The sequence below is a fragment of the Arthrobacter sp. AG258 genome, assembly GCF_004364695.1.
GTDB lineage: Bacteria > Actinomycetota > Actinomycetes > Actinomycetales > Micrococcaceae > Arthrobacter.
In genome coordinates this window covers 230,687-346,029 of record NZ_SOBI01000006.1, presented here as the reverse complement: position 1 = coordinate 346,029, position 115,343 = coordinate 230,687, and the positions used below count along the sequence as shown (strand labels likewise).

The 115,343-nt window shown below is 67.4% G+C and carries 96 protein-coding genes and 1 tRNA gene (2 of these 97 running past the window's edge); 49 read left to right on the top strand and 48 right to left on the bottom strand.

The genetic code is table 11. The features are described 5' to 3' along the window. The 4 genes from DFO47_RS15085 to DFO47_RS15070 all read right to left on the bottom strand — a co-directional run. Positions 1 to 203 carry the 5' end (the start) of an adenylate/guanylate cyclase domain-containing protein gene (locus DFO47_RS15085; RefSeq protein WP_133832176.1) on the bottom strand. 1,027 nt of this gene lie to the left of the window's left edge, so the window shows 203 of its 1,230 coding nt (coding positions 1–203); it begins with the start codon at positions 201 to 203; its stop codon lies off the left edge, out of view. Next, positions 193 to 789: a PH domain-containing protein gene (locus DFO47_RS15080; RefSeq protein ID WP_018762997.1), complete on the bottom strand. Its 597-nt coding sequence runs from the start codon at positions 787 to 789 to the stop codon at positions 193 to 195. The genes DFO47_RS15085 and DFO47_RS15080 overlap by 11 nt, the downstream gene beginning before the upstream one ends. Beyond that, entirely contained in the window at positions 782 to 1,690 is a 909-nt protein-coding gene (locus DFO47_RS15075) for a biotin--[acetyl-CoA-carboxylase] ligase (RefSeq protein ID WP_133832175.1), read from the bottom strand. Before DFO47_RS15075 ends, DFO47_RS15080 begins: the two co-directional genes overlap by 8 nt. Before the next feature lie 119 nt (positions 1,691 to 1,809). Beyond that, positions 1,810 to 2,697: an NAD(P)-dependent oxidoreductase gene (locus DFO47_RS15070; RefSeq protein ID WP_026264931.1), complete on the bottom strand. Its 888-nt coding sequence runs from the start codon at positions 2,695 to 2,697 to the stop codon at positions 1,810 to 1,812. A 215-nt stretch (positions 2,698 to 2,912) separates the two neighbouring features. Here DFO47_RS15070 and DFO47_RS15065 point away from each other — a divergent pair, with 215 nt between their 5' ends. The 4 genes from DFO47_RS15065 to DFO47_RS15050 all read left to right on the top strand — a co-directional run bounded on the left by DFO47_RS15065 (position 2,913) and on the right by DFO47_RS15050 (position 8,221). Beyond that, the gene (locus DFO47_RS15065; RefSeq protein ID WP_018762994.1) at positions 2,913 to 4,496 is read left to right on the top strand and encodes an acyl-CoA carboxylase subunit beta; all 1,584 of its coding nucleotides are present in this window, start codon (positions 2,913 to 2,915) and stop codon (positions 4,494 to 4,496) included. Positions 4,497 to 4,507: 11 nt separating this feature from the next. Beyond that, positions 4,508 to 4,735, top strand: coding sequence for an acyl-CoA carboxylase epsilon subunit (locus DFO47_RS15060; protein WP_133832195.1), 228 nt, complete (start codon positions 4,508 to 4,510; stop codon positions 4,733 to 4,735). Between the two features lie 109 nt (positions 4,736 to 4,844). After that, positions 4,845 to 6,530, top strand: a complete 1,686-nt coding sequence (locus DFO47_RS15055) for a DUF885 domain-containing protein (RefSeq protein ID WP_133832174.1) — start codon at positions 4,845 to 4,847, stop codon at positions 6,528 to 6,530. A 251-nt stretch (positions 6,531 to 6,781) separates the two neighbouring features. Further along, positions 6,782 to 8,221: a dicarboxylate/amino acid:cation symporter gene (locus DFO47_RS15050; protein WP_133832173.1), complete on the top strand. Its 1,440-nt coding sequence runs from the start codon at positions 6,782 to 6,784 to the stop codon at positions 8,219 to 8,221. 145 nt (positions 8,222 to 8,366) lie between these two features. Here DFO47_RS15050 and DFO47_RS15045 read toward each other — a convergent pair whose 3' ends face one another. Continuing rightward, positions 8,367 to 8,927, bottom strand: coding sequence for a hypothetical protein (locus tag DFO47_RS15045; protein ID WP_018762990.1), 561 nt, complete (start codon positions 8,925 to 8,927; stop codon positions 8,367 to 8,369). A gap of 175 nt (positions 8,928 to 9,102) precedes the next feature. Between DFO47_RS15045 and DFO47_RS15040 the strand changes: the two genes are divergently transcribed. The 6 genes from DFO47_RS15040 (at position 9,103) to DFO47_RS15015 (ending at position 16,171) form a co-directional block, all read left to right on the top strand. Continuing rightward, positions 9,103 to 9,774, top strand: a complete 672-nt coding sequence (locus tag DFO47_RS15040) for a TetR/AcrR family transcriptional regulator (protein ID WP_133832172.1) — start codon at positions 9,103 to 9,105, stop codon at positions 9,772 to 9,774. Between the two features lie 16 nt (positions 9,775 to 9,790). Beyond that, positions 9,791 to 12,313, top strand: coding sequence for an MMPL family transporter (locus tag DFO47_RS15035; protein WP_133832171.1), 2,523 nt, complete (start codon positions 9,791 to 9,793; stop codon positions 12,311 to 12,313). Between the two features lie 9 nt (positions 12,314 to 12,322). Further along, entirely contained in the window at positions 12,323 to 12,967 is a 645-nt protein-coding gene (locus DFO47_RS15030) for a nucleoside triphosphate pyrophosphatase (protein WP_018762987.1), read from the top strand. 129 nt (positions 12,968 to 13,096) lie between these two features. Then, positions 13,097 to 14,908, top strand: a complete 1,812-nt coding sequence (locus DFO47_RS15025; protein WP_133832170.1) for a biotin carboxylase N-terminal domain-containing protein — start codon at positions 13,097 to 13,099, stop codon at positions 14,906 to 14,908. A 17-nt stretch (positions 14,909 to 14,925) separates the two neighbouring features. Next, entirely contained in the window at positions 14,926 to 15,363 is a 438-nt protein-coding gene (locus tag DFO47_RS15020) for a nuclear transport factor 2 family protein (RefSeq protein ID WP_018762985.1), read from the top strand. A 76-nt stretch (positions 15,364 to 15,439) separates the two neighbouring features. Further along, positions 15,440 to 16,171, top strand: a complete 732-nt coding sequence (locus DFO47_RS15015) for a glutamine amidotransferase (protein WP_133832169.1) — start codon at positions 15,440 to 15,442, stop codon at positions 16,169 to 16,171. Positions 16,172 to 16,228: 57 nt separating this feature from the next. Here the strand turns inward: DFO47_RS15015 and DFO47_RS15010 are convergent, their stop codons facing one another. Then, positions 16,229 to 17,638: an MFS transporter gene (locus DFO47_RS15010; protein ID WP_018762983.1), complete on the bottom strand. Its 1,410-nt coding sequence runs from the start codon at positions 17,636 to 17,638 to the stop codon at positions 16,229 to 16,231. Positions 17,639 to 17,917: 279 nt separating this feature from the next. Here DFO47_RS15010 and DFO47_RS15005 point away from each other — a divergent pair, with 279 nt between their 5' ends. The 3 genes from DFO47_RS15005 to DFO47_RS14995 are packed head-to-tail and all read left to right on the top strand — an operon-like array spanning position 17,918 to position 23,152. Next, complete coding sequence (locus DFO47_RS15005; protein ID WP_018762982.1) at positions 17,918 to 19,393, top strand: MFS transporter; 1,476 nt, start codon at positions 17,918 to 17,920, stop codon at positions 19,391 to 19,393. A gap of 1 nt (position 19,394) precedes the next feature. Further along, on the top strand, positions 19,395 to 21,602 hold the full coding sequence (locus tag DFO47_RS15000; protein ID WP_133832168.1) for a molybdopterin oxidoreductase family protein: 2,208 nt from the start codon (positions 19,395 to 19,397) through the stop codon (positions 21,600 to 21,602). Beyond that, positions 21,599 to 23,152, top strand: coding sequence for an FAD-dependent oxidoreductase (locus DFO47_RS14995; RefSeq protein ID WP_133832167.1), 1,554 nt, complete (start codon positions 21,599 to 21,601; stop codon positions 23,150 to 23,152). The genes DFO47_RS15000 and DFO47_RS14995 overlap by 4 nt, the downstream gene beginning before the upstream one ends. 33 nt (positions 23,153 to 23,185) lie before the next feature. On the opposite strand, the gene DFO47_RS14990 is transcribed toward DFO47_RS14995, so the two are convergent. Further along, positions 23,186 to 24,601: an NAD(P)H-quinone dehydrogenase gene (locus DFO47_RS14990; protein ID WP_026264929.1), complete on the bottom strand. Its 1,416-nt coding sequence runs from the start codon at positions 24,599 to 24,601 to the stop codon at positions 23,186 to 23,188. A gap of 104 nt (positions 24,602 to 24,705) precedes the next feature. Here DFO47_RS14990 and DFO47_RS14985 point away from each other — a divergent pair, with 104 nt between their 5' ends. Then, positions 24,706 to 25,524 (top strand): purine-nucleoside phosphorylase, encoded by an 819-nt coding sequence (locus DFO47_RS14985; RefSeq protein WP_018762978.1) that lies wholly within the window; start codon positions 24,706 to 24,708, stop codon positions 25,522 to 25,524. A 58-nt stretch (positions 25,525 to 25,582) separates the two neighbouring features. Then, on the top strand, positions 25,583 to 27,325 hold the full coding sequence (locus DFO47_RS14980; protein WP_018762977.1) for a phospho-sugar mutase: 1,743 nt from the start codon (positions 25,583 to 25,585) through the stop codon (positions 27,323 to 27,325). A gap of 49 nt (positions 27,326 to 27,374) precedes the next feature. Here the strand turns inward: DFO47_RS14980 and nirD are convergent, their stop codons facing one another. Next, a complete protein-coding gene (gene nirD, locus DFO47_RS14975; RefSeq protein WP_133832166.1) occupies positions 27,375 to 27,755 on the bottom strand; it encodes a nitrite reductase small subunit NirD in 381 nt (126 codons plus the stop codon). Between the two features lie 258 nt (positions 27,756 to 28,013). Here nirD and nirB point away from each other — a divergent pair, with 258 nt between their 5' ends. The 6 genes from nirB (at position 28,014) to DFO47_RS14945 (ending at position 35,136) form a co-directional block, all read left to right on the top strand. Beyond that, positions 28,014 to 30,656: a nitrite reductase large subunit NirB gene (gene nirB / locus DFO47_RS14970; protein ID WP_133832165.1), complete on the top strand. Its 2,643-nt coding sequence runs from the start codon at positions 28,014 to 28,016 to the stop codon at positions 30,654 to 30,656. A 2-nt stretch (positions 30,657 to 30,658) separates the two neighbouring features. Then, the gene (gene cobA, locus DFO47_RS14965; RefSeq protein WP_133832164.1) at positions 30,659 to 31,690 is read left to right on the top strand and encodes a uroporphyrinogen-III C-methyltransferase; all 1,032 of its coding nucleotides are present in this window, start codon (positions 30,659 to 30,661) and stop codon (positions 31,688 to 31,690) included. A gap of 14 nt (positions 31,691 to 31,704) precedes the next feature. After that, positions 31,705 to 32,871, top strand: coding sequence for a uroporphyrinogen-III synthase (locus DFO47_RS14960; RefSeq protein WP_133832163.1), 1,167 nt, complete (start codon positions 31,705 to 31,707; stop codon positions 32,869 to 32,871). A 201-nt stretch (positions 32,872 to 33,072) separates the two neighbouring features. After that, positions 33,073 to 33,966: an FAD-dependent oxidoreductase gene (locus DFO47_RS14955; protein WP_018762972.1), complete on the top strand. Its 894-nt coding sequence runs from the start codon at positions 33,073 to 33,075 to the stop codon at positions 33,964 to 33,966. Between the two features lie 133 nt (positions 33,967 to 34,099). Then, a complete protein-coding gene (gene deoC / locus DFO47_RS14950; RefSeq protein WP_133832162.1) occupies positions 34,100 to 34,819 on the top strand; it encodes a deoxyribose-phosphate aldolase in 720 nt (239 codons plus the stop codon). Between the two features lie 53 nt (positions 34,820 to 34,872). Next, a complete protein-coding gene (locus tag DFO47_RS14945) occupies positions 34,873 to 35,136 on the top strand; it encodes a hypothetical protein (RefSeq protein WP_018762970.1) in 264 nt (87 codons plus the stop codon). Positions 35,137 to 35,214: 78 nt separating this feature from the next. Here the strand turns inward: DFO47_RS14945 and DFO47_RS14940 are convergent, their stop codons facing one another. Together DFO47_RS14940 and mfd are read right to left on the bottom strand one after the other, a co-directional pair. Then, positions 35,215 to 36,030 (bottom strand): metal-dependent hydrolase, encoded by an 816-nt coding sequence (locus tag DFO47_RS14940; protein WP_208294411.1) that lies wholly within the window; start codon positions 36,028 to 36,030, stop codon positions 35,215 to 35,217. Positions 36,031 to 36,033: 3 nt separating this feature from the next. Then, the gene (gene mfd / locus DFO47_RS14935) at positions 36,034 to 39,729 is read right to left on the bottom strand and encodes a transcription-repair coupling factor (RefSeq protein WP_243835492.1); all 3,696 of its coding nucleotides are present in this window, start codon (positions 39,727 to 39,729) and stop codon (positions 36,034 to 36,036) included. 213 nt (positions 39,730 to 39,942) lie between these two features. Here mfd and DFO47_RS14930 point away from each other — a divergent pair, with 213 nt between their 5' ends. From DFO47_RS14930 to DFO47_RS14920, 3 genes are read left to right on the top strand one after another with little or no spacing between them, the layout of a single operon-like run. Beyond that, positions 39,943 to 41,448, top strand: coding sequence for an SDR family oxidoreductase (locus DFO47_RS14930; RefSeq protein ID WP_133832160.1), 1,506 nt, complete (start codon positions 39,943 to 39,945; stop codon positions 41,446 to 41,448). 44 nt (positions 41,449 to 41,492) lie between these two features. Beyond that, complete coding sequence (locus tag DFO47_RS14925; protein ID WP_018762966.1) at positions 41,493 to 41,990, top strand: DUF2505 domain-containing protein; 498 nt, start codon at positions 41,493 to 41,495, stop codon at positions 41,988 to 41,990. Positions 41,991 to 41,993: 3 nt separating this feature from the next. Then, positions 41,994 to 42,215: a hypothetical protein gene (locus tag DFO47_RS14920; protein ID WP_018762965.1), complete on the top strand. Its 222-nt coding sequence runs from the start codon at positions 41,994 to 41,996 to the stop codon at positions 42,213 to 42,215. Between the two features lie 89 nt (positions 42,216 to 42,304). Here DFO47_RS14920 and sufU read toward each other — a convergent pair whose 3' ends face one another. The 9 genes from sufU to DFO47_RS14875 all read right to left on the bottom strand — a co-directional run bounded on the left by sufU (position 42,305) and on the right by DFO47_RS14875 (position 54,365). Further along, positions 42,305 to 42,754: a Fe-S cluster assembly sulfur transfer protein SufU gene (gene sufU, locus DFO47_RS14915; protein ID WP_018762964.1), complete on the bottom strand. Its 450-nt coding sequence runs from the start codon at positions 42,752 to 42,754 to the stop codon at positions 42,305 to 42,307. Between the two features lie 23 nt (positions 42,755 to 42,777). Beyond that, on the bottom strand, positions 42,778 to 44,103 hold the full coding sequence (locus DFO47_RS14910; RefSeq protein WP_133832159.1) for a SufS family cysteine desulfurase: 1,326 nt from the start codon (positions 44,101 to 44,103) through the stop codon (positions 42,778 to 42,780). A gap of 535 nt (positions 44,104 to 44,638) precedes the next feature. Continuing rightward, positions 44,639 to 47,230: a LuxR family transcriptional regulator gene (locus DFO47_RS21445; RefSeq protein ID WP_133832158.1), complete on the bottom strand. Its 2,592-nt coding sequence runs from the start codon at positions 47,228 to 47,230 to the stop codon at positions 44,639 to 44,641. 52 nt (positions 47,231 to 47,282) lie between these two features. Beyond that, the gene (locus tag DFO47_RS14900) at positions 47,283 to 50,018 is read right to left on the bottom strand and encodes a LuxR family transcriptional regulator (RefSeq protein WP_166651731.1); all 2,736 of its coding nucleotides are present in this window, start codon (positions 50,016 to 50,018) and stop codon (positions 47,283 to 47,285) included. A gap of 109 nt (positions 50,019 to 50,127) precedes the next feature. Beyond that, a complete protein-coding gene (gene pth / locus DFO47_RS14895) occupies positions 50,128 to 50,733 on the bottom strand; it encodes an aminoacyl-tRNA hydrolase (protein ID WP_018762960.1) in 606 nt (201 codons plus the stop codon). A 103-nt stretch (positions 50,734 to 50,836) separates the two neighbouring features. Then, positions 50,837 to 51,460 (bottom strand): 50S ribosomal protein L25/general stress protein Ctc, encoded by a 624-nt coding sequence (locus tag DFO47_RS14890; RefSeq protein WP_133832157.1) that lies wholly within the window; start codon positions 51,458 to 51,460, stop codon positions 50,837 to 50,839. A gap of 268 nt (positions 51,461 to 51,728) precedes the next feature. Beyond that, the gene (locus DFO47_RS14885; protein WP_018762958.1) at positions 51,729 to 52,709 is read right to left on the bottom strand and encodes a ribose-phosphate diphosphokinase; all 981 of its coding nucleotides are present in this window, start codon (positions 52,707 to 52,709) and stop codon (positions 51,729 to 51,731) included. Positions 52,710 to 52,711: 2 nt separating this feature from the next. Then, positions 52,712 to 54,190, bottom strand: a complete 1,479-nt coding sequence (gene glmU / locus DFO47_RS14880) for a bifunctional UDP-N-acetylglucosamine diphosphorylase/glucosamine-1-phosphate N-acetyltransferase GlmU (protein WP_133832156.1) — start codon at positions 54,188 to 54,190, stop codon at positions 52,712 to 52,714. 103 nt (positions 54,191 to 54,293) lie between these two features. Continuing rightward, positions 54,294 to 54,365, bottom strand: a tRNA-Gln gene (locus DFO47_RS14875). Positions 54,366 to 54,499: 134 nt separating this feature from the next. Here DFO47_RS14875 and DFO47_RS14870 point away from each other — a divergent pair. Next, a complete protein-coding gene (locus tag DFO47_RS14870) occupies positions 54,500 to 55,126 on the top strand; it encodes a TetR/AcrR family transcriptional regulator (protein WP_109863436.1) in 627 nt (208 codons plus the stop codon). A gap of 70 nt (positions 55,127 to 55,196) precedes the next feature. Here DFO47_RS14870 and DFO47_RS14865 read toward each other — a convergent pair whose 3' ends face one another. From DFO47_RS14865 to DFO47_RS14845, 5 genes are all read right to left on the bottom strand, one after another. Beyond that, complete coding sequence (locus DFO47_RS14865; protein WP_109863437.1) at positions 55,197 to 57,029, bottom strand: ABC-F family ATP-binding cassette domain-containing protein; 1,833 nt, start codon at positions 57,027 to 57,029, stop codon at positions 55,197 to 55,199. A 35-nt stretch (positions 57,030 to 57,064) separates the two neighbouring features. After that, on the bottom strand, positions 57,065 to 58,027 hold the full coding sequence (locus DFO47_RS14860; protein ID WP_133832155.1) for a 4-(cytidine 5'-diphospho)-2-C-methyl-D-erythritol kinase: 963 nt from the start codon (positions 58,025 to 58,027) through the stop codon (positions 57,065 to 57,067). Further along, complete coding sequence (gene rsmA, locus DFO47_RS14855; protein WP_133832154.1) at positions 58,024 to 58,896, bottom strand: 16S rRNA (adenine(1518)-N(6)/adenine(1519)-N(6))-dimethyltransferase RsmA; 873 nt, start codon at positions 58,894 to 58,896, stop codon at positions 58,024 to 58,026. The genes DFO47_RS14860 and rsmA overlap by 4 nt, the downstream gene beginning before the upstream one ends. Positions 58,897 to 59,005: 109 nt before the next feature. Beyond that, positions 59,006 to 60,172, bottom strand: a complete 1,167-nt coding sequence (locus DFO47_RS14850; RefSeq protein ID WP_018762952.1) for a resuscitation-promoting factor — start codon at positions 60,170 to 60,172, stop codon at positions 59,006 to 59,008. A gap of 280 nt (positions 60,173 to 60,452) precedes the next feature. Further along, a complete protein-coding gene (locus DFO47_RS14845) occupies positions 60,453 to 61,355 on the bottom strand; it encodes a TatD family hydrolase (protein ID WP_133832153.1) in 903 nt (300 codons plus the stop codon). A gap of 163 nt (positions 61,356 to 61,518) precedes the next feature. Between DFO47_RS14845 and DFO47_RS14840 the strand changes: the two genes are divergently transcribed. From DFO47_RS14840 to DFO47_RS14830, 3 genes are read left to right on the top strand one after another with little or no spacing between them, the layout of a single operon-like run. Next, complete coding sequence (locus DFO47_RS14840) at positions 61,519 to 62,619, top strand: MoxR family ATPase (protein ID WP_133832152.1); 1,101 nt, start codon at positions 61,519 to 61,521, stop codon at positions 62,617 to 62,619. Positions 62,620 to 62,628: 9 nt separating this feature from the next. Then, positions 62,629 to 64,092, top strand: a complete 1,464-nt coding sequence (locus tag DFO47_RS14835) for a DUF58 domain-containing protein (protein WP_133832151.1) — start codon at positions 62,629 to 62,631, stop codon at positions 64,090 to 64,092. Next, positions 64,089 to 66,632 (top strand): DUF3488 and transglutaminase-like domain-containing protein, encoded by a 2,544-nt coding sequence (locus DFO47_RS14830; protein ID WP_133832150.1) that lies wholly within the window; start codon positions 64,089 to 64,091, stop codon positions 66,630 to 66,632. Before DFO47_RS14835 ends, DFO47_RS14830 begins: the two co-directional genes overlap by 4 nt. A gap of 61 nt (positions 66,633 to 66,693) precedes the next feature. On the opposite strand, the gene DFO47_RS14825 is transcribed toward DFO47_RS14830, so the two are convergent. Together DFO47_RS14825 and rsmI are read right to left on the bottom strand one after the other, a co-directional pair. Then, complete coding sequence (locus tag DFO47_RS14825; RefSeq protein ID WP_109863442.1) at positions 66,694 to 68,193, bottom strand: NAD-dependent succinate-semialdehyde dehydrogenase; 1,500 nt, start codon at positions 68,191 to 68,193, stop codon at positions 66,694 to 66,696. Between the two features lie 183 nt (positions 68,194 to 68,376). Next, positions 68,377 to 69,252, bottom strand: a complete 876-nt coding sequence (rsmI, locus tag DFO47_RS14820; protein WP_109863443.1) for a 16S rRNA (cytidine(1402)-2'-O)-methyltransferase — start codon at positions 69,250 to 69,252, stop codon at positions 68,377 to 68,379. 45 nt (positions 69,253 to 69,297) lie between these two features. On the opposite strand from rsmI, the gene DFO47_RS14815 reads away from it, so the two are divergent. Continuing rightward, on the top strand, positions 69,298 to 71,022 hold the full coding sequence (locus DFO47_RS14815; RefSeq protein ID WP_133832149.1) for a phospholipid carrier-dependent glycosyltransferase: 1,725 nt from the start codon (positions 69,298 to 69,300) through the stop codon (positions 71,020 to 71,022). Positions 71,023 to 71,089: 67 nt separating this feature from the next. Next, the gene (locus DFO47_RS14810) at positions 71,090 to 72,919 is read left to right on the top strand and encodes an AMP-dependent synthetase/ligase (protein WP_133832148.1); all 1,830 of its coding nucleotides are present in this window, start codon (positions 71,090 to 71,092) and stop codon (positions 72,917 to 72,919) included. Here the strand turns inward: DFO47_RS14810 and DFO47_RS14805 are convergent. Further along, positions 72,910 to 74,022, bottom strand: a complete 1,113-nt coding sequence (locus tag DFO47_RS14805) for a TIGR01906 family membrane protein (protein WP_133832147.1) — start codon at positions 74,020 to 74,022, stop codon at positions 72,910 to 72,912. The genes DFO47_RS14810 and DFO47_RS14805 overlap by 10 nt on opposite strands. A gap of 124 nt (positions 74,023 to 74,146) precedes the next feature. Further along, positions 74,147 to 75,139, bottom strand: a complete 993-nt coding sequence (locus tag DFO47_RS14800) for a stage II sporulation protein M (protein WP_206073945.1) — start codon at positions 75,137 to 75,139, stop codon at positions 74,147 to 74,149. An 87-nt stretch (positions 75,140 to 75,226) separates the two neighbouring features. Here DFO47_RS14800 and DFO47_RS14795 point away from each other — a divergent pair, with 87 nt between their 5' ends. After that, positions 75,227 to 76,027, top strand: a complete 801-nt coding sequence (locus tag DFO47_RS14795; RefSeq protein ID WP_018762941.1) for an RDD family protein — start codon at positions 75,227 to 75,229, stop codon at positions 76,025 to 76,027. 1 nt (position 76,028) lies between these two features. On the opposite strand, the gene DFO47_RS14790 is transcribed toward DFO47_RS14795, so the two are convergent. The 4 genes from DFO47_RS14790 to DFO47_RS14775 all read right to left on the bottom strand — a co-directional run bounded on the left by DFO47_RS14790 (position 76,029) and on the right by DFO47_RS14775 (position 79,565). Further along, on the bottom strand, positions 76,029 to 77,267 hold the full coding sequence (locus DFO47_RS14790) for an Ig-like domain-containing protein (protein WP_133832146.1): 1,239 nt from the start codon (positions 77,265 to 77,267) through the stop codon (positions 76,029 to 76,031). A gap of 64 nt (positions 77,268 to 77,331) precedes the next feature. Beyond that, positions 77,332 to 78,798 carry an adenosylhomocysteinase gene (gene ahcY, locus DFO47_RS14785; protein WP_133832145.1) on the bottom strand — a complete coding sequence of 489 codons (1,467 nt, stop codon included), beginning with the start codon at positions 78,796 to 78,798 and terminating at the stop codon, positions 77,332 to 77,334. 73 nt (positions 78,799 to 78,871) lie between these two features. Continuing rightward, positions 78,872 to 79,099 (bottom strand): hypothetical protein, encoded by a 228-nt coding sequence (locus tag DFO47_RS14780; RefSeq protein WP_026264923.1) that lies wholly within the window; start codon positions 79,097 to 79,099, stop codon positions 78,872 to 78,874. Positions 79,100 to 79,178: 79 nt separating this feature from the next. Continuing rightward, on the bottom strand, positions 79,179 to 79,565 hold the full coding sequence (locus DFO47_RS14775; protein ID WP_026264922.1) for a DUF3499 domain-containing protein: 387 nt from the start codon (positions 79,563 to 79,565) through the stop codon (positions 79,179 to 79,181). A 118-nt stretch (positions 79,566 to 79,683) separates the two neighbouring features. Between DFO47_RS14775 and DFO47_RS14770 the strand changes: the two genes are divergently transcribed. After that, a complete protein-coding gene (locus DFO47_RS14770; RefSeq protein WP_026264921.1) occupies positions 79,684 to 80,196 on the top strand; it encodes a metallopeptidase family protein in 513 nt (170 codons plus the stop codon). A 68-nt stretch (positions 80,197 to 80,264) separates the two neighbouring features. Here DFO47_RS14770 and DFO47_RS14765 read toward each other — a convergent pair whose 3' ends face one another. Genes DFO47_RS14765 through DFO47_RS14755 form a run of 3 tightly spaced genes read right to left on the bottom strand, consistent with a single transcriptional unit; the run spans position 80,265 to position 85,868 of the window. Then, positions 80,265 to 81,959: a DUF5719 family protein gene (locus DFO47_RS14765; protein WP_133832144.1), complete on the bottom strand. Its 1,695-nt coding sequence runs from the start codon at positions 81,957 to 81,959 to the stop codon at positions 80,265 to 80,267. Further along, positions 81,952 to 85,338 (bottom strand): glycosyltransferase, encoded by a 3,387-nt coding sequence (locus DFO47_RS14760; protein WP_279586713.1) that lies wholly within the window; start codon positions 85,336 to 85,338, stop codon positions 81,952 to 81,954. The genes DFO47_RS14765 and DFO47_RS14760 overlap by 8 nt, the downstream gene beginning before the upstream one ends. Further along, positions 85,338 to 85,868 carry a WhiB family transcriptional regulator gene (locus tag DFO47_RS14755; RefSeq protein ID WP_133832142.1) on the bottom strand — a complete coding sequence of 177 codons (531 nt, stop codon included), beginning with the start codon at positions 85,866 to 85,868 and terminating at the stop codon, positions 85,338 to 85,340. The genes DFO47_RS14760 and DFO47_RS14755 overlap by 1 nt, the downstream gene beginning before the upstream one ends. Positions 85,869 to 86,257: 389 nt before the next feature. Here DFO47_RS14755 and DFO47_RS14750 point away from each other — a divergent pair, with 389 nt between their 5' ends. Then, positions 86,258 to 86,959 (top strand): TIGR03089 family protein, encoded by a 702-nt coding sequence (locus DFO47_RS14750; RefSeq protein WP_133832141.1) that lies wholly within the window; start codon positions 86,258 to 86,260, stop codon positions 86,957 to 86,959. A 12-nt stretch (positions 86,960 to 86,971) separates the two neighbouring features. Here DFO47_RS14750 and DFO47_RS14745 read toward each other — a convergent pair whose 3' ends face one another. After that, on the bottom strand, positions 86,972 to 87,529 hold the full coding sequence (locus DFO47_RS14745) for a GtrA family protein (protein WP_018762932.1): 558 nt from the start codon (positions 87,527 to 87,529) through the stop codon (positions 86,972 to 86,974). Between the two features lie 171 nt (positions 87,530 to 87,700). Between DFO47_RS14745 and DFO47_RS14740 the strand changes: the two genes are divergently transcribed. The 4 genes from DFO47_RS14740 to manA are packed head-to-tail and all read left to right on the top strand — an operon-like array spanning position 87,701 to position 92,410. Then, positions 87,701 to 88,897 (top strand): 5-(carboxyamino)imidazole ribonucleotide synthase, encoded by a 1,197-nt coding sequence (locus DFO47_RS14740; protein WP_133832140.1) that lies wholly within the window; start codon positions 87,701 to 87,703, stop codon positions 88,895 to 88,897. Further along, entirely contained in the window at positions 88,894 to 89,478 is a 585-nt protein-coding gene (gene purE / locus DFO47_RS14735; protein ID WP_018762930.1) for a 5-(carboxyamino)imidazole ribonucleotide mutase, read from the top strand. The genes DFO47_RS14740 and purE overlap by 4 nt, the downstream gene beginning before the upstream one ends. 10 nt (positions 89,479 to 89,488) lie before the next feature. After that, positions 89,489 to 91,132, top strand: a complete 1,644-nt coding sequence (locus DFO47_RS14730; RefSeq protein ID WP_133832139.1) for an LCP family protein — start codon at positions 89,489 to 89,491, stop codon at positions 91,130 to 91,132. A gap of 33 nt (positions 91,133 to 91,165) precedes the next feature. Then, a complete protein-coding gene (gene manA / locus DFO47_RS14725) occupies positions 91,166 to 92,410 on the top strand; it encodes a mannose-6-phosphate isomerase, class I (protein WP_133832138.1) in 1,245 nt (414 codons plus the stop codon). Here manA and DFO47_RS14720 read toward each other — a convergent pair. Further along, entirely contained in the window at positions 92,407 to 93,450 is a 1,044-nt protein-coding gene (locus DFO47_RS14720; protein WP_109863456.1) for a peptidoglycan bridge formation glycyltransferase FemA/FemB family protein, read from the bottom strand. The genes manA and DFO47_RS14720 overlap by 4 nt on opposite strands. A gap of 89 nt (positions 93,451 to 93,539) precedes the next feature. After that, positions 93,540 to 94,562 carry a class II fructose-bisphosphatase gene (glpX, locus tag DFO47_RS14715; RefSeq protein WP_018761877.1) on the bottom strand — a complete coding sequence of 341 codons (1,023 nt, stop codon included), beginning with the start codon at positions 94,560 to 94,562 and terminating at the stop codon, positions 93,540 to 93,542. Positions 94,563 to 94,700: 138 nt separating this feature from the next. On the opposite strand from glpX, the gene DFO47_RS14710 reads away from it, so the two are divergent. The 5 genes from DFO47_RS14710 to DFO47_RS14690 all read left to right on the top strand — a co-directional run bounded on the left by DFO47_RS14710 (position 94,701) and on the right by DFO47_RS14690 (position 100,078). After that, complete coding sequence (locus tag DFO47_RS14710) at positions 94,701 to 95,468, top strand: DUF4245 domain-containing protein (RefSeq protein ID WP_240617805.1); 768 nt, start codon at positions 94,701 to 94,703, stop codon at positions 95,466 to 95,468. A 9-nt stretch (positions 95,469 to 95,477) separates the two neighbouring features. Next, positions 95,478 to 96,092, top strand: a complete 615-nt coding sequence (locus DFO47_RS14705) for a carbonic anhydrase (protein ID WP_018761879.1) — start codon at positions 95,478 to 95,480, stop codon at positions 96,090 to 96,092. 87 nt (positions 96,093 to 96,179) lie between these two features. Next, a complete protein-coding gene (locus DFO47_RS14700) occupies positions 96,180 to 97,607 on the top strand; it encodes a class II fumarate hydratase (protein WP_018761880.1) in 1,428 nt (475 codons plus the stop codon). A gap of 129 nt (positions 97,608 to 97,736) precedes the next feature. Continuing rightward, positions 97,737 to 98,408, top strand: coding sequence for a TetR/AcrR family transcriptional regulator (locus DFO47_RS14695; RefSeq protein ID WP_133832137.1), 672 nt, complete (start codon positions 97,737 to 97,739; stop codon positions 98,406 to 98,408). Then, complete coding sequence (locus DFO47_RS14690) at positions 98,405 to 100,078, top strand: MDR family MFS transporter (protein ID WP_133832136.1); 1,674 nt, start codon at positions 98,405 to 98,407, stop codon at positions 100,076 to 100,078. Before DFO47_RS14695 ends, DFO47_RS14690 begins: the two co-directional genes overlap by 4 nt. 169 nt (positions 100,079 to 100,247) lie before the next feature. Here DFO47_RS14690 and DFO47_RS14685 read toward each other — a convergent pair whose 3' ends face one another. Then, the gene (locus DFO47_RS14685; protein ID WP_109863460.1) at positions 100,248 to 100,718 is read right to left on the bottom strand and encodes an NUDIX domain-containing protein; all 471 of its coding nucleotides are present in this window, start codon (positions 100,716 to 100,718) and stop codon (positions 100,248 to 100,250) included. A 44-nt stretch (positions 100,719 to 100,762) separates the two neighbouring features. Continuing rightward, positions 100,763 to 101,308 (bottom strand): A24 family peptidase, encoded by a 546-nt coding sequence (locus tag DFO47_RS14680; RefSeq protein WP_133832135.1) that lies wholly within the window; start codon positions 101,306 to 101,308, stop codon positions 100,763 to 100,765. A gap of 60 nt (positions 101,309 to 101,368) precedes the next feature. Between DFO47_RS14680 and DFO47_RS14675 the strand changes: the two genes are divergently transcribed. Then, positions 101,369 to 102,163, top strand: coding sequence for a hypothetical protein (locus tag DFO47_RS14675; RefSeq protein ID WP_133832134.1), 795 nt, complete (start codon positions 101,369 to 101,371; stop codon positions 102,161 to 102,163). A gap of 42 nt (positions 102,164 to 102,205) precedes the next feature. Next, on the top strand, positions 102,206 to 102,853 hold the full coding sequence (locus DFO47_RS14670; protein ID WP_133832133.1) for a GNAT family protein: 648 nt from the start codon (positions 102,206 to 102,208) through the stop codon (positions 102,851 to 102,853). A 265-nt stretch (positions 102,854 to 103,118) separates the two neighbouring features. Here the strand turns inward: DFO47_RS14670 and DFO47_RS14660 are convergent, their stop codons facing one another. Both DFO47_RS14660 and DFO47_RS14655 read right to left on the bottom strand, forming a co-directional pair. Beyond that, positions 103,119 to 104,537 carry a PhoH family protein gene (locus DFO47_RS14660; RefSeq protein ID WP_109863464.1) on the bottom strand — a complete coding sequence of 473 codons (1,419 nt, stop codon included), beginning with the start codon at positions 104,535 to 104,537 and terminating at the stop codon, positions 103,119 to 103,121. A gap of 239 nt (positions 104,538 to 104,776) precedes the next feature. Then, on the bottom strand, positions 104,777 to 105,538 hold the full coding sequence (locus DFO47_RS14655) for an isoprenyl transferase (protein ID WP_018761888.1): 762 nt from the start codon (positions 105,536 to 105,538) through the stop codon (positions 104,777 to 104,779). Between the two features lie 253 nt (positions 105,539 to 105,791). On the opposite strand from DFO47_RS14655, the gene DFO47_RS14650 reads away from it, so the two are divergent. Further along, positions 105,792 to 106,433, top strand: a complete 642-nt coding sequence (locus DFO47_RS14650; protein WP_043424022.1) for a hemolysin III family protein — start codon at positions 105,792 to 105,794, stop codon at positions 106,431 to 106,433. Between the two features lie 7 nt (positions 106,434 to 106,440). Here DFO47_RS14650 and DFO47_RS14645 read toward each other — a convergent pair whose 3' ends face one another. Both DFO47_RS14645 and mca read right to left on the bottom strand, forming a co-directional pair. Beyond that, positions 106,441 to 106,770, bottom strand: coding sequence for a hypothetical protein (locus DFO47_RS14645; protein ID WP_109863465.1), 330 nt, complete (start codon positions 106,768 to 106,770; stop codon positions 106,441 to 106,443). Between the two features lie 98 nt (positions 106,771 to 106,868). Beyond that, positions 106,869 to 107,774, bottom strand: coding sequence for a mycothiol conjugate amidase Mca (gene mca, locus DFO47_RS14640; protein WP_018761891.1), 906 nt, complete (start codon positions 107,772 to 107,774; stop codon positions 106,869 to 106,871). A 128-nt stretch (positions 107,775 to 107,902) separates the two neighbouring features. Here mca and DFO47_RS14635 point away from each other — a divergent pair, with 128 nt between their 5' ends. After that, positions 107,903 to 108,370 carry a DUF4307 domain-containing protein gene (locus DFO47_RS14635; protein ID WP_018761892.1) on the top strand — a complete coding sequence of 156 codons (468 nt, stop codon included), beginning with the start codon at positions 107,903 to 107,905 and terminating at the stop codon, positions 108,368 to 108,370. A gap of 142 nt (positions 108,371 to 108,512) precedes the next feature. Next, entirely contained in the window at positions 108,513 to 109,007 is a 495-nt protein-coding gene (gene greA / locus DFO47_RS14630) for a transcription elongation factor GreA (RefSeq protein WP_018761893.1), read from the top strand. Between the two features lie 105 nt (positions 109,008 to 109,112). Here greA and DFO47_RS14625 read toward each other — a convergent pair whose 3' ends face one another. Genes DFO47_RS14625 through DFO47_RS14610 form a run of 4 tightly spaced genes read right to left on the bottom strand, consistent with a single transcriptional unit; the run spans position 109,113 to position 113,294 of the window. Beyond that, positions 109,113 to 109,727 (bottom strand): rhomboid family intramembrane serine protease, encoded by a 615-nt coding sequence (locus tag DFO47_RS14625; protein ID WP_133832132.1) that lies wholly within the window; start codon positions 109,725 to 109,727, stop codon positions 109,113 to 109,115. An 8-nt stretch (positions 109,728 to 109,735) separates the two neighbouring features. Beyond that, on the bottom strand, positions 109,736 to 110,974 hold the full coding sequence (ilvA, locus tag DFO47_RS14620) for a threonine ammonia-lyase (protein WP_133832131.1): 1,239 nt from the start codon (positions 110,972 to 110,974) through the stop codon (positions 109,736 to 109,738). Between the two features lie 3 nt (positions 110,975 to 110,977). Beyond that, on the bottom strand, positions 110,978 to 112,294 hold the full coding sequence (locus DFO47_RS14615; protein WP_240617806.1) for an AI-2E family transporter: 1,317 nt from the start codon (positions 112,292 to 112,294) through the stop codon (positions 110,978 to 110,980). A 25-nt stretch (positions 112,295 to 112,319) separates the two neighbouring features. Then, complete coding sequence (locus tag DFO47_RS14610; protein ID WP_133832130.1) at positions 112,320 to 113,294, bottom strand: aldose 1-epimerase family protein; 975 nt, start codon at positions 113,292 to 113,294, stop codon at positions 112,320 to 112,322. Between the two features lie 100 nt (positions 113,295 to 113,394). Here DFO47_RS14610 and galT point away from each other — a divergent pair, with 100 nt between their 5' ends. Together galT and galK are read left to right on the top strand one after the other, a co-directional pair. Next, positions 113,395 to 114,549: a galactose-1-phosphate uridylyltransferase gene (galT, locus tag DFO47_RS14605; protein ID WP_133832129.1), complete on the top strand. Its 1,155-nt coding sequence runs from the start codon at positions 113,395 to 113,397 to the stop codon at positions 114,547 to 114,549. Next, positions 114,546 to 115,343: the 5' portion of a galactokinase gene (gene galK / locus DFO47_RS14600; protein ID WP_133832128.1), read on the top strand. It continues 384 nt past the right edge of the window; the window shows 798 of its 1,182 coding nt (coding positions 1–798); it begins with the start codon at positions 114,546 to 114,548; its stop codon lies off the right edge, out of view. Before galT ends, galK begins: the two co-directional genes overlap by 4 nt.

Here is a 115,343-nt window from a genome sequence, read left to right as displayed (position 1 = left end):
AGGCGCTCGGCGGACATGGCACCGGTGGGCGGGTGCCTGTCTGCGCCGGTGTCGGGAGCGGAGGTGCCGGGAGCGGAGGTGCCGGGCGCGGAGGTGCCGGGCGCGGCCGCGTCGACGGCGGCAGCGGTGTCGGCGGCGGTGTCGATGGCGCCGATGCCGGGATCGATGCTGTTGACGCGTTCCTGCTGGTCCTCATCGGTCATCCCGTCCACCTTCTCTCATGTCCTCCGGAAAAGCACCGGCGGGATAAAACGTCGCATCCGGCAGGGCATCGGCCTGGTCCGGCAGTTCCCCGATGGCGTCGAGGATAAAGTCGCGGAACCGGGCAACCTCGGGCACGTCCGGAAAGGTCACCACGCCCTGGTACCCGGTTTCCAAGGATATATTCCCGGAGCGCACCAACCGCTGAAGGAGCGATTCATGGACGGTCAGGTTACGCACGGATACCAGGTTCACTTGTTGGTCACGCCTGTTCAGCATGCCGTACCGGGCCACCATCCGCTGGCTGGTCAGGGTGTACCGGGTTCCCTGCCAGCGGAGGAGCCGCGGCAGGCAGTAGCCCAGCCACACGGCGGCGACAGCAAGGACGCAGCCGGCCACGAGCCATGATGTCCATTGCCGGTTCAGGACCGGCGCCACCCGGGCAGCGCCGCCGCGGATGATCCAGGCGCTGGCAAAGGCTGCCAGCGCGGGGGCGAGCACGAAGGCTGCGGCGGCACCGGCGAGCTTCCTGGGCTGCGGGCGGGTGGTGACGATGACTTGTTCCCCGGGAAGGAGGCTCTTACGCATAACCGCCTTGGCCGGAGTTTTCCGGTGCTGTCCACGGCCTCAGGTGCACCACGTCGCCGGCCGTCACCACATGCTCCCGCCCATCGCGGTCCACCACCAGCAGGGAGCCGTAGTCATCCAGCCGGGAAGCGTGTCCAATGATCTCGTGGTCGCCGGGCAGCTGTGCACGAACCTGTTTGCCCAGCGTGACCATCACCGCCTCTATCCGCTTGTGCAGGGAAGGGCCGCCGGCCATCCCGGCCGTGGGGTCGCCGTCGGCGTTGCAGAAACTGCGGTACAAGGTGGCGAAGTGGGTGAGGTAGCTCTTGAGCAGGACGGTGCGGTCGGTGGTCCGGGCGCCTTCAAGTGCCACCGATGTTGCGGTGGGGACCGGGAGTTCGCGTTCGCGGAGGGTGACGTTCAGGCCGGTGCCCAGGACCACCGCGGGCACCTTGCCGTCAGCCATCGGACCAAGCTGGGCCAGGATGCCGGCGATCTTCCGGCCGCGCACCAGGACGTCGTTGGGCCATTTGAGCTCGGCCGGGATGCCGGCGGTATCCAGCAGCGTCTCGCGCAGTGCGAGGGCGGCGATGAGGGACAACCAGGAGTAGCTCTGGGTGGGGAGCGGCCGGCCCTCCGCGTTGACGGGACGCAGCACCACGGAGACGGACACCGAGCTCAGCGGCGGCGCTTCCCAGCGCCTGTCCAGCCGGCCCCTGGCGGCGGTCTGGTATTCGGCCGTCAGGACTGAAAGGTCCGGCCAGGCCGAAGGGTCCACCGTGACGGCACGAAGAAGGTCAGCGTTGGTGGAGCCCGTCGAGTCCACGACGTCGATCCGGGAAATGCCTGTGGCGGAGAGGAAACGCTGGTCGGCCAGGTCCACTGGGTTCAGGGGGGTGCCCGGTACGTGCGTGTCATCCATACCTGAATCCTACCGAGCGAAGCTGGAGACTACCCATCAGCACGGATTCCTCCCGGGGCCGTCCACCACCCGCAACAACAGGGAGGTGGCCGGGCGGTCCGGGCGGGACCCAACCGGCCCTAGAGGAAGATGTCCGGAACCAATTGGTCCTCGGCCGCACCGAGGCTGTAGGGCCGGAAATCAGTGACGCCGGCGCCCGCCAGGACCTGCTCGTCCGTGTAGAAATTGCCCGATTCCGCATCTCCTGCGGCAAGGTGGCTTCCGGTCAGGACGGCGTGGGCGGCATCGGCCATGATCTGCGGGCCCCGCGCGGCCAGCACCATCGTTGAGCCGTGGGGCATGTTGCGGATGGCGGCCGTATCGATCAGGGTGCACGGCCAGAGCGAGTTCACCCGGACGCCGTCGGCCTTCAATTCCTCGGCCAGGCCCAGCGTGGTCAGGCTCATCCCGTACTTGGCCATGGTGTAGGCGAGGTGCTTTCCCGCCCAGGAGGGGTGGAGGTTCAGCGGCGGGGACAGCGTCAGGATGTGCCCGTGCGCCGAGGCCCGGAGGGCGGGGAGCGCCAGCTTGGAGAGCAGGAAGGTGCCGCGGACGTTGATGTCCTGCATGAGGTCATACTTTTTCATGTCGACGGCGTCCGTGGTGGACAGGTCGATGGCAGAGGCGTTGTTGATGACGACGTCGATGCCGCCGAAGCGCTCCGTGGCGGCAGCGACGGCTCCGGCCACGTCCTCGTCCCGGCGGACGTCGCCCACCAGGGGCAGCGCCTGGCCGCCGGCCTCCACCAGTTCTTCGGCGGCGGTAAAGACCGTGCCCGCCAGTTTGGGGTGGGGCGTGCCGGTCTTGGCCAGGAGCACGATATTGGCGCCGTCCCGGGCCGCCCTCTTGGCGATGGCCAGGCCGATTCCGCGGCTTCCGCCGGAGATGAGGATGGTGCGTCCTGCCAGGGAACCGGCTGCCCGGTAGGGGCTCCGGGGTGCCTGCAAAGCCTCGTCGCTTGAAGTCATGGAAACACTGTAGCCCAACTAAGTTACTGGCGGGTAACATAACGGAGAGGGTGCTGGAACCGCAGAAAATTGTAGGTTCCCTACAGCTGCGGGCGCACAAACCGTCATTAGACTTGCCACCAGGGTCCTTCTTTTGTGTGGATGCTACTTAAAGCTCCTGCGAATGCGGACCGACTGCCAACAGAACTGACTTGCTACAGAGCCGGAGACACTTGATGAGCCACGATCTGACAACGACAGCGGGAAAGATCGCAGATTTCCGCGACCGCCAGGCGCGTGCCGCACAGCCCTCCGGCCCCGAGGCCATCGAAAAGCAGCATGCCCGCGGCAAGAACACGGCCCGCGAACGCATCGAGCTGCTGCTGGACGAAGACTCGTTTGTTGAATTCGATGCCCTCGCCGTGCACCGCTCCACGGCATTCGGCATGGAAAAGAAGAAACCGCTGGGCGACGGCCTGGTCTCTGGCTACGGCACCGTCGACGGCCGGCTGGTGGCCGTCTACAGCCAAGACTTCAGCGTCTACGGCGGCTCGCTGAGCCAGGTCAATGGCGAAAAGATCGTCAAGGTCCAGGAATTTGCCCTCCGCAACGGCTGCCCCGTGGTGGGGATCCTGGACGGCGGCGGCGCACGCATCCAGGAAGGCGTGGCATCCCTTGCCATGTTCGCGGACATCTTCCGCAACAACGTGCACGCCTCAGGCGTCGTGCCGCAGATCTCGCTCATCATGGGCCCCTCCGCCGGCGGTGCCGCCTACTCCCCCGCCCTCACCGACTATGTTGTGATGGTGGACAAGACGTCCCATATGTTCATCACCGGCCCGGACGTCATCAAGACCGTCACCGGGGAGGACGTGGACATGGAAACGCTGGGCGGTGCCCGGCAGCACAACGCCACCACAGGAACGTCCACCTACCTGGCCTCCGACGAAACCGACGCCATCGAGTTCGTGCGCGAACTGCTGGACTTCCTGCCCTCCAACAACCTGTCCGAGGCACCCGTGCTGGGACACCAGCAGGAGTTGGAGGTCGACGACGACGACCTCGCCCTGGATGCGCTGGTTCCGGATTCCGCCAACCAGCCCTACGACATGCGGGCCGTCGTCGAACAGATCGTGGACGACGGACACTTCCTGGAGATGCAGGCCCTGTACGCCCCCAACGTGATGATCGGCTACGGCCGCGTCGAGGGCCACACGGTGGGCATCGTGGCCAACCAGCCGCTCCAGTTCGCCGGCACCCTGGACATCGCCGCCTCCGAAAAGGCGGCCCGGTTCGTGCGCCACTGCGACGCCTTCAACATTCCCATCATCACCCTGGTGGACGTTCCCGGCTTCCTTCCGGGCAAGGACCAGGAGTTCCAGGGGATCATCCGCCGCGGCGCCAAGCTCCTCTACGCCTACGCCGAGGCGACCGTCCCCAAGCTCACGGTGATTACGCGCAAGGCCTACGGCGGCGCCTACATCGTGATGGGCTCCAAGAAGCTCGGCGCCGACCTGAACCTTGCATGGCCCACCGCGCAAATCGGCGTCATGGGCGCCCAGGGTGCCGTCAACATCCTCTACCGCCGCGACCTTGCCGCCGTTGCGGAAAACGGCGGGGACGTCGAAGCGCGCCGCGCCGAGGTCATCCGCCAGTACGAGGAAGAACTCCTCAACCCCTACCAGGCGGCAGAGCTGGGCTACGTGGACGCCGTGATCGCCCCCTCCGACACCCGGGTCCAGATCATCAAGGGACTGCGGGCACTGCGCGACAAACGCGCCAGCCTCCCGGCCAAGAAGCATGGGAACATCCCGCTGTGACGCCTGACCAGATGCCGGTGGTTGAGCCTGCCGAAACCCCGACCGCGCCGCTGTTCTCTGTCGTCAAAGGACAACCGAACGCCGAGGAACTCGCCGCGCTGGCCGCCGTCGTCCTGACCCTTGGCGGCCCGACGCCTGCCAAGCCTGCCGCACCCAGCGTGCGGCACTGGGTGCGCCGGCAGCAGTTGCGGCTCGCGCCGTCGCCCGGCCCCGGCGCGTGGAAGCGCAGCCACGGCTGACGCTCCCCAGCGCCTCCCTCACCTCGCTTCGCTCACCTCCCTTCGCTCGGCCAGGGAACCCGCGGCCGCGTGGGCCCGCCCTGTCCGCCCGGCCGGGTAGTCTCGGAATGTGACTACAGACACTGCACCCGCCGCGCGCCCGCATACCCGCATCGACGCCGTCGCCGATGACTACACCGACACCCTCATCAGGCTCAACCCGACCTTCGCCACGACTCTCGGCCTGCCGGGCCACGAGACGGAATACCAGGACTTCTCTCCTGCCGGCATCGCAGGTTTCGCCGAGGCCGCGCGAGACGCGCTGGCCGCACTGGAGGGCCTGCAGCCGGAAGACGACGTCGACGCCGTCACCCTGGACGCGATGCGGGAGCGGCTCGGGCTGCAACTGCTGATCCACGCCTCCGGCTGGGAGTATGCCGAGCTCAACAACATCGCCTCCCCCGCCCAGGACATCCGGGCCATCTTCGACCTCATGCCCACCGCCACCTCGCAGGACTGGGAGCACATCGCGGGCCGCGCCGGCAACGTGCCGGCGGCCATCAGCGGCTACATCGAATCCCTCCGCGTCGCCAGGGACGCCGGCAAAGTCGCCGCCGCGAGGCAGGTCCGGATCGTCATTGAACAGGTCACCAAGTACGCCGCCGACGACGGATTCTTCGCCAAGCTGGCCGCCGGTGCAGCCACCGCCGGCGGCCCCCTGCCCGCGCCGCTCCAGGAAAAGCTCGACGCCGGAACCGGCGCGGCCCGGAGCGCCTACGTGGGGCTGGCAGAGTTCCTGCGCACCGAGCTGCTCCCGGCAGCACCCGAAAAGGACGCAGTGGGCAGGGCGCGGTACGCGCTGGCTTCGCGTGCATTCCTCGGCGCCGAAGTGGACCTGGAAGAAACCTACGCCTGGGGCGTCCAGGAACTGGAGCGCCTCATCGCCGAACAGGAACGCGTCGCCGACAGCATCAAGCCCGGTGCCACCATCGCGGAGGCCAAGGAAATCCTCAACAACGATCCCGCCCGGCAGCTCAAGGGGACCGATGCCCTGCAGGCCTGGATGCAGGATCTTTCGGACAAGGCCATGGCTGGGCTCGCCGGCGTCCACTTCGACATCCCCGAGGCCATGAAGACCCTCGAATGCCGGATCGCCCCCACGGACGAGGGCGGCATCTACTACACCGGCCCGTCAGATGACTTCAGCCGGCCCGGCCGCATGTGGTGGTCCGTCCCGGCCGGCGAGGACACCTTCACCACCTGGGCCGAGACCACCACCGTCTACCACGAGGGCGTCCCCGGCCACCACCTCCAGGTAGCCACTGCCACCTACCGCCGCGAACTGCTCAACAAATGGCGGCGCAACGTCTGCTGGACCTCGGGCCACGGGGAAGGCTGGGCCCTCTACGCGGAGAAACTGATGCAGGAGCTGGGGTACCTCACCGATCCCGGCGACCACCTGGGAATGCTGGACATGCAGCGCATGCGGGCTGCCCGCGTCGTCTTCGACATCGGCGTCCACCTCGAACTGGACATGCCCGGGCGCTGGGGATCCGGTACCTGGACAGCAGAGACGGGTTACGGCTTCCTTAAGGAAAACCTCCCCATCAGTGAGGGCCAGCTCAACTTCGAGTTCACCCGCTACCTTGGCTGGCCCGGCCAGGCACCCTCCTACAAGGTGGGCCAGCGGCTTTGGGAACAAATCCGCGCCGAGCTCGAAGCCCGTCCCGGGTTCGACCTGAAGGAGTTCCACACCAAGGCCCTCAACATCGGCTCCGTAGGACTGGACACCCTCCGCCGGGCGCTCTTGTCTTGACCCTGAACTGCGCGGCCCCAAGGGGCCCATCCTCTGCGCGCTGCTCGTTCCTCGCTTTGACACGCGCTGCCGGATGGGCCCCTTGCTGGCTCCGCGGGAGACATTAAGCACACCCATCGTGGGAATAAGTAACAAATACCGCTGCCTGCCTTGTGTTCACGGGTGTTTCCAGCGCATAGCACAATTGTTGCCGCGTAATATTTCTCAATATTCTTTCGACGTGGTATGCGGTGCAGGTCTAGCTTGTTCTGGTGACCACTCAGACAAGCACCCCATCCTCCGCGGGGAAGACCGGATTCCAGTTGCCCAAGTGGGCTTCCTCCTTCGGCTTCCAGATCATCGCCGCCCTCATCGCGGGCTTGGGCCTCGGCCTGCTCGCCAAGTACACCGGCAGCACCAAGACCAACCCGAACGCCCTCGGCGCCACGCTGCAGACCATCGGCTCGAGCTACGTCTCGCTGCTGCAGACCGCCGTTGTTCCGCTGATCTTCACCGCCGTCGTCAGCTCCATCTCCAACCTGCGCCAGGTATCCAACGCGGCAAGGCTGGCATGGAACACGCTCCTGTGGTTCGCCATCACGTCCCTGATCGCCGTGCTGATCGGAATCGGCCTGGGCGTGCTGCTGCAGCCCGGCGCCAACACCGGCATCACCGAGGAAGCCAAATACACCGGCAAATCCGGTGACTGGTGGGCATTCCTCGTGGGCCTCTTCCCGAAGAACTTCCTCGGCCTCGGCGCCAGCTCCACGGTTGCCGACTCCGGCGCAGTCACCACGTCGGTCAGCTTCAATGTCCTCCAAATCCTGGTGATCGCGATCGCCGTGGGCGTTGCGGCCCTCAAGGTGGGCAAGGCCGCTGAACCCTTCCTGAACCTGAACGCTTCGGCCCTTGCCGTCATCCAGAAGGTGCTGTGGTGGATCATCCGCATCGCCCCGCTTGGCACCATCGGCCTGATCGGCAACGCCGTCGCAGTCTACGGCTGGGACACCATCGGTTCCCTGGGCAAATTCGCCGTCGCGATCTACGTGGGCCTGGCCCTGGTCCTGTTCGTGGTCTACCCCATCCTGGTCCGCAGCCACGGTCTGTCCATCAAGCAGTACTTCTCCGGTGTATGGCCGGCCGTGCAGCTGGCCTTCGTGTCCCGCTCCTCGGTGGGTACCCTGCCGCTGACCCAGCGCGTCACCGAACGCAGCCTGGGCGTCCCCCGGGCCTACGCTTCCTTCGCAGTGCCGCTGGGCGCCACTACCAAGATGGACGGCTGCGCCGCCATCTACCCGGCCGTTTCCGCGATCTTCGTGGCACAGTTCTTCGGCATCCACCTGGACTTCAGCCAGTACGTGCTGATCGCCCTGGTCTCCGTGCTGGGTTCCGCAGCGACCGCAGGCACCACCGGCGCCGTAGTGATGCTCACGCTGACGCTCTCCACGCTGGGACTCCCGCTGGCCGGCGTCGGACTCCTCCTCGCCATCGACCCCATCCTGGACATGGGCCGGACCGCGGTGAACGTGGCGGGCCAGGCGCTGGTTCCCACCATCGTGGCCAAGCGCCAGGGCATCCTCGACGAGTCGCTGTACAACGCACCGCGCAACGGCACCCCGTTCGTGGACGACCACGAAACCGCAGCCGGTGAGCCCACCGACGGCACCACTGCCGACACGGCACCGCGCGAGCTGCAGGACGCCAAGGCGTAAGGGCAGCCGCACAGCATGAAGTCCCCCGGGAAAACTTCCCGGGGGACTTCATGCCGTTAAGGGCTTCATGCTGTTAAGGGCTTCCTACTGCCCGGGGCGTCCACCGGCCAAGGGAATCGCAGGGCCGCCCGACCGGAGGAATCAGTCAGCGCCCGCCGCCACCGATCACACCATTCTGGACCGCCTTGGTCACGGCATCGGCTTCAGCCTGCGTCAGCTTCCCGTCCGTCACAGCCTTGTCCAGGCGGGTCTTGAGCTCAGCAGCGTGCTCAGACTGCTCATCGCTGCGGATCTCCTGGAGGGCCGCCGTCACCTTCGCTTCGTCGATGCCCAACGCGCCGGCCAGCGACTTCGCCAGCGCCGCTTCCCTGGCGGCCGGGTCCGGTTTCTGCCCCTCGGCCGGGGCAGTGGGCTTGTTGGCATCGCGGAAGGCCTTCAGCGCGTCCTGGACTTTGGTTTGGTCCACGCCGAGCTTCGCGGCCAGCGCAGCAGCCCGGTCCTCGCCGTGTCCGCCACGGCCACCATGCCGGCCCATGCCGTCGGGGGCCCCGCCATTACCTGAGTCAGCCGGGGCGCTTGAGCTCGCGCTGGGCGCGGGCGCGGGTGTCGTGGTGGTTGCGGAGGCCATGCCGGCCACCCCGATCCCGGCGCCGAGGACCAGCGCAGCCGCTGACAGGCCCAGGGTCATCTTCTTGGTACGTGACATCTTTCGTCTCCTGATTCGCCGCCCTGCGACGGCTGTAGGTTTACGCCTCTCTCACTGAGACACACCAAGCATCCACCGCGAGCTTCAGGAAAGGCTGTTGGGAACCTTTCGATCTCCTGTGAATGCACGTGAAAAATACTTGCATGTAGTGCAAAGTTGCACGTAGTGTAATCCTGTGCCAAACGCCTCCCCCCACGACCAGCAGGCACCCCCATCACGGAGGGAACTGAACAAGGCAGCCACCAGGCAGGCCATCACGGACGCCGCCCTGGAACTGCTGCGCGCAAAAGGTCCGGGAAACTTCACAGTGGAGGATATTGCCGACGCCGCCGGGATCTCGCGCCGCACCTTCTTCAACTACTTCAGCAGCACCGACGCCGCGCTGGCGTCCATCGTGCACGGCTTCCTGGACACTGCCATCCAACAGTTCCGGCTCCGCCCGGCAGAGGAGCCCATGCTCGAATCGGCCCAGGCAGCCCTGTCGGCCCTGGCCGATCCCGAGGCCGTCGCTCCACTGGCGGAACTGTTTACCCTGACCCAGCAAAGCCCCCTGATGGCCCACTCCGAACTGGAGGCATGGGACCACTGCCGGGCGCAGGTCTTCGCCGTCGCCCGCGAGCGCCTCGCCGGCACCCCGGGCGGGCAGGACGAACTCTATGTCCATGCCTTGGCCGGCTCCATCATCTCCTGCGGCAAGGCTGCCATGGAGGTCTGGTTCAGCCGGCGCGGCCCCGACCTCACAACAGGGTCCCTGACCGAGCTGCGCCAACTGTTAATTGATTCGATTGCCCTGCTGGGCACAGGCTTCGCTCCCCCTGCTTCACCTTCCGCTGTCCGCTCCTCCTGATCAGATCGGTTCCCGCATGGCACTCCTCCTCTACCGCCTTGGCAAGTTCTCCTACCGCCGGCGCTGGCTTGTCATCTCCTTGTGGCTCGCCGTGCTGGTGGCCGTTGGCGGCTCGGCCGCAGCGTTCCACGGCACCTTGTCCAACAACTTCCAGATCCCGGGCACAGAGACCCAGCGGATCGCTGACAAGCTCAAGCAGGACCTGCCGTCGGCTTCAGGCGGCAGCGCCACGATCGTATTCGAAGCCCCGCCCGGCGGGTTCACGGACCAGGGCCGCGCAGCCGTCACGGACGCGCTGAAGAAGCTCCAGGCCCTGCCCGAGGTCCGCGGCATGGTTGACCCGTTCGCCACCCAGGCCCAGGTGGACCAGGCAGCCAAGGCGATCACCGACGGTGAACAGCAATTGGCCGCCGGCCAGGCCCAGCTGGACTCCTCACGGGCACAGCTGGAGGCAGGCAAGGCCCAGCTGGCCGCGGCTGAGCAGCAGCTCACGGCCGCAGGGGCACCGGCTGCGGTGATCGACGCGCAACTGGGCCAGCAGAAGGCGGCACTGGCAGCAGGCCAGGCCAAGCTCGACGCCGGAACCCGGGACCTGGAGGCCAGCAAGGCCAAGCTGGAGCTCGGCAAACGCCAGGCCCAGGCGGCCTCCGCCATCCGCTTTGTCTCGGAGGACAACCAGGCCGCCGTCGCCCAGGTCCAGTTCAACACCTCCATCAACGGGCTCTCCCCGGCGGTCCGGAAACAGGTCCAGGACATCGCTCATGAAACGTCCTCAGCCGGCGTCACGGCACTGGCCAGCAAGGAGATTACGGAGGACATCTCGGCCCTGTTCGGCACGGCGGAGATCGTGGGCATCGCCGTCGCCGCGCTGGTCCTGATCCTCATGCTGGGTACCCTGATCGCCGCCGGCCTCCCGCTGCTGATGGCCATCATCGGCGTCGGAGTTGGCGTCGGCATCACCTTCGCACTCTCCGGCCTGTTCGACATGAGCTCCATCTCCCCCATGCTGGCCCTCATGCTCGGCCTCGCCGTCGGCATCGACTACTCGCTGTTCATCGTCAATCGGCATCGGACCCAGCTCCTCGCCGGGATGGACGCCGAGGAATCGGTGGCCCGGGCCAACGGCACCTCGGGCAACGCGGTGGTCTTCGCCGGCCTCACCGTGATCATCGCCCTGGCCGCCCTGGTGGTCCCCGGGCTGCCGTTCCTCACCGTCATGGGCCTTGCCGCAGCAGGGACCGTAGCCGTGGCCGTGCTCGTGGCCATCACGCTGACCCCCGCCATGCTGTCCCTGATCGGCCGCCGCATCATCTCCCGGCGGGCGTGGGCCAAGGCCGAGGCGCACAACGCCGAGCCGGGCCATGAAGCCGCGGACCTCGCCACCGACCGCCAGCGCAGCACCCGCGGCTGGGGCGGACTCGTCACCCGGCACCCGTGGGTGGCACTGGTGGCCGGCGTCCTGGTACTCGGCACCCTGGCGCTGCCGGCAACCCAACTGCAACTGGCCCTGCCGGACGGCGGCTCCGAGCCCGTCGACTCGGAGGCCTACCAGGCCTACGACCTGACGGCGCGCAGCTTCGGCGAGGGCGTGACAGGTCCGATCGTGGCGGTGGGCGAGTTCCCGGCGAATCTCGACGCGGCCCAGGCACAAAAGCTGCAGTACGACATCGCGGACAAGCTCCGCGCCGTGGACAACGTGGTGGCCGCAGTGCCGGTGGCCCTCAGCGATGACCGCCGGACCGCCGTGTTCCAGGTCATTCCCAAGGAAGGCCCCGCCAGCGCCAGCACCGTCAAGGTGGTCGCCGAACTGCGCGGACTCAACGGCGAAATCCAGTCGGACTACGGCGTGGCCATGGGCCTGACCGGGCAGACGGCCGGCAACGTGGATGTCTCCACCAAGCTCGGTGCCGCCCTGCCGCCCTACCTGGCGATCGTCGTCGGGCTTTCCCTGGTCCTGCTGTTGCTGGTCTTCCGCTCCATCGTTGTCCCGCTGCTGGCCACCGGCGGCTTCCTGCTGTCCCTGTCCGCGGCCTTCGGCGCGGTGGTGGCGGTGTACCAGTGGGGCTGGCTGGGTGGCGTGTTCGACGTCGCCAACCCGGGAGCCGTGCTCAGCTTCCTGCCCATCATCCTGATCGGCGTGTTGTTCGGTCTGGCCATGGACTACCAAGTGTTCATCGCCTCCGGGATGCGTGAGGCGTACATGCACGGCTCCGAGGCCAAGGAAGCTGTCCGGGTGGGCTTCCGGCACGCAGCCGCCGTGGTGACGGCCGCCGCGATCATCATGGTCAGCGTGTTCTCCGGCTTCATCTTCAGCCACCTCACCATGGTCCGGCCGCTGGGCTTTGCCATGGCCTTCGGCGTCCTGTTCGACGCCTTCGTGGTCCGCATGACCATTGTCCCGGCCGTGATGTACCTGCTGGGCGCCAAGTCCTGGTGGCTGCCGCGCTGGCTGGACCGGATCCTGCCGGACGTGGACGTCGAAGGGGCCAAGCTCAACCGCGGGCAGGCCGCCCCCACCCCGGGCGAACTGGTCCACTAGGCTGGAACCGTGCACCACCTGATTCTCGCGTCCCAGTCCCCCGCCCGCACCAAGCTCCTGGCCGAGGCCGGCATCCGGCACACGGTCCTGGTGTCCGACGTCGACGAGGAAGCCGTCCAGGAGCGGTACGGCGTCACCGACCCGCATGACACCGCGCTGCTGCTCGCCAGGGCCAAGGCCGAGGCCGTGGCGTCCCTGCCGGAAGCGGAGGGTGCCCTGGTACTGGGCTGCGATTCGGTCTTCGAGTTCGACGGCGAGGCGCACGGCAAGCCCTACACGGCCGACGTCGCCCGGGACCGGATGCTCCGGATGAGCGGCAGCGCGGGGGTGCTGCACACGGGACACTGGCTGGTGGACTGCAGGGACACGGACGACGACGGCCCGGGCGGCCGCGGTTCGGGCGCCACGCTCGGGGCGGTCGCCTCTGCCGAGGTCACCTTCATGGACATGGAGCCGGCGGAAATCGACGCCTACATCGCCACCGGCGAGCCGCTGCACTGCGCCGGTTCGTTCACCATCGACGGCCTGGGTGGGGCCTTCATCCGGAAGGTCGACGGCGACCCGCACGCCGTCGTCGGCCTGTCCGTCTCCACCCTCCGTGGCCTCCTGGCCGCCGCCAATGTGCGCATCACGGATCTCTGGCCCGCGCGGTAAGTCCTCCATTTTCGGGACGCCTTGTAGCTTCCCTACAAAGGAAGCCTGGTTTACACGCGGATTCCGCAAGTAATATCGGCGGAACCCTCAAAACCGCGCTAGGCTCCCTGAAGGAAAGAAGGAGACGCCTTGTCAGCAAATTTGGAGCAGTCCGCAGGTCCCACGCAGTCGACGACCCTCACCAAGGTGCTGATCGCCAACCGCGGGGAAATCGCCGTCCGCATCATCCGTGCGGCCCGGGACGAAGGCATCGCCTCGGTGGCCGTCTACGCCGACCCCGACCGGGACGCCCTGCACGTCAAACTCGCCGACGAGGCCTATGCCCTGGGTGGCACCACGGCCGCCGAGTCGTACCTGGTGATGGACAAGATCATTGACGCCGCCCGCCAGTCCGGCGCCGACGCCATCCACCCCGGCTATGGGTTCCTGGCCGAGAACGCCGACTTCGCCGCCAAGGTCATCGCCGCCGGCATCACCTGGATCGGCCCCTCCCCCGAGGCCATCTCCGCCCTGGGCGACAAGGTCCAGGCCCGCCACATCGCCGAGAAGGTCGGCGCCCCGCAGGTCCCCGGCACCGCCAACCCCGTGGAATCCGCCGAGGAAATCCTGGAATTCGTGGACAAGTTCGGCCTGCCCTTGGCCATCAAGGCGGCTTTCGGCGGCGGTGGACGCGGCATCAAGGTGGCCCGCACCCGCGAGGAAATCCCCGAACTCTTCGAGTCCGCCGTCCGCGAAGCCACCGCCGCCTTCGGCCGCGGCGAGTGCTTCATCGAGCGCTTCCTGGACGCTCCCCGGCACGTGGAGACCCAATGCCTCGCCGACGCACACGGCAACGTCGTGGTGGTCTCCACCCGCGACTGCTCCCTGCAGCGCCGCAACCAGAAACTGGTCGAAGAGGCGCCCGCCCCGTTCCTCACCCCGGAACAGAACCAGCGGCTCTACGAATCCTCCAAGGCCATCCTGAAGGAAGCCGGTTACCTGGGCGCGGGGACCTGCGAGTTCCTGGTGGGCCAGGACGGCACCATTTCCTTCCTTGAGGTCAACACCCGCCTCCAGGTGGAGCACTGCGTCTCCGAGGAAGTCACCGGAATCGACCTGGTCCGCGAGCAGTTCCGGCTGGCCCGCGGCGAGGAACTCGGCTACGGCGACCCCGAGGTTCGCGGCCACTCCTTTGAATTCCGCATCACCGGCGAGGACCCGGGCCGCAACTTCCTGCCCTCCCCCGGCACCATCAGTGCCCTCAAGAACCCCACCGGGCCCGGCGTGCGGATCGATTCCGGCGTGGAGCAGGGCGATGTCATCAGCGGCAACTTCGACTCGATGCTCTCCAAGTTGATCGTCACCGGCGCCACCCGCACCCAGGCACTGCAGCGCTCCCGGCGTGCCCTGGAGGAAATGGTGGTCGAGGGCATTCCCACCGTCATCCCGTTTGATCTCGCCGTGGTCAGCAACCCCGACTTCGCCCCCGCGGAGGGCCCGTTCAAGGTCCACACCCGCTGGATCGAGACCGCCTTCGTCAACGACATCCCCGCCTGGACACCCAGCGGCACCGCGGAAGAAGAGTCGGAGGCCGGCGAACGCCAGCGCGTCGTCGTCGAGGTGGGCGGCAAGCGCCTGGAAGTGGTGCTCCCCGCATCCCTCGGCGTCCCCGGCACCGCCGCAGCCGCCGGCAAGCCCGGCAAGTCCAAGAAGCGCTCACGGTCAGCAGGTCCCGCCGCTGCCACGGGCAATGCCCTCACTTCCCCGATGCAGGGAACCATCGTGAAGGTCGCCGTTTCGCACGGTGACGTGGTGTCCGAGGGCGACCTGGTGGTGGTCCTGGAGGCCATGAAGATGGAACAGCCGCTGACGGCGCACCGTTCCGGCACCATCACGGGACTGACGGCAACGGCGGGCGAAACTGTGTCCGCCGGCGCGGTCATCGCCACGATCGAAGACTAGAAAGCGCTGCGCCGGACATGCTCGCACCAAGCTTCCAGGAAGAAGTGGACCGCTACCACCAGGCGGTTCCCGAAATCACCCGGGGCAACCCGGCCCCGATCAAGGACCTGTACTCCCGGCAGGACGATGTCACCCTGGCCAACCCGTTCGGCGGCATCGCCCGCGGCTGGGCCCAGGTGGAGGCCCGCCTTGACCAGGCGGCCCGGCAGTTCCGCGACGGCGAGATGCTGGGCTTCGACACTGTCACCTCCTACACCGCCCGCGACACCGCCTACCTGGTGGAAACTGAGCACTTCCGGGCGCGGCTGGACGCCGCGTCCGCCACGGAGGAATTTGCCCTGCGCGTCACCAGCATCTTCCGCCGCGAGGAAGGCTACTGGAAGCTGGTGCACCGGCACGCGGACCCCGCCGCCCGGCCCCAGTCCCGGCGCTCCCTGACCCAGCCCGCCGCCTGACCTGCCGCCGCACCGGTTCGCCGTCGGGACGGTCCGGGTGCTGGCAGGGCGCGCCGCCAGCAGGCAGACTTAGCAGATGCTGCCTTTCCTGCTTCTCGCATCCCGGGCCGAGGATGCCGCCGCCGACGACGAATATGCGGCCTACCTGCGGTACGGCGGACTGGAAGAGCGCGAACTTCACCGGGTCCGGCTGGAGGCCGCACCGCTGCCCGCACTGGACCTTTCGCGGTACTCCGGGGTGATCGTCGGCGGCAGCCCGTTCACCTCCAGCGATCCGCCCGGGAACAAGAGCGCGGTGCAGCACCGGGTGGAACGGGAACTTTCGGGCCTCCTGGACCAGCTCGTGTCGCTCGACTTTCCGTTCCTTGGTGCCTGCTACGGGGTGGGAACCCTGGGCACACACCAGGGCGCGGTGATCGATCGGACCTACGGCGAGCCGCTGGGCGCCGTAGAAATCGAGCTGACGGAGGCGGGAATGCAGGATCCCCTCCTCCACGGGCTGCCCCGGACCTTCACGGCCCTGACCGGCCATAAGGAAGCGGTCAGTTCCCTGCCACCGCACGCGGTGCTGCTGGCGCGCTCCGCCACCTGCCCGGTCCACATGTTCCGGGTCAAGACCAACCTCTACGCCACCCAGTTCCATCCCGAACTGGACGCGGAGGGGCTGGTGACCCGGATCGACATCTACCGGCACGCCGGGTACTTCGCGCCGGAATCCGCCGGGGAACTGATGGCGGCGGCACGCCGGTCCACCGTGACCGAGCCCATGACCGTCCTGAAGAACTTCGTGGCACGCTACGCCCGCTGAGCATGACAATGCCCGGCGGGCCGGATGGCCGCGCCGGGCATCGTGGCGTTGGAGAAATCAGGCCACGTTGTTCTCGTAGTCAAGGTCGCGGGTTTCGCGCGTGAGGAACAGCGCGATCAGTGTCAGCACGGCCATGGACGTCAGGTACAGGCCCACCAGGACGGGGCTGCCCTTGGCCGCTTCCCAGAGCGCGACGGCGATGAACGGCGCCACCGCTGCACCCAGGATGCTGGAGAAGTTGTAGCTGATGGCAGAGCCGGTGTAGCGGACGTTCGTGGGGAACAGTTCCGGCAGCAGCGCCCCCATGGGCCCGAAGGTCAGGCCCATCAGGGAGAAACCAAGGATCAGCAGGCCCATGGTACCCACGAACCCGCCGCTGAACAGCGGGACGAACAGCAGGCCGAACACGAAGATTCCGGCGGTGACGGCCATCAGCATCTTGCGGCGGCCGTACTTCTCGGCGAGCGGGCCGGAGACCAGGGTGAAGATGCCGAAGAAGACGACGCCGGCGATCAGCATCCAGAGGAAGTCGTTGCGGGTGTAGCCCAGGCCGGGGACGAACGCGGCAGCGGCCGCCTCCGTCATGGGCTTTCCGGCCTTTTCGGCGGCCGCCTGCGCACCGGCCAGCGTGGGCTTGGTGCCGTAGGTGAGGGTGAACGTGGTCATCAGGTAGAAGAGCACGTAGGTGGCCAGCATGATGAAGGTGCCCAGGATCAGCTGGCGCCAGCTGGTCTTGAAGACGCGGCCCAGCGGAAGTTTCGCCACTTCGTTGGATTGCACCACCTTGGTAAAGGCGGGGGTTTCGATCAGCTTAAGCCGGACGTACAGGCCCAGGATGACCATGACGGCGCTGAGCAGGAACGGTACGCGCCAGCCCCAGGCCGCGAACGCCTCCGGCGAGAGCGTGTAGCTGGCCACGAGGAAGATGACGTTGGCGATGATGAAGCCAATGGGGGCGCCCAGTTGAGGGAAGGTGCCGTAGATGGCGCGCTTGTTGGCGGGCGCGTTTTCCGTGGCCAGCAGGGCCGCGCCGCTCCATTCGCCGCCCAGGGCCAGGCCTTGGGCAAAGCGCATGATGACGAGCAGGGCCGGTGCCCAGAATTCCCAGCCCGGTACCAGGGCGGTGGGGAGGCAACCGATCAGGAAGGTCGCAATGCCCATGGTGAGCAACGACGCCACAAGGGTTCCCTTGCGGCCAAACTTGTCACCGAAGTGGCCGAACACGATGGAGCCAAGTGGACGTGCGACGAACGCCACGCCAAAGACGGCGAAGGAGCTCAGCAGCTGGGTGGTCTCGTTCTGGCCCGGGAAGAAGAGCTTCGGGAAGACGAGCACGGCGGCAGTGGCGTAGACGTAGAAGTCGTAGAACTCCACGGTGGTGCCGATCAGGCTCGCCACGATGACGCGGCCGCGGGAGTTCACCGGCTGGTGCGAACCGGGCACCGTGGTGGTATCGGGGGATGACATAGGTAAGCGCTTTCGTGAGACCGGCCGGGCACAGGCGGGGCCGCCTCCCGGCTCGAATAATTAGAGTTCGATCTTACTTCGCTGCGTCCAGTCAATGGACGAATCGTCCATCATGCGGACACGTGTTGTGCGTCTCACCATGCGGGCCTCCACACCGGGCCTCACGCCGACGTACAGGCCCGGATAGGCAAAAGTCACAGCGCGTTAACAAACATCGTCCGTCCGCGAAACGAGCCGTCCCTACCTTGGAGGAACAACATCCCCTGAAGGAGGTAACCCGTGACTGTTGACCGCACCGTTGATGCCGGCGCCGGAAATACCCTTGACCTCGAAGAGGCCACTGGACCGGCAGCCGTTGCCGCATCCGCCAGCGCACAGCCCGGCCGTACCCGCACCACAGACGCCCCTGCCCTTGAATTCCGCCCCGGCCGCTGGATCGCCAACTGGGATGCCGAGAACAAGGAGCAGTGGGAAACCGCCGGCCGCGCCATCGCCCGCCGCAACCTGAACTGGTCCATCTTCGCCGAGTTCCTCGGCTTCGTGGTGTGGCAGCTGTGGTCCATCGTGGTGGTCCAGCTTCCCGCCGCCGGCTTCACCTTCTCCACCTCGGAGATCTTCTGGCTCATCTCGATGCCCAGCCTCGTGGGCGCCACCCTCCGCATTCCCTACACGTTCATGGTCCCCCGCTTCGGCGGACGGAACTGGACCATCGTCTCCGCACTGCTGCTCCTGATCCCCTCCACCGGACTGGCGCTGTGTGTCTCCAACCCGGACACGCCGTTCGGCGTCATGCTCCTGGTGGCTGCCCTCGCCGGCTTCGGCGGCGGCAACTTCGCCAGCTCCATGGCCAACATCACGTTCTTCTACCCGGCGAGGGAAAAGGGCTGGGCGCTGGGCCTGAACGCCGCCGGCGGAAACCTGGGCGCCGCCGTCGCACAGCTTGCTGTCCCGATCGTCATCACCCTCCTCGCAGCCGGCACCGTCAACCTGCCTATGGCCGGGTGGATGTGGGTCCCGTTCATCCTGCTGGCAGCATTCGGCGCCTTCAAGTACATGAACAACCTCACCAGCGCCAAGGGCGACGTGGCCGGCTCGGTCGCGGCGCTGAAGGAACCGCACCTGTGGATCATGGCCCTGCTGTACATCGGCACCTTTGGCTCCTTCATCGGCTTCGCCGGCGTGTTCCCCAAGCTCATCAAGGACTACTTCCCCGCGTTCTCCTCCATCGGAGTGGGGACCGTGGCCCTGTCCCTGGCCTTCCTGGGCCCCCTGGTGGGTTCGCTGGCCCGCCCGTACGGCGGACGCATGGCGGACCGGATGGGCGGCGCCCGGATGACCGTTGCCGCCTTCGCCTCCATGGCCGTGATCACGCTGACCATGGTTTGGACCCTCCCGCTGAAGAACTTCCTGCTCTTTCTGGTCCTTTTCCTGATGCTGTTCACCGCCAGCGGCTTCGGCAACGGCGCCACCTACCGGATGATCCCGGTCATCTTCGCCACCTCCAGCCGGGCTGCCCGCAACGGTGCCAACCCGGTGGCCACCCAGCGCCTGGCGTCCTCGGCCCTCGGACTGATCTCCGCGATCGGAGCCTACGGGGGCTTCGTGATCCCCCAGGTGCTGAATGCCTCCAGCACCGCCAGCGGCTCCTACACTCCGGCCTTCTACGGATTCGTCGGCGCGTATGTCCTCATGCTGGTGGTCTGCTGGACCTGCTACATCCGCAACGCCGGCCGGAACGCGATGGGGCACGTCTAACATGACCAAAAGCGCCGACACGCACTGCCCCTACTGCGCCCTGCAGTGCGCCATGACGCTCACGTCCCCCGCGGACCTGGCCCCGGCTGAACAGCCGGGGCCAGGCCCCGTGCCTGCCCTGAACCCCGCGGCAGCCCTGGAAGTTGCCGGCCGGGACTTCCCCACCAACCGCGGCGGACTCTGCCGCAAGGGGTGGACCTCCCCCACGCTCCTGAACCACGCGGGCAGGATCACCGAGCCGCTCCTGAAGGGTCCCGACGGCGTCCACCGGCCGATCGGCTGGGACCAGGCCCTGGACCTGGCCGCCTCGGCAGTCCGGGATGCCCGCGCCCGCCACGGGGCCGACTCCATAGGTGTTTTCGGGGGCGGCGGACTCACCAACGAGAAGGCCTACCAGCTGGGCAAGTTCGCCCGGCTGGCACTGGGGACCTCCCGGATCGACTACAACGGCAGGTTCTGCATGTCCTCGGCAGCGGCCGCCGGCATGCGCGCCTTCGGCGTGGACCGCGGCCTGCCCTTCCCGCTCGAGGCCCTGGATGCCGCCGGCACCATCCTCATGCTGGGTTCGAACGTCGCCGAGACCATGCCGCCTTTCGTCCAGCACCTGCAGGGTGCCCGCAATGCCGGCGGACTGATCGTGGTGGATCCGCGCCGCTCCGCCACGGCAGCCTTCACAGCCGACGGCGGCGGCATCCATCTCCAGCCACTGCCGGGCACTGACCTGGCCCTGCTGCTCGGGCTCTCGCACGTGGTCATCCACGAAGGCCTGGCGGACACCGGCTACCTGCAGGAGCGCACCACGGGCTACGACGCCGTAGCCCGCAGCCTCAACGCCTTCTGGCCCGAGCGCGTGCAATCCCTCACCGGCGTGCCCGCGGACCTGATCCGGGAAACCGCCCGCAGGCTGGCCGCCGGAGCACAGGCAGGCGGCAGCTACATCCTGACCGGCCGCGGCGTGGAACAGCACGTGGACGGCACCGACACCGCCACCGCCGCCATCAACCTCAGCCTCCTGCTCGGCCTGCCGGGCTCGGCCCGCAGCGGCTACGGAACGCTCACCGGGCAGGGCAACGGCCAGGGCGGCCGCGAGCACGGCCAGAAGGCGGACCAGCTCCCCGGCTACCGCAAGATCACCGACCCCGCCGCCCGGGCCCACGTCGCCGCTGTCTGGGGCGTCCCCGAAGCGTTGATCCCCGGGCCCGGCCTGCCCGCCGTCCAGTTGCTGAAGTCGCTGGGACAGCCCGACGGCGTCTGGTGCCTTTTCGTGCACGCCTCCAACATCGCCGTGGCCGCCCCCGACGCCAACGCCGTCATCAAGGGTCTGCGCAGCCTGGACTTCCTGGTGGTGTGCGACTTCTTCATGTCGGAGACCGCCGCGGAGGCCGACCTCATCCTTCCGGTCCTCCAGTGGGCCGAGGAGGAAGGCACCCTGACCAACCTGGAAGGTCGCGTCCTGCGCCGGCGCCGCGCCATCTCCCCGCCCGCCGGTGCCCGCAGCGAACTGTGGATCATGGCCCGGCTGGCTGAGCGGTTGGACGCCCCCTCCACCTACAGCGAGGACCCTGAGACGGTCTTCGAGGAACTGCGGCTTGCCTCCGCGGGCGGGCTGGCCGACTACTCGGGCATCGACTACGCCATGCTGGACCGGGGCGAAGCCGCCTACTGGCCCTACCCTGCCGGCAGCACCGGCACGCCGCGGCTCTTCCGGGACGGCTTCGCGCACCCCGACGGCAAGGCGGTCATGGTCCCGGTGGTTCCACGCCGCCGTCGCCCCTCCACTGCGGACCCCGGCGCAAACGCGGCGGCCGGCGCCAAGGAAATGACCCTCATCACCGGGCGCCTCCTGGAGCACTACCAGTCCGGCGCGCAGACCCGGCGGGTCCACGAACTTCTCGCCACCCAGCCGGAAGCGAAGGCCCAGATCCACCCTGCGGCCGCCGAGGCACTCGGCATCACCGCCGGCTCCCTGGTCTCCGTGGCCAACGCACGCGGCGAGGTGGTGTGCCGGGCGGAACTCACCAGCGCCATCCGGCCCGAAACGGTCTTCCTCCCCTTCCACTTCCCGGGATCCGAAAGCGCCAACCGGCTGACCGAAGCAGCCACCGACCCCATCTCCGGGATGCCTGAATTCAAGTTCAACACCGTGTGGGTCCGGCCCGTGGCCGCCCCCGATTCCGCCCGCATGCTGCAAAAGACGGAGGCCTCATGAGCGAGCAGATTGTGATCGTGGGATTCGGCCCCGTGGCCGCCAGGCTGGTGGACGAGGTCCTGCCCGCCGTCCGCGGCGGGCACGCCCGGCTCACCGTAGTGGGTGAGGAGTCCGAGGCCGCCTACAACCGCGTCCTGGTGGCGGACCTCGGCGTCGGCCGCACCACCGCCGGCGCCCTGGCCCTCGCCGACGCCGCCGACCTGGCAGCCGAGGGAGTGGACGTCCGCCTGGGCGTGCGGGTCAAGCGGGTGGACCGGGCGCGGCAGCAGGTCCTGCTGTCCGACGGAACCGTCGTGCACTACGACAGGCTGGTGTTTGCCACCGGATCACGGCCCGTCATCCCCAACCTCACCGGAATCAACCCCGATCCCGCCTCCCCCGTGCTTCCCGCCGGGGTCACGGCCTTGCGCGATCTCCGCGACGCGGACGTGCTCCGCCAGGCGGTGGACGGCGGCAAGCGGGTGGTGGTCCTGGGCGGCGGCGTCCTCGGGCTGGAGACGGCACTCGCGGCCGCGGAAGAAGGGGCTACGGTCACCGTGGTCCACAACGGGCCGCACCCCCTGGGCCGCAGCATCGATCGCGGCGGCGGGGCCGTCCTGGCCGCCGGGCTGCGCCGGTGCGGCGTGAGGGTGGCAGGCAACGCCCGTTCCACGGGCGTTGAGCACAACGCGCCCGACGGCGGCTTCTCGGCGTTGCTGCTCGACGACGGGTCCGCGATCGACGGCGACCTCCTGGTCATCTCGTGCGGGGTCCGTCCCCGAACCGAACTGGCCGAAGGCTGCGGACTGTCCACCGGCACCGGGATCCTGGTGGACCACCGGCTGCGGGCGCACCACGAACCGCACATTTTTGCCATCGGCGACTGCGCGGAGGTTCGCTGCCCGGATCCGGGCTGCGCCGCATGCAGGAACGCCATGGGCCCGTCCGGGCTGGTAGGGCCCGGCTGGCGCCAGGCCGAATGGTTGGGCGGCTACCTCACCCTGCTGGCCGAAGGGGCAGCGGCGGAGGCGGACCTGCTGCCGGCCCTGCCGCCGGAACAACCGGCCGTCGTGGTGCTGAAGGCCCGTGGCCTGAACATGGCGGTGGCCGGGAACAACGGCGCCGACCCCTGGGACGAAGAAGCGCTCACCGCAGGTGCCGTCAACGGCAGGCCGCGCCTGCAAATCGCCCAGTGGGCCGATCCGGAGCACGGCCGCTACGTCAAGATGACCACCCGCGGCGGCGTCCTGGAGGGCCTGGTGTCAGTGGGAATGCCGCGGACCGCGGCCGAACTGGTGGGCCTTTTTGAACGCGGCGCCGAACTGCCCGCCGACCGTTCCCTGCTCCTGCGCCTGGACGGGCCGGACCTGGTCCCCGGCGCCGCCGACCCCGCAGGCACCGTCTGCCGGTGCGCCGGTGTCAGCGGAGCGGCGATCCAAGGCGCTGTGGAGGGCGGCTGCTCGACGGTGGCGGACGTGTCCAAGGCCACCCGGGCAGGCACCGGCTGCGGCGGCTGCCACGAGGACATCAAGGGGCTTATCGAGAAGCACTTCTCCCCGGCCCTCCCCTAACCCCGCAAGGCCACACGGGGCCCCGGCCTTGCCCTACATGTGGACGTGCAGGCGGCGGGCGGCCTCGGAGATGGAGCCGGTCAGCGACGGGTACACGGTGAAGGTGCTGGCGAGGTCGTCCACGTGCAGCTTCTGCTTGACCGCGATGGCGATCGGGAAGATCAGCTCGGACGCGTTGGGCCCCACCACCACGCCGCCGATGACGGTTCCGGAGCCCTTCCGGGCAAAGATCTTCACGAAGCCGTCCTTGGCGTTGCGCATTTTGGCGCGGGCGTTGCTGCGCAGCGAAAGCTTGATGATGTCCGCCTGGTATTTGCCGGACTCGATCTCCGCCTCGGACACTCCCACGTTGGCGATTTCCGGGGACGTGAAGATGTTCGACGCCACCTGGTGGAGCTTGAGCGGGGTCACGCCGTCGCCCATGAAGTGCGCCACAGCGATGCGGCCCTGCATGGCGGCCACGGAGGCCAGCGGCAGGACGCCGGTGCAGTCGCCGGCGGCGTAGATGTTCGGGGCCGTGGTGCGGGATACCCCGTCAACCTTGATGTGGCCGCTGTCGCTGACGGCCACGCCGGCTTCTTCAAGGCCCAGTCCGGCGGTGTTGGGGATGGAGCCCAGGCAGAGCAGGCAGTGGCTGCCGGTCACGGTGGAGCCATCGGCGAGGGTCACCACGACGCCGTCGTCCGTACGCTCCACGGACTGGGCGCGGGAGCGGGACAGGACCCGGACCCCACGGCGCTCGAAGACTTCTTCCAGTACCACCGCGGCGTCGACGTCGGAGCCCGGCAGCACGCGGTCGCGGCTGGAGACCAGGGTGACCTTGGATCCCAAGCCGTTGTAGGCGGAGGCGAATTCGGCACCCGTCACGCCGGAGCCGACGACGATCAGTTCCTCGGGAAGTTCGTCAAGGTCGTAGATCTGGGTCCAGTTGAGGATCCGCTCACCGTCCGGGCGGGCAGTTTCCAGTTCGCGGGGGTGCGCGCCAACAGCCAGCAGGATGGTGTCGGCTTCCACCGTCTCGGTGCCGTCAGCGGTCAGGACCTCGATGGTGTGGTTATCCACGAGGCGGCCGGACCCGGCAATGATCCGCACGCCCACCTTCTCCAGGCCCTCGCGGATGTCATGGGACTGGGTGCGGGCCAGGGTGAGGAGGCGGTCATTGATGTGCTTAAGATCAGCGTGCATCACCGGCACGAAATCGCCGCCGTCGACGTCGAATTTCACGCCGAGCTCGCCCGCCTCGGCCACCCGGGCCATGAGGTCTGCCGTGGCGATGAGGGTCTTGGAGGGAACGACGTCGGTCAGCACCGCGGAGCCGCCGAGCCCGGCACGTTCGATGATGGTGACCGTTGCCCCCAGCGAGGCGGCGACCATGGCCGCCTCGTATCCGCCGGGACCGCCTCCCAGGATCGCGATTCGGGGGGAACTGAAATCTGGATGCGTAGTCACAGTCATCCATTCTCGCCCATCTCCGGCCTGACCACCAAGAAAACAGGGCGTTTTCCGGGCCGGCCGTGATGAGGGCAACAGTGGCGGCAGGATAACTTGTACTGGTGAGTACAACAGACTTCCTGAACACTGACCCGTTTGCCGCCGCCCGGGCCGCCGCTGACTACATCGCCGAGGAGACCGGGGTGGACCGCCACGACGTCGCCCTGGTCCTCGGTTCCGGCTGGGGCGAGGCCGCCGACCTGATCGGCGAGACCACCGCCACCCTCTCCGCAGAGGAGGTCCCCGGCTTCCATGCCCCCGCCGTGGAAGGCCATGTGGGAACCATCCGGTCCGTACTGGCCAAGGACGGAAAACGCGCCCTGGTCCTGGGTGCGCGGACCCACTACTACGAAGGCAGGGGCGTCCGGGCAGTGGTGCACGGGATCCGGGCCGCTGCGGCCGCCGGGTGCAAGACCCTGGTCCTCACCAACGGCTGCGGCGGACTCAACGAGGCGTGGACGCCCGGCACCCCCGTGTTGATCAGCGACCACATCAACCTCACCGCTGCGTCCCCGCTGGAGGGCGCAACGTTCGTGGACCTGACGGACCTGTACTCACCGCGCATCCGTGGACTGGCCCGCGAGGTGGATCCCACCCTGGACGAGGGCATCTACGCCCAGTTCCCCGGCCCGCACTACGAAACCCCGGCTGAAGTGCAGTACGCCAAGCGGATCGGGGCGGACCTGATCGGCATGTCGACGGCACTGGAGGCCATTGCCGGCCGCCACGCCGGAATGGAAGTGTTCGGCATCTCCCTGGTCACCAACCTGGCAGCGGGCATCAGCCCCCAGCCGCTCAGCCACCAGGAAGTCATCGAATCCGGCCAGGCCGCGGGCCCGCGCATCTCCCGGTTGCTGGCTGACATCATCGCCCGGCTCTGAACGCCCCTGACCGCCGGGGTGCGGGCAACGGACCTGCAATGACGATAGCGTTAGGCTCATGACGTCTTCCGATGCCGAACTTCGCCTGCTTGCCGAGGCCCGGGAATGGGCCGCCCTGGATCCGGATCCCGCAACACAAGCATCGCTGCTTGGGCTTGTGGGGCTCGTTGAAGAGGGCGACCCCGCGGCACGGCAGGAGCTGGAAGACAGCTTCCGCGGCACGCTGCAGTTTGGCACGGCGGGCCTGCGCGCCGCCCTCGGACCCGGGCCGAACCGGATGAACCGGGTGGTGGTCCGCCGCGCCGCAGCCGGACTGGCGGCCTTCCTGGTGGACGCCGTGGCCGAAGCTGCGTCCGGCACCCGGCCGCGCGCCGTCGTCGGCTATGACGCCCGGCACAACTCGGATGTCTTCGCGGCCGAAACGGCCGCCATTTTCACCGCTGCCGGCATCGAGACTTTCCTGCTCCCGGCAGCCCTCCCCACTCCCCTGCTGGCCTACGCCGTCCGCGCCCTGGAGTGCGACGGCGGCGTCATGGTCACCGCCAGCCACAACCCGCCGCAGGACAACGGGTACAAGGTCTACCTGGGCCGGCACGCAGTGTCCGCCGACGGCGACGGCGCCCAGATCGTGGCCCCCTACGACGCCCGCATCGCCGCGCGGATCAGCGCCGTGGGCCCCGTCGGCTCCATCGAACTGGCGGACGGCGGGTGGACCGTGCTGGACGGCTCGCTGGCCGCCGACTACCAGCGGGCGATTGCTGCACTGGCCATGCCGGACCGCTTCCCCGCCCGCGACCTGCGGATCGTCCTGACCCCGCTGCACGGCGTGGGTGGCGGGACGGCACTGGAGGTCCTGAACGCGGCAGGTTTCACGGATGTCACCATGGTGGCCGAACAGGCCGAACCGGACCCCGAATTCCCCACCGTCAGCTTCCCCAACCCGGAAGAACCCGGGGCACTCGACCTCGCCCTCGAAGCGGCCGAACGGCTCGACGCCGACCTGGTCATCGCAAACGATCCCGACGCCGACAGGGCTGCCGTCGCCGCCAAGGACCCGGACACCGGCGCCTGGCGGATGCTCCGCGGAGACGAAGTCGGCGCCCTCCTGGGGGCCCACATCGCCGCCCGGCTCGCGGACGCCGGCACCGAAGCGGACCACCAGGGTGTCTTTGCCAACTCGATCGTGTCCTCCCGCCTGCTGGCGCGCGTCGCCGCTGCCGCGGGCTTCGCCCATGAAGTAACCCTGACCGGGTTCAAATGGATCTCCCGGGTTCCCGGCCTCACCTACGGCTACGAGGAAGCGCTGGGTTATTGCGTCGCGCCGGACCTGGTGAAGGACAAGGACGGCATTTCCGCCGCCGTGCTGATCGCCGAACTTGCTGCCGCCGCCAAGGCCGCCGGCAAGACCGTCTTCGACACCCTCGATGAGCTGTACCTCCAGCACGGCCTGCACGCCAGCGACCAGCTGAGCATCCGGGTCGCAGACCTGGGCCTCCTGGACGCCATGATGAACCGGTTGAGGGTTTCGCCGCCGGAATCGTTCGGGCAGTCCGCGGTGGAAGTCTTCACCGACCTGGCAGAGGGAAGCGGCCAGCTGCCGCCCACGGAGGGCCTGCTGTACATCACCAGGGACCTGACCCGCGTGATCATCCGGCCCAGCGGCACGGAGCCCAAGCTCAAGTGCTACCTCGAAGTGATCCACCACGTGGGATCCGCCGCCGAACTGCCGGAGGCGCGCCAGGCGGCGCGTGCCTCCCTGGACGAGGTCCTGCACGACGTCAGCGAGGCACTGGGACTTTAACCGCGGAAAGGGGCGCCGCCTGGCGCCCCTTTCCTGTGTGCGGGAAGTCCTAGAGTTCCACCTCGACGAACCCGTCGGTGATCCGGGTGTTGAAGGCGGCCAGGCGCAGGCCCGGAGTGGTGAAGCATTCACCGGTCTCGAGGTCGTAGACCTCTTTATGCAGCGGCGAGGCGATCGTGGGGCGCGTGCCCTTGGAACCCAGGATGCCGCGGGCCATGACGTGGGCTCCGGTGGCCGGATCCTCATGCGCCACGGCGAAGACTTCGCGTGGACCGGTGCGGAACAGCGCCACCTGGCGGCCGGCAAGCAGCGCTGCCTCGCCCCAGGCGGGCTCAAGGTCCTCCACCGCGCAGACGCGGTGCCAACCGGTCCCGGATCCGGCGGTGTCTGATTCGGCGGCGAGCGCCCCAAGTTCCAGTGTTGCCGTCATGTCCGGCTCCTCTCCTGTGCCTGTCATCCCTGCAAGCGGCTGCTTGTGATGCCGTGTCCAACGCTAGGTTCCGGGTGTTTCAAAGGAGTGCGGTGAATGTGTCCGGCGGGTAAAAGAGACCTCACGCGGCCGGAAATGCGCTCGTGATGCAGAAGTTAAGTTGACGAAACAAAAGGGAAACTGAGGCGAAACTGCCCCTCCCTAGGCTGGGAGCACAAGCTGCAGAGCACCGTCTGCGGCCCATGCGAAAGGCCCACAGTGACCGAACAGACTTCAAGCACCGAGACTCCGCGCCGCATCGTCGTCGCCGGCGGCGGCCCTGCGGCCCACCGTTTCGCGGACGCCATGCATGCCCGCGGCCTCGACGGCTGGGATGTCACGGTCCTCACCGAGGAAGCCCACCTCCCCTACGACCGCGTGGCCCTCTCGAAGGCCCTCACGGACACCGGTGTGGACCTGACGCTGGGAACGACCTCCATGTGGGAGCACGGCTCCTTGACCCTGAAGACCGGCGAGCGCGTCGTGAAGGTCAACGCTGAGGCCAAGACCGTGGAGACGGCCGCCGGCAACACCTACGAATATGACGAACTGGTCGTGGCCACGGGTTCGGACGCCGTCCGCCTGCCCATCCCCGGCGCCGGGCACGCCCACGTCTACCGGACGCTGGAGGACGTGTGGGCCATCAACAAGGCCGTCGCCGACCTCACCGCGAAACTCGGCCGCAAGATCAACGCGGTCACCATTGGCGGCGGGCTCCTGGGACTGGAATCCGCAGCCGGCACGGAACAGCTCGGCGCCACCCCTGTGGTCATCAACGGCGCCCCCTGGCTCATGAACACCCAGCTGGACGAGGGCGCGGGCCAGGCCTTGGGCCGCCTGATCGAAGCCAAGGGCTTCGAGGTCCACGGCGGTGTCTTCCCGTCGGAGATTTTGGCGGACGACGACGGCCAGGTCACCGGAGTGCTGATGGCCGACAACAGGATCATCCCGGCCGACCTGGTCATCGTCGCGGTCGGCGTCAAGCCCCGTGACGAACTCTTCCGCGCCGCCGACGGCGAAGAGCAGCTTTTCAGCCTGGGCCCGCGCGGCGGCGTGGTCATCAACGACTACTGCGCCACCGAAGTCCCCGGCATCTGGGCCATTGGCGAGGTAGCCAACTTCGGGGGCATGTGCCTTGGCCTGGTGGCGCCCGCCAACACCATGGCCGAGATCGTCGCCGACCGGCTGCACGGCGGCGACGCCACGTTCCCCGGCTTCGACACCGCCACCAAGCTGAAACTCTCCGGCGTGGACGTGGCCAGCTTCGGTGACGCTTTTGCCCGCACCGAGCACGCCCTCGAAATCGTCTACGCGGACCCCGCCCGCGGCGTCTACCAGAAGATCGTTACCACGGACGACGCCAAGACCCTCCTGGGCGGCATCTTCGTCGGCGATGCCTCTCCCTACATGAGCCTGCGGCCTCTCCTGGGCCGTGAACTCCCCGCAGAGCCCGGCGCGTTCCTGACCGCGGCCGGCGGCGGCGAAGCTCCCGAAACCGAGCTCCCGGACGACGCCACCCTGTGCTCCTGCAACAACGTCACGGCAGGTACCATCCGCGACGCCATCAACGGCTGCGGCGCCTGCGACGGCAACGCCCCGGTCCAGGAACTGGGCGAACTGAAGGGCTGCACCCGTGCCGGCACCCAGTGCGGTTCGTGCGTGCCCATGCTGAAGAAGCTGCTGGAAACCGAACTCACCAAGTCCGGCGTCGAGGTCTCCAAGGCCCTGTGCGAGCACATCGAACTGTCCCGCCAGGAACTTTTCGACGCCATCCGCGTCCTGGGACTGACCTCCTTCGAGGAGATCATGGCCAAGTACGGCACCGGGGCCGGCTGCGACATCTGCAAGCCCACCATCGCCAACATCCTTGCCAGCCAGAACAGCGCCTACGTGCTGGACGCCGGCCGCGGCACCCTGCAGGACACCAACGACCGCGCCCTGGCCAACATGCAAAAGGATGGCACCTACTCGGTGGTCCCCCGCATCGCCGGCGGGGAGATCACCCCCAGGAAGCTCGGCGTGATCGCCGCCGTCGCCGAAAAGTACGGCCTGTACACCAAGATCACCGGCGGCCAGCGGATCGACATGTTCGGTGCCCGGCTGGAGCAGCTGCCGGAGATCTGGAAGGAACTGGTGGACGCCGGCTTCGAGTCCGGCCAGGCGTACGGCAAGAGCCTGCGCACGGTGAAGTCGTGCGTCGGGTCCACCTGGTGCCGGTTCGGTGTCCAGGACTCGGTGGCCATGGCCATCCAGCTGGAGCTGCGCTACCGCGGCCTGCGCAGCCCGCACAAGCTGAAGATGGGCGTCTCCGGCTGCGCCCGTGAGTGTGCCGAAGCACGCGGCAAGGACGTGGGCGTGATCGCCACCGCCGACGGCTGGAACCTGTACGTCGGCGGCAACGGCGGAGCCACCCCGGCCCACGCCCGGCTGCTGGCCAAGGACCTGGACGACGAAACCCTGATCAAGTACATCGACCGCTACTTCATGTACTACATCCGCACGGCGGACCGCCTGCAGCGCACGGCCCGCTGGCAGGAAGAGCTCGACGGCGGCATCAAGCACGTCGAGGACGTGGTGGTCAAGGACACCCTGGGCATCGCCAACGAACTCGAAGCCGCCATGGCCAAGCACGTGGACACGTACGTGGATGAATGGGCAGACACCCTCAAGGACCCCGAACGCCTCCGCCGGTTCCGCTCCTTCGTCAACGCTCCCGACCAGAAGGACGACTCCATCACCTTCGTCCCGGACGAGCGCGGCCAGATGCGCCCCGCCACCCCGGAGGAAAAAACCAAGGTCCTGATCGGCGCTTCCATCCCGGTCCGCGCCGCCACCACGGAAACCCCTGGAAACGAGGCATAGCCATGCAGCTCAGTATCGACCTCACCGGCCGGCACGTCCTGGTGGCCGGCGCCCCGGATGCCGCGCGGCAGGCGGTGCGGCGGTACGAAGCCGCGGGCGCCGTCGTCCACCGCGTTGGCAGCCCCGAAGAGGCGCGGCTCGTCCACGTGCCGGAGCGGCTGTTCCTGGTCGCCGCCGTCGAGGACGGACAGAACGGCTGGGGCGCTTTCCTGGACCGCTGCCGGAACGCCGGCATCCCGGTCGCTGCCGAGCCCGCCGCCGGCCCGGCCGGACACGTCACCCTGGTGGGCGGCGGCCCCGGCACGGGCGACCTGCTCACCGTGGCGGCGGTCAAGGCGCTCCGGGACGCCGACGTCGTGTTCTACGACCGGCTGGCGCCGTACCAGGAGCTGCCGCGGCTGACCTCCGCGGTGCTGGTGGACGTCGGAAAGAAACCGGGCCACCACAAGGTCAGCCAGTCTGACATTGAAAAGCTGATGGTGGAAAGTGCCCTGGCCGGCAACAACGTGGTGCGCCTCAAGGGCGGGGACCCCTACGTCTTCGGCCGGGGCGGGGAGGAAGTTGCCGCGTGCGTGGCCGCCGGTGTCAAAGTGCACGTCATCTCCGGCGTTACCAGCGCCATCTCGGTCCCGGCCGCGGCAGGCATCCCGGTGACCCACCGCGAGGTCAGCCACATGTTCACCGTGGTCTCCGGGCACGCGCCGCTGACTGAGAAGGAGCACCACCACCTGGCCGGCCTGGGCGGGACCATTGTGGTGCTCATGGGCATTGGCACCCTGCACCAGCTGGCAGCGGGCTTGCGCCGCGCCGGGATGCGCCCGGACATGCCCATGGCCGTGGTGGAGCGGGGCTACCGGCCCGGCCAGCGCACCACCATCGCCGACCTCGGCACCATCACCTCCGCCGCTGCCGGCTGCAGCAACCCGGCAGTGCTGGTCATCGGCGAGGTGGTGCGGGTGGCTGAAGCGAACCGTGACCACGCCGGTGCCGCCGCAGACCTGGACAGGCTGGCGGCCTCGCTGCTGGGATCATGAAAGGATTGACCCCCATGACTGCACTTGCACCGGCTGAACCGGCCCAGGCCGCACCGACGACGCAGGCTGAAGAAACAACAGATGCCGCGGAATCGCCGCTTGAGGGGTTCCGCATCGGCGTCACCTCGGACCGGCGGTCACGCGACCTGATCGAGGCCCTGGAGCGACGGGGTGCCGAAGTGCTGCATGCTCCGGCGCTGAAGATCGCCCCCGTCCAGGAGGACATGCGCCTGATCGAAGACACCAGGGCCATCATCGCCGCCAAACCGGACCTGTGCATCGCCACCACCGCCTACGGCATGCGCCGGTGGTGCGAGGCCGCTGACTCCTTCGGAATCGGCGACGAACTCCTGGAAACGCTGGGAAGCTGCCGGATGTTCGTCCGGGGACCCAAGGCCCGCGGGGCCGTGCGTGCGGCCGGCCTCGCCGACGTCGGGATCAGCAGCGACGAAACCACTGCCACGCTGGTGGACATGCTGCTCACCGAAGGCGTCCGGGGCAAGACCGTCGCCATGCAGCTGCACGGCTACACCGACGTCCGCCAGATCGAACGGCTCCGGATGTCCGGCGCCACGGTCCTGACCGTGACGCCCTACCGCTGGGTCAAGCCCGACGGCGAGGACAAGCTGCCGCGGCTGATCGAGGCCGCCTGCAACGGAAACCTGGATGTCCTCACGTTCACCAGTGCCCCCGCGGTGGACGCGATGTGGAGCACGGCCCACGAGATGGGCCTGTACAAGCAGCTGGTGGAGAGCCTGAAACTGAATGTCACCACCGCGGTGGTAGGTCCCGTCACGGCGCAGCCCCTGCTGGACGCCGGGGTGACCCCGCTGATCCCGGAACGGTTCCGGATGGGAGCCCTCATCCGCCTGGTGTGCGAGCACCTGGCATTGAACCACGTCCGGCGGCTCGACACCCGCTCCGGAAACATCGAGCTCCGGGGCCGCAGCCTCCGCATCGATGGCCGGCAGGTGGAACTGGCCCCCGCGCCGCTGCTGCTCTTGCGGGCGCTGCTCGGTGCCGGGGGCGCGGTCCTGTCCCGCGAGTCCCTTTCGGACCTGCTGGAGCTCCGTGGTTCCGTCCACGCGCTGGACATGACCGTGAGCCGGCTGCGGTCGTCGCTGCCGGACGGCAAGCTCATCGAAACCGTGGTGAAGCGGGGCTACCGGATCCGCGTTTGAGGTCCGGGGGCGGCCGAATGTGTCCGCCGGCTCCCGGATGAGAGGTGCGTCACGGGTTCTGTTACCGGCCGGTAAATACTGGCGAACAGCACCCTCCGAAACAGCAATGGACGGGTAACACAACCGAAAAAGCAGGCCCCTACGCTGGGGTGCATCACGAAGTTCCGGCCGGTTAACGGCCACCAGCGAAAGGGCCAGCACATGTCCGCTCCGGCACCCTCCCCGTCCACCTCCGAGGCAACCCGCATCGTCATCGCCGGGGCCGGACCGGCCGCCCAAGCCCTGGTTGCGCAGCTGGACCGCGCCCGTTTCACCGGAAGCATTACCGTACTGAGCAACCGGGACGACACTCCCGCCGAACTGCTGGAACTGGCCATGCTGCCCCAGGTTTCCGTGCGCTTCGGCCAGCCCGCAAGCCACATCGACGCCGCCAACCGCACCGTGGCCACCGCCGACGGCATGGAGTTCGCCTACGACCAGCTGGTCATCGCCACCGGCTCCGCCCCCGCTGCCAGCCCCGTGGACGGCGCCGCCCAGTGCCTGAGCTACTCCACCATCGACGACGCCCCGCGCATCGCCGAAGGCGTCCAGGAAGTCACCCGTGAACTGGGACGCAGGCCCGTCGGCATCCTCGTCGGCACGGGCGCGGCCGCCGGACAAGCCGAAGCCGTCCTCCGGGCCAAAGGCGTGCGGCCCATCCGCACAACGGCCCGGCCCGCCGCCGTCGTTCCTTCCGTTGTTCCGGGCGGATCCGCTTCCGGCCTGGCCTCCTCCGCCGTCGTCTTCGAGGACGGCAGCAGCATGACCGGAGACCTGGTGGTCCTGGCCGAGGAACGGGTCTCCCGTGACAGCCTCGCCGCCACGGCCGGGGTGCGGACGGCCGCCGGCGGCGGCATCGTGATCAGCCGCGACTTCCGCACGTCGGTCCCCGGCATTTGGGCCATCGGTGATGCTGCGGCGTTCGACGGCGTGCGGCTGGGCCTGCTGGTGGCGGCCGCGTCCGCGGCGGGGGCCTGCGCCACCCAGTTGCTGACCGCCGTTGCCACCGCAGTTCCGTCCGCCGCTCCCGGGCCGGCACTGCAGGTGGCCGCCTGACCGGCCCGGCCGGGGTTGCCCCGCGGCGTCCGCCACCGGGCTGCCGGTGCGGCCCGGGCGCGCTGTGACAAGATGGTTTCAGCAACGAGTCACTGACGCGCCGGGCCCACGAAGCCCCTCGAGAGGACCATCCATGAGCAATGAAGCCACCGTTCACGCAGGCACCGCCACACCGGCCGGTGACGGGAACATCGCCTCCTACATCGACCACACGCTGCTCAAGCCCGAAGCCTCGGAAGCCGAGGTGCTGAAAGTCTGCGCCGAGGCCGCCGAGTACGGGTTCAAGTCGGTCTGCGTCAACCCTGTCTGGGTCAAGACCGTCACCACCGCGCTGAAGGGCTCAGGGGTCCTCACCTGCTCCGTGGTCGGCTTTCCGCTGGGGGCGACCCCCACGGACGTGAAGTCCTTCGAGGCCCGCGGCGCGGTACTGGACGGCGCTGACGAGGTGGATATGGTGATCAACATCGCCGCTGCCCGGGCAGGCGACAAGGGCGCCCTGGCCGATGACATCGCCGCCGTGGCCGAGACCGTGCACGCCGGTGGCGCCATCCTGAAGGTCATCATCGAAACCGCGCTCCTGACCGACGAACAAAAGGTCCTGGCGTGCCAGGCGGCAGTGGAGGCCGGTGCGGACTTCGTCAAGACGTCCACAGGCTTCAACGGTGGCGGCGCCACCGTTGAAGACGTGGCGCTGATGCGCAAGGCCGTGGGCCCGAACGTGGGGGTCAAGGCCTCCGGCGGTGTACGGTCCCTGGCCGACGCTCAGGCTATGATTGCTGCAGGTGCAACACGAATCGGCGCCAGCTCCGGGATTGCCATCGTCAAGGGTGAACAGGGTTCAGCCGCTTACTGACCGGGACCGGACGGCCGCCACAGACCAAGCCCCGCGGGGCCGAGGAGGAACACATGTCCAGCAAGATCAACGCGTCCAGCCGGGACACGACGTCGAACCAGGACATGGTCCGCACCCCGCAGAACGAGAACAACACGGCCACCAGCGCTGTCCTTTTCGTGGTCAGCTTCGCCCTGTTCCTGGGCGCCATCTACTCCCTGTCCTTCCTCAGCCTGGACAACCCCTGGCCGATGGCGGTGTGCCTGGTCCTGTTCGCCCTGGCGTTCTGGATCCCGCAGACCATCCTCGGACGGTCTGACTCCGCAGGCGAGCACTGATCCCCACGCAGACAGCAAAGGACCCCGGACACGCCGTCCGGGGTCCTTTGCTGTCTGCTGCCCGAGGCCTTCCTGCTGCTAGAACCACAGCCTGATCCAAGCCCCCGCAGCGGCGGCCACCGGGCCCCAGTGGTCCCTCGCGATGGCCCAGCCGGCCATGGACATGCCCACCATGGCGTAGGCGCTGACCGGGATCAGCACCAGCCACTCCCGCTTGGATCCCGCCCGTCCCAGCAGGGGCACCGAGAGGGCGCCGTTGGGGCGCCAGACGTTCCGCAGCAGGGGCAGCCGGCGCAGCAGCCGGGGTGGCCTGATGACCAGCGGCCACAGCAGCGGCACTCCCCCGGTGGTGACCAGGTCGCCGACAATATGGACCACCACTCCGATCAGCATCGAGGTGGGCAGCCAGGTCCATTGGTCCGGCGCGAAGAACGTGACCAGGCCGGCCATCGCCAGGGCGAAAATCCAGTTCGAGATGAATCCACTCTTGGGAAAGAGTTTCAGCGCCTTGGCCGCGATGTTGATCAGGAACATGCACAGCAGCCCGGCGCCGACGGACAGGCGGCCCCAGGGGGTGTCCATATGGACCTGAGATGCCAGGCCGGCCAGGAACACGAACAGGGCGGCGCCCACGATGGAATGCGTGCCCTGCCGGTGGCCGCCGCTGGCGTTCTCGATGCCACGCGCGATCACATTGGACAGCGGCGGGAGCGAGTGCGCCACCGTGCTGGAGCGGTGGTCCCAGTCGCACACCAGGGCCGTGCCCGCCGTCGCCATCCCGCCGATGAGGATGCCGGTGGGATCCAGCGGATACCAGCCCAGTGTGTACGGTCCCGTGGACGCAACAGCAACCCACGCCGCGGCTCCCGACGCGGCGTGGTGTCCTCCCATCATCCCCTAACCGACGGTCAGGGGAGCATCGGAGAAGATGTTCCGGATCACGCCGTTGGCCCAGTCGAGGATCTCGGCGTCCTGCAGGTCCCGGCCGCCGATCCGTGCGGTTTTCGGTTTGGGGATGAGGACGGCGTCCAGGGCGGGCTTGGATTGGGCGCCCGGGTACATGCGGTTCAGTCGCATCACCTTGGATTCCGGCAGGGTGGCCGGGGAAAACTTGATGAAGTTGCCCTGCAGCGCGACGTCGGTCAGGCCGGCCTCGCGTGCACCCACCCGGAACCTGGCCACGGCCACGAGGTTCTGCGCCGGGAGCGGCAGTTCGCCGTAACGGTCCACGAGTTCCGCCATGACCTCGTCGATGGCCTCGTTGGTGACCGCGGAGGCGAGCTTCCGGTAGGCCTCCAGGCGCAGCCGCTCGCCGGGGACGTAGTCGTGCGGCAGGTGCGCGTTGACCGGCAGTTCGATCTTCATCTCCGCAGCCTTCTCTTCGGCTTCGCCGCGGAAGTCCGCCACGGCCTCGCCCACCAGGCGGATGTACAGGTCGAAGCCCACCCCCTGGATGTGCCCGGACTGTTCACCGCCCAGCAGGTTGCCGGCGCCACGGATCTCCAGGTCCTTCATGGCCAGCTGCATGCCGGCGCCCAGTTCGTTGTGCGCGGCCACAGCTTTGAGCCGCTCCAGGGCCACCTCGCCCAGCGGCTTTTCCGAGGGGTAGAGGAAGTAGGCGTAGGCGCGCTCCCGGCCACGGCCCACCCGGCCGCGAAGCTGATGCAGCTGGGACAGGCCGTACTTGTCCGCGCCATCGACGATCAGCGTGTTGGCATTGGAGATGTCCAGCCCTGTCTCGATGATGGTGGTGCAGACCAGGACATCGAACCGCTTCTCCCAGAAGTCCACGATGATCTGCTCCAGCCGGCTCTCGGACATCTTGCCGTGCGCCACCTCCACGCGCGCCTCCGGCACCAGTTCGCGGATCTTCGCGGCGGTGCGTTCAATCGTGGAGACCCGGTTGTGGACGAAGAACACCTGTCCCTCGCGCATCAGTTCGCGGCGGATCGCGGCGGAGGTCTGCTTGTCCGTGTACGGGCCCACATAGGTCAGCACCGGGTGCCGTTCCTCCGGCGGGGTGGCCAGGGTGGAGGTTTCCCGGATGCCGGTCAGGGACATCTCCAGGGTTCGCGGAATCGGGGTGGCGCTCATGGCCAGGACGTCCACGTTGGTGCGCATCTTCTTCAGCGCTTCCTTGTGCTCGACGCCGAACCGCTGCTCCTCGTCGACGATCACCAGGCCCAGGTCCTTGAATTCGAAATCCTTGGAGAGCAGCCGGTGCGTGCCGATCACTACGTCCACCGTGCCGTTCTTCACGCCCTCAGCCGTCTCCTTGGCCTCCTTGGCAGCCTGGAACCGGGACAGCGGCTTGACCCGCAGCGGGAAGCCGGAGAACCGTTCGGTGAACGTCTCATAGTGCTGCTGCGCGAGCAGGGTGGTGGGCACCAGCACAGCCACCTGTTTGCCGTCCTGGACGGCCTTGAACGCCGCCCGCACCGCGATCTCGGTCTTGCCGTAGCCGACGTCGCCGGAGACCAGGCGGTCCATGGGGATCTCCCGTTCCATGTCCGCCTTGACCTCGTTGATGGTGGTGAGCTGGTCCGGGGTCTCGACGTATGGGAAGGCCTCCTCCAGTTCCCGCTGCCAGGGCGTATCCGGGGCGAACGCGTGCCCGCGGGAGGCCATCCGGGCCGAGTAGAGCCGGATCAGTTCACCGGCGATTTCCTTGACGGCCTTCCGGGCCTTGGACTTGGTGCTGGCCCAGTCGGCGCCGCCCATCTTGCTCAGGACGGGAGCGTCACCGCCCACGTACCGGGTCACCTGGTCGAGCTGGTCCGTGGGGACGAACAAGCGGTCGCCGGGCGCCCCGCGCTTGGCCGGCGCGTACTCCAGCACCAGGTACTCGCGCACGCCGTCACCGCCGCCGGCCACCTTCCGCTGGATCAGTTCCACGAACCGGCCGATGCCGTGCTGTTCGTGCACCACGTGGTCCCCGGCCACGAGCTGCAGTGGGTCGACGGCATTGCGCCGCTTGGAGGGCATCCGCCGCATGTCCTTGGTTGACCCGGCGGAGGTCCGGCCCAGGAGGTCGGCCTCCGTCAGCAGGCCCAGTTTGAGCCCGTCAAGGACAAACCCGCGGCCGACGGCGGCGGTGGTCACTTCGATGATGCCCGCCTGGGGTTCGTGGTCCAGGCTGTCCACCCGGGCGCACGGAATGTCGGCGTCATGGAAGAGCTCGGCCAGGCGCTGGGCCGGGCCGGGTCCTTCGGTAGCCACCACGATGCGCCACTGGTCGCGGACGTGCGAGCCGATGAACTCCATCATTTCCGCCACATCGCCCTGGTAGCCGCGGGGTTCGCGGGCATGCAGGTTCAGTACGTCGATCTCCGGAAGCAGCTCCGCGTCCTGCGCCAGGGAGGTAATGGACCACCAGGAGACCCCGTGCGCCAGGGCTGAGCCACGGGTTTCAGCCAGCGACCGGAAGCTCGCCGAATGCAGCGCCGCGCTGGCCTGGGAGCTGAGGTCCAGGGGCGCCGTCCCGCCGTCCGATGCCGTGGACCAGGCCGCCTCAAGGAACTCCTCGTTGGTGGCGGCGAGGTCGTGGGCGCGGGTGCGCACCTTCTCGGGTTCGATGACCACCGCGATGGAATCGGCGGGCAACTGGTCCACGAACGGCACCATCGCGTCCACCAGCACCGGGGCCAGGGATTCCATGCCTTCCACGGCGATGCCGCCGGCAATCTTTTCGAGCATGTCCGCCGCGGCCGGCAGCTGGGCCTTCAGCGTGGCGGCGCGGGACATCACGGACGGCGTGATGAGGATTTCCCGGCACGGCGGCGCATGCAGTTCCGCGGGGTGGTGGATGCCCGGGGCAGACAGCGATCGCTGGTCGGCAACGGCGAACCAGCGCATCTGGTCCACTTCGTCCCCGAAGAACTCCACCCGGATGGGGTGGTCCTCGGTGGGCGGAAAGACGTCGATAATGCCACCGCGGACCGCAAATTCGCCCCGGTGCGTCACCATGTCCACGCGGGCGTAGGCAGCGTCCGCGAGGCTCTTCACCACATCGGAAAACGGTACCTCCTGGCCCACTTTCAACGTGACCGGAACCAGGTCCCCCAGGCCGGCCACCACCGGCTGGACCACGGCGCGGACGGGCGCGACGACGACGCGCAGCCGGGCCGTCGTCGAACTTTCCGGATGGGCCAGGCGGCGAAGGACCGAGAGCCGGCGGCCCACGGTATCCGAGCGCGGCGAGAGCCGCTCGTGCGGAAGGGTCTCCCAGCTGGGGAACTCGGCCACGGTGTCCGCCGGCAGGTACGCGCGCAGGGCCGCGGCGAGGTCCTCGGCTTCCCTGCCCGTGGCGGTCACGGCAAGCACAACGCCCGGTTCACCGCTGTCCGCCGCTGCTGCCAGGCCGTCTGCCATCTCCGCCAGCAGCACGGGCCTCAAGCCCGCAGGGGCGCTGATCTGGTAATCCTGTCCACGGACCTCGAAGCCCCGTGCGGCCTCGGCCCGGACCCGGCCGAATGTCCGGTCCGGCTCCAAGGCACGGCGCAGGCCATCCAGCGTGGGGACCGCGCCGGACGTGCCGGCGCGGGTTTTGCCGGTGCTGGACGTGCCGGCGGCGGACTGGCCGGAAAGACTCATGGCAGTAGCTCCTGTGCTGTTCATCAAAATCGCAGGCAACGCGAAAACCCGAAATTCGCTGCGAATCCCGGGGAACTTCCAGCCTACCGCGCGGGACCGACATGGCAGTCCCGCGATTGCGGGCCTAGGCTGGCAGTGCCATCGCCTTCGGCGTCGGAGCAGCCGTCCGGACAAGCCGCCGCTCCGAACCACAAGGGACGAACAGGAGCCAGTATGAGCGAAATGACTGCCCGGCCTACATCAAAGACCGTCCTTGTCACCGGTGCCACCGGGTACATCGGCGGCCGGCTCGTGCCACGGCTGCTGGAAGCGGGCCATACGGTCAAGGTCCTGGTCCGCTCCCCCGACAAGATCGCCGGTGTGCCCTGGCGCACCGAGGTGGACGTGGTGGAAAGCAGCCTTGACGACGGCGACGCCCTCCGCGCAGCCCTTGCCGGCGTCGACGTCTTCTACTACCTGGTGCACTCCATGGCGGCAGGGGCCGGTTTCGAGGCGAAGGAAAAAGCGATGGCCCGGACGGCGGCGGATGCTGCCACGGCGGCGGGCGTCCACCGGATTGTCTACCTGGGCGGCCTGCACCCGAAGGGGGTGGAGCTGTCCACCCACATGCGCTCACGCGAGGCCGTGGGCAAGGTCTTCCTGGACAGCCCGGTGGATTCGATCGTGTACCAGGCGGGCGTGGTGATCGGTTCCGGCTCCGCTTCCTTCGAAATGATCCGGCACCTGTCCGAGACCCTGCCCCTCATGCCCGCACCAAGCTGGGTGCGCAACCGGATCGAAGCCATCGCCGTCCGCGATGTGCTCTATTACCTGGTGGCTGCGGCATCGCTGGAGGGTCCCATCAACCGGACCTTCGACATCGGCTGCCGGCAGGTGCTGACCTACGCCAAGATGATGCAGGAGTACTCAGCCGTGGCCGGCCTGCCTTACCGGGTGGTGTTGGCGCTGCCTGTGCCGGCGCCCAAGCTGGCCGGCATGTGGGTGGCCCTGACAACCCCCATCCCATGGTCCATGGCGGTCCCCCTGGTCCAGTCGTTGCAACATGACGCCGTGTCCAACGAGCACGACATCGACCAGTTCATTCCGCAGCCCGACGGCGGCCTCACGCCCTACCGCACCGCGGTGGCCTTGGCGCTGGGCAAGGAACGGGACGGCCAGGTGGAGACCACGTGGGCGAACGCCGGCGCGGATTCAGACCCGCTGCCCAGCGACCCCGAGTGGGCCGGGCACAAGGTCTACATCGACGAACGGACGTTCCACGGAGACGTGGACCCGGCGCACGTCTGGACCATCATCGAGGGGATCGGCGGCCGCAACGGCTGGTACTCGCTGCCCTTGGCCTGGCAGGTGCGGGGCTGGCTGGATAAATTGACCGGCGGCGCCGGGCTGCTGCGGGGCCGCCGGCACCCGCACTCCTTGGCCGCCGGCGAGGTGGTGGACTGGTGGCGGGTGGAGCGGATCGACCGCGGCAGGCTGCTCCGGCTGCGGGCAGAAATGCGCGCGCCCGGCCGTGCCTGGCTGGAGCTCTCCGTGGAGCCGGACGGCGGAGGCAGCCGGTACCGGCAGCGGGCCATTTTCTTCCCGAAGGGTTTGAGCGGACGGCTCTACTGGCTGGCCGTACTTCCCTTCCACAGCCTGATCTTCCCGGCCATGGCCCGGAACATCACCGCGGCAGCCCAAAAACTGGCCGATGCGGAGCGCGCAGAGGTGACCCCGTAGGATGTTGGAGGCGTAAATCCTTTCCCGACGTCCCAGGAGGACCCATGGCGCTGAGCGCAACCACCACCCTTCCGCACTCCGTTGACAGCGTTGCCGCTGTGCTGGTGAACGAGGATTTCCAGCGCCACGTCAGCCGGCTGGTGGGCGGCGAACTGGAGTCCTTCAAGGTCGACGGCGACACCGCCGGGGCGTTCAGCGCCACGTCGGTGCGGACGTTGCCCACCACCCGGCTGCCCGAGATTGCCCGCAAGTTTGTCGGTGAGCACCTCAAAGTGACCCAGGTGGAAAACTGGGACGCCCCCGCCGCTGATGGCTCCCGCCAGAGCAACATCTCGCTGAAGATCGCCGGCGCCCCGGTGGATGTCACGGCCGTGCAGCGGCTGGTGGCCGACGCCGGTGGAACCCGGGTGGAGCTTGAGGGCGCCGTGAAGTCCTCCGTTCCGTTCCTGGGCGGCAAGATCGCCGATGCCGCCGAGCCCATGGTGGCCAAGGCCTTGAACCTGCAGGCCACGCAGGCGCAGGCCTGGCTGGAAAGCCACTAGTACATGGAGCTGCCCGTTTTCGCTGCGCTGGTCCTGATTGTCGCCGGCGTCTGGTCGCTGGTGGTCTGGCCGCAGTTCCTGCGCCGGGTCATGAACGATCCCCGTGCCCGCGACACTGCCGGCAAGGCCACCAAATTCCTGACCGTGCACGTGGTGCTGGTCAGCATCTCCATGGTGCTGGGACTCGCCACCGCAGTCATCGGCGTCCTGGGACTGCTGGGCTGACCCTTCCGCGCGGCAGCACGGCTCCGGCATGACACAGCCCGGGCCTTCCTCCGGAACGAGGAAGGCCCGGGCTGTTCTCATCCCTGCGGTTATGCCGCCTGGTTGAGCGCGTCCTCCGCCGCCACCCAGGAGATCATGGCGCACTTGACCCGGGCCGCGTAGCGGGCAACCCCCTCGAAGGCAGCGGCGTCCCCCAGCAGTTCGGGATCAGCCTGGACCTTGCCGCGTGAGCGGAGCACCTCGCGGAAGCTCTCGATCACCTGGTGCAGTTCGGCAACGGTCATGCCGTCGGCGAGTTCGGAGAGAACCGACGCCGAGGCCATGGAAATGGAGCAACCGGCTCCGTCCCACGCCACCTGGACCACCTTGCCGTCCTGCACCGCCAGCCGCAGGGTGACTTCGTCTCCGCATACCGGGTTGAGCTGGTGGGACTGGCCTGTTGCCGCGCCGGCCGGGGCATCGGTGGCGGCCAGCCCGCTGCCGTGGCGGGCCTTGGAATGGTCCAGGATGATCTGCTGGTACAACTGGTCGAGGCTCATGGTGTCACCCTTCGTGTTCTCCGCTAGGCGCGGAAGTAGGCCCTGACGCCGGCCACGGCTTCAAGGAAGCGGTCCACGTCGTCGGTGGTGTTGTACAGGTAGGCGCTGGCGCGGGTGGTGGCGGTCAGTCCCAGCCGCCGGTGCAGCGGCTGGGCGCAGTGGTGCCCGACGCGCACGGCGATCCCGCGGGAGTCCAGGAATTGCCCGACGTCGTGGGCGTGGACGCCTTCGACGTCGAACGCGGCAAGGCCGATCCGCTCCCTGCCTGCGGCCGGGCCAAGGACCCTGACGCCGGGAATGGCTTCAAGGCCCACCACCATTCGCTGGCCGAGTTCGGATTCCCAGGCGTGGATCCGGTCCAGCCCGGTTTCGGTGAGGTAGTTGGCCGCGGCGGCCAATGCCACGGCCTGGGAGATGCGCTGGGTACCGGCTTCGAAGCGTTGTGGTGCCGGCAGGTACTCTGCCCGCTCCATGGTGACGGTGGTGATCATGGATCCGCCGGTCAGGAACGGCGGCAGGATGTCCAGGAGTTCCTGCCGTCCGTACAGCACGCCGATGCCCGTGGGGGCGAGCATTTTGTGGCCCGAGAGGACCGCGAAGTCCACGTCCAGTTCCTTGACGTTCAAGGGCAGGTGCGGGGCGGACTGGCAGGCGTCCAGGACCACGAGGGCGCCGGCGGCGCGGCCCAGGGCCGTCAATTCCTGCACCGGGTTGATGATGCCCAGCACGTTGGAGGCATGGGTGAAGGCCAGGACCTTTGTCCGGGGTCCGATGACTGAGGCCGCAGCGTCCATGCGCAGGCTGCCGTCGTCATCGATGGGAATATGGCGGAGCGTCGCCCCGGTACGGAAAGCCAGCTCCTGCCACGGAATAAGGTTGGCGTGGTGCTCCATCTCCGTCACCACGATCTCGTCGCCGGGCCCCAGCGCCAGTTCCCGCAGGCCGCGATCGCCGCGGCCTTGGGCAGCCCAAAGGGCGGCGTTGGACAGGGCATAGCTGATGAGGTTCAGCCCCTCGGTGGCGTTCGAGGTCCAGATGGTCTCTTCATAGCCGGCCCCGATGAAGTCGGAGATGGTTTGCCGGGCATCCTCGAAGACTTCGGTGGCCTCCACCGCAAGATGGTGTGCGCCGCGGTGCACGGCAGCATTGCGCTGTTCGTAGAACTCCTGTTCGGCTTCGATGACGCTGACCGGGTTCTGCGAGGTGGCGCCGGAGTCAAGGTAGACCAGCGGCTGGCCGTTGACCAGCTGGTTCAGCACGGGGAAGTCGTTGCGGATGCGCAGCACTTCCGCGTTGTCCATGGCCGGCAGGGCACGTTCCAGCGTGGCTGGCGTTGATACTACGGCCAAAACGAACTCCTTGGGCTGCCAATGTTTGACACCCAATTGTCCCACAACACGGCTGTGGCGGACGCCCGGAGGGGCTGCCGCCACCGCTGCCCCGGGCTTCGGCCGAGGGAGCAGAGGGCCGGCGACGGCTGGGGGGAGAGTCTCGGTCTCAGAAGACTCTGACGTCGCCGGCCCCGTCTGTGCCCGGTCCGTGGGGACCGGAAATATGAGGGGCCTCAATGTCCTGATCGGCTGCTCCGCGGCTTCCAGCCTGCCGCTTTGCTTTGCCTCCTTAAGTAAATCCGGTAGCGCCCTCCCGTACACGAGTAGGGTGTACTCGAATCCTCGGGGGTGCACTACCGGGCCGCGGCCAGGTGGCCATGCACAGGCGCATGCTGCGGCCGGGGTGTGGTTCCGCCGCGAGCGGAACGGCGGTCACAGGGCACCCGCGGCACGGTGGCGTACGGCGCGTGGAAACGGCGCCGCAGGGCACCAACGGCGAGGGGGCGGCCGACGGCGGCCGTCGCGGGCAGGTACCGGGGAAGGGCAGCCGGGACTACTTGGGCAGGGCCGTCTCCAGCTCATCGCGGCTGCGGACGCCAAGCTTGACGTAAGTACGGTACAGGTGCCCTTCCACCGTGCGCACCGACACCATCAGGCGCTGGGCGATCTCCCGGTCGGTCAGTCCCTGGACGGCCAGTTCGACGATGTCCTGCTCCCGGCGGGTGAGGTGGACCGCGGGTGCGGCGGCGATGAAGCGTCCCTCGCGGAAGCGCTCGCCGAGTTCGTGGTCGCACTTTTCCCGTTGGGCCACCGCCTGCCGGGACCGGCGGCGTTCGCCGGCCTGTTCCAGCACCGTGCTGGCACGGGCATAAGCCTCCCGGGCCAGGTTGACAAAGGCTGCTTCCTCCAGCGAGGCAGCCGTTGCCATCAGGGTGTCGCCGTCGGCGTTTTCCCACGCCGTGGCCAGGGTCAGCAGCGCCTCCGCCCAGCGGCCTTCCACGCCGCGGGCAACCGTCTGGACCATGGGGATCACCGAGGGGTCCCCGAGGTCCCAGCACATGGCCAGGACTTCGAGGAGGTTGCCGGCCCTTGCGGCTGCCTCCGTCGTCGTCATGAGCGTCTGCAACGCAGCCAGCCCCTTGCCGTCGCGGGCGGTGTACTCTGCCCCCGCTGCCACGTACGCCTCGGCCAGGAGGTCATGTGCGGGGCCGCCGGCGAAGGCATCCTTGTGATCCTGTTCCAGCCGTCTTGCCTGTTCAGCATCCCCGAGACGGGCCGCCACGTAATAGCCCAGCGCGGTCCCGAACCGGTATAGCTGCAACGGATCGTTGAGCCTCAAGGCTTCCACGGCGGGCAGCAGGACCTGGTAGGCCCGCTCCATCCGGCCCTGGCGAAGCAGGGAGTAGCCGCGGAGTACATTCAGGCTCCCGTCGAAAATGGCCGCACCGGCGCCGTGGCCTGCCGCGTAGCCGCTCAGTTCCCGCTCGGCCGATTCCCATTCGCCCATGGCCAGATAGTTGGAGACCAGCCGTCCCAGCACGAACTCAGGGAAGAAGAACAGGCTGCCTTCGAGCGGAGGAAGCTCCGACGCCGCCATCATGGCAGCATCCAAGCCCTGGACGGGACGCCCTGCAGCGGCCAGGGCATGGGCCAGGAGCGCCTCAGCCAGGGCACGCAGCGGCTCTCCCCCGGAGCCCGCTGCGCCGCGTTTGCTGATCCTGTCGACTTCCTCGCCAAGTGCCTGGACGTTGACCTCGGCCCCAAGCTGCAGCACTTGCAGAAGCTCCGCCTGCCAGCTGCCATCCTGGCCGAATTGGGCGATGGCCCGCTCCACGTCCTCCGCTACATCTGCCAGCAGCCGGCCATTGGCCTGGTGTGCCGAAACCCGGAGTACCAGGGCTGCCGGCCCTTGCGGGTCCCCGGCCAGCGGGAGCCAGCACTCGTCCAGGAGGGCCGCCGCTTCCTGGTAGGAGCCCTCGTTATACAGGGCCCGGGCCTGGACCGCCTGGGCCAAGGGGATCAAGGCGGGGTTGCGGATCTTGGCCGCGATGGACCGCGCGCTGTGGTTGCGGTACGCGAGCAACGCCACTTTGGCGGCGGCCAGCAACTCGTCGTCGCCGACCCGGAGGCCACACTCCAGCGCCCATTCCACCGAACGGAGCCGGCCTTCCCCCTGCAGCAATCCGGGGTCCTGGTGTGCCTTGACCTTCTCCAAGAGCTGGAGGCTCCGGGAGACCGATACCGTGTTCCTGATGGCGCCGGCGAAAAGCGCGTTCCAGAGGTACAGTTCCGCGGGAACGCCGGGGGTCTCCACGATCATCTGCTGGTCCAGCAGGGACCGAACCACCGCTGCCCCGCTGATGTCTTCGATGACCTTACGGCCCACCGGGCCGGCCAGGGCAATAAGCTTCAGGGCTTCCTGTTCCTCGGGTCCGCGGCGCAGGTGGTCCTTGGCAACCACCGCTGCCAGCCGGGGCCCGTCGGCAGGAAGGTCACCGAGCAGGATCCAGATGCCGTTGCGTTTGGCCAGTACCCCGGCTTCCGCGGAGTCATGCAGCAAGGCGTCAAGGATCCGTGGATTTCCGCTCGAAGCGCTCCACATGGCGTCCACCGTGGCAGCCGGAACGGTCCCGTCCAGGACGTGGGCCAGGACTTCCTCTATCTGCTCGCGGTTCAGGGGCCGAAGATCGACGCGCTCGGCAAGGCCGTCGTACCAGAGCTGCTCCAGCGGCTGCGGAAGGCCGGGCCGGGGCCGCGCGGCCGCCAGCACGGTTGCCCAGCCCGCCGAAATCAGCTCAGCCAGTACCCCTGCCGAGGCCTCGTCCAGGTGATGTGCGTCGTCCACCGCGAGCAGGACTGCCGAGCCGTTACCGGCTTTCAGCTTTTCAAAGTAGGACCACATTGACCGCAACACGGCCACCGGCGAGACCGACTCCTCAGCCGTGAGTTCCCCGGTATAGGGGGTCAGGACCCCGAAGGGCACCCCGGAGAGCGCGGAACTGGCATGGATGCGCACCACGTTCAGGTGCCCGGCGAGCCGTTCGGTGACGGCGTCGGTCACCGCCGATTTTCCAATCCCCGGGCCTGCCATGACGAAGACCGCATGGCTGGTGCCATTGCGCACCAGGTTGCAGATCCGGTCCACGGGCTCCCGCCGTCCGGTCAGGAGCCGATGGGCAGATGTGGGTTTGTGGCCATTAGACGAGTCCAGTCAGATCACCCCTTGAAGTTACGCCCAGCTTGGTGAACACCTGGTACAGGTGGCCTTCGACGGTGCGGACTGAGACACCCATTTCCAGGGCGATGTCACGGTTTGAGGCACCCCTGCCGGCCATTCGTGCAATCTGCCGCTCACGGCTGGTCAACAGCGGGCTGCCGCTGCTGGGCACGATGGGGAGGTTGGCTACCGTGGCGGCCAGGATGTCCAGCCGTGCCTGCGCGGTCCGGGCCGACAGGGCATCCCCGTCCTGGCGCGCAAAGTCCACCGCCAGTGCCATGCAGCGGGCTTCGACGGCGTCGAGTTCCAGGGTGGCCGCGAGTTCGCCGCCGGCGAGCAGCGCCTTGGCGTCCTTTGTCCGGCTTCCCACGGCGATCAGCCGGGATACTTCGGCCAGCGGGCCTTGCCGGTGGCCCGCGATCTCCTCCAGGAAGCGGAAGTCGGCATCGCTGCCGTTCACCGTTGCCGCCAGCAGGTAGATCCCGGCCATGGCATACCGGCCCGCTTCTGCGTTCGCGCGGGCCCCCTGCTTGAGGCTGGTGACGGCGTCGGAGTCGCCCAGCCACCGTCCGGCCACGAGTGTGCAGAACTCGATGATGCTCTCCACGGCAAACCCTGACCTGCCGGGCATCCGCTGGACTTTCGTCAGGTACTTGCGTGACAGCGCGGCGTTTCCGGTCTGGGCGTAGGCCAGGGCCGTGGCCGCGTACGCGGTGCGCAGCGCACCCTGGACCGGTTGCAGCTCCAGCTGCGCTGCGGCAGAAATCAGGGGTTCCAGGGCAGCTTCGCCCCGGCCGGAAAACGCGAAAGCTATTCCGGCAGCGATTTCCGTGGCCGCGCTGCGGTAAGGAAGCCGGAAGGGCTGGCCGGCGCTGAACGGGGCCATGAGGTCAATGCATCGCCGCCACTGGCCGGCCATCAAAAGAACGAAGTAGGCCTCCCGCGTGTACCGTTCCCGCAGGCCCACAATGTGCGAGGCATCGCTGAGTTGGCCACCGATCTGGCGCACGAGGCCCAGGGCATCCATCTCCCGGCCCGTCATGGCCAGGGCGCTCATCAGGATGATGGCGCACTGGAGCCGGTAGCCGGTGTCAGGGTTGGCGGCTGGGTCAACGGCCCGCTCAAGGGCCGGAATCATGGCGGCGTACCTTCCCGCGTACGCCTGGTACTCGAATTCGCTCAGCGAAATGCGGTTGGCCGCCACCGCGGCAGGAGCAGGCCAGTCCTGGTGGTCTCCCGCAGTGGCCAGGCGTTCGCGGGCCGAGGCGAAGAGCTCCCCGACCGAGCCGGACCGTTCCGGAAGGCAGAGCATGACCCGCGCCTTGGCGGCCACCACCTGGGCGTACTCTTCGAGGTCGAGGGCCTCAAGTTCAGGTTGGGTAATGTCCTCAAGGGCGGCCAGGGCCTGGACCGCCATGTCCAGCTGCAGGTACGCGGCGGCCTTTTGCCGCTGCGCGGATGCCCACAAGGCATCCGTCCGCTGGATCATCTCCGCATAGGTCAACGCGAACCGGGGGTCGAAGAGCTGGACGGCGGCCTGGGCGGCCGCAAGCGCCAGTGCCGGGCTGAGTTCCGCCTCGCATTCATGGGTCCACGCGGCGAACGACATCAGTTCATCGACGGTCATGGCCGCGGGGTCGGGCTCCTCGCCGCCCAGCAGCACGGAGCGGAGCTCCCGCCGCCGGGAAATGCTCAGCCAGGTCCTGACGACGTCGCCAATGTACTTCTCCCGCAGCGACACCCAGCGGTACTCGGAGTCGTCGATCTCGAGCAGCCCGGCGTCCTCCATGTCCGCCACGACGTCGGCGCCATAGATGGCAGTCAGCCGGGACAGTTCCACCCGGCGGGCGCAGGACAACATTTCAATGACTTCGCGGGTCTCCGGTGTTTCCCTTGTCCAGCGCGACCTGACGATGTCATCCAGGCTCGCGGCGCCGTCGAGCACCACCTTGTCCCGGAGCGTCCAGACGGATTCGGACAGCACGAGGTTCCCGGAAAGCTGTTGCTCGGTAACCAGGGCTTTGAGCAGCAGGGGGTTGCCGCCCACCATCTGGTGGTAGGTGGTGACCAGGGACGATGCGACGCGGTGCCCCAGCAGGGACAGCAGGACCTGCCGGGTCTGCAATTCGTTGAGGTTGCTGAGCCTGACTTCGGTGAGCTTGCGGTCCGTCAGGAGCCAGTGGAAATCCGCCGGCAGGTCACTGGCTTTGGGGGCGACGGCGATGATCCTTGCCGTGCCGGTCAGCAACACGTTCAACAGCACGCCGGCGCTCATGTCGTCGACAGTGCCGGAGGTGTCCAGCGTGATGATGCAGGGCCTGCCGGCCGCATCGCTGCGGATCAGGGAGGTGATCCCGCGCAGGATGGCAGTGGGTGAACCCATGTAGGCCTGCGGCAACCGGGCCAGGAGGAAGGAGAGGCAGCCATACGGGGTGTTGGAGCCCGAGGGTGCGCTCCGGAGCTGCAGCGACCAGATGTCCGGGCCCAAGTCGGCGACTGCCGCCCTGGCCAGGGAGGACTTCCCCACCCCGCGGGCGCCTGTGATGACCGCTCCGAAGGAGTTTTCGCTTGTCAACGCTGTGCGGACGGCGTCAAGGTTGGCACTTCGTGCCGGCACGGACCATTGCCGGCCCTCCGGCACTGCGGAGGATCCCGTGGCCAGCCCATCACCCTGAGGTGTTGACCCACGTCCCCAGCTGAGTGGCTCGATTGACATGAACTTGTCCCCTACATCCTGCAATAGCGGGATGTAGCCCCATTGCTCCCCCGCATAGGAAGAAGAGTACCCCTTGCCGCTGACAAGGAAACAGGGCACAAGGGAACTTTTACGATTCTGCTTGGCGTGATCCGGACTTGGCGGGGTGGAATTTCTGCTGCGTGGCAGTGAGTCCTTCCCGGAGCAAGGACTCAACGGCGTCCGCTGCGTCGTCGAGCAGGAAGGGCAGTTCCTTCCGTTCCGCGGTGCCGAAGTCGCGCAGGACGTAGTCTGCCGTATCCATCCGCCCGGGCGGCCGGCCAACTCCCACCCGGACGCGCAGGTAGTCCTTGGTGTCGAGTGCTTTGGAAATGTCGCGCAGGCCGTTGTGGCCGCCTTCGCCGCCGCCGAGCTTGAGTTTCACCGTGTTGAAGGGGATGTCGATCTCATCGTGGACGGCCACCACGTGGTCGGCGGCGATCCCGTAGAAGTTGGCGAGGGCAGACACGGGCCCGCCGGAGACGTTCATGTACGTCATCGGTTTGGCCAGGACTACCCGCGGGCCCCCGATTCCCAAGCGGCCCTCTACGACCTGGGCCCTGGCTTTGTGGGCCTTGAAGCCCGCGCCCATCCGGGAGGCGAGTTCATCGAGGACCATCTGGCCAATGTTGTGCCTGTTGCCTTGGTACTGCGCCCCGGGGTTGCCGAGGCCGACGATCAGCCAGGTATCAGTCATGGATCAATCCTATGGGGGCGGTTGGGGCGGGAACGGCGCTGTGCGGACACGACAGTGGCCGGCCCCGTGCGGGGTCCGGCCACTGTCAGGGAGTGCGGAGTGCTTACTCTGCGGCTGCTTCTTCGGCTGCCTCGGAAGCTTCCTCGGCTGCGCCCTCGGTCGCACCTTCGGTTTCCTCTTCCTCGGCGATTTCAACGGCCTCGGAGATGTTGACGACCAGTGCCTCGGCGTCGGTCAGCAGGACGGTGCCCTTGGGCAGGACCAGGTCGGAGCCGTGGATGTGCTCGCCGGCGCCGCGGCCTTCGATGCTCACGACGACGGACTCGGGCAGGTGGGTGGCCTCGGCTTCGAGGGACACGACCGTCAGTTCCAGGTTGTGGACGGTGCCGGGAGCGGATTCGCCCTCAACGTGCACGGGAACGTCGACGGTGACCTTCTCGCCCTTGCGGACGGTCAGGAGGTCGATGTGCTCGATGATCTGCTTTACGGGATCACGCTGGATGTCCTTGACCAGGGCCAGGTGGCCTTCGCCGTTGATGTCCAGGGACAGCAGGGCGTTGGGGGTGCGGACAGCCAAGGTGGTGGCCTTGGCCGGGAGGGTGACGTGGATGGGCTCTGCGCCGTGGCCGTAGATGACGGCCGGGATCAGGTTGGCCATCCGTGCGCGGCGGGCGTAGCCCTTGCCGAATTCGGTGCGCAGTTCTGCTGCGAGCTTCTGCTCAGACATGGAAATCTCCTTGAAGATGAAACGGTGTTCAGCAAGGGCGGAGGTCTGGTGTGACCTTCAACGCCGGGCGGCCGGTAAGCGGCCCTTCAAGAAGGCAGTCCCTCTCATCAAGGGACAAGCAGACCCAGTCGATAACGGAGACTTTGCTCTCCCTCGCCAAGGTATCGGGGTCAAGCCTACCAGCGCCGGAGCCGAATATTGAAAACGGTGAGGCGGCGGTGGTTGCCTGCCGAAACCGCAATCCCGGGTTTCGACAGGCAACCAGCCGCTACGCCTTGCCGTCGAACAGGCTGGTGACCGAACCGTCGTCGAACACTTCGCGGATGGCACGGGCGATCAACGGCGCGATGGACAGCACCGTCAACTGCGGGAACCGCTGCGAGGCGGTCAGCGGCAGGGTGTTGGTAACCACCACTTCGCGGGCACCGGATTCGGAGAGGCGGCGGGCGGCCGGCTCGGAGAAGACGGCGTGCGTGGCCGCGATGATGACGTCCTTGGCCCCGGCGTTCTTCAGCACGGTCACGGCCCCGGAGATGGTTCCGCCGGTGTCGATCATGTCATCGATCAGCACGCAGGTCCGGCCCTCGATCTGGCCCACCACCGTCTTGGAGACAGCCTGGTTGGGGACTGTGAGGTCCCGGCTCTTGTGCACGAAGGCGAGGGGTGCCCCGCCCAGGCGTTCGGCCCACTGTTCGGCCACGCGGACGCGGCCGGTGTCCGGGGAGACAACGGTGATGTTTTCGGCGTCCACCCGGGTGCGGATGTAGTCGGCCAGCAGCGGGATGGCCATCAAGTGGTCCACCGGACCGTCGAAGAAGCCCTGGATCTGGGAGGTGTGCAGGTCAACGCTCATGATGCGGTCCGCGCCGGCAGTCTTGTAGAGGTCTGCCACCAGGCGGGCGGAGATGGGCTCGCGGCCGCGGCCCTTCTTGTCCTGCCGCGCATAGGGGTAGAACGGGGAAACCACGGTGATGCGCTTGGCGGAAGCCCGCTTCAGCGAATCGATCATGATCAGCTGTTCCATCAGGTGGTTGTTCAGCGGTGCCGGGTGGGCCTGGATCACGAAGGCATCGGTGCCGCGGACGCTTTCACCGGCGCGGACGTAGATCTCGCCGTTGGCGAAGTCGTAGGCATCGACGGGCAGCAGGTCAGTGCCGAGTTCCTTGGCGATTTCCCGGGCCAGCTCCGGATGGGCCCGCCCGGTGGCGAGCACCAGCTTCTTTTCGCCGTGCGCCGTAATTTCGCTCATTCTTACTTGCCCTCTTCTGTAGATGCCGGGGTACTGGAGGAGTTCTGGGTGGCCGCCTGGGCCAGTTCGGCGGAGCGGGTTCCCGGACGGTTCGCGGGGACCCAGCCTTCGGCGTTGCGCTGGGCAGCGACGCTTAGTGCGAGCGCGCCTGCGGGTACGTCCTTGCGGATCACCGCGCCGGCGCCGCTGTAGGCACCGTCCCCCACGGTGACCGGGGCAACAAAGACCGTGTTGGAGCCGGTACGCACGCCCGAGCCGATCACCGTGCGGTGCTTCTTCTCGCCGTCGTAGTTTGCCGTGATGTTTCCACAGCCGATGTTGGTGTCTTCGCCGATTTCGGCGTCGCCTGCGTAGCCCAGGTGGGACAGCTTGGAGCCGCGGCCGATGGTGACGTTCTTGGTTTCGTAGAACGCACCGATCTTGCCCTTTTCACCAAGCACGGTGCCTGGCCGCAGGTAGGTGAAGGGGCCGACGGCGGCGCGCGGCCCGATCACCGAGCCGGAACCGTGGGTGCGGACCACCGTTGCGCCCTCGCCCACCGTGACGTCGGTCAGCGTGGTGTCGGGGCCGACGACGGCGTCCCGGGCCACGGTGGTGGCGCCGTGCAGCTGGGTGTTGGGCAGCAGCCGGACGTCCTCGTCCAGGGTGACCGATGCGTCGATCCACGTAGTGGCCGGGTCCACCACGGTGACGCCTGCGCGCATCCATCCCTCGACGGTGCGGCGGTTCAGTTCGGCGCCGAGGGCGGCCAGTTGGACGCGGTCGTTCGCGCCTTCCACCTGCCAGCGGTCGGCGGTGACGACGGCGGCAACCCGGCCGCCGGCGGCACGCGCCAGGGACAGGACGTCGGTGAGGTATTTCTCGCCCTGGGCGTTGTCGGTGGTGACCTTGCCAAGGGCGTCCCGGAGCACGGCTGCGTCGAAGGCGTAGATACCGGAGTTGACCTCGCGGATCAGCCGCTCGGCCTCGGATGAATCCTTGTGCTCGCGGATGCCCGTGACGGAGCCGTCCTCGCCCCGGAGGATGCGGCCGTAACCGGTGGCGTCGTCGAGGACGGCGGTGAGGACGGTGACCGCGTTGCCGTCACGCTCGTGGGTGGCCACGAGTTCGCCCAGGAGTTCCCCGGAGAGCAGCGGAACATCGCCGTAGGTGACCACAACGGTACCGGCCAGGCCTTGTTCCGCGTGGAGTGCCTCGAGGGCGGCTTCCACGGCGCGGCCGGTGCCCGGCACGTCGTCCTGGTCCACGATGACGGCGTCGGGATCCAGTGCCGATACATGCCCGGCAACCAGGTCACGTTCGTGGCGCACCACGATGGCGAGCCGCTGCGGGTTGATGCTGCGGGCCGCCCGGAGGGCGTGGCCCACCAGGGAGAGGCCGCCGATTTCGTGGAGGATCTTGGGTGTACGCGACTTCATCCGGGTACCGGCGCCTGCTGCCAGAACGATGACAGCGGCCGGGCCGGCATTCTCGGGGATCACGTACGGGCTCTCCTTGCTAGGTTGTGCTGGCGCATTGGGGTGTCCGGCGGCCATGTCCGCCCGGCACCGGGTGCCATCCTACTGAACGCTCCTCGCACAGCAGTTCCGCCCATAGGATTCGAACCTATACTCCACGGCTCCAAAGGCCGGGGTGCTGCCGTTACACCAGAGCGGACCGTGCCGGAGGACTCAAGGCCCGGGCACAAGTCCCTATTTTGCCATGGGTTCGGGGCACCGCGCGACACCGGCCGGTTCTCCCCTGCCTGCCGGGCGGAATCGGGCCCGTGGCCGGTGGGGCATGATGGGATTGTGAGCAACAACCTGCCGCGGATGCGGATGACCGGCCTGCAGCGGCGTAGCCAGTTGATCGACGTCGGCCGGGCGCTTTTTGCCGTCCGGGGGCTCGACGGGACCACCATTGAGGAGATCGCCGCCAGCGCGGGCGTGTCCAAGCCGGTCATCTACGAGCACTTCGGATCCAAGGAAGGGTTGTACACGCAGGTGGTGGAGTGCGAGTTCCACATCCTGCTGGACGCCATCAATAGCGCCCTCACCGAGGAAGCCAAACCCCGGGTCCTCGTCGAACGCGCCGCCCTGGCTCTGCTGACCTACATCGAGGAGCGCACCGAGGGCTTCCGGATCCTCATGCGCGACGCTCCCCCGTCCCAGCCCGAGGGCGCCTTCTCCACCCTGCTCTCCCAGGTCACCGCCCGCGTGGAACACATCCTCTCCGACGAATTCTCGCGCCGCGGCTTCAGCGGCGAGGATGGCGCCATGTACGCCCAGATGCTGGTTGGCATGGTGGCCATGACCGGCCAGTGGTGGCAGGACAGCCGCCAGCCCGACAAGCAAACCGTCGCTGCGCACCTGGTCAACCTCGCCTGGAACGGCCTCACAGGCCTGAAGAAGGACCCGGAACTGCAGTCTGAGGCGTAAGCCCAGGCCGCCTTCGCCGTGGTCACTTACGCGGCGCAGGGGCCCTCCGCTCTTGCCCGCGTCGCCTTTGTCAGTCGCCCAGGAGCTCCGACGCCTCCAGCCACTCCATTTCCAGGGCGTCCTTTTCGTCCGTGAGGTTCTTGAGCTGTTTGTTCTGGTCCGCGAGCTTGTCGAAATCGCCGGCCTCGGTGGTCTTCAGCATCAGGTCGTGAAGCTTCTTTTCCTCTTGATCCAGCTTCTTGATTTGCCGTTCGATCCGGTTGAGGGCCTTGCGGGCCTCCCGCTTCTCCGCCTCGGAGGGGCCTGTGCCGGTGGCTGGGGCCGCGGGGCCCTGACCCGCGCTGGTGACGGGGTTGCCGCCGCCGGACACCGTGGAGCCGGCGAGGGCGGCCTCCCGCAGCTCAAGGTACTGGTCCACGCCGCCGGGCAGGCCGCGGAGCTTGCCGTCGCCCAGGAGGGCCATCTGGTGGTCGGTAACGCGCTCGAGCAGGTAGCGGTCGTGGCTGACCACCACCAGCGTGCCGGGCCAGCCGTCCAGGACGTCCTCCACGGCGGCGAGGGTGTCGGTATCAAGGTCGTTTGTGGGCTCGTCGAGCATCAGGACGTTGGGCTCCCCCACCAGCAGCCTCAGCAACTGCAGCCGCCGCCGTTCGCCGCCGGAGAGGTCCTTGACCGGGGTCCACTGCTTCTGGTTGGTGAACCCGAGCTGCTCCACCAGTTGCCCGGCGGTGAACTCCTTGCCCCCCACGTTGAAGGAACGCTTTTCCCGCTCGATCACCTCGATGACGCGCAAGTCCGCGACGTCGTCGAGCTCCTTGACCTCCTGCGTGAGAACCGCGGTGACCACGGTCTTCCCCCGCTTCAGCTTCCCGGCGTCGGGCGTGATCTCGCCGTTGAGCAGCTTCAGCAGGGTGGTCTTGCCGGCGCCGTTGACACCCACCAGCCCCAGCCGCTCTCCCGGGGCCAGGCGCAGGGTGATGTTGTCGAACAGCTTGCGGCCGTCGTCGCCGCCACGGAAGTTCAGGGAGATGTTTTCCAGGTCCAGGACGTCCTTGCCCTGGCGGGCAGTGGCCATCTTGTTCAACGCCATGGAGTCGCGGGGCTCGGGGACATCGGCGATCAGGGCGTTGGCGGCCTCGATCCGGAACTTCGGTTTCGAGGTCCGGGCCGGGGCGCCGCGGCGAAGCCAGGCCAGTTCCTTCTTGACCAGCTGCTGGCGCTTGCCTTCGACCACGGAGGCCATCCGGTCACGCTCGGCACGGGCCAGGACGTACGCCGCGTATCCACCTTCGAAGGGGTCCACGATGCCGTCGTGCACTTCCCAGGTCTTGTTGCAGACTTCATCGAGGAACCAGCGGTCGTGGGTGACCACCAGGAAGGCGCCCTGGTTGGCCCGCCAGCGGGTCTTCAGGTGCCGGGCAAGCCAGGCAACTCCTTCGACATCGAGGTGGTTGGTGGGCTCGTCGAGCATGATGACGTCGTGGTCCTCGATCAGGAGCTTTGCCAGGGCCACCCGCCGCTTCTGGCCGCCGGAGAGGGCGTGCACGTTGGCATGCCAGTCGACGTCGGACACCAGCCCGCCCATGATCTCGCGGATTTGCGGGTTGCGCGCCCATTCGTAATCCGCCTGGTCGCCCACGATCGCGGCGCCGACGGTCAGGTCGCCGTCGAGCACGTCGCTTTGGTCCAGGTACCCCACGTTGACGTCGCCGCGCTTGGTGACGCGGCCGGAGTCGGGCGTGGAACGCAGTGCCAGCAGGCGCATCAGGGTGGACTTGCCGTCGCCGTTCCGGCCCACCATGCCGATCCGGTCGCCTTCCTCAAGGCCCAGGGTGATGCCGTCCAGGACGGTGCGGGTCGCGTAGGAGACTGTGAGGTTCTCGCCGCCAAGAAGGTGTGCCAAAAGGAACTGCTTTCTGCTGCCGAAATATAAGGGGTCTAGAGATGTGTGTCGGAGATGATGCGCGCGCCGTGGACGGGGCCGTGCACGTGAAGGGCCGCCAGTCCCTGGTGCCGCAGGTCCTCGGCCAGTGCTTCGGCCGCCACGGGATCGTCGGCGAGCAAGGCCACGGTGGGGCCGGAACCTGAAACGATCCCAGCGATCGCGCCGTGGGATTCGCCGATACCCAGCGTATCGCGCAATGCAGGGGCCAAGGAGATGGCGGCACGCTGCAGGTCGTTGACCAGGACACGGCTCAGGGATTCGGCGTCGCCGCTGCGCAGGGCCGCCAAAATGTGCGGGTCGACCCCGGTGGGCTCGTCCGCGGTGATGCCTTCGGCGTCCCGCAGCCTGTCCAGGGTGCGGTACACCTCCGGGGTGGACAGTCCGTAGTCTGCCGCCACCAGCACCCAGTGGGTTTGCGCCTTGGCCAGGGCCGGGGACAGTTTGTCGCCCAGGCCAAGGCCCACGGCGGTGCCGCCAAGCAGCGAGAAGGGGACGTCCGCGCCCAGTTCCGCGGCAAGGTGGGCCAATTCTTCGCGGGAGAGTCCGCTGTTCCACAGGGCGTCGCAGGCCAGGAGCGTGGCGGCGGCGTCGGCTGACCCGCCGCCCATGCCGCCGGCGACCGGGACGCGTTTGGTGATTTCCAGGTGTACGCCGGTGGCGTGCTCGGAGACGTCAGCCATGATGGCGGCTGCCTTGTAGGCCAGGTTGTTGCTGTCCAGGGGAATGTCGACGGCGTCGAGGTCCAGGGTGCTTTCGGGGCTGAGGCTGAGCGTGATTCCCGGCGTCGCGGTGCTGGTGGCGGCAACTTCCTCGTAGAGGGATACCGCGAGGTAGACGCTGGCAACGGAGTGGTAGCCGTCCCGGCGGAGCGGGCCCACCGCCAGGGATACGTTGACCTTGCCGGGTGCTTTGACCCGGACCGTCCTGGCCGCGAAGCGTCCTGCCGGGGCGTTCACAACCGTGCTTCCTTGGCTTCGGCGATCCTGGCGAAGGCTTGGATATCGATGACCTCGCCACGGGCGGTGGGGTCCACGCCGGCAGCCACGAGGCAGCGCTCCGCTTCCGGCGCTCCGCCTGCCCAGCCGGCGAGGGCTGCCCGCAGCGTCTTGCGGCGCTGCGCGAACGCGGCGTCCACCACGGCAAACACTTGCTCACGGGTGGCAGTGGTGGCCGGCGGCTCGCGGCGGGTGAAGGCCACCAGGCCGGAGTGGATTTTGGGGGCGGGCCAAAAAACGTTCATGCCGATGACGCCTGCCTTGCGCATCTGGCTGTACCACGCCGCCTTGACCGACGGCACCCCGTAGGTCTTGGACCCCGGGCCCGCGGCCAGCCGGTCCGCTACTTCGTCCTGCACCATCACCAGTCCGTGCCGCAGGCTTGGGAAATGCTGCAACAGGTGCAGTACCACCGGAACCGCCACGTTGTAGGGCAGGTTGGCCACCAGTGCGGTGGGTTGGACCGGCAGTTCGGTGACTTTCATGGCGTCGTCGTGGACCAGGTGGAACGCGTTGGCGGCGGCAGGGCGCCATTCCTTGACGGTCTCCGGAAGCTTCGCGGCCAGGACGGGGTCGATTTCGACGGCGACAACGGCCGCCGCCGCATCGAGCAGCCCCAAGGTCAGGGAGCCGAGGCCCGGGCCTACCTCGAGGACGGTTTCATCCGGCCCCACTCCGGCGGCGGAGACGATCCGCCGGATGGTGTTGCCGTCGATAACGAAGTTCTGGCCCAAGGTTTTAGTCGGCCTGATCCCGATTTCCTCTGCCAGCCGGCGGATGTCGGAGGCACCGAACAACGGTGCGGGCACGGCAGGGATGGGTTCAGTCACCTAGGTATCCTATCCCGCGCGGCAGCTCCGCCCTGTCGGCTTAACGGCAGTGGCCGGGCCCGGATATCCGGGCCCGGCCACGCTGTGGGCGTCGTGTTCGTCCGCTGAATCAGCTGCTGGCTGCCCAGCCGCAACCCCACGGTGAGAGCCCGCGCTGGGCGTAGACGCGGTTGGCGATGTCGATTTGCTGCGCCTTGGTGGCGAGGCTGGCGTTCGGGGCGTACGCGCCGCCGCCTGCTCCGATCCAGGTGCGGATGTCGAACTGGAGGCCGCCGTAGTAGCCGTTGCCGCTGTTGATGCTCCAGTTTCCGCTGGATTCACACTGGGCGATCTTGTCCCACATGGCTTCGTTCATCATGGCCGGCGCCGCTGCCCCGGTGTTGGCGGCTGCTGCCGCGGGCGCCGCCTGGACGGCGGGCTTGGCCTTGGTGCCCACGGTGACCTTTTCGGTTACGGGCTGCACCGCCACGTTCTCGGACACGAGGGTGCGCGACGCTTCCCGGCCGTCAACGAGGACCAGCTTGAAGGTGCGCTCGATCTTTCCGGCCGCCCCGGCCTGGGTCACCTGCTTGTCACCCTTGAGCATGTCGGCGCTCTCGGCGGTGACCGTGTCGAAGGGCACGTCTTCGCTGGTAACGGCAGTCTTGCTGGTGTCCACCCGGGAGACCTTGATGACCATGTTGTTCACCACGTTGGCGTTGGCCGGCTGGGAGGAGCGGTCGCTCGCGCCGAGGGTGACACCGGAATCCTCAAGGACTTTGCCTACGGTTGCGGCAGTCGTGGTGGCGGTGTTCACCTTGCCATCGGCCACGATGCTGACGGTCTTGGGTGTGGAGATGGAGACGTAGGAGCCGGCCAGCGCGAGCGTGGCATCCTTGGGCGCCGAGACGGCCGATGCGCTGGCAACGCCGAGCTCGCTGACGAGGCCTTCCACGTCCTGGGCGGTGGTGTTGACGGTCTTTTCGGCCCCGTCAAGGCTGACCTTGACCTCTTTGGCCTGGTTGACGTTGATGACGGTGCCGTTTTGCACGGATGAATCCAAGGACGGCGATACGCGGTCGCCGGGCTTGAGGTCCAGGTTGGCACTCTTGACCACCTGCGCCACTGTTCCACCAAAGGACTGCACGGACGAGGCTTTGCCGTCCACGTTGAGCGTGATTGTTTTGTTATTGCCCACGAAAGCCACGAGGCCCGCGACGAGGCCGCAGAGCACCAGAAGTTGGGCGCCAACCTTGATATAGCTGAACTTGCCGTCCGTTGTGAAGAACTTGATCACGATTGCCCGTAACTCTAGGTCCATCCGGGCACGGGGAATCGCGCAAGGGAATGCCCGGAACAACCTCAAATAGACCGTCCGGGCATCGATGCACCGCCACACTCCGCGCAGCGGCATGGCCGGGAACTGACGTGCCCGGAGCGGCTGCGAATGGAGCGAAATTATCCGTTGGCCTTCCCCGACCCCGGCTAATAGTTGTCCACTGTAACCGTAGCGTTATAAAGCGACCAACATTTTTGCATACCAGGTATTGCCCAGGATCACGGGACGGGGTGGGATTTCAGGTCCAGGATCCGTATGCCCGCACGGTATTTTCACTGATGGTGTTGCACAGCCCGGCGAGGTCGGAGCCTGTCAATTCTGCCATGGCCCGGACCGTGTACGGGACCATGTAGCTGGCATTTGGCCGCCCCCGGTGCGGATGCGGGGTCAGGAACGGCGCATCTGTTTCCACCATGATGAGTTGGCGGTCGGCGGCGGCGAGCGCGGCCCGAAGATTCGCGGCGTTCTTGAAGGTCAGGGTCCCGGCGAAGGACATCCACCAGCCCTGGTCGTTGCAGGTCCTGGCAAGCTCCTCGTCGCCGGAGAAGCAGTGGAACACCACCCTCCCCGGGGCGCCTTCCTCCCTCAGCACCCGCACCACGTCGCCGTGTGCGTCCCGGTCGTGGATCTGGAGGGTGAGGTCCAGGCGCTTGGCGATGTCGATGTGGCGCCGGAACGAGTGCTCCTGGTGGCGCAGTCCTTCGCCTTCCGTGCGGTAGAAGTCCAGCCCCGTCTCGCCGATCGCGCGGATCCGCGGATGCGCCGCGAGGCGTTCGATCTCTGCCAGGGCCGCCTCAAGTTCGCCCCTGGCGGCATAGTGCGGAGCATCGTTGGGATGGAGGGCCACGGCGCCCAGGAGACGGTGGTCCTGGTCCAAGGCTTCCACCGTGAACCGCGACGACGCCAGGTCGCAGCCCACCTGGACCGCTCCCTGGACCCCCACGGCCGCTGCGGCATCAAGCGCGGCCTTGATTCCCACCGGCGCCGTTCCATCAGGAAAGTCCAGGTGGGTGTGGTTGTCCATCACGGGTACAGGCAACGGTTCAGGCGCGGGCGGATACTGCTTGCGGGGCGGAGCTTCCGGGTCCAAGGGGCCTGTGTCAGGTGCCCGGTAGGCGGCGGGAGTCAGCGGATTGCACATCCACCCAGCCTATCCGCCGAAAGCGGTGGCATATTTGCCGGAACTCTCTGTCAGGCACGGCAGTTGTGTTAGTAGTCTGGAACGAACACACGCGCACGCCCACCGACGGGCGAAGGCAGGCTTGCTGTCCCGTCCAGGTGAAACCCGGGCTGAAAGGTTGCCGATGGAACCCCACCGACGCACTGCCAACAATGGGAGCGCACCGAACCTCAACCTGGCCGGCGTCGCGGATGCCGTCAGCCGGCTGAACGGGCACCGGGCCGCCGCCATGGACCCGGAGTCGTTCCATGAAGCGGCCCAACGCATCCTTACCACCGTCAACACGGTGATCGACGGCAAATCGGATGCCGCCAAGCTGGCGCTGACTGTCCTGCTCGCACAGGGCCACCTGCTGCTGGAGGACGTGCCCGGCGTCGGAAAAACCCTCCTCGCCAAGACGCTCGCCCGGACCATCGACTGCACCGTCAACCGCATCCAGTTCACCCCCGACCTGCTGCCCTCGGACGTCACCGGGGTGTCCATTTACAACCAGGCCTCCCGGCTCTTTGAATTCCGGCCCGGCGCCGTGTTCGCGAACATCGTGATCGGCGATGAAATCAACCGCGCCTCCGCCAAGACCCAGTCCGCCCTGCTGGAATGCATGGAGGAGCACCAGGTGACGGTGGACGGCAACACGTACAGGCTCGATGAACCCTTCATGGTGGTGGCCACCCAGAATCCCATCGAGATGGAAGGGACGTACCCCCTGCCCGAGGCCCAGCGGGACCGCTTCATGGCCAGGATCTCCATGGGCTATCCGGACAAGGAAGCCGAGATCGAAATGCTTGAGACCCACCAGGCGGTATCGCCGCTGGCCGCCGTCAGCCCGGTGGTGACGGCATCTGACGTGGCGTCGATGACCACCACCGTCCAGCAGGTCTTCGTGTCCGAAGCCGTGAAGGAATACACGGTGTCACTGGGCCGCGCCACCCGGGAAAGTCCGCTGCTCCGCTTGGGGGCGAGCCCCCGTTCCATGCTCCAGCTGCTGCGTGCGGCCAAAGCCACGGCTGCGTTGGACGGAAGGGATTTTGTCCTGCCGGACGATGTCGCAGGCGTCGCCGAGGCCGTGCTGGCACACCGGATCATCGTCGAGCGCAAGGCTGCCGGCGCTGGCGAAAACCCGCACAGCGTCCTGCAGGGAATCCTCTCGCGCCTGCCCGTTCCGCAGGCGCCCCCGGGCCAGGCGACGCGGCCCGCGGCGGCGGCCGGCGGCAGGAACCGCTAGGGGCGGACCATGGCGTTCCTGGACAAGCTTCCCCGGCACCTGTTCACCAGGCGTGGCTGGGGCATGCTTGCCGCCGGGGCGTTCGCACTGGCCGCCGCGCAGGTCATGGGGCGCCGGGACCTGTTAACGCTGGCGCTGCTGCTGTTGGTGCTGCCGCTGGTGTCCCTGGCAGGAATCCGGCTGGTGAAACCGAAATTCCGGGTGTACCGCGAGTTCAATCCCTCACCCGTGGAAACATCCGCGCCAACCATCGTCCATTTGGCGGTGGGCAGGACGGGCCCGGGAACCGGCCAGGTGATCATGGAGGAGCGCCTGCCCCCGCACTTCGGCCAGGCGCCGGCTTTCCGGTTTCCTTCCCGTTCCGCAACTGGCGGCACCAGCCGCTACGAATACCACTTGACGTCCGGCTACCGCGGCTTGTTCCGGATCGGGCCGGTCACGGCGGAGTTCACCGACCCGTTCGGACTGTCGCTGCACCGCCAGGCCATCGACGACGGCGACATCCTCACCGTGACGCCGGCCGCCGTCGTGCTGCCTGCCACGGCGCTGGACGGAGCGCGGGGCAACGACGGCGTCACCGCCACGCGCACCCGCGCAAATCCGAGCGACGACGACGTCATGACCCGCGAATACCGGCACGGGGATCCCATGCGCCGGGTCCACTGGGCCGCTACGGCGAGGCACGGCGAGCTCATGGTCCGCCAGGAGGAATCCGTCACCACGCCGGAAGCCACCATCATCCTGGATCACCGTTCCGCTGCCTTCGGCGGCCCCTCCGGGATGACGATGCCAGGGCTGCCGGGGCGACACGGGCACGGACTGGCCACCAGCGAGACATTCGAATGGTCGGTCGTCGCCGCCATGTCCGTCAGCGCCCACTTGGCTGAACGCAACTACAGCCTCCGGATCCTCGATGCCGGCGGCAACCCGGCTTTCCTGCATTCACCGTCGTCCCCGGAACCTGGGGCCGACGAGTTCAGTGGCACCTCCGGGCTGCAGTCCATAGCCGAGAGCCTCGCCGCGGTCCATCTGTCCGGGCCATCCCACACTCGGCGGGACACTGCGGCCCGGGACGCCCAGGGCCGGAGCAGCCGGCGCCGGGCCGCCGGCGGAGGGCAGCCTCCGGGCGCGGACCAGGAGCCACCGGCCTTTGACGACCACCTGATGGACAAACTGGGCGCACACAGGATGCGCGGACCGTTGATCGCCGTGCTGGGAAGGATCAGTGCCGAGGAGGCGACGGCGTTGGCGCCGGCCGCAGCCTACGGAACCAACGCATTCGCCCTCCTGGCCGTGGACAAGCCGGCTGACTTCCACGGCGTGTTGGACGTGCTGCGGCAGAACGGCTGGCGCGCTGCCGCCGTGACGCCGCGTACCGCTCTGGCGGCGGCCTGGGGACAGTTCGACGAAGACCCTGCCGTGCCCGTGGCCCCTGCGTCCGAGGTCCGCCGTGGAGCAGGAGTAGCCACATGACAATGGCACCAGCCCGGCCTTCAGGCATCGGGAATGAAGCCCGCAACCAGCCCGAACCGCCGGCCCGGCGTCCGCAGGCCGGCGCTTATCCGTGGGCCATGGCGTTGGCGATTTCGGTGGCTGTCTGCGGAGCGGCCTTGTCTCTAAACGGCGTCCTTCGGGGCTGGAACTGGTTCTGGCCCGTCCTGACCACCGTGCTGACGGTCAGCGTGGCCCTGGCGGCCCTGCGTTCGGTCCGAGCCCAGCCCCTCCTGGTCACGGCAGGCGGATTCATCTCACTGGCTGCCGTCCTCACGCTGACGTTCTTCCGCGGCTCAAGTTTCCTGTGGCTTATTCCGACCGGCGCCACGCTCCCCGACCTTGACCGGTTGATGCGGCGGGCCAGCGAAACCGTCCTGTCGGAGACAGCGCCGGTGGCTCCCAACGCCGGAATCGTGATGGTGGTCTGTGCGGTGCTGGGCCTCGCCGTCATCCTGGTCGACGCCCTGGCCGTGCCCCTCCGCATGCCCGCCGCCTCAGGGGTTGGCCTGCTGGCGCTGCTGGTGGTTCCCGCCATGATCAAGCCCCAGAGCGTGGGCGTGTGGAGCTTCGCTGCCACGGCGGCCGGGTACCTGCTGATCCTGGCCTGCAGCCAGCGGTTTGCCCCGGACGGACGGCTCCAGTCCGGCGCGCCCCGCAGCCCCGGCCTGGCAAGGCGGGCAGCCCTGACCGGAGCCGCGGCCATGGTGGCCACCCTGCTGCTGCCCCTGGCGATTCCCGGTTTCGACCAAGGCACGTTCCCGCAGGGGTCCAGGCTCAACCCGTGGGGCGGCGCCACCGGCCTGAACCCGATGATCACGCTGGGCAGCAGCCTGCGCGCACCGGACGGGAGCGGTCGGATCACCTATGCCACGAATTCCCCCACGCCGCTCTACCTGCGTTCTGTCACCGTGGACAATTTCGACGGCGACTCGTGGGGTCCGGATGACCGCACCGCGTCCCGGGTCCCGCTGGACGGGCGGATCGATCCCGGTTACGCAGTCCTCGCGGACGAGCAGGTGCGCCTGGTCACCGCCGTCGACACCGGTTCCTTCACCAGCCCCTACCTGCCGGTCCCATATGCGCCCGAAACCATCCGGGGCCTCGGCGGCGAGTGGACCTGGGACCCCGCCACCCTCAGCATCAAGGGCACCGACACCACCACCCGGCGCCAGGAGTACGTCGTGACGTCGACCGAGCCAAAGCTCTCGGCCGCGCTCCTCGCCCAGGCGTCCGGCCCCGTCCGGGGAATCCCTGACGATTTCAGCCGGATCCCGGGAAATGTCCCGGACATCGTCAAGGCCACCGCCAAGACGGTGGCCGGCGCTGCAGGGACGCCGTACCAGAAAGCGATGGCCCTCCAGAGATACCTGCGCTCGTCCGAGTTCACCTATTCCCTCCAGTCCCCGGTCCAGGGCGGCTATGACGGGAACGGGCTCTCTGTCCTGGCGGATTTCCTGCAGCAAAAGAGCGGATACTGCATCCACTACGCCTCCGCCATGGCCGTGATGGCGCGGCTGGAAGGAATCCCCAGCAGGATTGCCGTGGGATATGCCCCGGGCCGGTTGACCGGGGCGACCATAACCGTGGCCGGGCAGGGTGCGCTCCCGGAATACGAAGCGGACGCCCGTGACGCCCACGCGTGGCCCGAGCTGTACTTCCAGGGCCTGGGCTGGGTGCCGTTCGAACCTACGCCGTCGCGGGGCGTGGTCCCGGACTACGCCACCGACGCGCCGGTGCCCGCCGTCCCGGATACCCTGGGCAACAATGACGGCCTCGTCCCTGACGCTGCCCCGGCGCCCTCCGCTACCCCGAGCGCCACGGCCTTGCCGCTCCCCGGCGGGACGGGCGGCGGCGAGGGCGGTTCGGCCGGCGTGTTGCCGTGGCTCCTCGGGACCGCAGGCGTGCTGGGCGCCTTGCTCCTGGCAGCCGCGCCGCACCTGGTCCGTTCCGGGACCAGGACGCGCCGGTTGAATCCGAGGTCCCCGGGCCAGGCCGTCCCGTTGGCGTGGAACGAGCTGACGGACCTTGGCATCGATTACGGCGTTCGAGCCGCACCCAGCGAGACTCCACGGGCGTATTCCGCCAGGTTCCGGCAAACACTGCTGGGTGAACCCGGCGGGTTGGACCATGAAGCGCACCAGGCCGTGGCGTTCCTGACATCCGCCTTCGAGCACCACCGGTATGGCCGGCCGGACAACAGCTCCCCGGCAACCAGCCTGCGGGGTCACCCTGCCGGCCAGGACATCCAGGCCGGGGTCGCCGCGGTCGTGGACTCCCTCCGGCAGAACGCCACCCTGCCGCACCGCCTGCGGGCGGAGTGGCTTCCGCCGTCCGTCATCCGCCGCTTGGGCCTGCTGCTGGGCCTGCCGTTCCGGGCAGCCGGCAGCGGCATCCGGAAAGCCGCCCGTGCGGCCACCCATTCCCGAAAGAGCCGTGCCGCCGCAACGTCCGGGGCACCGGTGGCGGGGCGTCGGGAAGCAGCGGCGGACGACGGCGTTCGCGGGCCGGGCAGGGGCTGAACGCAAAAGTGCCGGCCGGGAAAGATCCCGGCCGGCACGTGCGTCATGGGAACCGCCGAAGCTATCCCGCGTAGGGGTCGGCGATGCCGATGTACTGGGTGTAGAGGTACTCCTCGATGCCTTCGAGTCCGCCTTCGCGTCCCAGGCCGGACTGCTTGACGCCGCCGAACGGTGCGGCAGCGTTGGAGATCACGCCGGCGTTCAAGCCGAGCATGCCCGTCTCGAGCCGCTCACCCATCCGGAGGCCGCGGTTGAGGTCCTTGGTGAAGACGTACGCCACCAGCCCGTACTCGGTGTTGTTGGCCAGCCGCACGGCCTCGTCCTCGGTGGAGAAGGTGATGATCGGGGCGACAGGCCCGAAGATCTCCTCCGAGAGGATACGGGTGCCTTCGGAGACGCCGGACAGGATGGTGGGCTGGTAGAAGTAGCCCGGGCCCTCGACCGGTGCCCCGCCCAGCACCGCCTTGGCGCCGGAGGCGACGGCGTCGGAGACCAGTTCGTGGACCTTGTCCCGGCTCTTGGCATCGATCAGCGGGCCCACCTTGGACTCGGGTTCGGTGCCGCGGGCGGTGGTCATGTCCTTCATCTTCGCCGCGAACTTCTCGGCGAATTCGGCGGCCACGGATTCGTGCACGATGAACCGGTTGGCTGCGGTGCAGGCCTCACCCATGTTGCGCAGCTTCGCCAGCATCGCACCGGTCACGGCCGCGTCCAGGTCCGCGTCCTCGAAAACCAGGAACGGGGCGTTCCCACCCAGTTCCATGGAGGTGCGAAGCACAGTTCCGGAGGCGTCGGAGAGCAGCCGGCGGCCCACCTCGGTGGAACCGGTGAAGGAGAGCTTACGCAGCCGGGAGTCCTTGATCAGGGCCCCGGTGGTCTCTCCGGCCGTGGAGGTGGGGATGAGGTTCAGGACCCCGGCGGGCAGGCCGGCCTCCTGCATGACGGCGGCGAACAGCTGGGACGTCAGCGGCGTCAGGTTGGCGGACTTCAGCACCATGGTGCAGCCTGCGGCCACCGCCGGGGCGATCTTGCGGGTGGCCATGGCCAGCGGGAAGTTCCACGGAGTGATCAGCAGGCAGGGGCCTACCGGCTTCTTGGTCACCAGCAGCCGGGACTTGCCGTCCGGGGAGACCGAGTACCGGCCGAAGGCCCGGACGGCTTCTTCGGAGAACCAGCGCAGGAATTCGGCTCCGTAGGTGACTTCACCGCGGGCTTCTGCCAGCGGCTTGCCCATCTCCAGGGTCATCAGCAGCGCAAAGTCCTCGGCCCGTTCGGTGACCAGCTCGAAAGCGCGGCGGAGGATTTCACCGCGTTCACGCGGGGGCACCTTGGCCCAGGATTCCTGGGCCGCAGCGGCAGCGTCCAAGGCCGCAGCGGCATCGTCCGCGCCGGCGTCGGCAATGCTCAGCAGCACCTTGCCGGTGGCGGGATCCTCGACGTCGAACGTCTTGCCTGAGGCGGCGTCGCGCCACTCACCGTTGATAAGCAGCCCGGTGGGAACAGAGGCCAAAAGCCGGGTTTCGCGCTCGGCGGTAACGGCCGGCTGTGCAGTGACAGTCACGATGACTCCCTCGTCAGTAGGGTTTCTGGCAGCCCCGCGCCGCGGCCGGAGTGACCGGGATCATTGGGCTGATTAACAGCCAGACTACTGCGGGCCCCTCCCCCGGTCTACGCCGTTGCGCACTGCCACATCAGCCCCACGCTGTGCATCTGCACAGATTCGAAGGCATGCCGGGAGAGGCTGCTACCGGGCGGCGAGCACTGCCGAGTAGAGCTCGCGCTTGCTGACCCGGACGTCCTCGGCCACGGCGGCAACCGCTTCCTTCAACCTGATGCCTTGGGCCACCAGCTCGTTGACGGCGGCCACATGGTCCTCCGGCTTGCCCGCCGCCTGTTCCGGAGCCCCGCCGAGGACAACAGCGATCTCGCCGCGGACCTCGTTCTCTTCGGCCCACTGGAGCAGTTCGCCGGTGGTTCCCCGGATCACTTCCTCGTACGTCTTGGTCAGTTCCCGGCACACCGCGATGGGCCGGTCCGGACCGAACCGTTCGCGCAGCGCCCGGAGCATGGCTTCGAGGCGGTGCGGAGCTTCGAAGAACACCATGGTGCGGCGTTCCGCGGCGAGGTCGGCCAGGCGCGACGCGCGTTCGCCGGCCTTACGTGGGAGGAAACCTTCAAAGCAGAACCTGTCCGTGGGCAGGCCGGACAGGGCCAGTGCCGTGAGGACCGCGGAGGGACCCGGGACGGCGGTGACTGGAAGCCCGGCCGCGATGGCGCCCTCCACCAGCCGGAAGCCGGGGTCCGAGACGGCCGGCATGCCTGCGTCGGTCACCATGACCAGCGTGCTGCCGGCCCGCACCTGGTCAAGGAGCTCTGCCGTCCTGGTCGCCTCATTGTGTTCGTGGTAGCTGATGACGCGGCCGGACACTTCCACGCCCAGGCTCTGGACCAGGCGGTGCAAGCGCCGGGTGTCCTCTGCCGCCACGATGTCGGCGGTACCCAGCAGTTCCACGAGCCGGGCAGAGGCATCACCGGTATTCCCGATCGGGGTGGCGGCAAGGACGATCCGTCCCGTCGTTGACGGGCCTGGATCAGGAAGGGGGCTGGGGTTCGGGTCCACCCGTCAAGCCTACTGCTGCCGGGTCTTCCAGCCGCAAAAGGTAGCATGGGGCTCGTGACGCAGACCTCGACGCGGCCGGCCGGCGCCGGTGAACCCACCCCGCCGCCCTCCCCGGCCGCAGCCGCGGTAACTGCTACGGAGCGCGGGGAACACGCCCTTCGGTGGGTCAGCCGGCCGGAGGAGGCGTTCACCGTCCAGGCCCTGACGGCACGGCTCCTGGGCGCACACGCATCCTGGCGGGACCACCCGGCGTCCCTGCGACTGTGGTTCATCCTGGTTCCGGTCCTGACGGCGCTCATCGGCGGGGTCCTCCGGTTCGTGCGGCTCGAGGTACCGCACAAGCTGGTCTTCGACGAGACCTACTACGTCAAGGACGCCTACTCCTACCTCATCAGCGGCTATGAGCGCAGCTGGCCGGACAAAGCCAACGACTCGTTCAATACCGGCAATCCGGACGTCCTGCTGAATACGCCCGAATACGTGGTGCACCCGCCGGTGGGCAAGTGGATGATCGCGGCAGGTATGTGGCTCTTCGGGCCGGAGAACCCCTTCGGCTGGCGCTTCGCCGCGGCGCTCACGGGAACCCTCACGGTGTTGCTCGTCTCGCTGATCGCCTTGAAACTGTTCCGTTCGCTTCCGCTGGCGGGCGCGGCCGGACTGCTCCTCGCCGTCGACGGCCACCACCTTGTCATGTCCCGCACATCGCTGCTGGACGTCTTCCTGGCGTTCTGGATCCTTGCAGCATTCGGCGCCCTGCTCATGGACCGGGACGACGGGCGCCGCCGGCTGGCGGCCCGGCTGGCGCGGATTGCTGCCGCGCACGGCGGACAGCCGCCGGGCGGGGCACTGCTGGCCGGGCCATGGCTTGGCGTCCGCTGGTGGCGGATCGCCGCCGGGATCTGCCTTGGCCTGGCAGTGGGCACCAAGTGGTCCGGCCTCTTCTTCCTCGCAGGGTTCGGCATCCTCACGGTGCTGTGGGACCTGAACGCACGCCGGGTCGCGGGCATCCGCGGCTGGATCAGTGGCGGTGTCCTCCGGGACGGCATTCCGGCCTTCGCCGCGTTGGTACCCGTTGCCGGTATCGTCTACTCGGCCACGTGGACCGGCTGGTTCCTCTCGGACAACGCCTACTTCCGCCATTGGGCCGAGAGCAACCCTTCCACCGAATGGGGCTGGCTCCCGGACTCCGTCAGGTCCCTCATCCACTACCACCTCGAAGCGTACAAATTCCATCAGGGCCTGAGCTCAGAGCACCCGTACCAGGCGAGTCCCTGGAGCTGGCTGGTGATGGGACGGCCGACGTCGTTCTTCTATGAATCCCCGCCACAGGGCACCCCGGGCTGCACTGTGGAGAAGTGCACCACCGCCATCCTGTCCGTGGGCAACCCCCTGATCTGGTGGGCGGCGGCCATCTCGCTGGCGGTCCTGCTGTTCTGGTGGGCGGGCCGCCGGGACTGGCGCGCGGGCGCAGTTCTGGCGGGCGTGGCAGCCGGATACCTGCCGTGGTTCATGTACCCCGAGCGCACCATGTTCTACTTCTACGCGGTGTCCTTTGAGCCGTTCCTGATCCTTGCCCTGGCGTATTGCCTGGGCTTGGTGCTGGGCCGCGCCACGGACCCGCCCTGGCGGCGGCGCTCCGGCCTGTACCTGGTGGCGCTCTACCTGGCCGCCGCAATCCTGCTGTCGGCGTTCTTCTACCCGATCTGGACCGCCGAGGTCATCCCCTATGTCGACTGGAAAGTCCGGATGTGGATGCCGTCCTGGATCTAGGGCAGGATGGCACTAGAGACCTGTTGGAGCCGCCGCCGCGGCGTGGCAGCGGAAACGGAGACCTGCTGTGAGAGAAGCGAGCACGGAACTGCTGGTTGAGCTTGATGCCAACAGCAACGTGACTGACCTGCTGCTGGAGCAGCATGCCGCAAACCCCGCCCACGCGCTGTACCGGCGCAAGGGCCCAAACGGTTGGGTGGATGTTTCCGCGCAGAAGTTCCTCCAGGACGTCAGCGCGCTGGCCAAGGGGCTCATCGCCGGCGGCCTTGAACCCGGCGACACGGTGGCGGTGATGGCCCGCACCTCCTACGAGTGGACCCTGGTGGATTTCGCCATCTGGTTCGCCGGCGGCGTTACGGTGCCGATCTACGAAACGTCATCCGCCAGCCAGGTGGAGTGGATCATCCAGGACGCGGGAGTCCGCCGCGTGTTCGCCGGCGACCATGCGACGGTGCAGCTCGTGGCCGGAGTCCTGGCAGGTTCCGACGTCCTCAGGGACCGCCTGGTCAACGTGGTGCGGATGGATTACGACGGCGAGGCCCCGGACCTTGCCAGCCTTGCCGCGGCCGGCGCCGGCGTCAGCGACACCGAGCTGGAAAGGCAGCGCAGCCACGCCGGCCTGGCCGACCTCGCGTCCCTGGTGTACACGTCGGGCACCACCGGCAAGCCCAAAGGATGTGAGATCACGCACGGGAACTTCGCGCTGGTGGCCAAGAACATCGTCGCTTTCCTGCCGGAAATCCTGCAGCAAGGCCAGCCCCGCACACTGATGTTCCTTCCGTTGGCCCATGTGCTGGCCCGGGCCGTGCAGGTGGTGTGCCTCACCGCGGGGGCCACCCTGGGGCACACCCCGGGCGCGGCACAGCTGCTGGAGGACCTGGGTTCGTTCCGGCCAACGTTCCTTTTGGTGGTGCCGCGGATCTTCGAGAAGGTCCGGGCAACGGCGGCCCATAAGGCCGCGGTTGCGGGCAAGGGCCGGCTGTTCGACGCGGCCTCGAACGCAGCGATCGAATACTCAAAGGAGCAAGACCGGCAGAACCGGGGCGAGGGACCAGGCCCTGGGCTGCTCAACCGCGTGCGGCACGGACTGTTTGACCGGCTGGTCTATCCCCGGCTGCGGCAGGCGCTGGGCGGCGAGGTGGGATACACGGTGTCGGGGGCCAGTCCCCTGGCTTTGGAGGACGCACACTTCTTCCGGGGCGTGGGCATTCCCGTCCTGGAAGGCTACGGGCTGACCGAAACCACGGCACCGTGCACGGCCAACACGCCGACCCGCACCAAGGTGGGAACGGTGGGGATCCCCGTTCCGGGTACCACCATCCGGGTGGCCGAAGACGGAGAGATCCTGGTCAAGGGAATTGGCGTGTTCCGTGGCTATCACGCAAACCCGGCCGCGAACGCGGAGGCGTTCGTGGATGGTTTCTTCCGGACCGGGGACCTTGGTGTGCTGGATAAGGACGGTTTCCTCACCGTCACCGGCCGGAAAAAGGACCTGCTGGTCACCGCGGGCGGCAAGAATGTGGCGCCTGGGCCGCTGGAAGAGAAGATTCGGACCCATCAGCTGGTGGGGCATGCGGTGCTGGTGGGAGACGGGAAGCCGTTCGTGTCCGCTTTGCTTACCCTTGACCCGGAAGGCGTGGCCAACTGGCGGGAGGAGCGTGGCCTCCCGCCGCTCCCCCTCAGCGAGGCAACCAGCGATCCCCAGGTCCTCGCCGCCGTCCAGGAAGCGGTGGACCTGGCCAACCAGCTGGTGTCCAAAGCCGAGTCAGTGCGCACCTTTACGCTTCTCAACACCGAGTTCACGGTGGAGTCCGGACACCTGACGCCATCACTGAAACTCAAGCGGGCCGCCGTGGTCCAGCAGTATGAGGCGGAGATCGCCAGGATTTACGGCTGATCCGCCGGCACCGGCTCCTCGGCGTCCGTGTCCTCCCGGACAATACCGCGGCGGCGACGCGTGGGCCAGGTGAGCACCAGCGTGATGATGGATGCCAGGAGCACCATGCCGCCGATGCCGATGCCGGCGTCGATCCAGAACTGGCTCGGGAACAGCCGGATCAGGGTGTCATCCAGGCTGAAGGTCCAGGACCCGTCGGCAAAGAAGATCCGGTGGAATTCGGTGAAGAACTGCTGCCAGCCCAAGGCTGCCAGCGTGCCCAGGCCCAGGATCAGGACGAGGGTAATGATCGAACCGGCGAAGAGGGCGCGACGGATTCCGCCGGTGCTGCGCCTGCGCAGGTACACGAGGGCGATCAGGGCGAGGATGAGCAGCGCGGTGCCGGCGCCGAAGGTGGAGAGGATGACCGTCTTGACGTCAGCCATGTGGCTGACCTCGCCGTCCTTGAAGAGCTTTTCGCCGCCGCGCTGCACCAGGTCTCCCAGGTACCGCGGGCCGGCCCAGTTACTCAGGTAGTCAACGGCGTAGGAGCCGTAGGTCATCCTGTCGTCAGTGCTGAAGCCGTATCCGTCGCCGGGGAAACCGGGACGGTTGTATTCCACCCAGAGGAAAAGCGGGCTGGTCACTGCCCGGACGGCCAGGATGAGGAGGATGAAGGGGTAGATGACGGCCAGCAGGACCTGCATGACGCGGGGGGCAACCGGTTTGGCGTTCGCGGCGCTTTCGCGCTGGGCGTTGCGGCGCTCCACTTCTTCCTCGGGCGGACGGACGTGCAGGGCGGAGGTGGGAAGCGGTTCCTTGAAGACCTGGCCGGCTGAGCCGCGCGGCTCCTTAACGGATGTCCCGGCCGCCGCCTGCGGGGACCCGTCGGCCGAAGATCCCGTGCCGGAGGAGCCGACGGCGGATTCCGCCGCCCGGCGGCCCGCCCTGCTGTCCGCCTGCGGTGCTTTGGTTTCCTGTACAGCGTCTTCCCGGCCGGAAGTCTTACCACCGGCAGGTGTCAGCCAGGAAAACGCGGGCTCGTCGGAATCCCCGGAGGTGTCCAGGATCGGTTCCGGCTGCGGCGCTTCGCTTTTGGCGCGGGCCGGTGTTTCGTCGTTCACAGCAGCGTCACTTCCGTCAGGTTCCGCACCGGTCCAAGTCTGCCGGCGCGATTCATTCTGCCCTCGAGCCTACCGTCCGGAACTTCGGCTGGGCGAGGAACCACCCCGTCTGGATTACAACGATTCAGGCAGCGATTTCCGTATAGCCCGCGTCTTCGCTGCGAAGGTCGCCGCGTTCCCCTGCCAGGTAGGCCCGACGGCCCCACACCAGGACATAAAGCCAGTACGCAGCAAGAACCGCCGCGCCGATGCCAATCCTGGCCCAAGCCGGCAGCGGGCTGGGCGTCACGAAACCTTCCACGAGGCCCGAGACGAACAGCACCAGGACCAACCCCAGGGCCACCGTAACCAGCGACCTGCCCTCTTCCGCCACGGCGCGGCTCCTGGTCCGCGGACCCGGTGAGACCATTGCCCAAAAGATGCGCAGGCCGGCAGCGGAGGCCACAAAGACGGCGGTGAGCTCCATCAGGCCGTGCGGCAGGATGTAGCTGAAGAAAACATCGGATTTGCCGGCAGATGCGAAGATCCCGGCCGCAATTCCCACGCCCTGTGCGTTGTTGAACAGGATCATCGGCACCCAGACGCCGGTAATTCCGAGGGCCACCGCCTGGGCGCAGATCCAGGCGTTGTTGGTCCACACGGCCCCGGCGAAGGATGCTGCCGGATTTTCCGAGTAATAGTTGATGAAGTCCTGGTCGACATACTGCGCGGCGGCGGATTCGGATGCCACCGCACGGAGGGCATCCGGGGACGTTCCGATCCACGCCGCGTAGGCGGCAGCGACGAGGACGAAGACTGCCCCGCAGGCCATCGTGAGCCACCTCAGCCGGTACAGCGCAGCCGGCAGGGCCGCCACGAAGAACCTCGCAAGGTCTGCCATCGCGTTGGACCGGGCACCGGTGAAGCGGGTCCTGGCCGAGGCGAGCGTGGCGGAGAGCGAGGCCGACAATGCACTCTCGGGTGCAATGGAACGAACCAGTGACAGGTGCCCGGACACGGATTGGTACAGGGCCAGCAGTTCATCGGCCTCGGCACCCGTGAGCCTGCGTTTGGCAGCGAGCTCCTTCAGCCGCGACCACTTGTCCGCGTTCACGGCGGAGAAGGCGTCCATATCCACGGCTACAGCCTAGCGCCCGGCATTAGACTTTGACCGTCCGCACCCATGCGGTCGTCCGCATCTCCAGCTGCGAAGGGCAGGGACGCAGTGAGTCCAATCATCACCGGCGAAGCAGTCGTCCTCGAACTTCGGCCGGCCACCTTCGCCGCCCGCGCTCTGGGCCTGGTCATCGACGTCGTCTTCCATGTGGTCCTGCTGGTGGGATTCATGTTTGGCCTGGCCGCCGCCGGCAGGGACCTGGATGAGGCCGCCGCGCGTGCGCTGGCCCTGACCGCCGCGGTGTTCTGCCTCGTCGTCGTCCCGGTGGGGGTCGAGACACTGAGCCGGGGCAGGTCGCTGGGCAAGTTAGCCACCGGCCTCCGGGTTGTCCGCGAAGACGGCGGCAGTATCAGGTTCCGGCACGCGCTGATCCGGGGACTGACAGGATTCCTCGAAATCTACCTGACGTTCGGCGGCCTGGCATGCGCGGTGGCGCTCTTCAACGACAAATCCCGCCGCCTGGGCGATATGTTGGCCGGCACCTACGCGGTCCGCAGCCGGGTGCCTGCCGACGCAGCAATCCGCGTGTTCGTGCCGCCGCACCTGCAGCCCTGGGCAGCGGCCGCGGACATCGGCCGGATTCCGGACGCCACGGCCCGCAGGGCGGCGCAGTTCATTCGCCAGGCCGGCCGGATGGCGCCGCAGTCCAGGGCGCAGATGGCCGCGGCGATCGCCTCCGAACTGTCGTCGCACGTATCCCCCGCGCCGCCCCCGGGGACCGGCCCTGACCACTTCCTGGCCGCCGTCGTCGCCGAGCGCCGGAACCGGGAGTTCACCAGGCTTTCTGAATCGCGCCGCCGGAATTCCTCGGTGGGTCAACGGCTCCAGCGGCTGCCGTTCAACGGCTGACTCAGTTGGCGTACTCGTTCCACGGGATGTTCCAGTCGCCATAGCCGTCAGTGTTGGCCGCGTAGTCGCCCTCGGTGTTGATGATCTGGACCACGTCTCCGGTTCCCATGTTGTCGAACACCCAGGCTGCGCCATCGGGCAGGAATCCGATGCAGCCGTGGGAGACGTTGGTGTTCCCGATGTAGGGGTAGGCGGATTCGAGCGCCTGGTGGATGTAGGCGCCGCTCAGGGTGAGGCGGATGGTGTATTCGACGTCTGCTTCACCGTAGTAGGCGGGGTCACCGGGTTTCAGCCCGATGGTCGAGGCCCGGAAATGGTCAAACCTGTTCTTCTCCATCAGCACCGCGTATCCCTTGGCTGAAGGGAACCGCTTGTCCCCCATGCTGACCGGCAGCGTCTTGACCGGCTGGTCGTTGACGCTGAGCGAGAACGTGTGCGCGGTGGCATCCGCGACCGCCACCTTCTTGTCTCCGATCGAGACGTTGACCTTCTTGTTGAAGTTCGCGATCTGGCCGTTGCCCAGGTCGACACCAAAGAGCTGCATGTCCATGGTGATGGTGGAATTGGCTGCCCAGAAGTTTTCCGGCCGGTACCGGACCATGGTGTCGCTGTACCAGTGGAACGCACCACTCTGGCCTGCCGTGGTGGTGACCTTGATGGCCTTTTCGACGGCGTCGCGGTTGACTACCGGCTCGCTGAAGATGATCTGCAAGGGCTGCCCGACGCCCACCTTCATGCCGTTGAGCGGGTAGATGGCGGCATCTGCCTCATGCGAGCTGGACACTGTGTTGAAGGCCTGGGTGGTGCTGGTTTCGCGTCCGGCCGAGTCCTTGACCACGAACGTGTAGCTGTAGTCCGTGTTGAACTCCAGGGGGCCGGAGGCGGACCATGCCGTCCCGTTGGGGTCGATGCTGCCTTCGACGATTTTCCCGGCAGTACTGGTAAGGGTGACGCGCTGGATGGTCCCGTTGGCCACTTTCAGGGAAACCGGCGCCGCGGGGTTGACCTGCTTGGCGCCGTTGGCCGGCGATGCATCCAGGGTCACCGGGGGCACGATGGGGGAAGCGATTCCGGGCGACGTCCGCAGTGCTGAGGAGGCTTCAGATTCGAGCGGACTCCCAGCAAGGCCCGGTGCGACGGCGGCGAAAACCCCGCCCACGGCAGCCAGGACACAGACGGCTGCTACGGCGAGAATCTTCTTTACGCTCCCCCGGCGGCGGGGCTTTTCCTCAGGCTCCATGGTGTCGATCCTACGTGCAGAAAATAACGGCCCGGGCGCGTTGCTGCGCCCGGGCCCTCACGTGTCAGTAACGATAGTGCTCAGGCTTGTACGGGCCGGCCGCGTCGATGTCCAGGTATTCAGCCTGGTCCTTGGTCAGCTCGGTGAGCTCCACGCCCAGAGCGTCCAGGTGCAGGCGGGCGACCTTTTCGTCCAGGACCTTGGGCAGGACGTACACCCTGTTTTCGTACTCGTCCTGGTCCTTCTTGGTCCACAGCTCGATCTGCGCGATGGTCTGGTTCGCGAACGAGTTGCTCATCACGAAGGACGGGTGGCCCGTGGCGTTGCCCAGGTTGAGGAGCCGGCCCTCGGACAGCACAATGATGGAGCGCTCGGCGTCGCTGCCGGCGTCGAAGACCCACTCGTGGACCTGCGGCTTGATCTCAACCTTCTTCACGCCGGGAACGCGGGCAAGGCCGGCAATGTCGATTTCGTTGTCGAAGTGGCCGATGTTGCCCACGATGGCCTTGTTCTTCATGCCCGTCATGTGCTCGGCCATGATGACATCCTTGTTGCCCGTGGTGGTGATGAAGATGTCGCCCTGTGCCAGGACTGATTCCAGCTTGGCCACCTGGTAGCCGTCCATGGCTGCCTGAAGCGCGCAGATGGGATCGATCTCGGTGACGATCACCCGTGAGCCTTGGCCGCGGAGGGCCTCTGCGGCACCCTTGCCGACGTCGCCGTACCCGCAGACGACGGCGACCTTGCCGCCCATGAGCACGTCGGTGGCACGGTTGATGCCGTCGGGCAGGGAGTGTCGGATGCCGTACTTGTTATCGAACTTGCTCTTGGTGACGGAGTCATTGACGTTGATGGCCGGGAACAGCAGCTTGCCCTGGTCCGCGAGCTGGTACAGGCGGTGGACACCGGTGGTGGTCTCTTCGCTGACACCCTTGATGGTGGCCGCCGTGCGGGTCCACTTCTGCGGGTCCGCGGCGAGGGAGCGGCGGAGCACCTCGAGGAAGATACCGTACTCCTCGGAATCCTCGGGATCGGCGGAGGGGACGTTGCCCGCGGCCTCGAACTCGACACCCTTGTGGACCAGCATGGTGGCGTCGCCGCCGTCATCCAGGATCATGTTGGGACCCAGTTCGGGGTTGGACTCGGCACCGGGCCAGGTGAGGATCTGTTCGGCCGTCCACCAGTATTCTTCGAGGGTCTCGCCCTTCCAGGCGAAAACGGGCACACCCTGCGGATCCTCGACGGTGCCCTTGCCCACGACAACTGCCGCTGCGGCCTCGTCCTGGGTGGAAAAGATGTTGCAGGAGGCCCAGCGGACCTCGGCGCCCAGCGCGGTGAGCGTTTCGATCAGCACCGCGGTCTGCACCGTCATGTGCAGGGAGCCTGCGATCCGGGCGCCCTTGAGCGGCTGCGTTGGCCCGAATTCTTCGCGCAGGGACATCAGGCCGGGCATTTCGTGCTCCGCCAGGCGGATCTGGTGCCGCCCGGCTTCCGCCAGGGAGATATCGGCAACTTTGTACTCAAAAGTCATGAATGGTCCTTTGCTTGAGGCGGGGTCCTGGTCCCCGTTCTGCTGTTCTCGGTGCGGGCTGGTGCAGGTGGATCTATTGCCCTGCCGCGGCAGGATCGTGCTGGTCCGAGCCCGCCGTTGCCGCTGCCGCCAGCAGTTCCGGCGGAAGGAGCAACGGAATACCGTCTTCGATGGCGTACCGGTTCTTGACGCCTGCTTCATCTGCCGTGGTGGCCACCAGTTCTTCGCCTTCCTGGACCAAGGGCGAGCCGGTCACGGGGCAGCGCAGGACGGACAACAGCTCGGGACTGATCTTTGGCATGTGTTCTTGCTCCCTGGCGGGCGCGCTCGCGCCGGTAGCGGAAAAGATGTGCAGCAACCAGCCTACCGCCAGATCCAGGTCAGGAAGGTTCCCGAAGGACGCGCAGGTGCCCCCGCCGGGTTCCTTCGGTTCCGGCCGGCGCTTCGAGGGCGGAATGGTGCCCGCGCTGGGTGGGCGGCTGTGGCTCCGACGGGCGCGCCGCGGCATCACGGACGGCGTTGGCGAGTGCCAGGAGGTCGTCCGGGCCGGGCTGCTGTGGGGTGGACGGCATAGCCAGCCGCAAAACTTCCCAACCGCGCGGAACGGTCAACGAGCCCGCATGCTGTTCACAGAGGTCGTAGCAGTGTGGCTCGGCGTAGGTGGCCAGTGGACCGAGGACGGCCGTGGAGTCCGCATAGACGTACGTCAGGGTGGCTACCGCCGACTGGCGGCAGGCGGACCTTGAACATTGACGGATAGCTCCCACGACATCACAGACTACCCTTATATCCCTCGAAAGCCGTGCATTGGCTGCGGTCCCCGACGCGGACGGGCCGCCCGGGGAATATATCGCGTAAATCCGCCCCCGGGTTTAGAGTCGGTATATGCAGTCATCGAACCATGAATCAGGTTTTTCGGTCCGGTTGGCTGACCCGGACGCCTCGGCTGCGCCGGGCGTGGAAACCACCGGCAGGAGCTTCCTGCGGCGGCGCCGGAACCGCCACGGACGCGGCCTGCGCGGCGAAGTAATGCTCCCCACCCACCCCGGCTACCGAACCCGCGGCGACCGCTTCGACGATCTGGTCTTGGACTCAGCGCAGCGGCTCCATGACATTTGGGGCAAGACCCTTGACGGCGTCCGGTTCGGCGTCGACGAAATCCCGCCGGACCTCGAACAGTTGGCCGCCAAGGGCAGCACTGCCCCCATGGGGGCCTATACGCCCGCCGCTGGTGGCGAGGGGCCCATGATTACGGTGTACCGCCGCGTTGTTGAGAACGCCTGCTCCAGCGTGGAGGAGCTCCAGGACCTGGTCCACGACGTCGTGGTGGAGCACACCGCGGAGATGCTCGGCGTAGCCCCGGAGACCCTGGACCCGGTCTACCGCCGCCGCTACTGAGCCCGCCACCCGGGGCAGCCGCGCGGCAGGCCCCGGGTCTCGACCGGGCGTGCCGGCTGTCAGGAATCCTAGTCGCCCAGGGTAACCGGGACGGTTTCCTGTCCGGCGGCAGCCGGCAGGAAAGCCAGGGTTGAGACGTCGTTGCGACCGTCCTGGCCCAACAGCACGGAACCGTAGGCGGCATCCCCCGACGCCGACACCACATACCCGACGACGTCGGCACCGTCAGCCTGGTCCGGAACGGTAATGGTGGCGGTGGTTCCGCCGGCTATGTCCGCGGTGGCGGCCGGCCTGACCTTGCCATCGGCGGTGATTGGCGCGTAGGTAATGGTGGCCCGCGTGTCCAGGGCCCCGAACACCAGCTGGCGCAAGCCGCCCTTGGGGACGGGAACAACATGCTGGCTGCCCAGCCGCACGGCGGATCCCGCCCACGCCACATCCGAGGGTTGCCCGGCTTGAAGGCCGCGGCTCATTCGGGCGGCCGCCACGAAGGAAACGTCCGATGAGGCGGCAATGGTGTACTGGCCCGCCGGAACCCCGGCCAGGGACACTTCCGTGACGGAGCCGGCCTTTGCGGTGACCACTCCGCCGGCTGGGAGCGCGGTTTGGCCGTCCCGTCCATACAGCTTGATCTCCACCACGGCGTCCGAAGCGCCCGGAACCGTCAGTTGGAGCGCCGGGGCGGCATCCCCGTAACCGTTGCGGGACGTCAGCGCGGCAAGCCCGGCCGGATCCTGGATATCCACTCCTGGCACGACCTGGCGCACGGCCGGTGCCGCCCCGGGCGCAATGAAGTCCACGCCGCCCGGGGTCAGGCCGCGCAGGACGCTTTGCTGGATCGAGGCGGCCACGGGTCCGCCGGCGCTTCGTACGCGCACGCTGAGCTGGGGAACGTTGGGGGCCAGGCCGGCAAGGACGACGCTGCGGGTGGTGCCGGGAGCCACCAGCAGGCCTCGGCTGCCCGGCGCCTGGATCTGCCCTGCGCCACCGTACAGTTCCAGGCTTACCGTGGCAGGGGTGCTGGAAGCGTTGGTCAATGCCAGGACGGAAGTGCGGCCCACCGTGGTGCTGGCACCTCCCAGCCACTGGTCGTTGGAAGGTTGTCCGCAGGTGGCTGCCGCACTCCCCTGCAAGTCGCCGTCGGTGGCGGTGTATTTCATGGCACCGGCCGCGGACGCGTTCTGGTTGGCCACGGCGTTGGCGCTGAGGACGTTGACCTGGTCTGCGGCCCGGTCCGCCACCACTCCGGCGAGGAGCTCCTGTGGTGCGCCGGCCGCCGGAGGCTTCCCGGCGTCCTTGGCGATCTCAACGACGGCCGTCCCGTCCAGGCGGGTCAGGCGGCTCGCAGGCAGAACGCCGCCGGCGCCCAGCACGGCCGCGGTGACCTTGGTTGCGGCGGTGGCCGACTCCGGCCGGAACTGGGCGTCGGTGCCTGTGCCCGTACCCTCCAGCAGCCTCGCCGGGCCCGGGCACACGCCAACACTGGCTCCTGCCGGAACAGCTGCCCGCACCACCGGAAGGACACGGCTCGACGCCGGCCCCTGCACCAGCGACCCGGCAGCCACTACGGCTCCACCACCCGCGAGGATGAGCACCCCTGCGGCTGCTCCGGCTACCGCCGCTGCCCGCCCGCTGACGCGAGGCACCCGGGTGGAACCGCGGCCGGTCCGTTTGGCGTTACCATCGTTTTCGCTTTGGACTGGAGCCGGTGCCTGGACCGGCGCGGGAGCCCCGGAATCCGCCGGCGGGGTGTGCTCATGCATTTTGGTGTTCCTTACGCAGGGAGCCCTCGTCGCGTGAGAGGCCGGTCCGCGGCCGTTGCGTCGGCATCGGGACAGCGAGGATGACGGTCAGGCCGATCACCGTGATTTGGCCTGCAGCGGCCCAGAAAGCCCACGGGTTGTCGTAGCGGACCGTGAGCTGGCCGGCCGAGGCAGGAAGGGTGAAGGCCTGGGCCCAGCCGGACGTGGTGGAGGTCAGCTTGCGGCCGTCGAGCCAGGCGCTCCAGCCCGGGTCCGCCCGCTCGGCAAGCACCACCAGACGGCCCTCCGGACCGGTTGGGACGGCAGCGTCAACGCCGTCCCTGTTGGAGGGGACGGAGGTTGTGGTGGCACCGCGCGGATCCACGATGCGGACGCGGTGGGCGACGTCCGCGGCCTGCAGGACCGCCTGGTTCGATGGGCTGATGCGCCAGAGCCAGCCGACGTCCGTCTGACCCACTGCCACCAGGCCGGGTACGGCATCCATGCGGCTGGCCGTCAGTTGGGCTGCCGTGTCTGCGGCCCGCAGCACCACGAAGCCGACGCCCAGTTGTTCGAGGTCGGCACGGGGATCCACTCCCTGGCCGGCAACCAGCGTGGCGACGACACGGCGGACGGAGCCTGTGACGTCGTCGTCGTCGCGGACCTCTTCCGCGCCCGGGGCGCCGATGATGGTGCGGGCGGAGGCAATGGCCGAGAGGTTGTCCAGGGTGGTTCCGGCCCCCCGCATCAGGGAAGCCTTATAGGTGCCGTCCTCATTGGTGCTGATGATCAGGGTGCGGGTCTGTTCGGGTCCGGTACCGCGGTCGATCGCCGTAGCAGGCAGGGACCGTGCGTTCGCGGCCTCCACCAGCCGGGCGGAGCCCAGTGCTCGGTCCGTCCCGGAGCCGGATGGGCCGGGAGTGCCGGCCGGTGCTGCAGGCGCGGGGGCGGCGGCCGGACGCAGGAGGTTTTGGGCGGACCACGCAGCCATCCCGGCCAAAGGTCCGGCCAGAAGCATCACCAGGCCCACTGCCAGCCCGGCGCGTGCCGCAGTGGTGGCCTTGGACCCGGCAGCGGATCTGCGGTCAACGGCAGACATGACCTGGCCGGCGCCCAGGATTGCGGCGGACAGCAGGGCGAAGGAGGCAGCCGAAACCGCCGGTCCCGGGAAGGGGGTTACCAGGGACTCGGCGTTGATGCCCGTGGCCACGTGGCTGGTCAGCCATCCGCTGGCCAGTGACACCAGTGCCACGATCCAGAACCAGCGAACGGCCCGGACCGGGCGTCCCGCGACGAAGAGGCCAACGATGGCCAGGGCCACGACCGGGACCGAGATCAGGAGTGCCATCAGCAGCGCCCACGGCACCGGTCCGCCGGAGAACAGGCCAAGCCCCTGCAGCCCGCCCGCAGGGTCAAACGCCAGGGGCTGTCCGATAATTTGCTGCCACAGAGGCGCGGCATCGAAGCCAAGCGGGAGTCCGGGGTCGGCCAGGAGTGCGCGCGGCCGGTCGATGGTGGAAAGGCCGAACGGCACGAACAGGGCCGCACTGGGCAGCAGGGCCCACCACACGGTCCTCCCCCGCCGCCCCAACAGGACGCCGCAGAGGACTATGAGCACAACGGCCGGGACAAGCAGGGAAGGGGCGGAGGCCGTCGTGACGGCCAGCGCCAGGCCGGCTGCGGCGGAGGCAGTCCAGGATGGCATGCCGTTGACGCCGGGTTTAGCAGGCGCTTGGTCGGCCGGACGTGCATCAGCGGGGGCTTCCAGGCTGAAGCTGCCATGGCCCACGGCTGAACCAGTAGCCCGCAACAGGCCCAGGACCACCAGCGGAATCATCATGTGCGCTATGAGTGCGCCGGCGCGGCCTTGGTTGAGGGCAACCTGCAGTGCCGGGGCAGCCGCCCAGAAAATGGCGGCTGCGAGCCGGAGCCGGCGCCGGGCCGTCAGGCCGCCTGCCGCAAACCAGGCGGTAAGGCCGGAGAGCGGGGCGCCCAGGAGGAGGAGCCACGCCATGGCCGGGTTGGCATCGCCGCCACCCAGGACACCGATAATCCACAGCACATAGTCAAAGGGGTCGCCATGGCCGGGAAGTCCGGCTCCCAGGCTGATCCACCAGCCGGAGGCGTTGTGCCAGATGTCGCCCAAACCCGCCGATACCGGGATCAGGCCGCCGCCGGTGACGGCATTGGCCCGGAACAATCCGGTGAGGGCGAGGAGCGAGGCGATTGACGCAATGATGACGGCAGCGAGGGCGCCGTTGCCCACCCATCCCCTCTTGGCGGTGGCGAGGGCGGCGAAGTCATCAGCGGCGTCACCGGTGGGCTGGTGGGCGAGCGGATCCTGCACCAGGTGGTCAGCGCCGGATCCGTCCGATCCCAGCGCCTCCATCAGGGACCGGCGGTGGCTCCACACTTCACGGCGTGGTGTTTGCAGCTTGCGGATCACCGAGCGGCGGATCCGCCGGGTCCGTTTGGCCGCCCTTCGGGCTTTTGCCACCAACCGTGGACGGCCCAGGGCCGCACAGGTGGCCAGGAGCTGTGAAATGCCGTGGCCGGGATCCTTGACCACGATGCTCAGGACAAGTTTGAAGAGGCTGCCCAGCAACGCTCCAAGGCCGTGGACCGGCACCATCCAGAGGGGGCTGTGCTTGAGCCGCAGGTGTACCTGGGCCTTGCGGGCTGCTGCGGGGTTGCCCAACGCGTGGGGCCGGTGCGCGACGTGGAACATGCGGGCCGCGGGGACCACCACGACGCGGTGGCCGGCCAGCCGGTTCCGCCAGCAGAAGTCAACGTCGTCGCCGCTGCCAGGCAGGGCGGGATCGAAACCGCCCAGTTGTTCCCAAGCGTCCCGGCGGACCAGCATGCCAGCGGAATTGACGGCGAAAGTGTCGGTGCGGCCGTCGTACTGGCCTTGGTCCAGCTCATCGGCGTCGATCAGGGTGAGCCGCTCAGCCCACCGGCTGGTGGAAAGCCCGACGTCGATGAGCCGGCGCGGCGAGTGCCAGTCGAGCTGCTTGCAGCCGGCCACGGTCACGGAAGGCGCACGCTCCACGGCGCCGAGGAGTTCAGCGAGGGCATCCGGGGCCGGGGCCGCGTCGTCGTGCAGCAGCCAGATCCATTCCGTCCTGTCGCCGCCCGACCAGGCTTTAGGAACCAAACCGGCGAGGCCTGCGGAGATGGCCGCACCCATACCGCCCTTGGTCCGGGGGTAGGCCAGTACGCTGGCGTCGCCCAGGGATTCCCGAAGCAGGCTGTGGGAGTCATCGACAGAACCGGCATCAACGCCGATGGCACGGTCGACAGGCCGGGTCTGGCCAGCCAGGGCTGACAGGGTTCTGGGCAGATAGGCACTGCCGTTGTGGGCGACCACAACGGCAGTGACATGGACATCCTGAAGAATTAGATCGCTCGCTTCCTAAGCCGCCGGCGCTCACGCTCGGAAAGGCCTCCCCAGATGCCGAACCGTTCGTCGTTGGCCAGCGCGTACTCCAGGCATTGCGACCGTACGTTGCAGGCGCCGCACACCTTCTTGGCGTCGCGGGTGGATCCGCCCTTTTCCGGGAAGAACGCCTCCGGGTCAGTCTGGGCGCACAAAGCGTCAGTCTGCCAGCCCAGTTCGCCTTCGTCATCGAAGTCCTGTTGGAGCGGCAGTCCGATCCACACCGGTTGCACGCTTCCGCCGGCGGCCAACTCCATGGGCGGATCCAGGTCGCCCTCCGGTTCCGCGCCGTCCAGCAGGGCCTCATGCGCCGCGAGGAACGCCGTGGCCTGATCCTCGAGGACACTGCCGGAGTTCCTCTTGTACCGTTCCGCAGCATCAGGATCGGCGGGGTCAACGTACCAATCGCTTGGCACCCCCCGCGCACGGTACTTTGCCGTTGCCTGGCCGGCTACGACGGCATCTTCCTGGATACGCTCTGCTTGCCCCACGGCGACCCTCCTGACGTTGCAGCCACTGCCTTGATACGTGGACACTCGGTTGTGTGCCGGTATTTACGCAATTGCTTTAGATACCTAATTACACGCGTGTAACTAGGGTGAGTCAAGCCGTAGCCGGGATAATAGACAGTGAGACCTAAGAACTTTGCGCACGCCACGCCCGGGTTTTTTGCCGGCTTCGGCGTGGCGCGGGCCGGAAGCAGCATATTCCGGCCGTGAAAGCCGCAAAAACAGCGCCACGACGGGGAAAATACCCGCTAAGTGCCAAAATAGCAAGCACCCTTAGTAGGCCACGTGATAAACATCACTCTGCCGGCGGACTGGGGACGCAGCGTCCAGCTGCTGGTGACCCAGGGATGCCAGGATGGCAGGATGAAGCCATGACATCGATCCCCGCCATCACCCTGATGGGCAACCTCCGTTCCGGCAACTCCACGGCACCGCGCCTGACCTGGTACGGGCCGGATTCGGAACGGGTTGAATTGTCGGGCCGGGTCCTGGACAACTGGGTGGCCAAGACCAGCAACCTGCTCCAGGACGAGCTCGACGCGGAGCCGGGCATGCGCCTCGGACTTGCGCTTCCGGCGCACTGGAAGGCTTTGGTCTGGGCGCTGGCCGGCTGGCAGCTTGGCCTGGAAGCAGTGTTCGACGGCGGACCGGTGGACTTTACGGTGACAGCCGCCCCTCGTGAGGCGACAAGCGGGCACGGCGCCGTGATCGCCGTCGCGCTGCCCGCCCTCGCCATGCGCTGGCCAGGGGAACTTCCGGGTGGCTGCATCGACTACGCGGCAGAGGTACGGTCCCACGCGGACGTGTTCATGCCGCACGCGGATCCTGATCCCTCAGCCCGCGCGCTCCTGACGGGCGACGGGCGTCCGGTGGAGCACAAGGACCTGCTCACCGACTTTGGCGCATCCCATGGGGAAGGCGTCCGCCTCCACATTCCAGCGGGCAACGGCCTCGAGTCAGCGCTGTCCAACGCGCTGGGCGCCTGGCAGCACGGCGGCTCCGTGGTCCTGACCCACCCGGATGTTGAACTCACGGACAAACTGCTGGCCGACGAACGCATCCACGGCAGCTAGCAGGCGCGGGTCCTAGGCCTTCGGGCCACCGTCGACAGGGGCGGAAGCGGGACGTTCGGCGCGCGCGGACTCCCGGTGCGGGTGCGCTTCGATGAGTTCGTGGTCGTGCGAGAACTCCGGCTCCTGGTCCAGCTCCTGGTTGAACACCAGGAAGCGGTACGCGAAGAACCGGACAACAGTGGCGACGAGGATGCCCGCGACCCCTGCCAGGAAGAGCAGGTTCTTGTCGTCGATACCCATCCCGTACTTGGCCAGCGCGGTGAATCCGGTGGAGATCCCGATCCCGATGCCATTGATGATGACGAACATGACGAACTCGCGAAGAACATTGGCCTGGCGCCGGTGCCGGAAAGTCCAAAAACGGTTTGCGATCCACGAGAAGACCGTGGCCACGGTGGCGCCCACGAAGCGCGCCTTCGCTTCGCTGTCCGACATCGGGCCGTGCATCAGGTAGTACGTCAGCCCGTTGTCGATGACGAATGCCACACCGCCCACGGCCCCGAATTTGGCCACTTCCCGCCAGAAGAGCGAGGCAAGCCCCCGGATACGATCTGCAAGTGCGCTAAACATGACCCTCCATGGCCGTCCGAACTGTGGGCCACTCGGCCAAGGACCCATTTTAGCCCCCAAAGCTTTGGACTGGCCCCGGACTGCCCCCGCTGCCGGCCCGCAGCAGAAAATGTCACGCTCCCGCCGGGCCGTAAAAGCGCGATACGGTGCGTCTTCGGTAGGCTGGCATACGTGACTTTTCCAGTAATAGGTGTAGTTGGCGGCGGCCAGCTTGCGCGAATGATGGCCCCTGCCGCTACAGCACTCGGCTTCGAACTCCGTGTCCTCGCCGAAGGCGAGGACGTTTCCGCGGTCTCTGCCGTACCGGCCACGCCGGTGGGCGATTACAAGGACCTGCAGACCCTCCTGGAATTTTCCCGGGGCCTGGACGTGATGACGTTTGACCACGAGCACGTGCCCACGGCGCACCTCAGGGCGCTCCAGGAAGCGGGGGTCAATGTCCAGCCCGGACCGGACGCCTTGGTCCATGCACAGGACAAACTGGTCATGCGCGCAGCCATCGACCGGTTGGAACTGCCCAACCCCGCCTGGGCGTCAGTGGCCAATGTCGCAGACCTGGTCAGCTTCGGCGAGGAAACGGGCTGGCCCGTGGTACTGAAGATGCCGCGCGGAGGCTACGACGGCAAGGGCGTCCGGATTATTGCCTCCGCAGAGGAAGCTGCCGGCGCCGCCGAATGGTTCGCCGCCATGAGCCCCTTGCTGGCCGAAGCGAAGGTGGAGTTCACCCGCGAACTGTCCGCCCTGGTGGCGCGGACACCTGATGGCGAAGCCCGGGCCTGGCCGGTGGTCCACACCATCCAGGTGGATGGTGTCTGTGACGAGGTGATCGCACCCGCGCTGGACATCCCGCTGGAGGTGGCCGCAGCCGCCGAGGACGCCGCATTGCGTATCGCAGCGGAGCTCAACGTCACCGGCGTCCTCGCTGTTGAACTTTTCGAGACGCCGGGCTCGGGCGCCGGCTTCCTGGTCAACGAACTGGCCATGAGGCCACACAACACCGGCCACTGGACCCAGGATGGCTCCATCACCAGCCAGTTCGAACAGCATCTGCGCGCCGTCCTCAACCTTCCACTCGGCGCCACCGACGCATTGGCCCCCGTCACCGTGATGAAGAATTTCCTGGGCGGGGAAAACCAGGACCTCTTCTCCGCCTACCCGATGGCCCTGGCCAGCGAGCCGGCCGCCAAGGTCCATTGCTACGGCAAATCCGTGCGGCCCGGACGTAAGATCGGCCATGTCAACCTGGTGGGAAGTTCGACGACGGACGTTGACTCGGTCAGGCGCCGGGCAACGGCGGTGGCGGCCATCATCCGTGATGGACGTGCCGGCGCCGAGGAACCATCCCCTATCTTCGAGGAGAACGCATGAGCGCCGAAGCCACCCCAGCCGCCGGTCCCGGTGCCAGCCCCCTGGTGGGCCTGGTCATGGGCTCCGACTCGGACTGGCCCGTCATGGAGGCGGCGGCCGAGGCCCTCGCCGAATTCGGCATCCCGTTCGAAGCTGACGTCGTCTCCGCCCACCGGATGCCGACCGAGATGATCCGCTACGGCCAGACGGCTCACGAGCGGGGGCTGCGCGTCATCATCGCCGGGGCCGGCGGCGCCGCGCACCTGCCGGGCATGCTGGCCAGCGTTACTCCCCTGCCGGTCATCGGCGTCCCCGTCCCGCTCAAGACCCTTGACGGCATGGACTCCCTGCTGTCCATCGTCCAGATGCCCGCGGGTGTGCCGGTGGCAACGGTATCCATCGGCGGTGCACGCAACGCGGGCCTTCTGGCCGTGCGGATGCTTGCCTCCGGTACGGACGAACTCGCTGCGTCACTGCGCGCCGACCTCCTGGACTTCGCTGCCGACCTCAACGCCGTCGCCTCGCGCAAGGGCGCCAACCTGCGGCAGAAAGTCAGCGAAGTCTTCCCTGACGTGTCCGGCTCACTTCGGGGCAGCCGTTAGGGCGGCGGGAATGGCCAGCAGCACGCAGCAGCCGGGCACCGGAGCGATTTTGACTGATCCGGTCCGTTACCCGGCCGGCGCTTCCCCGGCAGTCCGCACCAAACGGGCCTTCGTGTTGGTCCTCCTGACGCTGCTGGTACCGGGAAGCGCCCAGCTCGTGGCCGGCGACCGGAAGCTGGGCAGGATCGCGCTGCGCACCACGCTCTGTGTCTGGGCACTCCTGGCCGTGGCAGTGGTCCTCCTCCTGCTGGACCGGACGCTGGTGATCAACGTGTTCACCAACCCCGTCACGTCACTGGTCCTGGTGATCCTGCTGACGGCCCTGGCTGTTAGCTGGGCCCTGCTGTTCGTCAACACCCTGCGAATCATCCGCCCGGTCCTGCTGGCACCGCCGGCCCGCCCCGCTGTCGGGATCGCCCTGGTGCTGGCCTTGGTCCTTGGCAGCGGGTCCCTGGGCTACGCCGCCTACCTTCTGAACGTGGGCCGTAATGCGATCGGCAGCATTTTCTCGTCCGGGCCCGCCATTGAGCCAGTGGACGGCAGGTACAACTTCCTGATGATGGGCGGCGACGCCGGAGACGACCGCACCGGTCGCCGCCCCGACAGCCTTTCCGTGCTGAGCGTTGACGCCAAGACCGGCCAGACAGCCATCATTTCCATCCCCCGGAACTTCCAAAATGCCCAGTTCAGCGCGAACTCGCCCATGCGCGCCATCTACCCCGACGGCTACGACTGCGGGGACGAATGCCTGATCAACGCCATCAACACCGAGGTCACCAACGAGCACGCCAATCTCTACCCGGGCGTGGCGGACCCTGGGGCGCAGGCCACCCTGGAGGCCGTATCCGGCACGCTTGGCATGGACATCCAGGCCTACGTCCTGGTGGACATGGACGGCTTTTCCAAGTTGATCGATGCCATGGGCGGCATCAGGATCAAGGCGGGCGGCTGGGTGCCCATCAGCGGTGAAACCATCAATGAAGCCAACGGCATCCACGGCATGCCCTTGGGCTGGATACCGGCCGGCGACAACACCCTGGACGGCTACCACGCCCTCTGGTACGGGCGGTCACGCGAGTTCGTGGACGACTACGCCCGCATCGCCCGCCAACAGTGCGTGCAGCAGGCCATGCTCAAGCAGCTGGACCCGGCCACCCTGCTGTCCAAATTCGAGGACATTGCCAACGCCGGCACCAAGGTGGTGGAGTCCAACATTTCCTCCACCCAGCTGGGCAGTTTTGTGGACCTGGCCATCAAGGCCAAGGGCAAGGAGGTCAAGCGGCTCACCATCGGGCCGCCGGACTTCGACCCCGCATTCTCCACCAACCCCGATTTCGACCAGATCCACGACCGTGTGGACCAGCTGCTGGCGTCGGCGTCAGGAGCCCAGGCAACAGGGGCGTCCGACGACACGATCAACGCACCGGCAGCCGGTGCCGGGCACGTCCAGGCGGCAGGACCGGCCGGGCTTTCCCGGGCCATGACCGGAGGACTGCCACAGGAGTCCACGGCGCCGTCGGACTTCACACCGGTGACCACCACCCCCGGCGGCGAGCCGATCACGGAGCAGATGCTGGACGATTTCAAGCGCCAAGGCAACGAGCAGGCCATCCGCAACCTCGTGGCCACCAACGGCCAGTGCGCCGCACTGTAGCCGTCCCATCACACCTAGGGAAACGGAACATCCTTGTACCAGATCGAGAACGTCCTTCGGGATTACGCATGGGGCTCGACGACGGCGATCGCCTCGCTGCTCGGCCGCCCCGAATCCGGGCGGCCCGAGGCCGAACTGTGGATCGGCGCGCACCCTGATTCGCCGTCGGTGGCCCACATTTCCGAGGACGGCGGACGACGCCCGCTCGACGACCTGATCGCCACCGACCCTGAGCATTTCCTGGGTGCGGAATCAGTGGCCGCTTTTGGCCCGCGGCTGCCCTTCCTGGCCAAGATCCTGGCCGCAGCCCAGCCGCTGTCCCTCCAGGTCCATCCCAGCCTGGAGCAGGCAAGGGCCGGGTTCGCGCGGGAAAAGGATGCAGGGCTCGACCCCCATGCCGCCAACCGGAACTACAAGGACGACAACCACAAGCCGGAAATGATCTTCGCCCTCACGCCGTTCGAGGCGTTGTGCGGGTTCCGCCCGGCGGCCGAGACCCGGAAGATCCTGGACCACGTTGCCGGGACCTTTCCGTCACCGGATGAGTGCCCTGTCCTGGTGCAGGACCTCTTGTCCGACCTCTCCGCGGAAGATGAAGGCGCCGGCCTGCACGATGCCTTCGAACGGCTCATCACCGGCGGGCAGGCCGTGGCCGAGGCTACGGCCCTGGTGGTGGCAGCATTGCTTTCAGGAGCTCCCCTGGCGCCGTACGAGGCCGAGCTCGGAACCGTCATCAGCCTCAATGAGAAGTACCCCGGCGATCCCGGAGTCCTGATCTCGCTGCTGTTGAACAGGATCTCCCTGCAGCCCGGTGAGGCCGTCTACCTGCCGGCAGGAAACGTCCACGCGTACCTCCATGGCCTCGGCGTGGAGGTCATGGCGTCCTCGGACAACGTCCTGCGCGGCGGCCTGACCCCCAAGCACATCGATGTGCCGGAGCTCCTGAAGACCATCGACTTCCACCCGGTGGCCGTTCCGATGCTGCACGCCGGGAGGACCATGATGGACCAGGAGGTGTACCGGCCGCCGTTCGGGGAGTTCCAGCTTCAGCGCATCGAGTTGGGCCCGGACTCCGGCCCCGTCCCGTTGGCCCAGTCCGGCGCCGCCGTGGTCATAGTGGTGGCCGGTGCCGTCTACCTGGACTCACCCAAGGGCGACCTGGAACTGTCCCGCGGTTCCAGCGCGTTCGTGGCCGCTGCCGAGGCCCCGGTCAACGTCCACCGGGCAGCAGGCAGCAGCGAGCCTGCCCTGGCCTTCGCCGTGACTACCGGACTCTAGCGCCGCTTCATCAGCCCCTGCGCCCGGCCCGCCGCGCCCTTGACCAGCCGGCGGGCCGCCTGGAGGCCTTTGCGGGCCAGCGGCATGGCTGTGGAGTACGCGGGGTAGAACGGCGACAACGGCTTTTCCCAGGTCCCCAGGAGCATGTCCTCATGCTTGGCGAACTGCTTCTTGAAGTCGGAGATGCCGTCGTTGAGGAGGCCGTTGAAGTCATACCGGCTGCAGCCGTCTTCCCGCATCAACTGCAATGCCGCCCACTTGACCCCGTAGTTCACGCGCTGCTTCTGGCCCTCGGCGGACACGCCGCCATAAAGTTCGAACGCGGTGGTGCCGCTGCGGGAAAGCCACGTGAACGCAAGCATCTGTTCGCCGTCGAAGGCTGCGACGATGGGCGAGGCGTCCCCCAGGTTCCGGAAGATGTCGCGATAGTACTGGTCCTCGTGGATGCCGAACCCGGCACGTTCCGCCGTGTCGTGGTAGATCGCAAGCACCTGCTCCAGCTCGGAGTCGTTCTTGACCTTGCGGAATTCCACGTCGCTGCGCATCGCCTTGCGGATGTTGGCCCGCGTTGACTTGGACATCTCCGCCATCAGTTCATCGTCTGACCGGGTAAGGTCCAGGATCAATGTCCTGGGGATCAGGACGGTGTTTGCCGATTCCCGGAAGCCGGCCGCGGCGACGGCACCGGCGAAGGCCGAGCCGCGGTCCCAGTCGGGTTCGATGCTGAGGGCAACGCCGCGGTGCCGAAGGGCTGCGTGCTCGGCCAGCCGGTTGAGCACCTCCTGCGCATTCTCCACGGTGCACATCGGACCGCGAGGGATGTAGACCAGGGCTCGGAAGGGTGCAGGCAGCTTCCGGACCAGGAGCTGGGCACAGCCAATGGTTTCGTCACCGGCCTTGACGAGGACCCGGTCCACGGACCAGCCGTGCATCGCCTTGGTCTCTCCCCAGCCCCACAGCTGCTGCGGGTGGCCCTGGAACCGGTCGACATATTCGTCCCAGAGGGCGCGGTCAATACAGGGCACAACGGCAGGAATCATGGCTTAAACCCTATACCAAGGCGTTAACGCCAAAGCCCCGGCAGCGCGCATGGCGCCCCGGGGCCCTGGTATCCGTTTCCGGATGCGGATCAGCTCTTGCGGGCGTAGCCCTCCCACTTGCTGGCTTGGTGCTCGCCATCCACGAAGCGGATGGTTCCCGACTTTGAACGCATCACGATGGACTGGGTCAGGACCTTGTCCTTGGAGTAGCGGACGCCCTTGAGCAGGTCTCCGTCGGTGATGCCCGTCGCGGCGAAGTAGCAGTTGTCGCTGGAGACGAGGTCATTGGTGGAAAGCACGCGCTCCAGGTCGTGGCCGGCGTCGATGGCCTTCTGCTTCTCTTCGTCGCTGGTGGGCCAGAGGCGGCCCTGGATGACGCCGCCGAGGGACTTGATGGCGCAGGCGGCCACGATGCCCTCAGGGGTACCGCCGATGCCCATCAGGGCGTCCACGCCGGTGCCGGAGCGGGCCGCCGCGATGGCCCCGGCGACGTCGCCGTCCATGATGAACTTGGTGCGCGCGCCGGCTTCGCGGATTTCCTCCACCAGCGGGCGGTGCCGGTCCCGGTCCAGGATCATGACGTTGAGCTGGTTCACCTTCACGCCCTTGGCCTTGGCGATCAGGTGCAGGTTCTGCTTGACCGGCAGGCGCAGGTCAACCATGTCCGCCGCTTCGGGACCGGTGACGAGCTTTTCCATGTAGAACACGGCGGAGGGGTCGAACATGGAGCCCCGCTCGGCGACGGCCAGGACGGCCAGCGCATTGTTGATGCCCAGGGCGGTCAGCCGTGTTCCATCAATGGGGTCCACGGCAACGTCCACCTCGGGGCCGGTGCCGTCGCCGACGCGTTCGCCGTTGAACAGCATGGGGGCTTCGTCTTTTTCACCTTCGCCGATGACCACAACGCCGTTGAAGTGAACCGTCTGCAGGAAGGAGCGCATGGCATCGACGGCCGCACCGTCAGCGGTGTTCTTGTCGCCGAAGCCAACCCAGTGGCCGCCGGCAATGGCCGCGGCCTCGGTGACGCGGACGAGTTCAAGGGCAAGGTTGCGGTCCGGCTCGTCGTGGCCCACCGCAAGGGACGGTGAAATCGTGGAGTACTTCTGGGTCATGGACGCTGGTGACACGTGAACCTCTTCTTCGAGTGGCGATCATTGAACCCGCTTGCCGGTGCAGCAGAGCGGTGATTCCTCTGGTACCGATCATAGTCGCGGCGCCGCTCGGCGGGCGGCCCATGACGCTGCGGCGCAATGTGCCCGGACATCCGCCTCCGCGGCCTGCTGACCCCCGAATGGAACTACGGCTCCGGGATGGGCGACTATAGAGAAGTGAATGACATGCAGGAAGCCACCAGCCCCAATTCCGGCCAGGCACAGCCCGAGGGCCGGCCCGAGGCAGCAAAGGCCGGTGCGGAAACCCCCGTAAAGCCCGTCATTCCGGCGGCGGCCGCCAAACGGGCCAACGCCTCGGTGATCGGAATGATCATTGCCCTGGTCCTCAGCATTGCCGCGTTCCTGCCCGTGGTCCTCATGAACCCGCAACCGAAAAGTGACGGCTACCGGCCGGACATCGACGTCGCGTCGGTGGCCCGGAACGCCGCGGATGTGGCCGGATTCACACCCGTCGCACCGGATACCGGCAACGCCTTCCGCGCCAACTACGCGCGGTGGGAGGCCGGGACGGGCAGCGGCGTGCCCACGTGGGAAGTCGGCTACCTGACGCCCAAGACCTCATTCATCGCCCTCGTGCAGACCAAGAGTTCCAACCCCACTTGGCTCCTCCAGCAGACCAAGAACGCCCCCGTCACGGGTACCCGGAACGCCGGCGGCCAGGACTGGGAACTGCGTGACACCGGCAAGGGCGAAAAGTCGATGATCCTGAACTACCGGGGCAGCACCGTCATCCTCTCCGGCGCCGCCCAACTGGACGAATTCTCCACGCTTGCGGCCGCCGTCGTGACCTCCCTGGACAGCAGCCCGGCCGTCACAGTTTCACCCTCGGCGGCCCCCACGCCGTAAAGTGGGGCCGTGACGACTAACCTGACCCCTGCACTGGCCTGGCGCCGCCTGCGCGAAGGCAACGAACGTTTCGTAAACGGCGAGTCCTCCCATCCGAACCAGAACGCATCCCGCCGCTCATCGCTGGTGGAGACGCAGAATCCGTTCGCGGTGATCTTCGGCTGCTCCGACTCCCGGCTTGCGGCGGAAATCATCTTCGACGTCGGCCTGGGCGACGTCTTCGTGGTCCGCACCGCCGGCCAAGTGATCGACGACGCCGTCCTGGGCTCCCTGGAGTACAGCGTGGGAGTGCTCAACGTGCCCCTGATTGTCATCCTCGGCCACGACAGCTGCGGCGCCGTGACAGCCACCAAGGACGCCGTGGAGACCGGCGAGATGCCGGCAGGCTTCATCCGCGACCTCGTCGAGCGCATCACGCCCTCTGTCCTGACCTCGCTGCGCAACGACCAGCACGAGGTCAACGACATGGTGGTGGAGCACGTCAAGCAGACCTCGCAGCGCCTGGCGGACAGCTCCCGTGTGATTTCCGACGCAATCGAGGGCGGCCGCACCGCCGTCGTCGGCCTTTCCTACCGCTTGGCGGAAGGCCGCGCTGACCTGGTTTACGGAATCGGCGAGCTGTAGCCACACCGCCAAGGGGGCTGCACGGGACCTCCGTGCGGCCCCCTTAACGGTTTTCGATGGGGCCCCTGATCGCCATAAGCTAGCCCCATGACTTCCACTGAAGAGTTCCGCATTGAACATGACACGATGGGCGAAGTCCGCGTCCCCGTGAACGCACTGTACCGCGCGCAGACGCAGCGGGCAGTGGAGAACTTCCCCATTTCCGGCAAGACCCTGGAACGCACCCACATTGAGGCGCTGGCCCGGGTCAAGAAGGCTGCCGCCCAGGCCAACGCAGAACTGGGCGTGCTCGACGGCGAGCTGGCCAAGGCGATTGCAGACGCTGCCGACGAGGTGGCCGCCGGCAAGTACGACGGCGACTTCCCCATCGACGTTTTCCAGACCGGCTCCGGCACCTCCTCGAACATGAACACCAACGAGGTCCTGGCAGAGCTGGCCACCCGCGCCCTGAAGGCTGCCGGCAGTGACAAGGTGGTCCACCCGAACGACCACGTCAACGCTTCGCAGTCCTCCAACGACGTGTTTCCCACCTCGGTCCACGTCGCCGCCACCTCCGCGCTGATCAACGACCTGATCCCCGCACTGGGCTACCTGGCCGAGTCGCTGGAGCGCAAGGCCGTTGAGTTCAAGGACGTGGTCAAGTCCGGCCGCACCCACCTCATGGACGCCACCCCGGTCACCCTGGGCCAGGAGTTCGGCGGCTACGCCGCGCAGGTGCGCTACGGCATCGAGCGGATCAACGCCTCGCTCCCCCGCGTCGCCGAGGTGCCGCTGGGCGGTACCGCCGTGGGGACCGGCATCAACACCCCCGCAGGCTTCCCGGAGCGCGTCATCGAACTGCTCGCCACGGACACCGGCCTGCCGCTGACCGAGGCGCGCGACCACTTCGAAGCACAGGCAAACCGCGACGGCCTGATCGAAGCCTCCAGCCAGCTGCGCAACATCGCCATCTCCTTCATGAAGATCAACAACGACCTCCGCTGGATGGGCTCGGGCCCCAATACCGGCCTCGGCGAAATTGCCATCCCGGACCTGCAGCCGGGCTCCTCCATCATGCCGGGCAAGGTCAACCCGGTCATCTGCGAGGCGTCCATCATGGTGGCAGCCCAGGTCATCGGCAACGACACCGCCATCGCCTGGTCCGGCACCAACGGCGCGTTTGAGCTCAACGTGGGCATCCCGGTCATGGCCGCCAACCTGCTTGAGTCCATCCGGCTGCTGGCCAACACCAGCCGCGTCATGGCGGACAAGATGATCGACGGCATCACCGCCAACGTGGAGCGCGCCCGCTTCCTCGCCGAAGCTTCCCCGTCCATCGTCACCCCGCTGAACAAGTACATCGGCTACGAGAACGCCGCCAAGATCGCCAAGACCGCCGTCAAGGAGGGCCTGACCATCCGCCAGGCCACCGAGCAGCTTGGCTTCGTCGGCGACGGCGACGGCAAGGTGTCAGAGGCAGACCTGGACAAGGCCCTGGACGTCACCACCATGACGGCTCCGGCGCACAAGGCATAACCCGCCGCAGCGTCCGACGGCGGCCGGCACCTTTCGCAGGAAAGGTACCGGCCGCCGTCGTCCGTTTAAGCCCCTGCCGGCTCCCAGCAAAACTTGCACTTGTTTTCACTTAGTGCAAAACTTTACTTTGTGGGTAACAGTGCAACTTCGGATCCCGGACTCCGCGAACGCAAACGGGCCGCCACCCGGCGCGCCATCACCGCCGCTGCCCGCAGCATGACCGCCGAGCACGGGCTCAACGGTTACACCGTGGAGGAAGTCTGCGAGGCGGCGGCTATCTCACGCCGGACTTTTTTCAACTACTTTCCCACCAAGGAAGACGCCATCATCGGCCACGCGGACGATGACGTCCCGTCGGCGGTCATCGACGACTTCGTGGCCGGCGGTTCGGATTCACCCGCCGGTGCCATCTCACCCACCCTCTTCCGGGACCTTGTCCGGCTCTCCCTGTGCCTGGCCGAGGACATGACGGAGTCCGAGGAAGATACCCGGCAACTGATAGGCGTGGTCCGCAAGGAACCGCAGCTCATCCTCCGCATCATCGGCGTCACCGAGCACCGGGAAGCCCAGTTCGCCAAGGACGTGGCACGGCGCGAAGGCGTGGCCCCGGACCACCCGGTGGTGCAGATGGCCGTGGTCCTGCTGAGCACCATCGCCCGCAAGAGCAGCATGGCCTATTTCTCCGACGGCAACACACGCCCGTACCGGGACCTGCTCCTGGAGAACATCTCCGCTGCCAGCCTGCTCTTCTCCCAGCCATTCGACATTCCGGACACCACCGCCGCAGAAGGACAATCATGAGTACCGCCACCACCAAGGCGCCGGCAGGGCCACTGCTGCTGACGCAAAAACGCATCTGGATCATCTTTTCCGCGCTGATCGCCGGAATGCTGTTGTCCAGCCTGGACCAAACCATCGTTTCCACCGCCATGCCCACCATCGTGGGCAAGCTGGGCGGCGTGGAACACCAGGCCTGGATCACCACGGCCTACCTGCTGGCCACCACCATCGTCATGCCCATCTATGGCAAATTCGGGGACATCCTGGGGCGCCGCAACCTGTTTTTGGTGGCCATCGCCCTCTTCACCCTCGCCTCCGTGGGCTGCGCACTGGCCACGGATTTCTGGGGCTTCGTCATCTTCCGCGCCATCCAGGGCCTGGGCGGCGGCGGCCTGATGATCCTGTCCCAGGCCATCATCGCCGACATCGTGCCCGCCAAGGAGCGCGGCAAGTACATGGGCCCGCTGGGCGCCATCTTCGGCCTGTCGGCCGTGGCCGGCCCGCTGCTGGGCGGCTTCTTCGTTGACCACCTCACCTGGGAGTGGGCCTTCTACATCAACATTCCGGTGGGCGTTGCCGCGTTCGCCATCGCCTGGTTCGCCCTGACGCTGCCCAACAAGAAGGCCGAGAAACGGATCGACATCCTGGGCGTGGTCCTGCTCTCCGCGGCCACCACCTGCCTGATCTTCTTCACCGACTTCGGCGGGAAGAAGGACGAAGGCTGGGATTCACCCCTCACCTGGGCGTTTGGCGCCGGCCTGCTGGTCTCCGCGGCCGCGTTCGTGCTGGTGGAACGGCGAGCCGAGGATCCGATCATCCCGTTGAGCCTGTTCGGGAACCGGATCTTCATCAACGCCACAGCCATCGGCTTCACCCTTGGCCTTGGCATGTTCTCCGCCATCGCCTTCGTCCCCACGTTCCTGCAGATGTCCTCGGGCACGTCGGCCGCAGAATCCGGGCTGCTGATGCTGCCCATGATGGCCGGCCTCATGGGCACGTCCATCTACTCGGGCATCAGGATCTCCAAGACCGGCAAATACAAGATGTTCCCCATCCTGGGTGCCGCCTTCACCATGGCCGCCATGCTGTGGATGACCACCCTTGCCGCGAGCACCCCCATCTGGGTCATCTGCCTTCAGCTGTTCGTGTTCGGCGCCGGGCTGGGCCTGATCATGCAGGTAGTGGTCCTGGTGGTCCAGAACTCCGTCCCCGCGGACCAGATCGGCACCGCCACCAGCACCAACAACTACTTCCGCGAAGTTGGCGCCGCCATGGGCGTCGCCGTCTTCGGGTCAATCTTCACCACGCGCCTCTCCGAGGCCTTGACCGCTGCCTTCACGGGGTCGGGAGCCTCCGCCGAGCAGGCCGGGCAGTCCACCCGGACGCTGGACCCGCAGGCGTTGAGCCAGCTTCCCTCACAGTTGCGCGACGCCATCGTGAACGCCTACGCCGATTCGCTGGCACCCGTGTTCTGGTATCTGCTGCCGTTCATTGCCGTGGCACTGCTGCTGGCCCTGACGCTCAAGCAGATCCCGTTGTCGGATACCGCCGGTATGGTGGCACGCGGCGAGGCAGTCGGCGGGGAGGAAGCAGAACGGCTCGCTGCCGGGCTGCCCGCCAGCTCCGCGGCCCGCGCTGCAGACGAGCATGCCAAGGACGACGACGGCGAGCTGGTCTCCCCGGGCCGCTGACCGTCGTCGGACGCCTGGCGCAGCCGTGGCTGGCCGGGTGCCGGGCCTGGGCACCCAGGGCCGGCTGAGACCAACAGGGACGCCGCAATCTTGGGGGTTGCGGCGTCCCTGTTCCGTACCGCCAACCTGGCACCGGGCCCGGCCGGGAACGGGCAGGCCCCGAGCACCCCTACGGCTCGAAGTAGACGGCTCCTGCCGGCGTCAGCGCCTGGCGGATGCTGGTCAGGTGGCCCGGCATGAGCTCGGGAAGCTCGTCCAGTCCGAACCAGCCAACCGCCAGGGACTCGTCATCGTTCACCCTGGCGTCGCCGGACACGTAGCGGCACAAGAACACGACGTCGAGGAATTCGCAGACGTCGCCGTTCGGGTAGGTCACCGGACCTACCGCCCCCACGGATACCACGCGTTCGGCTTCCGCCACCACGGCCGTTTCCTCAAAGATCTCCCGGACCAGGCCCCGGGCAGGCTGCTCCCCCGGGTCCAGCATCCCGCTGATCAGGGCCCACTGCCGGTTGTCCGCCCGCTGGGCCAGCAGGATCCTGCCCCCGTCATCGACCACCACGCCCCGTACGCCGGGAACCCAGAGGGGGTCGTTGCCGATCTTCTTGCGCAGTTTCAGAACGTATTCAGGTGCAGGCATAATGCCAGCCTACCCAAGGCCAAAGACGTCCCAAGGCCGTAAACCTAAGCCGGCAGCAGCATGGCGGCCGCGGCCCCGGCAAGCATGAACGGGCCAAACGGGATGGCGGACTTCAGCGTTCCCCTGCGGGCCGCCAGGAGCGCCAGCGACCACAGGCCGCCGAGCAGGAACGCGAGGAAGGTGCCGGCGAAGAGATGTCCCCAACTGAGGTAGCCAAGGTACATGCCCAGCACGCCCGCCAGCTTCACATCGCCGAATCCCATCCCGGGCGGATAGGCAAGGCGAAGGACGAAGTAGAAAAGCCAGAGGATCGCAGCCCCCGCCAGCACCCTGACAACAGGCATGATGGGGTTGCCGTTCGGATCCCCCGCGGCCGCCACCGCCCCGCCCCAGCCCGTCGCCGCTGCGGCCAGGAGAAGGAATCCTGCCACGGCATAGGAGGGAAACACGATTCGGTTGGGCAGGAGATGGTGCCGGACATCGATAACGGTGAGCCGCACAGCCATCACCACAAAGTGGAGGCAGGCGGCCAGCACCAGCCAGAAGGCCACGGGGGTGTACTGCCACAGGTCGCCCAGTCGTCCGATCACCCCTCGGATGCTACTGGATCCGGCAGTACCGGCCGTAGCGCCGCCGCGTAAACTGTGGATATGTCGACCTGGGAGTCCCGGCGCCGGACGGTTCCGGACCCTCCTGGCACACCCGCGGATCCGGCTGCCGCGTTCCGGAACCTGTGCCGGTCATCCCCCTGGAAGTGGCAGTCCCTGAGGTTCGAGTACTGGGACCAGCCATTCGATGCGGCTCCCGGACCGGGGGCGCCGTTCGTCCGGGCGTGGCTGCGGCGGCCCGGGGCGCTCCGGCTGGAGAGTCCGGATGGCCTGGTGCTGCACAGCACCACCGGAATCAACGATTCCCGTGGTGACTTCTACGTCAGCTCCACCCGCAAGTCCTGGCTCCTGCCGCCCCATTTGGTCACCCCCGTCTATGACGACGCCGGACAGGTCCGCCGCAGGCCTGAGGCAGCGTACGGCGAACCAGGTTTCGGCAACGGACGCTTCTCGGCCGCCCTGGACCCCGTTGAGCTCGCCGGCAACGCTCCGGTTCCCATCGAATTCCCGGGCAGCAACGCACTGGACATCAAGGACATCCACCATGTCGAGCACGAAGGCAGGGCCGCCCTGGAAGCGGTGGTGGTCCCTAACGCCGCCTACCACCCGGGGGATGCCGCTGCTCCGCTGTGCCTTCCCGGGCGCACGCGCCTCCGCGTGGACGTGGGCACCGGGGTCTGCGTCGCCAGCCGGTCACTGGAACCGGGGACCGGTGATTACGGGCATTGGATCCGCATCATTGCCGTGGACGAATACATGCTTGATGACCTGTTCCTGGCCCAGTCCATGAACCTCACAGACGTCCGGCGGCACATCACCTGGGACCTCCCCGCCTGAGCGTGACAGGTACCGGCGGTGACGATCAGCTAGGCTTCGCGGATGACTTCCCTGAGCTCCATCTGGCCCCTGTTCGACCTTCGGCTGGCCACACCCCGGCTTGAGCTCCGGCCCATCACCGATCAGGACGTGCCCGCCGCCGTGGCAGCGGCCCGCAGCGGCATCCACGAGGCCGGCCGCAACCCGTTCAGTATGCCCTGGACGGAACTTCCGGACGACGAACTGGGCCCGAACATGGCCCGCTGGTACTGGCGGTGCAGAGCCGAATGCTCCCCGGAAAACTGGACGTTGCTGCTTGGCATCTGGCACGAGGGACGTTTTGTCGGCTGCCAGGACATTGGTGCCAAGGACTTCGCAAGCCTCAAGACCGTCAGCACCGGCTCCTGGCTTCAGCAGTCCGTCCAAGGGCGCGGACTGGGCACGGAGATGCGTGCCGCCGTCGTGCTCTGGGCCTTTGACTGGCTGGGCGCCGACGTGGCCGAATCCGAGGCCGCATCCTGGAACGACGCCTCCCTGGGCGTCTCGCGCTCCCTTGGCTACGAACTGAACGGGATCACCCGCAAAGCCTGGGGTACCAAGGTCGAAACGCTCCAGCACGTCCGCCTCACCCCCGAAACGTTTACCCGCCCCGAATGGACGCTGAAGGTGGAGGGCCACGAAGCAGCGGCAAAGTTCCTGAAGGTCGCGTAAGTCCGGGCTGGGTTGGCCGGGCAGTGGCCGGGTTCGTCCGCTTCGAGCCCTTCGCCGTCGCTTAGACACCTCCCGGCGCGCCGCTACGGTCGCTGGGCGACCTGCGCAACGCTCTGGTCGGCGATGCGCTCCTACGCGAAGGACTCGAACCGGACATGTGCGCAGCTCGCCGAACGACCGCAGGCGCCCCTATGCGTCGTGTCTAAGCGACGGCGAAGGGCCGTGGCCCGGCGAACCCGGCCACGGCCCTTTGCCAATCCCGGTACTAGCCTTCGAGCAGCTCCGTCACCAGGGCGGCGATCGGGGACCTTTCGGAGCGGGTGAGGGTGACGTGGCCGAAGAGCGGGTGTCCCTTCAGGGTTTCGACGACGGCGGCGATTCCGTCGTGGCGCCCGACCCGGAGGTTGTCCCGCTGGGCGACGTCGTGGGTAAGGACGATCTTGGAGTTCTGGCCCATTCGGCTCATCACCGTCAGCAGCACGTTCTTCTCCAGTGACTGCGCCTCGTCCACGATCACGAAGGCGTCGTGCAGGGAGCGGCCGCGGATGTGCGTGAGCGGCATGACCTCGAGCATGCCGCGGTCCATGACTTCCTCCACCACTTCCTGGCTGACCAAGGCCCCGAGCGTGTCGAAGACGGCCTGGGCCCAGGGGTTCATCTTTTCGGATTCCGAACCGGGCAGGTAGCCAAGTTCCTGGCCGCCCACGGCGTAGAGCGGCCGGAACACAATCACCTTCCGGTGTTCGCGGCGTTCGAGTACGGCTTCGAGGCCCGCGCAAAGGGCGAGCGCCGATTTTCCGGTGCCGGCGCGTCCGCCAATGGACACGATGCCGACGCCCGGATCCATCAACATGTCGATGGCGAGCCGCTGCTCGGCGGACCGGCCGTGGAGGCCGAAGACATCTCGATCGCCCTTGACCAGGCGCACCTGCTTGTCCGCCCCCACCCGGCCCAGGGCCGAGCCGCGGTTGGAAAGCAGGACCAGTCCGGTGTTGACGGGCAGTTCCGCCGCGGCGGGGATGAACACGGGTTCGTGCCCGTACAGGGTAGAGATCTCCTGTTCGTCGGCTTCGATTTCGGCGACACCGGTCCAGCCTGAGTCCTTGACGAGCTCATTGCGGTATTCGTCGGCGGTAAGGCCCATGGCGGACGCTTTGACCCGCATGGGGAGGTCCTTGGAGACCACAGTGACGTTGCGGCCCTCGTTGGCCAGGTTCTTGGCGACGGCAAGGATCCGGCTGTCGTTGTCACCGCTGCGGAAGCCCAGTGGCAGTACCTCCGCCGAAATGTGGTTGAGCTCCACCACCAGGGTGCCGCCGTCGTCACCAATGGGAATGGCCTGATTCAGTCCGCCGTGCTTGACCCGGAGGTCGTCCAGGAGCCGCAGGGCCTTCCGGGCGAAGTAGCCCAGTTCGGGGTCGTGCCGTTTTGCCTCAAGTTCGGTGATCACAACGATTGGCACCACGACTTCATGCTCGGCGAACCGCAGGAGTGCCCGGGGGTCCGAGAGCAGGACTGACGTGTCGATGACGAAGGTGTGGATGTCGGCTTCCCTTCCGGAGACAGCGAAACCGGCCGCAGCATCAGTTGCTGCGCCGGTTTCAAAAGTAGCGCGCTCGGCGCGAGAGGTAGCTTTTCCGCCCTGTCCAGCCAGGACCTCGGGCAGTCGTTCAGAAGTAGCCACATCGACTCCAGCCCCGGGCACCAGCCCGGAATTGTTATTGGTGAGGCGGCTCGGCCACGAGGCCGGGTCCGGCCTCCCATACAACCGGTGCGATGTTTCGCTCCATGTATTGGCCTCCCCGATCAGCCGGCGGTTTTGCCTGCTGATGGATATAACGTAAATCCACCCGGCCAAGTTTCCGCAACCATTACGCGGCGATTCCCGTTGCGCATCGATTAACTCGTGCTGAACCGGGGGTGTCAGGCGCCGAAGCGCCGCTGCCGGCCGGCGTAGTCACGCAGGGCGCGGAGGAAATCGACTTTTCGGAAGGCAGGCCACAGGGCCTCGCAGAAATAGAACTCGCTGTAGGCGCTCTGCCACATGAGGAAGCCGGAGAGCCGCTGCTCCCCCGATGTCCTGATCACCAGGTCCGGGTCAGGCTGGCCGCGGGTGTAGAGGAAGCGCGAGATGTCATCGACGCACAGGTCGTCGGCGAGCTTGGAAATGTCCATGCCCTTGGCGACGGCGTCGTGCAGGAGTTCGCGGACGGCGTCGACAATTTCCCGCCTTCCCCCGTACCCGACGGCGACGTTGACGTGGATCTTTTCCCGCACCGGAGTCCGCGCAGTCAGCTTGTTGAGCCGCTCGGCCAAGTAGTCCGGAAGCAGTTCAGGGGCACCCATCGCGTGGACGGAAATATTGGCGTCGTCATCGAGCCGGTCCAGCGTGTTGGCGATGATGCCCATCAGGAGGTCCAATTCCTCGCTGGACCGGTTCATGTTGTCAGTGGACAGCATGTACAGCGTGACCACCTTGACGCCGAGTTCCTGGCACCAGCCGAGGAACTCATGGATCTTGTCCGCGCCCGCCTGGTGGCCTTGGCTGGTGGGGGCGTTGAACTGCTTGGCCCAGCGCCGGTTGCCGTCTACCATGACGCCAATGTGGCGGGGAATCCGGTCGCGCGGGAGATCCTTCAGCAGCCGGCGTTCGTAGTAGCCATAGAGGAACCCGGGCAACTCCACGCGTCCACTCACCTGACTTTCCTGCCGTACGTACATCCACATCCTAGGCTACCGCCAGCAGCGCTCCGGGACGCGCCGGGGTCCGGGAGGCGGATCCGACGCTAAAAGTTACCAACGAGTAACTTACCGATGCGTAAGTTATTCTGGACCAATGAACAGCGACGCTCCGCACAGTTCCCGGCCGTCCGGGCCGGAGGGCAGCAACCCCGGCGACGGGCCCGGGCCCAACGCAGTGGATGATGCTGCCGTCCGCCTGGCGGAACTGCTGATGATCAAACCGAAATGGCGGGGTTGGATCCACACCGTCACCGCCCCGCTGGCGCTTGCCGCGGGCATCGTCCTGGTTGTCCTGGCCCCTACCGCGGACCGGCGGATCACCTCTGCCGTCTTTGCGGCCACCGGCGTGCTGCTGTTCGGTGTCAGTGCCGTCTACCATCGCGGAAATTGGTCCCCACGGGTCAAGCTGGTCCTCAAGCGGCTGGACCACACCAACATCATGCTCGTCATCGCCGGCACCTACACGCCGCTGGCATGGACGCTCCTGGAACGCCCGCAGGCGGTGATCCTCCTGTGGGTCATCTGGTCCGGGGCCATCCTTGGCGTGCTGTTCCGGCTGTTGTGGACCGATGCGCCCCGCTGGCTGTACGTGCCCATCTACATCGCGCTGGGCTGTGGCGCCCTGTTCTACCTGCCGCAGTTCTTCCAGGCGAGCCCGGCTTCAGCGGTCCTGATCTGCGTGGGCGGAGTTCTCTACATCACCGGCGCCGTCTTCTACGCCCTGAAGAAGCCAAACTTCAGCTACCACCACTTCGGCTTCCACGAACTGTTCCATGCACTGACGGTGCTGGCTTTCGCAGCGCACTTCGTTGCCATCGCACTGGCCGTCCTGGCCTGACGCCGGTTTACTCCCCCGGCCGCTGGAGCCCGTTTCCGTTGGACTCCGGCGCTGCCGGGCGCGGGCCGTCGTCGAGCCCGTCCTGCGCGTCAGCCGCCTCCACGTCTGCCGCGGTTGCGGCCGCCATGCGTTCTTCCTCCACCTGGGCGCGGTAGCGCACCCGGCGGATCCGGCGCACCATATCGACGATCAGCAAGGCCGTGGCCACCACGAAGAAAGCCGTCATGACGAACCCCAGCAGGCCGGGGGTCACCTGGTCCTCGGAGATCCCGTCCCGAAGCGTTGGAGTGGGCAACGGGGTCGGCGTGGTGGCGAGGCGGAGGAGCAGTGAATGCACGATTGATACCTTTTGGTGGAACGGATGCAGCAGGAGGCGGACAGCACGGGCCTGGGACGCACCCGACTTCTACGCTTGATAGAAAAAGCCTGCTCTGACTATCTTAGCCCGGCGAACAAGTCCTTCTCCGGGAGCTCGGACGGCACCCTCGAATGGATCAGGGAGTAGTCCTCCCAGGGCCAGGTCCGGCGCTGCATGTCGGGTGAGACGGCGAAGAAGAACCCCAGCGGGTCCACCTGCGTCCGGTGGGCGCGCAGGGCGTCGTCACGAACTTCGAAGTAGTCGCCGCAGTCGATCTGTGTGGTGGTGGGGTGCGGCGCCGGCGGCGGGGTGTGGCCCTCGGCGTCGGATTCGAGCCACGCGGCCAAACGCTCGGCATACGGGGACTGGAGGCCCGCCTCTTCCAGCGCAAAGTGCAGGGCCCGGAACCGTTCGGGGCTGAAGGCGCGGTCGTAGTAGAGCTTGCTCGGCTCCCACGCCTCCCCCGCGTCCGGGTAGCGTCCCGGATCGCCGGCGGCTTCGAAAGCTTCCACAGCCACACGGTGGGCCATGATGTGGTCAGGGTGGGGGTAGCCGCCGTTTTCGTCGTAGCTGAGGATGACGTGCGGTTTGAACGAACGGACCAGCCGCACCAGCGGCGCCGCAGCCCGTTCCAGGGGCAAGGTGGCGAACGAACCGGCCGGAAGCGGCGGAAGGGGATCGCCTTCGGGAAGTCCGGAGTCGACGAATCCAAGCCACGCCTGCTTGATGCCAAGGATGGAGGCTGCGTTGGCCATTTCCAGCCTGCGGGCACCGGCCATGTCCCGCTTCGGGTGTGGTTCGCCTTCGACTGCCGGGTTCTGGATGTCGCCGCGCGACCCGTCCGTGCAGGTTGCCACCATGACATCCACGCCCGTGGCTGCGTACATGGCCATGGTCGCAGCGCCCTTGCTGGATTCGTCGTCCGGGTGGGCATGGACTGCGAGCAGCCGGAGCGGCACCTGGGAGTTGCTGGACGCTGTCATGGAAAGGACGGCTCCTTATTCTTGTTTCGCGGCTCGTGGCAGCCGAAGGATGTTGAAGCGGGCGTCGTGCCCCACCGGCGGCCACGGCCGCCGCAGGGAGCCTGCGGAAAGGGCACTAAACTGGTCTGGTGACTTCCCCGGACCAGCCGGCCCAACCCGCGCCCGCAGACACTAGCCTAGCCAATCGGTATGGTGCTAAAAAGCGCCGGTTCACTCCCAAGGCCACCCGCACCGCCATCGGCATCGCCCTCGCGGCCGGAATCGGGTTCCTGGCATGGGTTTCGACGTCGAATTCCCTGTCCGGGGTGACGTACAAGGACATCGGCTACAGCACCACCGATTCCACCGTTGCCGAGGTCGACTTCCAGGTCACCCGCGAGCCCGGAAACGCCGTGAAGTGCGCCGTCAAGGCACTGGACTCCAAGTTCGCCGTCGTGGGCTGGAAGGTGGTTGACATCCCGCCGTCGGCGGCGGATGGAACGGCCGACGGCGGCAGGACAGTCGCCCAGCGCGTCACCGTGCTCACTGAGTCGGAGTCCGTGTCGGGCCTGGTGGACAGCTGCTGGATTCCCAGCCAGGCGCAACAAGGGATGTGACCGGCGACTCGTCCAGGTTGGGTTATCTCCAAGTGATTGACTACACTGGATAGATACCTTTACCCCGCTGAGCTGGTTGCTGCTCCACAAGTGGCCACCATGGCGGGGTCTTTTGCATGTAGGACCACCAGAGGAGAAGTCCGTGTCTACCACCAACAGCGCTTCTGCAGCCTGGCTCACCCAGGAAGCTTTTGACCGCCTGAAGGCAGAGCTGGACCACCTTTCCGGCGCAGGCCGGGCGGAGATCGTCCAGAAGATTGAAGCAGCGCGGCAAGAGGGCGACCTCAAGGAAAACGGCGGTTACCACGCAGCCAAGGAGGAGCAGGGCAAGATTGAAGCCCGCATCCGCCAGCTGACCGTGCTGCTTCGGGATGCCCACGTGGGCGAAGCACCTGCCGATGACGGCATCGTGGAACCGGGCATGATCGTGGTGGCCAAAATCGCCGGGGACGAAGAGACGTTCCTGTTAGGCTCCCGTGAAATCGCCGGCGACTCGGATCTGGATGTCTTCAGCGAAAAGTCGCCGCTGGGTGCCGCCATCGTGGGCCACAAGGAGGGGGACACCCTCAGCTACGTCGCTCCGAACGGCAAAGACATCAAGGTGGAGATCCTCTCCGCCAAGCCCTACGCAGCCTAGCCTTCGCCGGCCTGGCCGACGCTGGCACACTGCGGCGGCCGTCCCCTCAGGGGACGGCCGCCGCAGTGTTTTAAAGCCGACCGTGGCGGCACACAGGCGCTTTGCTCAGGGCCCCACGGTTGCCGGGACGCGGGGCCGGAGCAGGAGCGCAGCCACGACACCGCCGGCAGCACCGCCCAGGTGCGCTTGCCAGCTCACGTAACCGGCAACGAACGGCAGGGCGCCCAACAGGATGCTCCCGTAGCCCATGAACAGGACCACGGCGAGCAGGATCTGCCGCCAGCTCCGGTTGAAGAAGCCTCGCACCAGGAGGAACGAGAACAACCCGAAGACCAGGCCGGATGCCCCCACGGTAACGCCGTCGCCAATGAGCCACACGGTCAGGCCGCTGCCCAGCCAGCTGAAGGCAAGCGCGGTCAGGAAGACGCGCAGCCCGGACAGGAACACCAGGAACCCGAAGATAACCAGTGGAAAACTGTTGGAGAGCAGGTGGTTCAGGTTGGCGTGCAGCAGCGGGAAGGTGAAGATGTCCAGCAGCCCGTCGGCGCTCCTGGGCCGCAGCCCGAATGTCCTGACCAGCGCGCCCATCATCAGCGAGTTGGCCACCTCCAGGGCGAACAACAGGGCAAGGAAGCCGCCCAGCACCGCCAGGCCGCCCTTCGCGCGCGACGCCAGGGTTTGGCGCCCGGGGAGGCGTCGGTTACCAGCAGGTCCGGCCATGCCCTGTCCTAATGGACCACGATCGGCTGGAAACCTTCAGCGCGGAGTGCGCTGAGGACCTGCTCACCGTGCTGGTGGCCCTTGGTCTCAAGGTTCACCGTGATGGATACGTCGCCCATGCTGATGGAACCACCCACGCGGGTGTGGTCCAGGCCGGTGACGTTCGCATCGTTTTCGGCGATGATGCGCGCAATGGTTGCAAGGGAGCCGGGACGGTCGTCCAGCATCATTCGCACGGTCATGTAGCGGCCCGCGGCGGAGAGGCCGCGCTGGATGACCTTGAGCATCAGCATGGGATCGATGTTGCCGCCGGAGAGGACGGCCACGGTGGTTCCCGGGTTCTCGATCTTGCCGTCCATCAGGGCCGCGACGCCCACCGCACCTGCGGGCTCCACCACCATTTTGGCCCGTTCCAGCAGGAAGATCAGGGCACGGGCCAGGGAGTCCTCGCTGACGGTGACCACGTCATCGACCAGTTCGCGGATTATGCTGAAGGGCAACTGCCCCGGGCGGCCCACGGCGATGCCGTCAGCCATGGTGGAAACCTTCTTCAGCGGCACCAGGGCATCGGCGGCCAGCGAGGGCGGGTAGGCGGCGGCATTCTCCGCCTGGACGCCGATGATGCGGATCTCGCGGCCGAGTTCCCCGGCCCGGGCCTTGATGGCGACGGCGACCCCAGCAAGGAGCCCTCCGCCACCCACGCCCATGAGTACGGTGTCGACGGTGGGCACCTGCTCCAGGATTTCGAGGCCAACGGTCCCCTGTCCTGCCACGACGTCCACGTTATCGAACGGGTGGACGAAGACCATTCCGGTCTCATTGCTGTAGCGCTGTGCTTCGGCCAGCGCCTCGTCAACGTTGTGTCCATGGAGGATCACTTCGGCGCCATGGCTGCGGGTCGCGGCGAGCTTGGGCAGAGCCACTCCCAGGGGCATGTAGATGCGGGCCTTGATGCCCAGGCTCTTGGCGGCAACGGCTACACCCTGGGCGTGGTTGCCGGCGGACGCTGCCACCACGCCGCGCTTCTTCTCGTCCGCGGAGAGCCGCGCCATGCGGACGTAGGCGCCGCGCACCTTGAATGACCCGGCCCGTTGCAGGTTTTCGCATTTGAAGTAGACGTCACCGCCCACCATGCCGCCCAGCGCGCGGGACGATTCCACGGGGGTGCGCGCAATAATCCCGTCAAGCAGCTTCTGCGCCTCAAGGACATCGTCCAGTGTGACGGGAAGGGTTTCAAGGATCTTCACGGACTACTCTCCTCTGGATTCGGCTCCGGTGCCCTCTCGGGAGGCGGTGCGGGCATCGCGGTTTTCGGCTGTTGCGCCGGCCGCCTCCAGCCCCGCATCGGATGCAGCCTGCGGTTCAACGTCCTCAATGGTGTTGTCCCCGCCCGCTCCTGCTGTGATGGGCTTTCCGGCGATGACCGGCACTTGTTCATGTTCCCACGTTCTTGCGGCAATGTAGCGAACGGCCGAGTTTGCTACGGCCAGGATGGGTACAGAAAAGAGCGCCCCGGGGATTCCGGCGAGGTACGAGCCCGCCGCAACGCTGAGGATTACCGCCACAGGGTGCAGCGAGACGGCCTTGCCCATGACCAGGGGTTGCAGGATGTGGCCCTCGAGTTGCTGGACCAGCAGGACGATGGCCAGCATGACCAGCGCATTGACCGGGCCGTTGGCCACCAAGGCGAGCAGGATGGCGACGGCGCCCGTCACCAGGGCGCCCACCACCGGGATGAAGGAGCCGAGGAAGACCAGCACGCCGAGCGGAAGCGCCAGCGGGACACCGATTATGGCCGCGCCTACGCCGATACCGATCGCGTCGACGGCAGCGACGAACATCTGGATGCGCGCATAGCTGACCATCGACGCCCAGCCCTTGCGGCCTGCACCGAACGTCGCTGCCCGTGCCTTTCGGGGCAGCAGCCTGACCAGGAAAGCCCAGATCCGGTCTCCTTCCAGCAGGAAGAAGATAAGGATGAACAGTGACAGGAGCATCCCGGCCGCAAAGTGTCCGGCGGTGCTGCCGAAGGAGAGCGCACCGCTGAGGATGCTGCTGCTGTTGTTCTGCAGCGCGTCACTGGCGTCCTTGACGTACTGGTCCACCTGGGCGTCCGTGAGGTGCAGGGGGCCCGTGGACAGCCAGTCCTGGACCTGCCGTATGCCTTCGAGGGCCTGTGACCAGAGCTCTCCGAACCCGACCGCAAGCTGGCGGCCCACCAGGGCCAGCGCACCCGCGATGACCCCGATAAAGCCCAGGACCGTCACGGCCACGGCGAGGCCGGCGGGCAGGCGCCGGCGTTTCAACCAGTGCGTGACCGGACTCAGGAGTCCTGCAAGGAGCGCGGCCACCATGATCGGAATGATCAGGAGCGTGATCTTGCTCAGCAGCCACACGAGGGTTCCTGCCATCAGCAGGATCAGTCCCAGCCGCCACGACCAGGACGCCGCAATGCGGACGCCGTAGGGAATGTCCTTGTCGAGTTCACGATCCGTCAGCACCCTCAGCGGGGCAGCGGGGGCAGAAGGTTGGTTTGCCTGGGTTACGGCGTCCTCATGTGGCGTCATAACCCAATACTTCCGCAGCCTTGCGCTAATGGGAAACCAACGCCCCGGCCGGGGCCGGGACATAGTCGATCCCCCATTCGATGCTGAAGGATTCGCCCGGCGCCAGCCAGCGAAGGCCGTCTCCGGAGTTGAATGCGTTCGCTGGTCCGGTCATCGGTTCCACGGCCACGGCGCGGGTCCGGCCGGGGTATTCGGTGCTGACGAAAACGTGGACATAGCGGCAGGCTTCGTCCTGCCAGAGCGACACCGCGGCGCCGTCGGCGGCGGCCAGGGTGTGCCGCGCCCTGCCCCCGTCGTAGCGCAGGTCGGTCAAGGCGACATCCACTGCGAGATTGGCAATCGCGCTGCCGGAGCGGAAGTCGGTATCTCCGTCCACCGGCGCCGTGCTGCGCGGGATCAGGCGGTCATCGGCCACCAGCCGGGTCTCGGCGGCGACTGTCAGCTTCAGGTCCTCGACCGGCGTGTCGCCGACCCGCAGGTAGGGGTGTGCGCCCAGGACGAAGGGAGCCGGAGCCGTGGAATCGTTGATGAGCGTCTGCCTGACGTGGAGTCCCAAGTCGTCGGTGAGCTGGTAGTGCACCCGATGCCGGGCCAGGAAGGGGTACCCATGCTGCGGAAAGATGGTGGCTTCAAGTTCCACCGAATGTTCCGACCTCCCCACGAGGGAGTAGCCGGTGTTCCGGAGGAGTCCGTGGCTGGCGTTGTTGCGGGACACTTCCGTGATGTCCAGCTGTTGCTTCTTCCCGTCCAGGAGCCAGGTCCCGTCCTCCACCCGATTGGCCCAGGGCGCCAGCGTAATCCCGGTGGCGCCGGGAGCGATCTGGTCATCGCCGTAGGTTTCCGTGAGCAGGACACCGCCCCGGTGGTACGAGCGCAGGCCTGCCGCCAGCTCGGTGACCACGGCCGCGGCATCGCCGCGGCGCAGCTCGTATTGGCGGCCGGTCGCGCAGGACGGGAGGGACGCGGCACCTTGGTTTTCGGGTTCGGAAGAGGCAGTCATGGGCCTACCGTACAACGGGCGGCGCCGCACCCGCATGAGCGTCACTGTTACTTTTTGTTGTTAACTATTCTTTATTGAGCGTTTATGAGAAACTTTTGCCATGACAGGGATGACCACCACCACGCTCTCCGACGGTCGGGAACTGATGTACTTCGACGATGCGGGCAGCACCACGCCCCGGACCGCGGAACTCACCACGGACCATCGCGGGCTGCCGCCCAGGGGCGAACCGGGCGAGATCCGGTTCGACGCCCTCACCGGGGAGTGGGTGGCTGTGGCTGCCCACCGGCAGACACGGACACACCTGCCTCCGGCGGACCAATGCCCCATTTGCCCCACCACTGACTCGAACGCGTCAGAGATTCCGGCTTCCGACTACGACGTGGTGGTATTCGAAAACCGCTTCCCGTCCCTCGGCCCTGCATTGGGGCCCGTTCCGGCGGATCCGGGATGGGGAACGAAAGGTCCCGCCTACGGGCGCTGCGAGGTTGTCTCCTTCACTCCTGAACACACCGGTTCGTTCAGCGGACTGACCCGGGAACGGTCCCGCACAGTGATCGAGGCGTGGGCACAGCGCACCGCTGCGCTCAGCGCCATGGCCGGCATCAAGCAGGTGTTCCCGTTTGAGAACCGGGGCGCCGATATCGGCGTGACGCTGCATCACCCACACGGACAGATCTACGCCTACCCTTACGTCACACCCCGCGCAGGCGTCCTGGGCGCTGCCGCCCGGAGGTACTACGACGCCAAGGACGGGAGCGAAACCCTGACCGGCTCCCTGCTGCGTGCAGAACGCGAAGACGGCAGCCGGATGGTGGTGGAGGGGACGCATTTCAGCGCCTATGTGCCCTTCGCCGCCCGGTGGCCCCTGGAGATCCACTTGGTGCCGCATCGCCACGTCCCCGACCTTGCCGCCTTGGACGGGGACGAGAAGGACGAGCTGGCGGAGGTGTACCTCGACCTGCTCAAGCGGGTGGATGCCCTCTACCCCACACCCACGCCCTACATCTCCGCGTGGCACCAGGCTCCCCTGGATGATGTCCTCCGCCCGGCCGGCTACCTCCACCTGCAGCTGACCTCCCCGCGCAGGGCAGCGGATAAGCTGAAATACCTCGCCGGCTCGGAGGCAGCGATGGGCGCGTTCATCAACGACACCACGCCGGAAAGCGTGGCGGAGCGCCTGCGCAGTGTCTCTGTCCCGGCGTCCACAGAGCCGTCCGCCGTGGCGGCCGCACCAGAAGGAGCTTCCGCGTGAGCAGCCAGGACCAGGCCGGCACAGCCCAGGTTTCCGCCGTCGATCTCGCCGTCCGCTTCGCCGAAGCTTTCGGTGGCACTGCAGACGGCGTGTGGCAGGCGCCGGGCCGGGTCAACCTCATCGGCGAGCACACCGACTACAACGAAGGGTTCGTGCTTCCGTTCGCCATCGACCGCACCGCCCGGGTGGCCGTCGCGGTCCGCCCGGACCGGACCGTGCGGCTGCTGTCCACATACGGTGACCAAGGCGTCGTTACCACCTCGCTGGAGTCCCTGCAGCCCGGAACAGCCAAGGGCTGGACCAAGTACCCCCTGGGTGTCATGTGGGCCCTCCGGGAGCGCGGCATCGACGTCCCCGGCCTGGACCTGCTCCTTGACTCCACGGTGCCGCTGGGCGCCGGCCTGTCGTCGTCGCACGCCATCGAATGCGCCGTGATCTCCGCACTCAACGACCTCACCGGCGCCGGGCTTACGGCCGAGGAGATGGTGCTGGCAACGCAGCGTGCGGAGAACGACTTCGTGGGCGCGCCCACGGGGATTATGGATCAGTCCGCGTCGCTGCGCGGCGCCAAGGGCCATGCGGTGTTCCTCGACTGCCGGGACCAGAAAGCCGCCCTGGTTCCGTTCGAGACGGAACCCGCCGGCCTGGTGCTGCTGGTCATCGACACCAAGGTGTCCCATTCCCATGCCGACGGCGGCTACGCCTCCCGGCGCGCGTCCTGCGAGCTCGGGGCGGAGGTCCTCGGGGTCAAGGCGCTGCGGGACGTCCAGGTGGGTGACCTTGAAGAGGCTGCC

Excerpts from the sequence above, each read along its gene's own strand:
- DFO47_RS15080 (WP_018762997.1), bottom strand. The coding sequence starts at position 789 with ATGCGTAAGAGCCTCCTTCCCGGGGAACAAGTCATCGTCACCACCCGC.
- DFO47_RS15075 (WP_133832175.1), bottom strand. The coding sequence starts at position 1,690 with ATGGATGACACGCACGTACCGGGCACCCCCCTGAACCCAGTGGACCTG.
- DFO47_RS15070 (WP_026264931.1), bottom strand. The coding sequence starts at position 2,697 with ATGACTTCAAGCGACGAGGCTTTGCAGGCACCCCGGAGCCCCTACCGG.
- DFO47_RS15065 (WP_018762994.1), top strand. The coding sequence starts at position 2,913 with ATGAGCCACGATCTGACAACGACAGCGGGAAAGATCGCAGATTTCCGC.
- DFO47_RS15060 (WP_133832195.1), top strand. The coding sequence starts at position 4,508 with ATGCCGGTGGTTGAGCCTGCCGAAACCCCGACCGCGCCGCTGTTCTCT.
- DFO47_RS15045 (WP_018762990.1), bottom strand. The coding sequence starts at position 8,927 with ATGTCACGTACCAAGAAGATGACCCTGGGCCTGTCAGCGGCTGCGCTG.
- DFO47_RS15035 (WP_133832171.1), top strand. The coding sequence starts at position 9,791 with ATGGCACTCCTCCTCTACCGCCTTGGCAAGTTCTCCTACCGCCGGCGC.
- DFO47_RS15020 (WP_018762985.1), top strand. The coding sequence starts at position 14,926 with ATGCTCGCACCAAGCTTCCAGGAAGAAGTGGACCGCTACCACCAGGCG.
- DFO47_RS15015 (WP_133832169.1), top strand. The coding sequence starts at position 15,440 with ATGCTGCCTTTCCTGCTTCTCGCATCCCGGGCCGAGGATGCCGCCGCC.
- DFO47_RS15010 (WP_018762983.1), bottom strand. The coding sequence starts at position 17,638 with ATGTCATCCCCCGATACCACCACGGTGCCCGGTTCGCACCAGCCGGTG.
- DFO47_RS15000 (WP_133832168.1), top strand. The coding sequence starts at position 19,395 with ATGACCAAAAGCGCCGACACGCACTGCCCCTACTGCGCCCTGCAGTGC.
- DFO47_RS14995 (WP_133832167.1), top strand. The coding sequence starts at position 21,599 with ATGAGCGAGCAGATTGTGATCGTGGGATTCGGCCCCGTGGCCGCCAGG.
- DFO47_RS14980 (WP_018762977.1), top strand. The coding sequence starts at position 25,583 with ATGACGTCTTCCGATGCCGAACTTCGCCTGCTTGCCGAGGCCCGGGAA.
- nirD (WP_133832166.1), bottom strand. The coding sequence starts at position 27,755 with ATGACGGCAACACTGGAACTTGGGGCGCTCGCCGCCGAATCAGACACC.
- cobA (WP_133832164.1), top strand. The coding sequence starts at position 30,659 with ATGCAGCTCAGTATCGACCTCACCGGCCGGCACGTCCTGGTGGCCGGC.
- DFO47_RS14960 (WP_133832163.1), top strand. The coding sequence starts at position 31,705 with ATGACTGCACTTGCACCGGCTGAACCGGCCCAGGCCGCACCGACGACG.
- DFO47_RS14955 (WP_018762972.1), top strand. The coding sequence starts at position 33,073 with ATGTCCGCTCCGGCACCCTCCCCGTCCACCTCCGAGGCAACCCGCATC.
- deoC (WP_133832162.1), top strand. The coding sequence starts at position 34,100 with ATGAGCAATGAAGCCACCGTTCACGCAGGCACCGCCACACCGGCCGGT.
- DFO47_RS14945 (WP_018762970.1), top strand. The coding sequence starts at position 34,873 with ATGTCCAGCAAGATCAACGCGTCCAGCCGGGACACGACGTCGAACCAG.
- DFO47_RS14940 (WP_208294411.1), bottom strand. The coding sequence starts at position 36,030 with ATGATGGGAGGACACCACGCCGCGTCGGGAGCCGCGGCGTGGGTTGCT.
- mfd (WP_243835492.1), bottom strand. The coding sequence starts at position 39,729 with ATGAGTCTTTCCGGCCAGTCCGCCGCCGGCACGTCCAGCACCGGCAAA.
- DFO47_RS14930 (WP_133832160.1), top strand. The coding sequence starts at position 39,943 with ATGAGCGAAATGACTGCCCGGCCTACATCAAAGACCGTCCTTGTCACC.
- DFO47_RS14925 (WP_018762966.1), top strand. The coding sequence starts at position 41,493 with ATGGCGCTGAGCGCAACCACCACCCTTCCGCACTCCGTTGACAGCGTT.
- DFO47_RS14920 (WP_018762965.1), top strand. The coding sequence starts at position 41,994 with ATGGAGCTGCCCGTTTTCGCTGCGCTGGTCCTGATTGTCGCCGGCGTC.
- sufU (WP_018762964.1), bottom strand. The coding sequence starts at position 42,754 with ATGAGCCTCGACCAGTTGTACCAGCAGATCATCCTGGACCATTCCAAG.
- DFO47_RS14900 (WP_166651731.1), bottom strand. The coding sequence starts at position 50,018 with ATGTCAATCGAGCCACTCAGCTGGGGACGTGGGTCAACACCTCAGGGT.
- pth (WP_018762960.1), bottom strand. The coding sequence starts at position 50,733 with ATGACTGATACCTGGCTGATCGTCGGCCTCGGCAACCCCGGGGCGCAG.
- DFO47_RS14890 (WP_133832157.1), bottom strand. The coding sequence starts at position 51,460 with ATGTCTGAGCAGAAGCTCGCAGCAGAACTGCGCACCGAATTCGGCAAG.
- DFO47_RS14885 (WP_018762958.1), bottom strand. The coding sequence starts at position 52,709 with ATGAGCGAAATTACGGCGCACGGCGAAAAGAAGCTGGTGCTCGCCACC.
- DFO47_RS14845 (WP_133832153.1), bottom strand. The coding sequence starts at position 61,355 with ATGTGCAATCCGCTGACTCCCGCCGCCTACCGGGCACCTGACACAGGC.
- DFO47_RS14840 (WP_133832152.1), top strand. The coding sequence starts at position 61,519 with ATGGAACCCCACCGACGCACTGCCAACAATGGGAGCGCACCGAACCTC.
- DFO47_RS14835 (WP_133832151.1), top strand. The coding sequence starts at position 62,629 with ATGGCGTTCCTGGACAAGCTTCCCCGGCACCTGTTCACCAGGCGTGGC.
- DFO47_RS14830 (WP_133832150.1), top strand. The coding sequence starts at position 64,089 with ATGACAATGGCACCAGCCCGGCCTTCAGGCATCGGGAATGAAGCCCGC.
- DFO47_RS14815 (WP_133832149.1), top strand. The coding sequence starts at position 69,298 with ATGGGGCTCGTGACGCAGACCTCGACGCGGCCGGCCGGCGCCGGTGAA.
- DFO47_RS14790 (WP_133832146.1), bottom strand. The coding sequence starts at position 77,267 with ATGGAGCCTGAGGAAAAGCCCCGCCGCCGGGGGAGCGTAAAGAAGATT.
- ahcY (WP_133832145.1), bottom strand. The coding sequence starts at position 78,798 with ATGACTTTTGAGTACAAAGTTGCCGATATCTCCCTGGCGGAAGCCGGG.
- DFO47_RS14780 (WP_026264923.1), bottom strand. The coding sequence starts at position 79,099 with ATGCCAAAGATCAGTCCCGAGCTGTTGTCCGTCCTGCGCTGCCCCGTG.
- DFO47_RS14770 (WP_026264921.1), top strand. The coding sequence starts at position 79,684 with ATGCAGTCATCGAACCATGAATCAGGTTTTTCGGTCCGGTTGGCTGAC.
- DFO47_RS14765 (WP_133832144.1), bottom strand. The coding sequence starts at position 81,959 with ATGCATGAGCACACCCCGCCGGCGGATTCCGGGGCTCCCGCGCCGGTC.
- DFO47_RS14750 (WP_133832141.1), top strand. The coding sequence starts at position 86,258 with ATGACATCGATCCCCGCCATCACCCTGATGGGCAACCTCCGTTCCGGC.
- DFO47_RS14745 (WP_018762932.1), bottom strand. The coding sequence starts at position 87,529 with ATGTTTAGCGCACTTGCAGATCGTATCCGGGGGCTTGCCTCGCTCTTC.
- purE (WP_018762930.1), top strand. The coding sequence starts at position 88,894 with ATGAGCGCCGAAGCCACCCCAGCCGCCGGTCCCGGTGCCAGCCCCCTG.
- DFO47_RS14730 (WP_133832139.1), top strand. The coding sequence starts at position 89,489 with ATGGCCAGCAGCACGCAGCAGCCGGGCACCGGAGCGATTTTGACTGAT.
- DFO47_RS14720 (WP_109863456.1), bottom strand. The coding sequence starts at position 93,450 with ATGATTCCTGCCGTTGTGCCCTGTATTGACCGCGCCCTCTGGGACGAA.
- glpX (WP_018761877.1), bottom strand. The coding sequence starts at position 94,562 with ATGACCCAGAAGTACTCCACGATTTCACCGTCCCTTGCGGTGGGCCAC.
- DFO47_RS14710 (WP_240617805.1), top strand. The coding sequence starts at position 94,701 with ATGTGCCCGGACATCCGCCTCCGCGGCCTGCTGACCCCCGAATGGAAC.
- DFO47_RS14700 (WP_018761880.1), top strand. The coding sequence starts at position 96,180 with ATGACTTCCACTGAAGAGTTCCGCATTGAACATGACACGATGGGCGAA.
- DFO47_RS14690 (WP_133832136.1), top strand. The coding sequence starts at position 98,405 with ATGAGTACCGCCACCACCAAGGCGCCGGCAGGGCCACTGCTGCTGACG.
- DFO47_RS14685 (WP_109863460.1), bottom strand. The coding sequence starts at position 100,718 with ATGCCTGCACCTGAATACGTTCTGAAACTGCGCAAGAAGATCGGCAAC.
- DFO47_RS14675 (WP_133832134.1), top strand. The coding sequence starts at position 101,369 with ATGTCGACCTGGGAGTCCCGGCGCCGGACGGTTCCGGACCCTCCTGGC.
- DFO47_RS14670 (WP_133832133.1), top strand. The coding sequence starts at position 102,206 with ATGACTTCCCTGAGCTCCATCTGGCCCCTGTTCGACCTTCGGCTGGCC.
- mca (WP_018761891.1), bottom strand. The coding sequence starts at position 107,774 with ATGACAGCGTCCAGCAACTCCCAGGTGCCGCTCCGGCTGCTCGCAGTC.
- DFO47_RS14625 (WP_133832132.1), bottom strand. The coding sequence starts at position 109,727 with ATGGCCGGACCTGCTGGTAACCGACGCCTCCCCGGGCGCCAAACCCTG.
- DFO47_RS14615 (WP_240617806.1), bottom strand. The coding sequence starts at position 112,294 with ATGACGCCACATGAGGACGCCGTAACCCAGGCAAACCAACCTTCTGCC.
- DFO47_RS14610 (WP_133832130.1), bottom strand. The coding sequence starts at position 113,294 with ATGACTGCCTCTTCCGAACCCGAAAACCAAGGTGCCGCGTCCCTCCCG.
- galT (WP_133832129.1), top strand. The coding sequence starts at position 113,395 with ATGACAGGGATGACCACCACCACGCTCTCCGACGGTCGGGAACTGATG.